We start from the raw sequence: 109,376 nt of genomic DNA on the forward strand, positions 1-109,376 counted from the left end.
TGGTGTTCGACCGCCATGCGAAGCGGGTGACGGCGGTGCGCTATGTCGATACCCGCAGCGGCGAGGTGTTCGAACAGGAAGCGGGGCTGGTCATTCTGGGCGGATATGTCTTCACCAACACCCTGCTGATGCTGACCTCGGGCATCGGCACGCCCTATGACCCGGCCACCGGGCACGGTGCGGTGGGGCGCAACTATTGCTACCAGACCGGCGCCGGGGTGCAGGTGTTCTTCAAGGATGGCGCGTTCAATCCCTTCATGGGTGCAGGCGCGCTGGGCACCAACATCGACGAATTCAACGGCGACAACTTCGACCACGCGGGCCTCGGCTTCTTTGGTGGCTCGACCATCGGCGTGACCAGCGGCGGCGGGCGACCGATCCAGCACCGCCCGGTGCCGCCGGGCACGCCGCGCTGGGGATCGGCGTGGAAGCAGGCGACGGCGCAGTGGTACAACCGCAGCTTTGGCATCGGCGCATCGGGCGCGAACTATGCCCACCGCGAAAACTATCTGGACCTTGATCCCACCTATCGCGACGCGCTGGGCCACCCGCTGCTGCGCATGACCTACAACTTCCGCGAGAACGACCAGCGACTGGCCGCGCATTCGGCCGAGCAATTGACCCGCATTGCCAAGGCGATGGACGCCACCATCGTCTCCGAACCGGCGCTGCGGCGTGGCAATTTCCACGTCGTACCCTATCAATCCACCCACAATACCGGAGGCACGATCATGGGCAGCGATCCGCGCGGCAGCGTGGTCAACCGCCACCTGCAAAGCTGGGACGCGCACAACCTGTTCATCCTTGGTGCCTCGGTGTTCCCGCAGAACACCAGCTACAACCCCACCGGCACCGTTGGCGCGCTGGCCTATTGGGCGACCGACGCGATCATCCACCAGTACCTTAAGGGGCCCGGCGCGCTGGTGGCGGCATGAAGCGGGCGCTGCTGCCGACGCTGCTGGCTCTGCTCGCGAATGGCGCAGGAGCGATCCGAGCCGCTCCACCGCAACCAGCGGCACCCGCAGAATTCGCCGATTGCGCCGCCTGTCACAATGACAAGCCCGATGCGCTTGGCCCGGACCTGACCGGCGTGGTCGGGCGGGTGGCAGGAACCGTGCCCGGCTACCGCTATTCCGGCCCGCTCAAGCGCAGCGGATTGACCTGGAACGCGCAGAACTTGCGCGACTGGCTGATCGATCCGCAAGCCGTCGTGCCCGGCAACCGCATGCCCTATTCGGGCGCAAGTCCTGAGGCCGCCGACCGGATCGTCGCCTATCTGGCCGCGCAGTCGCCAGCCAAGCCGCGCTAGCTGTGGAACGAGGTGTCGAAGCCCGGCGCCACGTCGATCTTCGCCGGTAGCAATCCGGCGCGCACATAGCGGTCGGCGGTCTGCTGCTCGGCCGCGATCAGTTCCGGGGTGATCGGCACCGGCGGGCGCAGCGAACGGCGCGCCGTCTCTTGCCAGATCGCAGCGGACAGGCCGGTTTCCTTTTCCATCAGCGCGGCGTGCGCGTCCGGGTGCGCGGCGGCCCAGCGCCAGCCATCATAGAGCTTGTCGCTGAAATCCTTGAGCAGCGCGCGCTTGCCCGCAATCGCGTTCTGGCTGGCGAATTCAAGCGTGTAGGCGGGCACCAGCCCTTCGCCGCCGGGCAGGATGCGCGCCCCCTGCTTGGTGGCAACCGTCGCGTTGGGATCCCAGATCGCCCATGCATCGACCGAACCGCCCTTCAACGCGGCTTCGCCATCGTGCGGCGACAGGAAGGCGAAATCGACCGCATCCAACGGCTTGCCCGCCGCCTCGAGCGCAGCGAGCACCAGATTGTGCGCGATCGATCCGCGCGGCGTGGCGATGCGCAAGCCCGCCAACTGGTCAAGGCTGCGCACCGGTGAATCCCCGCGCACCACCACCACCGGCCCCGGCCCGGTATGCTTTTGCGCGCCGATGACCTTGATCTGCGCGCCCGAACCAAGCGCAAAGATGAACGCCGCATCCCCGCCATAACCGGTGTCGATCGCCCCGATGCTCAATGCCTCAAGCAGCGGCGCCGCGTTGGGAAAGGCCGACCATTCGACTTTGTAGGGCAAGTGATCGAGCACGCCGGTCGCCGCCAGCACCACCCGCTGCCCGCCGCGCTGGTCACCCACCCGCAGCACGTCGCCATCCGCTGCCCTGCGCGAACAGGCGGCAACCAGCGCCAGCCCGGATCCGGCCACAAACCGGCCCAGAAACTGACGACGGGGCATCGGCAACATAAAGGATCCTTCATACGGACGTTCGAACGGCGTTTGCCCGCAAGACTTGCCACGCTGGAGGGGCGGAACCATCAAGTTTGGCCGCGCGAATCATTGCAATCGCTCATAGCCCCGGCCTGCAACGGGGTGCGCGCTTGCTTCCCTTCCCGCGCTTCGGCAAATAGTCCACCCATCAAGTAGAGTTATCTGCAGGAGAGTGGCCGTGGAGCTGTCGCGACGGGGAATGCTGGCTGGCGGCGGCGCCTTGGCGCTGACGGCTTGCACACGCGGCGGCTCCGCAGGGCCAATCGTGATCGGCTACCAGAAGAACGGCCTGCTGCTGCTGGCCAAGGCGCGCGGGACGGTGGATGCCACCCTGACCGCCGCAGGTCGGCAACCGGCGCAGTGGATCGAGTTTCCGTCCGGTCCGCCAATGCTCGAAGCGATGGCGGCAGGCAGCGTGGATGTCGGCGCGGTCGGTGAAAGCCCGATGATCTTTGCCCAGGCGGCGGGGTCACCGGTGGTTTACATCGCGGCAGAACCGGTCAGCGGCAAGAGCTCGGCCATTCTGGTGCCCAAAGAATCGCCGGTGCGCACCCTGGCCGACCTCAAGGGGCGCAAGGTGGCCTTTACCAAGGCATCTTCCGCCCATCTGGTGCTGGCCAAGGCGCTACGCCAGGCAGGCCTGACGTTTGCCGACATCACCGCGGTGAACCTGCCACCCGCCGACGCTGCGGGTGCCTTTTCGGCCGGAGCCATCGATGCTTGGTCGATCTGGGATCCGTTCTATGCGCTGACGGTGGAAAAATCGGGCGCGCGGGCACTGATCACCGGCGATCGATTACCCCCCAGCGATGCCTTCTTCATCGGCACGCAAAAGGCCGTGACCACCAAGGTTGCCGATGTGCGCGCGGTTCTGGCGGGCTTGCGCGCGACGGCGGACTGGGCGCGCGACCACGTCGACGAATCCGTGGCCATCTGCGCGCGGCTTTCGGGCCTTCCCGACCACATCGTGCGCATCGGCTTGCGGCGTGGCGATTTCGGCGCGGGGCCGGTCGGGCCGGATGTGCTGCGCCGCCAGCAGGCCAACGCCGATCTCTATGCCGAACTTGGCCTGATCCCGGCGCGGGTCGATGTCAGCAAGGTGGTCTGGAACAGCGCCAATCTATCATGAACGCTGAAGCGGCACGGGCCCGAACTCGTTTGTCGCGCCGCGCAGCCGCCCATAGCCTTGCGGGCAATAGCAAGGAGTGGCTTTCATGGGACTTTTCGAACCGGGTCGGCTTGGCCGACTGACAGTGCCCAATCGTATCGTGATGGCGCCGCTGGGCCGCGCGCGCAACGATGCGGAAACCCGCGAACCCGGTGACCTGTCCATCGAATACTATGCCCAGCGCGCCAGTGCCGGGCTGATCATTGCCGAAGCCACGCACATCTCTGCGGGCACGGTCAGCCGGGCGGGAACTGGCGCGATCCACACCGCCGGGCAGGTTGCGGCATGGCGCCGGGTGACCGATGCCGTCCATGCCAAGGGCGGGCGGATCTTCCAGCAACTGTTTCACCTTGGTCGCAAGGCCGATCCCGATCGCCTGCCCGGTGGCCAGTTGCCGGTAGCACCGTCGGCCATCGCCGCCACCGGCACGCTGCCCACACCCACCGGGCCCACACCCACCGGGCCCAAGCCATTTCCGGTACCGCGCGCGCTGCGGCTGGGCGAGATCGCGGGGTTGCGCGATGAGTTCGAACTGGCGTTCACCAATGCGCTGGCCGCCGGGTTCGATGGCGTGGAACTGCACGCCGCCAACGGCTTCCTGATCGAACAATTCGTGCGCGACGATGCCAACCAGCGCGGCGATGGCTATGGCGGAACGCTGGCCAACCGCGTGCGCCTGCTGCTGCAACTGGTCGATTCGGCCATCGCCATCTTCGGGTCGGACAGCGTTGGCATCCGGCTGTCGCCGCACTTCACCGTCGATGGGCCGGGCAGCAGCGACGTGCCTGTCATCTACCCTTACCTTGCCGCGTTGCTGGGCCAGCGCAACATTGCCTATCTGCATGTGATCGAACCCGACGCTACCCCGGCCGACCGCAAGATTGCCGCACGGCTGAAAGAGGCCTTCAGCGGCCCGTTCATTCTCGCTGGCGAATTCGACCGCGACAGCGCGGCGCGCGCCATCGACGAAGGGCGCGCGGATTTCGTCGCCTTTGGCCGCCTGTACATCGCCAACCCCGATCTGGTGGAGCGGTTCGCTCTGCCCGAACCCGTGCTCAATCCGCAGGACGAGGCCACCTGGTACAGCGGCGGCGCGCACGGATACACCGACTACCCGACGCTGGCACAGGCACAGGCGCGGGCACAGGCACAGGCACGGGTTGGCGCACAGGCATTGGCCGAGCCTGCCTGACCCGCCCTCAAGACTTTTCAGGAGCATCCCATGCCAGTTCAGTTCATCGGTGCCATCGGCACCAACGGCGGCTCGGAAAGCCGCCCGTCGCGTGGCCCCGTGGTCGACAAGGTCTATCTGGGCGCCATCGCTCGCGCGCATGAAGCGGCAGGGTTCGACCGCGTGCTGATCGGTTATTTCAGCACCGCCCCGGACGGCTTCCAGATCGCCGCCTATGCCGCCCAGCAGACCGAAAACCTCAAGTTCCTGCTCGCCCATCGCCCCGGTTTCGTCGCGCCGACGCTGGCCGCGCGCCAATTGGCGACGCTCGACCAGTTCATCGATGGCAGGCTGGCAGTACACATCATCAGCGGCGGATCGGATGCCGAACAGCAGCGCGACGGCGATTTCCTGACCAAGGCCGAACGCTACGCCCGCACCGACGATTACCTCGACGTGGTGAAGCGGACCTGGACCGCGCCCGCGCCGTTCGACCACGATGGCCCCTATTATCAGGTCCGCCAGAGCTTTGCCGCGGTCAAGCCGGTGCAGCAACCGCACTTGCCGGTCTTTTTCGGCGGATCGTCGGACGAGGCGATCGCGGTCGCGGGCAAGCATGCCGATGTCTTTGCCTTGTGGGGCGAGACGCTGGAGCAGACCGCCGAAACCATCGCCCGTGTCCGCGCCGCCGCCGCGCAGCACGGCCGGGCGGACAAGATCGGCTTCAGCCTGTCGCTGCGCCCCGTTCTGGCCCGTACCGAGGACGAGGCATGGGCGCGTGCCGACCGGATTCTCGCGGCAGCCAGGGCGCAGCGGGCCAAGGCGGAGGGCGCCTTTCCGGTGCAACTGTTCCGCAATGCCGATGGCGCGATACCCAACGTCGGGTCGCAACGCCTGCTTGCCGCCGCTGCCGGGGGCCGGGTGCGCGACAAGCGCTTGTGGACCGAGATCGCCGCGCTGACCGGGGGCAGTGGCAATTCGACCGCGCTGGTCGGCACGGCAGAGCAAGTCGCCGAAAGCCTGCTCGACTATTACGACATCGGCATCGACAATTTCCTGATCCGGGGCTTCGATCCGTTCGAGGATGCCATCGAATATGGCCGCGACCTGATACCGCTGGTCCGCGCCGCCGTGGCGACGCGCGACGCCGATGCGGGGCGGCCGGAAAGCAGGGCCCGATCGGGTCAGGCCGGTTAAGTTGCGCTGATGCCTGCTCCGCGCGTTGTCCTGTCCATGACCGCCTGCAAGCGAGCGCTGAGCGCTCTTGGCATCCTGCTGGCACTGTGGATCGCGCCGCTTCATGTGATGGCGGACGGGCTTTCGTCACAGAACGCTCGCCGGACCAGCGCGAGCACCATGGCGCCGCCGCGCGTCGGCATCGATCTGATCACCGCGCGCGATGCGGACGGCAGCGCCCTTGGCACGCTGGTGATGCCTTCGTTGCTGGCACCGGTCGCAAAGTCCGGTTCGGGTGCGGGCCGTGACCATGTGGACCGACCGCTGCTGGTCGTGTTCAACGGCGGTCCGGGTGCGGGATCGGCATGGCTGCAACTGGGCTTGCTGGGCCCGCAGCACGTTGTCCTGCCAGCGCCCAACGAACAAGTCGCGGGCCAGCAACCTGCAGGCAGGCTGGAGCCGAACCGCGATGGCCTGTGGTCGCTGGCCGACATCCTGTTCGTCGATCCGCTGGGCACCGGTTTCAGCCGGACAGGCTCGGACGTAGCTGCATCGCGCGTGCGCGAATGGCAGGCGGACGGCGATTATCTGGCCCGCGCCATTGCCGCCTGGATGGCCAAGCACGATCGCCTTGCCGCGCCAGTCATCCTGATGGGCGAAAGCTATGGCACCGAGCGCGCCATCGCGGTGGGCGAAGCGCTGGAACGCGCGCATCCGCAAGTACGCGTGGCCGGGATGGTGCTGATTTCACAAACCGTGCTGTCCGAATTCGGCGTCAGGCAGCACGATGCCAAATTGGCCACCGCCATCGCCTTGCCGACAATGGCGGCGACCGCCTGCTACTTCGGCCGTGCCGGCGTCGATCAGGCTGATCCGGTCGCGTGCGCGCAGCAGGCATGGCGCTTTGCCATGGACAACTATGCGGCAGCCGCAAGAACCGGGGCGATGCGTCCGGCTCTGGCCAGAATGACGGGCGTTCCCGAACAGGAATTTGCCGGACCCGACCTGTCGCTCAGCCGCGACCGCTATCGCCAGATCGCGCTGGCCGACCGGGCGATGGTGCTTGGCCGCTATGACAGCCGCTTGCCCGCGCCGGTCGATCCGGTCGAGGGCTGGCAGGATCCTTCGCTCGCACCGTTGCTGCCGGTGATGACCGCGCTGGCCCGGCAATCGGTGCGCGAGACGCAGAATCTTGCCCGCTCGCCGATCGATCACGGTGCCTATGTCCTGTTCGATGGCGCGATCCTGCACGGCTGGCGTTATGGCCCGCAGGCGCCCCCGCCGGGCAGTCCGGCGATGGCTGCGAGGCTCGCGGCCTTGCTGGCGCACAACGGCGCGACCTTGCTGGTTGCAGGAGGGCTGTTCGATGCCGTCGGCTCTTACGGTGCCGATCGCTATCTGGTGGAATGGATGCACCTGCCGCAAGGCCGAACCCAGATCGCCAGCTATCCCGGGGGACACATGTTCTACCTCGACGATCAAAACCGCGCGGCGTTCCTCGCCCGCCTGCGCGGCTACATCGGTCACATTTCGTCGCCACAGGGTAAGACGACACCGATCTGAACGTCGCAGCAGGCGCGCGCTGCTTGCGATTGTCTGCGGGCGCGCGAATACCGACGGACAGTCGGAACCCGGAACAACAGGGAGAACTTGCACAATGCTCTATCGCAAACTTGGCCGTACCGGGCTTGACGTCAGCGTGATCTGCCTTGGCACCATGACCTGGGGCTCGCAGAACACCGAGGCCGAGGCCCACGCCCAGCTCGATTACGCGCTGGCGCAAGGGGTCAACTTCATCGACACCGCCGAGGGCTATCCGGTCACCCCGGTTTCGGCCGAAACCACCGGCAAGACCGAGGAATACATCGGCAGCTGGATCGCCGGACGGGGCAAGCGCGACGACTTCATTCTGGCCACCAAAGTCGCCGGACCTTCGCGCGATCCTGTCCGGCAGTTTCGCGGCGGGAACAACCATCTGGACCGGCGCAACATCGAGCTGGCCGTCGATGCCAGCCTGAAGCGGCTGCAAACCGACTACATCGACCTCTATCAAGTGCACTGGCCCGACCGCAAAGTTCCCTCGTTCGGCGCGCGCGGATTGACCGAGCTTGCCGATCCCGAAGGCACGGTGCCCATCGCCGAAACGCTCGATGCGCTGACCGATCCGGTCAAGGCCGGAAAAGTGCGCCACGTCGGCGTTTCGAACGAAACGGCATGGGGTGTGGCCGAATATCTGCGGCTGTCGCGCGACCAGGCGCAGGCACGGATCGCCTCGATCCAGAACGCCTACAGCCTGCTCAACCGCCAGTTCGAGGCCGGTCTTTCCGAGTTTTCGCTGCGTGAGGATGTCAGCCTGCTGGCCTATTCACCGCTCGCCAGCGGCAACCTGACGGGGAAGTATCTGGGCGGGGTGATCCCGGCCGGATCGCGGCGCGCCGTGGCCAGCCAGTTCGTGCGCTATGACTCGCCGCAACAGCCCGAAGCGAGCGCGCGCTACGTCGCCATCGCCCACGCGTTCGGGCTCGATCCGGCCACGCTGGCGCTGGCTTTCGTCAATTCGCGCCCGTTCGTGACGTCCAACATCATCGGCGCGACTTCGCCCGAGCAGTTGCGAACCGCCATCGCCAGCATCGACGTGACCTTGCCCGATGAAGCATTGGCCGCAATCGAGGCCGTGAACCGGATCCTGCCCGACCCCTGCCCGTAAACGAACGCCCCCATCGGGCGACCACATCGATGAGAAATCGGCAGGCCCATATGCGCAAGTCAAATATGGGCCTGCCGCTGCGAGCGGATGAGGCCATGCATCCGCAAAGACCGACTGGCGGGCCTCGGCTGAATCCGGCATCCACCATCGAAATATTTTCTATATTTCATTGCTTTAAAAGGTCCATTCAAGTCACGGACGGACCCTGCGTTGCCAACGGACCAACCGCCTGATCGAAGGCGCGTCGCGCAACCGCCCGTTTCGCCGGGTCGGTACCCCGCGTTGCAGATGGTCCGGGCGATACCCATACTGACGGTCAACGACAGGCGGCTGCGACAGCCGTCGCTCAAGTCGCATCGACCATCGGTTTCCCGATCTTGCAAAGGTTCATGCCGTGACCCGTTCCCGTCAACTTCATCTTGGCGCGTTCATGCGCCCGGTCTCGATCCATACCGGCGCGTGGCGCTATCCCGGCGCATGGCCCGACGCCAACTTCAACCTCGCGCACATCAAGCGCCTCGCCCAGACGCTTGAGGCGGCCAAGTTCGATGCGTTTTTCATGGCGGATCATCTTGCCGTGCTGAACATGCCGATCGATGCGCTCAAGCGCAGCCATACGGTGACCTCGTTCGAGCCGTTCACGTTGCTGTCGGCGCTCGCCATGGTGACCGAGCGGATCGGCCTCGTCGCGACCGCTTCCACGACGTATGAGGAACCGTATCATATCGCGCGGCGGTTCGCCTCGCTCGACCACCTCAGCGCAGGCCGCGCCGGGTGGAACATCGTGACCACCGGCAACCCCGAAACCTCGCACAATTTCGGCAGCGACCAGCATCTGGCGCACGAGACGCGCTATGCCCGCGCGCGCGAGTTCTACGACGTGGTGACCGGCCTGTGGGATAGCTGGGATGACGATGCCTTTGTCCGCGATGTGGATGCAGGGATCTATTTCGATCCCGCCAAGCTTCACGTCCTCAACCACAAGGGCCCATCGCTGTCGGTCCGCGGGCCGCTCAACATCGCCCGGCCGGTTCAGGGCTGGCCGGTGATCGTGCAGGCCGGTGCATCCGAGCCCGGTCGGCAACTCGCCGCCGAAACCGCCGAAGTGATCTTCGGGTCGGAACAGACGCTGGCGGGCGGCAAGGCATTCTACGCCGACGTGAAGGGCCGAATGCGCGCGATCGGTCGCGATCCCGATCATCTCAAGATCCTGCCTGCCGCATTCGTGGTGGTGGGCGACACGGTGGAAGAGGCGCAGGCCAAGCGCGCCCATCTCGACAGTCTGGTGCATTACGACAGCGGGATTCGCTCGCTTTCGATCATGCTGGATTACGACGTTTCCGGCTTCGATCCGGATGGACCGCTGCCGGAGATCCCTGAAAGCAATGCCAGCAAGAGCAGCCGCGACCGGACGATCGAACTTGCCCGGCGCGACAACCTGTCGATCCGCCAGCTCGCGGCCAAGGCGGGCAGTTTTGCCGGGCTCGCCTTTGTCGGAACGCCAAAGACGATTGCCGACGAGATGGAGACCTGGCTCGAAGAACGGGCCAGCGACGGGTTCAACATGATGTTCCCGTGGCTGCCCGGCGGGCTTGACGACTTTGCGACACAAGTGATCCCGGAACTGCAGCGCCGGGGCATCTTCCGCAAGGAGTACGAAGGCACGACCTTGCGCGACCACCTCGGCCTGCCGCGCCCGGCCAACCGGTTCTTCACGGATCGGCAGGTTGACGAGGCAGCCGAGTAAGCACCGATCGCGTCGCCATGGTGCGCAAGGGTTTGTGTGGGGGGCGGGGGGTGGCTGCTACCCCCCGAACGCCCCATGCTTGCGCAAGTGGTTGTAGGCATCGACCACTTCCTGCAGCCGGGCTTCATGGCTGCGGTCGCCGCCATTGCGGTCCGGGTGATAGCGGCGAACCAGTTCGGAATAGCGCTGACGCAGCACCTTGCGATCGGCGTCGAAGCCCAGCCCCAGCACGTCGTAGGCGCGGCGGTCGGCGGGGTTGAGCCCGCGCCGGGCGGCATCGGCGTTGCGGTGATGGTCCTCGCGCCGGGCCCGCGCGCGCCGGGCGATGGCCTCCAGCGGATCGTTGAAGTCGGCCCAGCGCGGCGCCTGGTCGATCCCGGCGTCGGGACGAAAGGCGCGGGTCTGCGTCTCCCAGCCCGACAGCGGCGATTGCGCGGCCATGATCTGCTCTTGCGTCATGCCCTTGAAGAAATCGTACCCGGCGTTGAACTGGCGAATATGATCCAGACAGAACCAGCGGTACTCGCCCGGTCCGTCGAAGCCCGGCGGGCGCACGCCGGGCGCGCGGAATTCGCCCGGCTGGTCACACCCGGGGGCGCTGCACAGGCGGCCGCTGCCGCCGATGCGGCCATGAAAGCGATCAGAACTCAACAGACGATACTCATCGGGTGTGACTCATTGGGCTGTCACATGGCCCCTGATGCGCTAGGATGAAAGGCATGACCGGACCCATTGCCCAAGAGATAGCGGAAAAACTCTCCGCAGCGTTCCAACCCACCCGGCTGGAGGTGATCAACGACAGCGCCAGCCACCATGGCCACGCCGGGCACGACGGCTCGGGCGAATCGCACTTCACCGTCGAGATCGAGGCATCCGCCTTTGCCGGGGTATCGCGGCTGAACCGCCAGCGGCAGGTGATCGCCGCGCTCGGCGACATTCCCGGCCAGCGGGTCCACGCGCTCGCGATCAAGGCGCGGGCGCCCGGCGAGTGAACGCCCTGCCCGCTGCTGCTGCAAACGCCAAGCGCAGGATACGCCGGGCGGCGCGCATCCTGCTGACCGATGCGCAAGGGCGGCTGCTGCTGTTCCGCTATGCCCCGCCCGCGCGCCGCGCCTTCTGGTGCGCGCCGGGTGGTGAATGCGATCCGGGTGAGGACTTTGCCGCCGCCGCCCGCCGCGAACTGCGCGAGGAGACCGGGCTCGACACCGATTGCGGGCCCGAAATCGCGCGCCGGGCCGATGACTTCATCACGCTGGAAAACGAGCCGGTTACCTCGGACGAGCGGTTCTATCGCGTCACGGTCGACCAGCTTGAGGTGACGGCGGACGGCTGGACCGATCTGGAGCGGGCAATGCAGATGCAGCACCGCTGGTTCACCCGCGCCGAACTGGCCGACTGGCCCGAACCGATCTTTCCCGACACGCTGCTGGCGCTGCTCGACAGCACCGCTCCGGCTTGAGGGAACGCGTAAAGCCATAAAGGCAAAACCATAAGGGAGAGTGGAAATGGCATTTGCAGGTCAGGCCGCGTGGATCACCGGCGCTTCATCGGGGATCGGCGCCGCTTTTGCGCGGGCACTGGCGGCGCAAGGCGCGCGGGTGATCCTGTCAGGCCGCGATGAGGCAGCGCTGGCCGCCGTCGCCGCCGATTGTCCGCAAGCGCTGGTCCTGCCGTTCGAGGTCACGGACCGCGATGCCATGGCCTCGGCCGTCGCCAGCGCGCTCGAATGGAGCGGCGGCATCGATCTGCTGATCAACAACGCCGGGATCTCGCAGCGCTCGCTGGCCATCGATACCGCCATCGGCGTCTATGACCGCGTGATCGCAGTGGATCTGCTCGCCCCGATCGCGCTGACCCAAGCGTTGCTGCCGCACATCGTGGCGCGCGGAGAGGGCCGGATCGTGATGATCTCCAGCGTCGCGGGCAAAGTCGGATCGCCGATGCGCACTGCCTATAGCGCGGCCAAGTTCGGGCTGATCGGCTATGCCGATGCCTTGCGCTGCGAAACCGCGCATCAAGGCGTGAAGGTCCACGTCGTGTGCCCCGGTTCGATCCGCACCAACGTGTCGCGCAACGCGCTGACCGCCGACGGCAGCCGCCGGGGGACAAGCGACAAGGCGATCGAGAACGGCATCGACCCGGCCGACGCGGTGCAGCGCATCCTTGCCGCCATAGCCGCCGACGAGCGCGAGATCGTGGTGGCCGAAGGCGCCGAGCAGTACCTTGCCGAAACCACCCGCACGCCGGACGAGATCTTCGACCGGCTGGCCGACGCGGTGGCCAAGGGCTACGCCAGCAAGATGGCGGACGCACAGTGAGCGCGCCGTTGCAGCGGGTGCGGCTCGCCAACGGGATCGAGCTCGATGTCGTCGACGCAGGCCCGCGCGACGCGCCGGTGCTGATCTTCCTGCACGGCTTTCCCGAATCGCACCGGACATGGCGGCACCAGATCGCGCATCTGTCGGCGCGTTATCGCTGCATCGCGCCCGACCAGCGCGGCTATTGCGGATCGGCCAAGCCCGAGGGCGTCGAGAACTACACCCCCGACAAGATGATTGGCGACGTGTTCCTGCTGGCCGATGCGCTAGGGGTGGAGCGCTTCACCGTGTTCGGACACGACTGGGGTGGCGCGGTTGCGTGGGGCGTGGCGCTGACCGGTCAGGCCGACCGGGTGATCCGCGCGGTCGTGGCCAATGCCCCGCATCCAGCGATCTTTCCGCGGCTTGTCTGGACCAACCCGGCGCAGCGCGCGGCAAGCCAGTATTTCCGCGATTTCCGCGATCCCGCCAACGATGCGCTGGTGCGCGAACACGGCCTTGGCGCGCTGCTCGCCCGCGCGATGCGCACCTCGCGGCCTGCCAGCCTTGAGCCCGAGGAGCGCGCCGCGATGGAGCGCGACTGGGCCGATGGCGAAGCGGGCATCGCCATGCTCAACTGGTACCGCGCCAGCCCCGTGGCAGTGCCGCCACCCGATGCGCCGTACGAACTGCCGGCCGACTTTCGCCCGCGCCGCGTGCCGCTGCTGACGATCCCGACGCTGGTGATCTGGGCACTGGACGACGAGGCGCTGCCCCCGGAAAACCTTGAAGGACTGGACGAACATATCGCCGACCTGACGGTGGAGCGCATTTCGGGCTGCGGCCACTTCGTCACATGGGAGGCGCCGGTGCCCTTCAACGCCGCGGTCGATGCCTTTCTGGAAAGGACCGAGCAACGATGAGTGACGACAGCGGACCTGCACCCTTGCCCAGCGCCAGCCCGCGTGCGGGTTCGCTGCTGCGCAACCACCATGGCGGGCACGCGCAGGTCAGCTATATCGAGCTGTTCTTCGATCTGGTCTATGTTTTCGCCATTACGCAAGTGTCGCATACCTTGCATCAGGGGCTCGATGCGCTGGGACTTGCCCGCACCGCGCTGCTGTTTTTCGCGGTTTGGTGGGCGTGGATCTACACCGTCTGGGCGGCGAACTGGGCCGACCCCGCGCGAACGCCGGTACGGATCATGCTCCTGGCCGGAATGCTGGCCAGCCTGTTGATAGCGGTGGCCCTTCCCGAAGCGTTCGGCCACGGCGCGCAGGATCGCGGCGCGCTGTTCGTCGGTGCTTACGTGACCTTGCAGATCGGCCGGACGCTGTTCATGGCCTGGGCGATGGGGCGGGAAAACCCGGCAGGCATGCGCAACATGCTGCGGATCACCGCGTGGTTCGCGCTGTCGGCGCCGTTCTGGCTGATGGGCGCGCTGGCCGATCCGGCAGGCGCCCGGCTGGGCTGGTGGCTGGCGGCAGTCGCCATCGAGTACGCCGGGCCGCTGGCATGGTTCCGCACGCCCGGCCTTGGCCGCTCGGTGGCGCAGGACTGGGACATTTCGGGCGCGCACATGGCCGAGCGCGGCGCGCTGTTCGTGCTGATCGCGCTGGGCGAAGGCATCGTGGCGACCGGAGCCAGCTTTGCCGCACTGCCCGCATCCCCCGCCACGACCACCGCCTTCGTCATCAATTTCGCCGGTTCGGCGCTGATGTGGTGGATCTATTTCGCCATCGGCGCAGAGCGCGGGGCCGAGCACATCGCCGGGCATGCCGAGGCCGGAAAGGTGGCCCGCAGCGCCTATACCTACCTGCACATGCCGATAGCCGGGGGCATCGTGGTGACGGCGGTGGCCGACGCGCTGCTGCTCGCCGAACCGAACGTGCCCGCCACTACCGCGCTGATCGCCACGCAATGCGGCGGTACGGTGCTGTTTCTGGTCGGCACCGGGCTGTTCAAGCGGTTCGCCAGCCCGCATCGCAACTTCCCGCTGTCGCACCTGATCGGTGTCGGCGGTCTGGCGCTGCTGGCGCTTGCGGCAAGGCCGCTGCATCTGTCGGCAGGCGCGCTGGCGGCATCGGTCGTGGTGGCGCTGTTGATCGTGGCGCTGTGGGAGTGGCGCAGCTTCCACGGTGGCTGGCGCCGCGCCGTGGCGGCCGATCCGGTGACAACCGCGCTATAGCGCCGCGTAACCGCGCGTTTCGCCCGCAAGCTGGCCAAGCCAGCTTTCCAGTTCGGCGCGGCGCGCGGGCATCATCGCCTTGCCAGCCGGGGAAACGATCCGCGCGGGAACATCGCGCAAGTTGTCCTGCAACATCTTCAGCATCGCCGGACCATCGGGCTGGCCGCCTGCCGGATCGACCAGCGCCATGACCCGTGCGACGCCCACCGCCCCCAGCCAATCGAGTGCATCGGCATCGTGCAGATAGGTCGCCTCGACCGCGTGCGGATCGCGATAGTACATGTGCTCGCGAATGGCGCCCTGCACGGCCGCCAGCTTGGCCATCGGAAAACCGGCTTGCTGCAGGATCGGGCCGACGACCTCTGCCGCCACGTCCGAATGGTCGCGGTCGGGCTTTTCCCACGGGCTGAACGCGGCCAGATCGTGCAGATAGGCAGCCGCAAACAGCACATCGTCATCGAACCGGGCGCCGTCGGTATAAGCCAGTTCCCGCGCCAGCAGATAATCGCGCTCGTTGTGCGATCGGCCCCATGCCGGGTTGCGGAAATGCTGGGCGGCAAAGGCGCGCACCTGCTCGCGCCAATCGGCCGGGGCTGCGGGCGCTGCGGGCGCCGTCGGCCCTTGCAAAGGCGCAGCCGGTTGCGCGGCGAACGCACTCGCCGGAATTGCCACCAGGGCGAGCGCCACAAGCGTTCGGGTCAGTCCGATCATCACATTACCTCTCCAACCGAAACCTGCTGGGTGCCAAACCATTCGACCCACGCGCCATGGGCATGCGCCGTGCCCAGCAGCACCGGCGCGCCAGCCGCTTGCCCCGCACCGTCGGGCCAGTGGCGCACGGTCAGTTCGTGGCGGAAGGTGGCGCGGTTGGTTTCGAGCCGCACCCACGCCAGCCGCCGCCGCGAATCCGCGCGCGCTCCGGCAGCCTCGATCGCGGCGGTGATTCGCGCACGCGTCGGCTCGGGCAGGTATTGCCAGACGATCGAGTGGTAGAACACGCGCGTGGTGTCATCCTCCTGCTCCCCTGCCAGCCGCGCCTCCACCCAATCGGCGGCGTCCGCATGATCGACCAACGGCGCCTGCTGTTGGGCGAGCGCCACCGCTGCATCCAGCCGCGCGATCCGCTCGGTCACTTCGGCCCAGACATAGGCGCGCAAACGCAGTGCGGTGGCCGGATCGGTCAGGTCGAGCGGCGCCCGATCGCAGCCGCGAATCGCGGTGATCTGAACCGGCGCGGACGGCGGAGGCGCTGCCCCGCGCCATTCGGGCACGATCCGCAGCGGCGAATCGGCAGGCCCCGCAAGCGTGCCGCCAAGGTCGAAGGCGAACCGCTCCATCATCGTGTTGATGCCCGCGCTGGCCCCCAGTTCGTTGAGTTCAAAGCGCGGCCCAAGTTGGGGCGAAAGCCACAGCAGCGCCGCCATGATGCTGGCCGAACGCCCCGCCTCGTTGGTCTGCGGCGGGCCGTCGAGCCACGGCAGCAGCGCCGCGTCATGTTCGCGCGTGGCCGCCAGCACCAGCGCGTCGATGCTGGCCTGATCGGTCAGTTCGCCGCGATAGACCGGCCAGAACCGCGCATCCGCGCCGCTCAGGGCCAGCGCGTGATGCCCGCCTGCCAGCCGCAACGGCAGGGCATCCTCAAGCGGCTTGCCCGGCCAAGCCGCGATCCGGCGACCCACCTCGGTCGATCCATCGAGCAGCGCCAGTTGCGCGCGCACCATCCGTCCGGTGCAAGGCGCACCGTTGTTCGTCGCATGATCGGCCTGCCAGCGGATCGCTTCGGCGACTTTCTCGATCTCCATGATCGGTTGCACGAGGTTGCCCTTTCCGGCCCTTTGCCATAGGGGGCGAGGCCATGTCTGCCGCCAGCCCGCTAGTCTTTGCCCTGCCCAAGGGACGCATCCTCGAAGAAGCGCTGCCCCTGCTTGAACAAGCCGGAGTGGTGCCCGAGAGCGCGTTCTTCGACAAGGCCTCTCGCGCCCTCAGCTTCGCGACCAACCGCGCGGACGTGACGATCATCCGCGTCCGCGCCTTCGACGTCGCCACTTTCGTCGCCCACGGCGCGGCGCAAGTGGGCATCGTCGGGTCCGACGTGATCGACGAATTCGACTATGCCGATCTTTACGCCCCGGTCGATCTGGACATCGGCCATTGCCGTCTGTCGGTGGCCGAACCGGCCAGTCTGGTCGAAAGCGGGGCCAGCGCGCGCGAAAGCCACGCCCGCGTCGCCACCAAGTACCCCAACCTGACACGCCGCCATTTCGAAAAGCTGGGCGTGGCCGCCGAAGTGGTCAAGCTGAACGGCGCGATGGAACTGGCGCCTTCGCTCGGCCTGTCGAGCCGGATCGTCGATCTGGTATCGTCGGGCCGCACGCTGAAGGAAAACGGGCTTGTCGAAACCAGCCGGATCATGCCGGTTTCGGCGCGGCTGATCGTCAACCGCGCCGCGCTCAAGACCGACAGCGCGCGGGTCGGCGCGCTGGTCGATGCGTTCCGCGATCTTGTTGCCAAGCGAAAGGCCGCCTGATGCTGCGCCTGAACAGCTCCGATCCCGACTTCGAGCGGACATTTGCCCGCATCGTGCGCGACCGCCGCGAAAGCGACGACAACGTGGCGCGCGACGTGCAGACGATCCTCGAGGATGTGCGTCTGCGCGGGGATGAGGCGCTGGCCGAATATTCGCAGAAGTTCGACCAGTTCAGCCCCGCCGACGATGGCTGGCAGATCGGTCCCGATGTCTGCCGCGAGGCGTACGAGGATCTGGCCCCCGACTTGCGCGCGGCGCTGGAACTGGCCGCGCAGCGCATCCGCGCCTATCACGAAGCGCAATTGCCCGAAGACCGCGATTATACCGACGAAGCGGGCATCCGGCTGGGTGCGAAGTGGCGCGCGGTCGATGGCGCAGGGCTGTATGTTCCCGGCGGTCGCGCGGCTTATCCTTCATCGCTGCTGATGAACGCCATTCCGGCCAAGGTCGCGGGCGTGGAGCGGTTGGTCATCGCCACGCCGACCCCCAAGGGCGAGATCAACCCGCTGGTGCTGGCCGCCGCGCATCTGGCCGGGGTGGACGAAATCTGGCGCGTCGGCGGGGCACAGGCCATCGCCGCGCTCGCCTATGGCACCAGGCGCATCCAGCCGGTCGATGTGATCACCGGCCCCGGCAATGCATGGGTGGCCGAAGCCAAGCGGCAGCTTTACGGCGTGGTCGGCATCGACATGGTCGCCGGACCTTCCGAAATCCTCGTGATCGCCGATGGCAGGAACGATCCGCAGTGGATCGCGGTCGATCTGCTGAGCCAGGCCGAGCATGACCCGGTGGCGCAGGCGATCCTGATCACCGACGACGCCGCCTTTGCCGATCAGGTGATCGACATGGTCGGCGTCGAACTGTCGATGCTGCCCAAGGCAAAAATCGCCAAGGCCAGTTGGGACAATCACGGACTGGTCATCGTCGTCGATTCGCTCGATGAAGCACCGGCGCTGGCCAATCGGCTGGCCGCCGAACATGTCGAGATCGCCACCGATGATCCCGATGCCCTGTTTGCCCGCATTCGCCACGCCGGTTCGGTGTTCCTTGGGCGCAGCACGCCCGAGGCCATCGGGGATTATGTCGCCGGCCCCAATCACGTCCTGCCCACGGGGCGCCGCGCGCGCTTTTCGTCGGGCCTTTCGGTTCTGGATTTCATGAAACGCACCAGCTTTATCGCCGTGCCGCCCCACGCGGTCGGCACCATCGGCCACGCCGGGATTGCCCTTGCCAATGCCGAGGGCCTTACCGCCCACGCCCGCTCGATCGAACTGAGGTTGGGGATATGAGCAACGCCAAGACCAAGGCGCGTTCCGCCGCGCGGCTGGCAGCGGTGCAGGCGCTCTATCAGTTCGACATGGAAAAGACCGAGCTGCGCTTTCTGCTCGACGAATTCCACATGCACCGGCTGGGTGCCGAGATCGAGGACGTCGAGTACCTTGCCGCCGACGTCGCGTTCTTCGACGACGTGGTCAAGGGCGTGGCCGTGCGGCGTGACGAGATCGACGCGCTGATCACCGCCAAGCTGGCGCAAGGCTGGTCGGTCACCCGGCTCGACAAGACCATGCTGCAGATCCTGCGCGCCGGGACGTATGAACTGCTGGCCCGCCCCGACGTGACCGTCGGCACCGTGATCAACGAATACCTCGACGTGGCCCACGCCTTCTTCGACGCGCGCGAGGCCAAGTTCGTCAACGGCGTACTCGACGGCGTGGCCAAGGACGTTCGCTGAGGGGGGCGCTGAGGGGGGCATCGCCGCCGCCCTGTCCCCCCACCTCGCTTCATCACCCCGGGCTTGCCCCGGGGTCCCGCTGCTTCTTCTCATGCCCGGTCAAGCAAGCGCATCATAAGCGTCAACCAAGACCAGTCGCCAACCCTTCCCTACCCAAGCCGTAAAAAAGGAAAGCGGGACCCCGGGTCAAGCCCGGGGTGACGGTGAATGGGGAACGAATGATGTCGGCCCGCCGTGAGCTTCCCACGACCTTCCAACCCTAGCGGCGGTGACTCGCGGGGGCTGGTAGCTTCCATCACTTCAGGTCTAGTGCGAACGGCCGCTTTCGCGCATTCCACCACACAAGCTGCCGTTCCGGACACGACAACATTGCGGTCGTTGGCGGCTCAATGCATTATCATCAGATGTTTGGGTTTCGCGACTTCACAACTGACCCGCGTAGCGGCCGCCCACAGCCGCATACTTCGTGGCTCGGCGAGCGGCTGATCACGTGCACCGCTTGGGCGTCGGCGGCGTTCTCACTGGTTGGCGCTATCGCGTATTACCAGAAGTGGCATGAGATGGACGGCGCGGCCGAGATGACGCTCGCTGCGGTGCTGTTTGCTCTCATCGCTTCTTGGCGTCAGAGCATGCTCGCCCGGAAGCGCGCAAACTATCACGACGCGGTTGCCGCCTACGAAGCCATGCTCTCCCAGTCAGTGGGCTAACGTCCGCTTCCCACGACTTTCCGGCCTTAGCAGAGCCGAAGGCCGGGAACTGATAGCTGCCTTTGGTTCAGGTTGCGCAGGAATGCGCTGCTTGAGAAATCGGCGCCTGACGTTATAACCATCGTATGAACGCCAGCCTCAAGATCACCAGGATCGGCAATTCTGCCGGTGTCGTCCTGCCCAAGGAACTGCTTGCCAAGCTGCGCGCCGGGGTGGGCGACACGCTGTTTGTGTCCGAAACGCCCGACGGCATCCGGATCACGGCGACAGATCCAGCCTTCGAGACCCGTATGGCCCTGGCCGAACAGATCATGCGCGAGGATAGGGATATCTTGCGCGTGCTGGCCAAATAGAGTGACGCAGACCGACGAACCGGTCTGGATCGAGGCCGAACTTGCCCTTGCCATCCACGACCGCCAACTGGCTGAACATGGCGGGCCGATTGGTGTGCGCGATGCGCCTGCACTCGAATCAGCGCTGGGCCGCCCGCGCAACCAATGGACCTATGGCGAGACAGATCGATGCGCTCTGGCAGCAGCCTATGCCTTTGGCGTTGCGCGCAATCATCCTTTCACGGATGGCAACAAGCGCACCGCCTGGGTGCTGGCGCGCCTGTTTCTGGCACTGAACAATGTGCGGATCAGCTTCGCCCCCGAGGAGGCCGTGCACATGGTTCTGGCGCTTGCAGGCGGCACCCTGACCGAAGTCGAAGTCGCAGACTGGTTCAGGGCAAGGCTTGCCTGAGCAGTCTTTTGATTACGGCGACACGACCCCGGCAGCAGTGCGCTTGATGGGCCAGAGAGAGGGTGAAGCGTCCGGTCAGCCTTACAGTCGTTCGGCGTGCCAGCGCACGTGGTCGTCCATGAAGGTGGAGATGAAGTTGTAACTGTGGTCGTAGCCCGGCTGCAGGCGCAGCGTCAGGTCGATGCCCGCTGCGGCGCATGCGGTGGCGAACAGTTCGGGCTTGAGCTGTTCGGCAAGGAACGCGTCCGCCTCGCCCTGATCGATCAGGATCGCGCCTGTGGGGCGCTTGCCGTCCTCGACCAGCGCGGTGGCATCGTGCGCGCGCCAGGTGGCGCGGTCCTCGCCCAGATAGCCGCCCAGCGCCTTGTGCCCCCACGGCACTTGTCCCGGCGCCACGATCGGCGCGAAGGCGGACAGCGACTTGAACGTTTCAGGATAGGTCAGGCCCAGCGTCAGCGCGCCGTGGCCGCCCATCGAATGGCCGGTGATGCCCATCCGCGCCAGATCGACCGGGAAGTGTTCGCCCACCAGCGCGGGCAGTTCTTGCGCGATGTAGTCCCACATGCGGTAGTGGGCCGCGAACGGTTCCTGCGTGGCGTTCACATAGAAGCCCGCGCCCAGCCCGAAGTCATAGGCAGCGGCGGGATCGTCGGCGACGCCTTCGCCGCGCGGAGACGTATCCGGCGCGACGAAGACGATGCCCAGTTCGGCACAGATGCGGCGATACTCGCCCTTGTCCGTCACGTTGGCATGGGTGCAGGTCAACCCTGAGAGGTAGACCAGCACCGGCAGTTTCGCGCCTTCCGCTGCCTGAGGCGGGACGAAGACCGAAAAGGTCATCGCCGTGCCGGTGGCCGAGGAATCATGCCGATAGACGCCCAGCGTGCCGCCATGGGCTTTGCTGGTGGACAAAGTTTCGAATGTCATGTGCCGCAAATTGCCTTCAAGAGTGGATCAGGCGCCGACAACGTTGAGCGCGCAGAGCTTGTTGCCCGACGGGTCACGCAGATAGGCGAGGTAATAGGGGCTGCCTTCGCGCAGACCGGGCGGGTTTTCGCAAGCGGTGCCGCCAGCGTCCTGTCCGGCCTGCCACCAGGCGTCGGCCTGTTCGGGGGTCATCGCAAAGCCGATGGTACCGCCGTTGGCGCCGCACGCAGGTTCACCGTTGATCGGCTTGGTGACGATGAAGATGCCCCCGTTGTGCTGATAGACCAGTCGGCCCGTCGGGTCGGTGATTCCGGCAGGGCCGCCGAATGCCGCAAACGTGGCATCATAGAACTTGCGCGCCGCCTCGATATCGTCGGTGCCGATCATGACATGGCTGAACATTGTTTTCTCTCCCTTGGTAAGGTGCTGCGCGGTGTGCCCGTCCGGTGCACTGCCGGTCAAGCCCCCAGACGGGTTGTCACATCATCGGATCGGAAATGGGCGCGCCTTTGTTGGGCCACCGGCTTGCATGGCTTCGCGCGCCACTCCATCACCCGCAACGCACCGCCTGCCGCATTCGGGAACGACCATGCTGACCGTCCATTCGCCTGATCACGCGCTGCACCATGGCGCGGCCGAATTCTATCGTGGCCGACTGGTGCCCTGCTTCGAAATGCCATCGCGGGTGGAGCATGTGCTGGCCAGCATCGCAGCGACAGAGCTTGGCGCAGTCATCCCCCCCGAATCGTTCGGACGCGAACCGCTGGTGCGGGTCCACGCGCCCGATTACGTCGCCTTTCTGGAAAGCGCGTGGGCGGAATGGTCGGCGCTTGGCGAAACTGGCGACGCGTTGCCGTACGTCTGGCCCGCGCGCGATCTGCGCGGTGACGTTCCGCCAGCCCACATCGACGGCAAGCTGGGGTTCTACAGCATCGATGCCGCCGTGCCGATCACCGCCGGCACCTGGACCGCCGTCAGCGCCAGCGCGGACGTGGCGCTGACCGGGGCAAAGCTGATCGTCGATGGCGCGCGCAGCGCCTTTGCCCTGTGCCGCCCGCCCGGCCACCATGCCGGTGCGCGCGCGATGGGCGGGTTCTGCTACCTCAACAACGCCGCCATCGCCGCGCAATACTGGCGCGATCACGGCATGGCGCGCGTCGCCATTCTTGATGTCGATTACCACCACGGGAACGGCACGCAGGCGATATTCTATGACCGGGCCGACGTGCTGTTCGCCTCGCTCCACGGCGATCCGCAGGTCGAATACCCGTTCTTCCTTGGCTATGCCGACGAGACCGGGACCGGCGCGGGCGAAGGCTTCAACCTCAACCTGCCGCTGGCGTGGGGCACCGAACCGGCGGAATACCTTTCCGCGCTCGACACCGCGCTGGAACGGATCGCCGGGTTCGGTGCCGATGGCGTGGTGGTGTCGCTGGGCGTCGATACCTTCGAGCACGACCCGATCAGCCATTTCAAGCTGGCCAGCGCCGATTACCCGACCATCGGCGCACGCATCGCCGCGCTCGGCCTGCCGACGCTGTTCGTGATGGAAGGCGGCTATGCCGTGGCCGACATCGGCACCAACGTGGTCAACGTGCTGCGCGGGTTCGAGGGCGGCTGACATGGCCGAAGCTTCCTTGCCACCGACCGATTCGCCCAAAGGCGCCTTCCACCGCCAGCTCGGCGTGGCCGCGCTGGTCGCTTATGGTCTTGCCTATATCGCGCCGGTTGCGCCGCTGTCGACGCTGGGACTGGTGTGGCAGGCCAGCAACGGGTTGATGGCGCTGTCCTATCTGCTGGGCGGGGTGTGCATGGGCTTCACCGCGCTCAGTTATGCGCTGATGGTGCGCGAAGTGACGAGCGCGGGCTCGGTCTATGGTTTTGCGCGCAGCGTGCTGGGGCCGTTCTGGGGGTTTGTGGCGGGCTGGCAGATCCTGCTCGACTACCTGCTGATCCCGGCGTTCGTCTATGTGGTGATGGCCGTGGCGCTCAGCCAGATCATGCCGGGCGTGGACCGGGCGGTGTGGATCGTGGCGCTGGCGGTGTTCACGTCCAGCGTCAACTGGTTCGGCATGCGCTCGACCACCTCGGTCAGCTTCGTCAGCGTGGCGGCGCAAGTGGTCGTGATGATCGCGCTTGTCGCGGTGGCGGCCATCGCGCAGGCGCGGCTGCACGGGGTTGCCAGCGCGCTTGGCACCGCGCCGTTGTGGCGCAATCCCCTGCCGCTGCACGGGGTGCTGGCGGGCACTTCGATCTGCGTCATGTCGTTCCTTGGCTTCGACGCCGTTTCCACGCTCGCCGAAGATACCGCCGACCGCAGCGGGCGAACGCTGGGCCGCGCCATTCTGGCGGTGCTTGGCCTTGCCACGCTGTTCTTCGTGGTGCTGACATGGGTGCTGGGCAACGCCATGGTCGGGCGCCAGTTCCACAGCCTTGACGCCGCCTCGTTCGAACTGGCCGGGCAACTGGCGGGCCCGTGGGCGATGCTGGGCCTTGCTTGGTTCTATGCCATCGTCGTGGGCTTCACCAATGCGCTGCCGATGCAAGTGGGCGTGGCGCGCGTGCTTTACGCGATGGGGCGTGACCGGCAGTTGCCGCAAGCGCTGGCACGGCTGCACCCGCGCCACAACACGCCGCATGTGGCGATGCTCGCCTCGACCGCGGTTTCACTCGCGGTTGCGCTGGTGATGCGCCAGCAGGTCGAGCAACTGGCCGCCTTCGTCAATTTCGGCGCGCTGGCGGGATTCACGCTGCTCCACGTCTGCGTGCTTGTCCACTTTGCCCGCCACCCCGATCGCCGCCGCGTGCTGCTGCACGTGATCTCGCCGGTGCTGGGGATTGTCGTGGTCGGGGCGGTGCTCGCGGGCATGAACGGCCATGCGCTGGAACTGGGCATGGTGTGGTTCGTGGCCGGACTGGCGCTGTGGCTGCTGCGGGTGCGCCATACCGGGGCCGCCATCACGACGGCCCCAAAAGGCTGAACGCTTACCAGCTACCGGTGTTCGGCATGCTCGCCCACGGTTCGGCCGGGTCGAGGCGCCCCTTCTGGAGCAATTCGATCGAGATGCCGTCGGGCGTCTTGACGAACGCCATGTGTCCATCGCGCGGCGGGCGGTTGATGGTGATCCCGGCGTCGTGCAACGCTTGGCAGGTGGCGTAGATGTCCTCCACCTGAAACGCCAGATGGCCGAAGTTGCGCCCGCCGGTATAGGTCTCGGCGCTGCCATCCTCGGCCGGCCAGTTGTAGGTCAGTTCGACTTCGGCATCCTGCCCAGGCGCGGCCAGATAGATCAGCGTGAAGCGGCCCTGTTCGGACGAGAAGCGGCGCGTTTCATGAACGCCGATCAGGTTGAAGAAGGCGATCGTGGCATCGGGGTCGGTCACGCGGACCATGGTGTGGAGAAACTGGGTCACGGCAATGCACTCCCTCGGTAGCGGCTTGGTCTGCAGATAAGGCCGCTCTGTCCATATCCCAAGAGTCCACTTGCCCGAAAACGCGAAAGGCCCGCGCCACCTTGCGGCAGCGCGGACCCCCGCGTCAGCCCCACCACCCCGTCGGGCGGCACGGCAACCTGATGATCAGATCAGAACGAAGCGGTCAGCGACACCACGCCGACCGGCTTGCCGGTGCGGTAATAGGCGTTGGTGGTTTCTGCGCTGCCCGCGCCGAGGTTGCTGTTGAAGAACTTGGTGCGCGTGGCGTTGGTGCCGACGAGCGAGGCGTCGAGCGCCAGGTTCTTCCACTTCACGGTCGCACCGACGGTGTAGTCGATGTACTGCTTGGGATAGTCGAAACCGCCGCCGGTGTGGCCGATGTGGCCGTGCAGCAGGATCGGCGTGCTCGGGATCGAACCCGACAGTTCGCCATAGATGTACAGGTTCTCACGCGAAGATGAGGTCCAGTTGATGTTGAACACCTTCTGCGCCGGAGCGTAGTTGGCGCCAACCTTGGCGGTTGCCGGGCCGACCGTGGTCGCGACCGAGCCATAGATTTCGTAGTAGTTGCCCAGCGTCGCGCCCGGATAGATGTAGCCATAGAGGCCGCCATCAAGGGTGATGCCGCTCAGCGTCTTGGTGTAACCACCATAGACGTCGATTTCGGTGCCGCCGATGTTGACGGGGCTGGAACCGGCGCTGGCGCTCGACGCCCAGGTCGAAACATAGAAGCCCGAGCTGTGCGCGATGGTGAGCGCGCCCTGCACCACAGGCTTGTTGTCCGACTGGGCAACGCCACGGAAGCGGTACTGGCTGGCAATCGCGACCGAACCGGTCACGGTGAAATCGCTCGGCGGAGCGGCTTCGTCGGCAAGGGCGGGGGCCGCCGCAGCGAAAACCGAAACGGCGAGCACGGTCGAGGCCGCAAGGGCCTTGATGGACGTACGCATGACCAAAATCCTTTTGCTTGTTTTTGACGCGTCGTCCCACCTGCGCAGCACCTGCCGGACATCATTTTTCACGGCCCGGCTTGGCCCTGCCTCTCTTGGGTGCATTTTTGTGTTGCGTTGCACAAGACGGTTTCAGCAACACTCCGTAACGTTTGCCGACCATTGTGGCTTTTTCGCATCATCCGCAAAGGTGCATCTTGCACTGCGGCATAAAAGCACGATATCCAGTTCACGTTTACCAAGCCTATGTTCAACAAGCTGCGCAACCTACTGGGCCCCAAGGCCCCACCGGCACCGCCCACTGCCATTCCCGACGGGCAGCGGGTCTATGCCATCGGCGACATCCACGGCCGCAACGATCTGCTAAACAAGCTGATCGCGCTGATCGAGGCTGATGATGCCAGCCGGGGTCCAAGCGACAGCCTGATCATCTTTCTGGGCGATCTGGTCGATCGCGGGCAGGACAGCTCCGGCGTGATCGAGACCGCCCGCGCGCTGGCGGCACGCCGCCAGGCCCGCTTCCTGTGCGGCAATCACGAGGAAATGTTCCTCGGCAGCTTCGAGCGCGAAGATACCCTGCGCCATTTCCTGCGCCACGGCGGACGCGAAACGCTGTTGAGCTATGATATCGAGCCGCAGGTCTACAACACCGTGACGCTGACCGAACTGCACGAGATGTTGCCCGCGCTCGTCCCGCAGGCGCACCGCGATTTCATGGCCGCAATGGAAGATCGCATCGTCGTGGGCGATTATGTGTTCGTCCATGCCGGGATCCGTCCCGGTGTGGCGCTCGAAGACCAGAGCCCGAGCGACCTGCGCTGGATTCGCGGCGAATTCATCGACGATCGCACGCCGCGCGATTTTGTGGTCGTGCATGGCCATACCATCACCGACGAACCGCAGGTGCTGCCGCTGCGAATCGGCATCGATACCGGTGCCTTTGCTTCTGGCCGCCTGACCGCACTAGGTCTGCAGGGCACGGACCGCTGGCTGATCGAAGCGCGCGAGGACGCGCAACCAGAAGCGGGCCTTGCCGATGGCGGGGTCGGCCAGGCGGGCTGAAACGCCCGGCCTGCAAGGCAAATTGCTGCATCGCAAGAGGCAGCGTCATACCCCTGCAACACTACCATCTGAGCCACCAGTGCAAGGCTGCCGCGGGCGCGCGAGCCTTGCGCGGCCGTGCCCGGCTGCCCCGTTTACGAGCACCGATGAAGCCGCATTGATCGCAATTTTGCGCGTTCGTTGCATCGTCGCAACACTTGAAATTCGCACCAATTACAACCGGTTGAATTTGTAATTTTGTTTCAGCCGAAGCGCTCTGACCGATCTGGTCAGCCTTGTCGGATCGCCCGCCCCACTCCCCTGCCCGCTGTTCGTAATCAGGGTGTCACACGTCTCGGGTCTGGACGGCGCCAGCGCGGTAACCGAAAGGCCCGCGCCGCGATCGTGCTGCATCGCACAAGTCGCAAACTCTTGCCGCCGACCAACGGGTCGGGGTTTCAATGGGGTCCGAACCATGCAACGAATTCTTCTGCTTTCCGCCAGCGCGCTGGCCAGCGGCCTGCTGTTTGGCGCCGCGCCAGCACTGGCGCAGTCCACCGGCTCGGTCGATTTCGACCAGCCCATCGTCGTCACCGCCAAGCTGGGCAAGAGCGTGGCCGGGGTGGAAACGCCCGACACGCCCAAGGCCAAGCAGGTGCTCGATCAGGCGATCATCAGCCGCCAGACCCCCGGCCAGACTGTCAACGACATCATCAATCTGGTGCCGGGCGTCAGCTTCCAGAACAACGACCCGTTCGGTTCGGCCGGCGGCAAGCTGTTCATCCGCGGCTTCGACAATACCCGCATTTCGGAGACCTTTGACGGTCTGCCGCTGAACGACACGGGCAACTATGCGCTCTATTCGAACCAGCAGCTCGACCCCGAACTGATCGATCAGGTCAACGTCAACCTGGGCACGACCGACGTCGATTCGCCCACCGCATCGGCCTCGGGCTCGACGGTGAACTATCGCACCAAGCTGCCCTCGCACACGCTGGGCGCGCGCGCGGTCGGCTCCATCGGCGATTTCAACTTCCGCCGCCTGTTCGCCGAGATCGACACCGGTGACCTGAACGATTCGGGTCTGCGCGCATTCGTTGCGGCCAGCACCGCCACCAACGACGCCATCTTCGGCGGCATCGGCAAGATCGACAAGAAGCAGATCAACGCCCGCATCTATCAGCCGCTGGGCAACAATGGCGACTTCATCTCGGTGGCCGGTCACATCAACTGGAACCGCAACAACTTCTTCGGTTCGGTGCCGATGTGGACCGACAACACCGGCACCCGCGTGGTTGGGGGCGCTGCGGGCAACCGCTTCCCGGTGAGCGGTGACGAGCGCTTCTATACCGTGCCCGATTGCACCATCGCCAGCGGCGTGGCCGGAACCGCCGATGCGGCGACGAGCTGCGGTTCGGACTTCGAATTCCGCTACAACCCGTCGAACACCGGCAACATCCGCATCAACTCGCGCTTCACCCTGGCCGACGGGCTGGTGCTGACGGTCGATCCCAGCTTCCAGTACACCAACGCCAACGGCGGCGGCACCGTCACCGCCAAGGAAGGCACGACCACCGTCAACGGCGTCGCCAACCTCACCGGCTTCATCAGCAACAACTACTACTTCGGCCGCGACCTGAACGGCGATGGCGATGTGCTCGATACGGTGCGCCTGCTGGCTCCCAGCAACACGCAGACCAACCGTCTGGGCGTCATCTCGTCGCTGCGCTATGACATCAACCCGGAAAACACCGTCCGCATCGCCTATTCGTATGATCGTGGCCGCCACCGCCAGACCGGCGAGCTGGGCACGCTCAAGAGCAACGGCTTTGGCGCGCAGTACTTCCCGATCGACGCGCCGCTGGCCGATGCTGCGGGCAACATCGTGGAAAAGCGCAACCGCCTGTCCTACGCGATCCTGCACCAGATCTCGGGCGAATATCGCGGCAAGTTCCTCGACAACAAGCTGACCGTGACCGCAGGCGTGCGCGCACCGTTCTTCAAGCGCAACCTCACCAACTACTGCTTCACGACCAACGCTGGCGGTGCCTATTCGTGCCTGACCACCAGCGCGGGCAGCGCCGCCTTTGCCGCCGCCAACGCCACGGCAGCAGCGCCGCAGCAGCGCCTGTTCTCCTACAGCCGCGTGCTGCCCAACGTCGGGTTCACCTACAACGTCACGCCCGACGCCAGCCTGTTCGCCAACTATTCGCGCGGGCTGCAGGTTCCGGGCACCGACAACCTCTACAACTCGTTCTACTTCGGCGCTGACACCGCAGGTGCCAAGCCCAACCCGGAAACCACCGACAACTTCGACGCCGGTGTCCGCTTCCGTTCGGGCAACATCATGGCGCAGGGCTCGTTCTGGTACACGATCTATCAGAACCGGCTTGCTTCGGCGTACGACCGCGATCTGCAGGTTTCGGTCTATCGCAACCTTGGCCGCGTCAACAAGTACGGCTTTGACGGCAGCATCGCCTGGCGCCCCAACGCCAACGTGTCACTTTATGCCTTCGGTTCGTACCTGCATTCGAAGATCAAGGACAACGTCGATGCGGGCGTGAACTGCACCGCCGCCAACGTCCAGTACGGCACGCTGGGCTGCACCGCGGTGGGCAACGTGGCTTATTACCAGACCGCCGGAAAGCGCGAATCGGGCGCGCCGGTCTATACCTACGGTGCGCGCGCCGAAGGTACGCTGGGCGCCTTCTCGTTGGGCGTTCAGGCCAAGCGGACCGGCCCGCGCTATGTCAACGACCAGAACCTGCCGTTCTACGTCACCGTCAACGGCGCCCCGCTGCAGATCTTTGCCGCCAAGGCGAAGGCCTATACGCTGGTCGATCTCGACGCCAAGGTCGACCTGGGCAAGTATGGTCTGGGCAAGCAGACCTTCCTGCAGCTCAACGTGACCAACGTGTTCGACAAGACCTTTGTCGGCGGTTTCGACGGGACGTTCATCAGCCAGACGAGCAGCGCCTCGTCGCCGATCACGTTCGCGCAGATCGGCGTGCCGCGCACGGTGATCGCCACGGTCGGGATCGGCTTCTGATCGAGCATGATTGACGGGCGGTCCGGCGACGGGCCGCTCATCAAGCGCAATCGTGAAAGGGCGGGACGGCTAGGGGCCGCTCCCGCCCTTTTCATGGGCGGCGCTCTGCGATCAGCCTGGCAGGCTGGTTGGCGATTACTGGTAGACGCAGGAATCGTATTCGCCGCGCACCACTCCGGCGCGCGCGGCGATGGCGTTGCCATGGCGCCGCACCCGGCCCGACGCGCCGACAACTTCGCGCACTTTGGGTTGGGGAAAGGCCGCCGCGATGCGCGCCGCCTCGATCTGCGACAGATGCAGCGCGCCCTTGCCGTAATAGCGTTGCGCGCCTGCCTCCACGCCATACGTGCCGATCCCGGTTTCGGCCACGTTGAGGTAGACTTCCATGATCCGGCGCTTGCCCCAGATCGCCTCGATCAGCACGGTGTACCACGCCTCAAGCGCCTTGCGGACATACCCGCCGCCTTGCCACAGGAAGGTGTTCTTGGCGGTCTGCTGGCTGATCGTCGAGCCGCCGCGAATGCGTCCGCCGTGCTGGTTGCGGCGATAGGCCTGCAGGATGGCATCGGTATCGAAGCCGTTGTGTTCGCAGAACTTGCTGTCCTCGCCCGCGATGGCGGCATCGACCATCGCGCGGTCGATGCGCGACAGCGGGGTCCAGGTCTTGGTGAAGCCGCTGCTGTCGCCCAGCATGGTGAATGTCACCGGCACCGGCACGAACTTGTAGATCACCACTTGCGCCGCTGACAGGAACAGGAACGCCGCGACCAGCCGCGCCACGATCCACAGCCCCCGCGCAACCGGACCGGACCGCCGCGCAGGAGCGGGACGGCTGTTCTTCAGGGTCGCAAGATCATCTGCCATGCCCGCCTTTATGCGCAAGCTGCAGCGCGCTGGCAATCGGGTGCCCGCAATGGCCCAGACGGCGCAGGCAAATTCTCCGCCAGCCTGAATGGCCGGGATTGGTGGTTAGCCGCCACACACCTTAGCGCTACTTTCGAAGCGTCCGTCTTCCGACATCGACCATCAGCAAGCTTGAAATCGATGCTCCGCAGCAGATCAGCAGCGCTATAAAATACGCAACCGCATAGAGCGCGTCACGTTCCCAAACGCCCCACCAGATAGTTGCCGTAAGAAGAGCGAGGGGGGACACGGCGATTACCGCTGCCGCAATCCATCGCTGTCGCGGAAAAATCATCTGCGCCAACAAGCCAGCGATGAAGGTGGCTGCAAACAACGTCCAAGGGTTTAATGACGCTACCATAGTGGCAACGCTACTCTTTTCCCCTAGCGGATCAATGTCCGCCTTTAGGGCGTAAGCCGTCTTGTGGGTAATATCCGCAACGGCGTCTTGCCCGCACCAGCAGCTTATGGCGCCGGCTACGGACATCTCCCTGATCGAGACCCCCGTCGCCCCGTGCTTGACACGGGGCTTGGCTTTCCTTGCGGCCTCGCGTTTGACAGTGCGAGGCTGGTCTACGCCGAGCGCCACGAAGAGATCGCAGCCGACAATCCCGATTGGTTGGACCTTTGGGACCAGTGGTATCCGGCGGCGAACGCGCTGTGCGGCGATGTGGAAAGGTAGCCAAGCCCCGTGTCAAGCACGGGGCGACGAAGGTGTTGCGTTTTGGTGGCGTTGACGTCCGCAACCGGGCGATTCCGGTTGCGCGCACTTGTTTCCGCGGGCGGCGGAAGTTGTCCACGCTGCCTAGGCAGGCTCGGCCTCGACCTGGACTTCCGAGACTGGCCCGCCCGCGTTTTCGGGCAAGGACACAAAGCCCGAGAACGAGGCCACCGCCGGACCGTGCGCGGCAAAGCCAGCGCACGCGATCTGGCCGAGCACGTTGGCCGCGCGATCGCGCACCGTGATCAGGCAGCGACCTTGCAGCAGGCGGGGCGAGCGCTCGACCCGGCCGAACACCCACAATCGCCCGCCGCGCAGGCGGGCGTGCCCGGCGATGACCCCGAAATCGGTCCCTTGCGGACGGATCAGGATCACGCCGGGATCGCGCGCGGCAGCGGGCTCTGCCAGGACCAGCGCGGCAAGCAAGGCAGGCAGGGCAAGCCGACGCCGGTTCACGGGCGCTTGTCCGGTGCGGCAGCCGGTGCCTTGCCCGCAAGGCCCAGTTGTCCGCCGCCCAGCGCCACGAACATGCCGACCGTATCGGTCAGCCGCGCGCTGCGGGCCTGCACGTACTGGATGCGCGCCTGCTGCGCGGCGGCGGCGGCGTTGAGCACCGCCAGCGTGCCGACGCTGCCCAGTTCAAGCTGGCGCTTGACGAAGCCAAGGCTGGCTTGCGCCGCGGTATCACCCCGGCTGGCCGCATCGAGCGCATCGGCATCGGTCGAGAGCGCCGTCAGCGCGTTCGACACGTCGGCAAAGGCCTGCAACGCCACACCGCGATAGCGCGCTGTCGCGGCTTCCAGCGCATCCTCAGAGGCACGCTGCTGCTTGCGCAGGGTTCCGCCGTGGAACAGCGGCGCGGTCAGGCCACCCAGCAGGCTCCAGAACGGGTTGCCATCGCGGAACATATCGCTGAAGTCGCGCGCTGCGCCGCCAGTGCTTGCACTCAGCGTGATCGAAGGCAGCCGCGCCGCGATCGCCGCCTTCAGGTCGGCGCCCGCGCCTTCCATTCCGGCAGCGGCGGCGGCCACATCGGGGCGTTGCGCGACCAGATCGGACGGCAGCACCAGCGGCAGGTCGGTCGGCAGCGCAATCTCGTCAAGCGCGGGAAGTTTGGGCAAAGCCGCGCCCGGCGCAAGGCCGAGCAGCACCGCCAGCGCCGCCAGATTGGTCCGCCGCGCCCGTTCGAGCGGAGGCAGCGCGCCTTCGGCAGCGGCCAGTGCCGCTTCCTGCGCCGCAACGTCCGCCTTGCCCACCGCGCCCAAAGCCTCGCGCCGGCGCAACATGGTCAGGACCGCACGGTTGCTGTCGATGGCGGTCTGCGCGTCCTCGGCCTGCGCTTGCAGGGCCGCGTTCTGGATCACCGCCAGCACGACATTGGCGCTCACCAGATTGCGCACGCCATCGGCTTGCGCCGCCGCCACCCGCGCCTGTGCGGCGGCCGAGGCGAAGTGCGCGCGGTTGGCGCCGAACAGGTCGAGCGCATAGCTGACGCTCACTTGTGCGGTATGCACCGAAAACACCGTCGGATTGGGGTCGAGCAGCGGCGACGACAGCGTTTGCGAGATGCGCTGCCGCTCCACCTGATACCCGGCGTCAAGCTGCGGGAACAACGCGCCGCGCGCCGCGCCCGCCAGATCGTGCGCCTGGCGCAAGGCGGCTTGCGCCGCACCCAGATCGGCATTGGCAACCAGCGCCTGGTCCACCAGATCGTTGATCGCGGGGCTGGCGAAGGCGGTCCACCAGCGATCGGCCGCAGCCGTGCCGACATGAACCGTCTGCGCCGGACCGGATTGCGGCGCGATCGGAGCGGTCACCGCCGTTTGCGGTGCTGCCCCGGCGGGCGTGGGCGGCAGCGGCAGTTCAACCTTGACCGGCTTGGTGCGCGCCAGTCCCGGTTGGGGCAGCACGACACAAGCCAGCATGGCAGCGATGATCGAGCGCTTCATGCCACTTCTCCCGCTTCGCTGGCGGGCAGCACGTGGGCGCCTGCTTCGGCTTGTTCCCGACGCTTGCGGAACATCACCCGGCCCGAAAAGCGATTGATCAGCAACGGCAGCACCAGCAGGATCAGCACCGGCGCCAGCGTCATGCCGCCGACCACCACCAGCGCCAGCGGCTTTTGCACCTGACTGCCGATGCCGGTGGACAAGGCAGCGGGCAGCAGGCCGATAGCGGCGACCAGACAGGTCATCACCACCGGACGCAACGAGTTGGTCACCGCAAGCCGAAGCGCGGCGGCCTGTTCCAGTCCTTCGTCCATCGCCTGATTGAAGTTGGTGACCACCAGAATGCCGTCCATCACAGCGATGCCGAACAAGGCGACGAACCCGATCGCCGCCGAAATGCTGAACGCCGTTCCGGTGAACAGCAGCCCGGCGACCCCGCCGACCACCGCCATCGGGATCACGCTGAACGCCAGCAAGGTATCGCGCAGGCTGCGGAAGTTGGCATAGAGCAACAGCAGGATCACGATCAGGCTGATCGGCACGACGATCTCCAACCGCTGCACGGCATTGGTCAGATTGGCCAGTTCGCCCGCCCATTCCAGCGTATAGCCTTGCGGCAGCACCACATTTCTGGCGATGCGCGCCTGTGCTTCGGCCACGGCGCTGCCCAGATCGCGATCACGGACCGAGAACTTGATCGGGGTGTAGCGCGACTGGTGCTCGCGATAGATGAACGAGGCACCGGTCGTCAGGCGAATGTCGGCCAGTTCGGACAACGGCACTTCGATGGCGCTGCCATCGGGCGCGGTCGCTCCCACGGTGATGCGCTTGACCGCTTCCAGACTGTCGCGCTGGTCCTGTTGCAGCCGCACGATGATCGGGAAGTGCCGGTCGGTATGCGGCTCGTACAGGAATCCGGGCGAAGTACCGCCGATCGCGGCGGCGACCGTCTGGTTGATATCGTCGGGCGTCAGGCCATAGCGCGCCGCCTTGACGCGATCGATGTCGATCCGCACGGTCGGCTGGCCCAGCGACTGGAACACGCCAAGGTCTGCGATCCCGCGCACTTTGGCCATCTGATCGCGGATCTGCGACGCCAGCTTTTCCAACGTGACCAGATCGGGGCCGAACAGCTTGACCGAATTGGCCCCCTTCACGCCCGAGGCGGCTTCCTCGACGTTGTCCTCGATGATCTGCGAGAACGAGAAATCGACGCCGGGGTATTTGTCCTGCAGCTTCTTCGACAGTTCGCCGACCAGCTTTTCCTTGTCCATGCCGCTGGGCCATTCGTCGAACGGCTTGAGCGGCACGAAATACTCGATGTTGAAGAAGCCGGTGGCGTCGGTGCCATCGTCGGGGCGGCCATGCGCCGACAGCACGGCGGTGACTTCGGGATACTTCAGGATATCGCGGCGGATCTGGCGCGCCATCGGCTCGCCCGCCTCAAGGCTGATCGAGGCCGGCAGCGAGGCGCGGATATACATGTTGCCTTCTTCAAGGTGCGGCAGGAACTCGATCCCCAGCGAGCGCACCCCGATGAACGCGCCCACCACCAGCAGCAGCCCGCCGCCCAGCGCAACGATCTGGTTGCGGAAGGCAAAGCTGGCGGCCGGCTCGTAGGCACGGCGCAGACGGCTGACCACCCAGGTTTCCACCTCGCTCAGCTTGTCGGGCAGCAGCAGCGCCGAGAGCACCGGCGCAACCGTGAACGTGGCGATCAGCCCGCCGACGATGGCATAGGCATACGTCTTGGCCATCGGGCCGAAGATGTGGCCTTCCACCCCGGTCAGCGTGAACAGCGGCAGGAAGCTGGTGATGATGATCGCGGCGGCAAAGAAGATGCCGCGGCTGACCTCGTTCGAAGCTTCAAGCACCGCACCCAACCGGCTGGCGAAGGTGAAGTGGTGCTTGCCCTCGCTGCTTTCGACATGGTGCGATCGTTCGGCCATGTGGCGGAAGATGTTCTCTACCATGATCACCGTGGCATCGACGACCAGCCCGAAATCGAGCGCGCCGACCGACAGCAGGTTGGCGCTTTCGCCCTGCAAGGTCAGGATCAGCACGGCAAAGGCCAGCGCGAACGGGATCGTCGCCGCCACGATCAGCGCGCTGCGCAAGTTGCCCAGAAACGCCCATTGCAGGAAGAAGATCAGCAGCACGCCCGCGACGAGGTTCTCCATCACCGTGCGCGTGGTCACGCCGATCAGGTCCGAGCGGTCATAGATGCGTTCGAGCGAGACGCCCGGCGGCAGCACGCCGCTGGCATTGATCGTGTCGATCTCGGCCTTGACCGCCTGGATCGTCGGCATCGATTGCGCGCCCCGGCGCATCAGCACGATGCCTTCCACCACGTCGTCATCGGTATTGAGCCCGGCGATGCCGTTGCGCGGCAGGTTGCCGATCTTGACCGCGGCGACATCGCGCACCAGCACCGGCGCCGTGCCGTCACGCCCGACCAGCGTGGTGTTGATCTGGTCGACCGACTGGATCAGACCGATACCGCGCACGATCGCGCTTTGCGCACCGAAGTTGATGGTCTGGCCGCCGACGTTGGCATTGGCCTTGCTCAACGCGGTGATGACCTGCCCGACCGTGAGGTTGTGCGCCTGCAGCCGGTTGCGGTCGATCTCGACTTCGTAGCTGCGTTCCTTGCCGCCCCAGCCGGTCACATCGACCACGCCGGGAATGGCGCGGAAGCGGCGCTGCAACACCCAGTCCTGCAAGGTCTTGAGGTCGGCCACCGAGTACCCGGCGGGCGCCTTGATGCGATAGCGATAGATTTCACCGACCGGGCTGGTCGGCGAGATCGTCGGCACCGCGCCGCCGGGCAAAGTCGGCAGCTGCGCCAGCCGGTTGATCACCTGCTGCTGGGCCTGCTCGTAATTGAAATCATAGGTGAACTGGATCTTCACGTCCGACAGGCCGAACAGCGAGATCGCGCGGATCGCCGTCATGTGCGGCAGGCCCGACATCTGCACCTCGATCGGGATGGTGATCGCGCGCTCCATTTCCTCGGCCGAAAGGCCCGAGGACTGGGTCACGATCTCGACCATCGGCGGCACCGGATCGGGATAGGCTTCGATGTTGAGGTTGTAGAACGCGATCCCGCCCGCCACCAGCATGGCGACGAACAGACCGACAATGGTCATGCGCTGGGCCAGCGCAAAGCGGACGATCCGGTCCATCAGTCAAGGCCCGCTTCGTTGACGAACAGCGCGCCCGAACTGACCACCCGGTCGCCCGGTCGCAAGCCCGAGATGATCGCGACGCGGCCATCGTGGGTTTCGCCGGGCACGACATCGCGCGCGCGGACCCGGCCATTGCCAAGGTAGACCCACACGCGGGCGCTGTCGCCTTCGTGGATCACCGCCTGCACCGGCACCGAAACGACCCCGCCGGGGCCGGGCAGCGGCGCACCGACGGGCGCACGCACTTCGCGCAAGGGGGTCTTGATGGTGAAGTCGGCGAACATCTGCGGCTTGAGCGCGCCATCGGGGTTGGCGATCGTGGCGCGTACCGCCAGACGGTGCGTCACCGGGTCGATCTGCGCGCCGATGTTGTCGATCACCGCGTCGAATTCGCGCCCCGGAATGGCGCTGGTGGTCACGGCCACGTGATCGCCCAGATGCACGCGCTCGGCATCGGTTTCGGCGACTTGCGCCACCAGCCAGACCTTTGACAGGTCGGCGATGACGAAGGCGGGCGTGGTGCCGCCGGTCTGCACGAACTGTCCGCTCGATACCGACCGCGTCACGACCACGCCGCCGATCGGCGCGCGCAAGTTGGTTTCGGCGTGGGCTCCGGCGATGTCAGAGGCGCCTTCCAGCCGCGCGATCTCGGCGGGGGTCTTGCCGAACACGACCAGCTTGTCACGCGCAGAGCCGACTGCGGAATCGGCGATGCGCACGGCGGACTGGGCGTTGACGAGGTCGCTGCGTGCCTGTTGCAGATCCTTCAGCGCGCCACCGGCCTCGCGATAGATCTGTTCGGCGCGCGCCGCGTTCTCTTGCGCCACCCGCAATTGCGAGGCCGCAGACGAGCGCTGCGCCTGCGCCGAAAACAGCGCGTTGCGGGCATCGACGATGTCGCTGGTGCGGATGCGCAGCAGCACATCGCCCTGCGCCACGCGCGCACCGGCATCGACTGCCACCTGCAGGATCTGCCCGGCATAGGGCAGGAACACCGGGGTGCTGCGCGTTTCATCGACGGTGATCTGGCCGCTGGCGCCGGTCCGTTCGACGCCATCGTCAACCCGCGCCGGTTCGATGGTCAGGCTGGCAAGCTGCGCGCGGGTGAGCTGAACTTCGCCTGCAGGCAAGGGTGCCGGCGCCGGTTCGTCATGATGGAACAGGGCACGGCCAAGTGTGATGAGCACGATAACCAAGACCACCGCGCCAACCGCAAGGCCCAGCAGCCGCAGCTGCTGGTGGCGGTCAAGCGCAGGAACGCTGCGTTCAAAATCCATTATTTCCAACTCACTTGCGGCGGCACACCGTGCCGGGGGTCCCTGCCGTCCACCCGGCCTTGCGCGATCGGCAGGCGGGTGTCCGGCCCGCTGGCCCCTGCCCTAGCGCGTCTGGCCGCAGCTTGGCCCGGACATTAAAACACGGTCATGTTTCACTTAGGAAAACCCACAGGAAAACGGCCGGAGGTTTCCCCCCGGCCGTTTTGTCGTTGCGATGCAGGCAAATTCAGGTGGCGGGCAGCAAGCGCTTTTCGACCGCGATCTTCTTGATCGCCTGCTGCAGCTTTTCAAAGGCGCGCACCTCGATCTGGCGGACGCGTTCGCGGCTGACGTTGTAAACCTGGCTCAATTCCTCAAGCGTCTTGGGTTCGTCCGACAGGCGGCGATCGACCAGAATGTGGCGCTCGCGCTCGTTCAGACTATCCATCGCTTCGACCAGCATGGCGTGGCGGAACTGCGCTTCTTCGGCGTCGGCGACGGTTTCGTCCTGCAACGGGCGGTCGTCGGTCAGCCAGTCCTGCCAGGTGCCTTCACCATCTTCGCGCATCGGCACGTTCAGGCTGGCATCGCCACCCATCATCATGCGGCGGTTCATGTTGACGACCTCGACCTCGGGCACGCCAAGGTCGGTGGCGATCTTGCGCACGTCATCGGGGTGCAGGTCGCTGTCCTCGAACGCTTCGAGGTTCTTCTTCATCCGGCGCAGATTGAAGAACAGCTTCTTCTGTGCCGCCGTGGTGCCCATCTTGACCAGCGACCAGCTGCGCAGGATGTATTCCTGGATCGACGCCTTGATCCACCACATCGCATACGTGGCCAGACGGAAGCCGCGATCGGGCTCGAACTTCTTGACCCCCTGCATCAGGCCGATGTTGCCTTCGCTGATCAGCTCGGACACCGGCAGGCCATAGCCGCGATAGCCCATCGCGATCTTGGCGACGAGTCGCAGATGGCTGGTGACCAGTTGGGCCGCAGCGGCGGTATCGGCATGCTCCTGATACCGCTTGGCCAGCATGTATTCCTGCTCGGGAGCAAGTACCGGAAACTTGCGGATTTCCGTAAGGTAGCGGTTAAGACCGGCTTCCCCGGAAAGCGCGGGCACGCTCAGCGCTTTTTTCTGTACAGTCACCTGGACACTTCCTTTCGTCGCGTCGGTACCCAATGCTCCATCCCCTAATGGGCAACAGGCGGCGGGACCACAAAACATATCTACTCAGTTTCAAACAACAACTGAACCGCCTTTGGGAGCCTGTCGCATCTGCCCGCTGGCGGCAACTCCCACCTAGGGGCAGAACGCTCCATTCTGAACGCGCAGTTCGACCAGTAGTTCCGCCATATCGACCGGCGTCGGGCTGATGAAGTGAACCGGTTCGTTGCGGGTGGGATGAAGGAAACCCAGTTCCGCCGCGTGGAGCGCCTGACGGCGAAAGCCGAGCGCTGCAAGGATCGGCCGAAGCCGTTGGGTGGAACGTCCGTACACAGGGTCTCCCACTAGCGAATGGCCGATTGACGCAAGGTGAACGCGCACCTGGTGGGTTCTCCCTGTCTCGAGCCGACATTCGACCAATGCGGCGCCATCGAGCGGTTCCAGCGTGCGATAGTGCGTGACGGCATGCTTGCCGCGCCCGTCGGCGACCAGCGCCATCTTCTTGCGATCATGGCTCGACCGGGCAATTGCGCCGCGAATCGTGCCCGCCGGTGGCATCGGTGCGCCGGTTGTGACCGCCAGATAGGCGCGGCGGATCGAATGGTCGGCGAACTGGCGCGCCAGTCCTTCGTGCGCGGCATCGGTCTTGGCGACCACCAGCAGCCCGCTGGTATCCTTGTCGATGCGGTGGACGATGCCCGGCCGCGCCACCCCACCGATGCCCGAAAGCTGGCCCCGGCAATGATGCAGCAGCGCGTTGACCAGCGTGCCGTCCAGATTGCCCGCCGCCGGATGGACCACCAACCCGGCGGGCTTGTCGACCACGATCAGGTCGGCATCCTCGTAAACGACTGCCAGTGGAATGTCCTGCGCCGTGGCTTCGGCCGGAATGGCGGGCGGTACGCGGATGGCAAAGGCCGTGCCCGGCGCGGGCTTCAACGAGGCTTGCGCCACCACTTTACCGCCCAGCGAGATGCGTCCGTCGTCGAGCAGCGCCTTGATCCGTTCGCGCGACAGCCCGCTGCCATCGGCCAGCGCCCGGTCAAGCCGCTGTCCGCCGGTCGCGATCGTGCCCTCGATGATCGTTTCTGCCTGCCCCATGTTCGCAAATATATGGGGATGGTTTGCAGCGCCGCAATAGTGCCTGTCGATCAAGGCAAAGCTGGGCTAGGCCTTGTCACGATGTCACTCACCCTCGCTCCCGGCGTTCGCCAGACGATGCTCGACGCCGCCAATATCGCCCATCCGCACGAGGCTTGCGGCCTGCTGCTTGGCCATGACCGGCACGTCGCGATGGCAGCACTCTGCGCCAACGTTGCGCCCGATCCGGCCAGCCATTTCGAGATCGACCCCGCCGCGCTGATCGCCGCGCACCGCGCCGAACGCACAGGCGGGCCAAGGCTGCTCGGCTATTTCCATTCGCACCCCAACGGCCTTGCCCGTCCTTCGGCCACCGATGCGGCCAGCGCGGCGCGCGACGGGCGCATCTGGGCCATCGTGGCAGGAGGAGACGTTACCTTCTGGCGTGATTCCCTATCCGGGTTCGAACCGCTTCCCACCGCGCCCCTGCAGCGTTAAGGCTGGAGCGATATCGTTTCGCGTCGCATCCGCGCCAACGCGCGCTTGTTCGCCAAGGAATGCCAGAACAGGACCAATACCGGCCATGACCACCGCTTCGATCGACCTTGCCAGCCTGCTCTGTTCGCGCCTGTGCCACGACCTGCTCAGCCCGGTCGGCGCCCTGTCCAACGGCCTTGAACTGCTGGCCGAGGAAAAAGACCCCGAGATGCGGGCGCGGTGTTTCGAACTGCTGGAACAGAGCGCCAAGGCCTCGGCCGACAAGTTGCGGTTTTTCCGGCTGGCCTTCGGCGCGGCGGGCGGTTTTGGCGACACGGTGCCGGTGGCCGAACCGCGCGCGCTGGTCGATGCGCTGGCCGGCAACAACACCCGGCTGCAGGTCAACTGGGTGCTGGGCAGCGACATGCTGCCCAAGCCTGCGGTCAAGGCGCTGCTCAACCTGGCGCTGATCGGGATCGAGGCGCTGGTTCGCGGCGGCACGCTGGATATCGCCGCCGAAACGCATGAGGGCCAGAACGGCGACCAGCATGGCCAGACGACCGAGATCGTCATCCGCGCCGCCGGGCCACGGATCGCGTTCGACCCGGCAATCGGCCATGCGCTCGAAGGCACGCTGCAGCTTGAGGCTTTGTCGAGCAAGACCGCGCCTGCAACGATGATCCATCAGCTTGCCACCTCGCTCGGCGGGGGCCTGCAGGTTCACCTTACCGACGAGGCGCTGCTGCTGGGCGCCATCCTGCCCACCGCCTGATCCACCAGACCCCGCGCAACCGGCAATGAACCGCTGGCTCGTCCATCACGAGGCACCCTCGCCCAACTGGAACGAGCGGCGCCTGCCCGTATCGATGGTGGTGCTGCACTACACCGGCATGCGCAGCGCGGACGAAGCGCTGGAACGGATGCGCGATCCCGCCGCCGAAGTCTCGGCGCACTACATGATCGACGAGGCGGGCGTCGTCACCCGGCTGGTCGCCGAAGACAAGCGCGCCTGGCACGCAGGCCGGTCCTACTGGCGCGGGATCACCGACATCAATTCCGCCAGCGTCGGCATCGAACTGGTCAATCCCGGCCATGAATGGGGCTATCGCCCGTTCCCCGATGCCCAGATGGAAGCGCTGATCCCGCTGCTGGCCGACATCGTCAAGCGCCACGGCATCCAGCCCGCCAATGTCGTCGGCCATTCCGACATCGCGCCTGCGCGCAAGGAAGATCCGGGCGAATTGTTCGACTGGGACTTGCTCGCCCGCTATCGCCTCGCGCTGGCCAAGCCCCGGCTGACGATGCGGCTGCTGTTCGACAACGATGGCGCGTTCTTCCTCGCGCTCGAACGCTTCGGCTATGACATCAGCGACGGGCGCGCCGCGATCCGCGCGTTCCAGCGGCGCTGGCGCCCGCACAAGATCACCGGCGAGATCGACGGCCAGATCGGCGCGCTGCTGTTCGAACTGCTGTTGCAGCGCGACATGGGGCTGGACTGCGCCGACGAGTGATCCGTTTTGGCGGGGCTGGAGGTTCACCGCAGCCCGTGCTAGGCCGCTTTCGCCAGGGGGCCGGGCAGCCGCGTTGTCAGCTTGCTGATGCCGAGGAAAGTCCGGGCTCCACGAAACAAGGGTGGCGGGTAACGCCCGCCGGGCAGGAAGTTTCGGCTTCAGGTCAAGGGAAAGTGCCACAGAGAGCAGACCGCCGATCTGGTCGAAAGACCGTGAAAGGTAAGGGTGAAAGGGTGCGGTAAAAGCGCACCGCGCAACCGGCAACGGAAGCGGCAAGGCAAACCCCACCCGGAGCAAGATCGAATAGGGACTGCGCGCCGCCGGTCACAAGCTGGTGGCAGGCCTGTTTCGGGCCAGCAGTCCGGGTTGATTGCTTGAGCGCGCCCGGCAACGGGCCGCCTAGAGGAATGGCTGCCAGTGCCGATACGGTCCACTTGTGGGATACCGTCGGCGCTACAGAACCCGGCTTACAGGCCCCCTGGCATTTGAAAACGGTTTGCGTGGCACCCCGCTGCGGGTAGGGAAGCGGCATGTCGGGCGCACACCATCATCACGATCAATCCAGCGGGCACTCCCATGGACATTCCCATGCGCACGGGCATGACCATCATGGCCACGGACATTCGCACGCCCCCGCCAGCTTTGGCCGGGCCTTTGCCATCGGTATCGCGCTCAACACCGGGTTCGTCGCGATTGAGGGCATTTACGGGATCATCGCCGGATCGATGGCGCTGGTCGCCGATGCCGGGCACAATCTGTCGGACGTGCTGGGGCTGGTGATCGCCTGGACCGCCAGCATCCTGACCGCGCGGCCACCCTCGGCGCGGTTCACCTATGGCTTCAAGTCGAGTTCGATCCTCGCCGCGCTGGCCAATGCCTCGCTGCTGCTGATCGCGCTGGGCGCCATTCTGGTCGAGACGATCCGCCGTCTGGTCCATCCCGAACCGGTCGCCGGCGGTCCGGTGATGATCGTCGCCGCCATCGGTATCGCGGTGAACACCGTTACCGCGCTGATGTTCATGCGCGGGCGTCACCACGACATCAACGTGCGCGGCGCCTATCTGCACATGGCCGCCGACGCCGCCGTTTCGGCCGGAGTGGTGGCCGCCGGGTTCCTGATCACGCTGACCGGCGCGCAGTGGATCGACCCGGTCACCAGTCTGGTCATCGTGGCGGTGATCGCACGCGGCACCTGGGGCCTGCTCAAGGACTCGCTCAAGATGGGTCTGCATGGGGTGCCCAACGGCATCGACGAGAACGCCGTGCGCGCCTTTCTGGCTGCCCAGCCCGGTGTCTGCGCGGTCCATGACCTGCACATCTGGCCGATGAGCACGACCGAAACCGCGCTTACCGCGCACCTCGTCATCCCCGACGGGCACCCGGGCGATGCGTTCCTCCACCACATCGCCCACGAACTGGGTGACGACTTTGCCATCGGCCACGCCACCCTTCAGGTGGAAACCAGCGCCGAGGGCCACCCTTGCGCGCCCGACTGCGATCCGGTGGCCTGAAGGGCAATTCCCCGCGATTTCAGGGCGTTTTACCGCTCGATCGGGCCTCTGCCCGTTGGTGCAGGTGGTGAGCGGGGCAGGCACACCCCACGTTCCTGAGCGGAAGGGGGCGACGTGGGTCAACCACGGAGCTTCATTGCCGTTTGCCCCCTCATCGGCACGCTTCCGTGATCGCCATCGTCGCCCCCTCCAACGCAAAACTGGAGGATTCGATGCCCAAGACACTCGCATTCGCGGCACTTCTGGCAAGTGCTGCCCTGCCCATTGCTGCCGCTCCGGCCCTTGCTGCCCCTGCTTCGGTCGTGGTCGGTGGCGCTGAAATGCTGCCCACCCGCACCATCGTCGAAAACGCGGTCAATTCGGCCGATCACACCACGCTGGTCGCCGCCGTGAAGGCTGCCGGCCTTGTCGACACGCTCAACAGCGCCGGGCCGTTCACCGTGTTCGCGCCGACCAACGCCGCCTTTGCCAAGCTTCCGGCGGGCACCGTCGAAACCTTGCTCAAGCCCGAAAACAAGCCGGTGCTGGCCAAGATCCTGACCTACCACGTGGTCGCGGGCCGCGTGACGGCGGCCGAACTGGTCGCCACGATCAAGGCCAATGGCGGTCAGGCCAAGCTGACCACCGTGGCAGGCGGCGTTCTGACCGCCTCGCTGGTGGATGGCGTGGTAGTGCTGACCGACGAAAAGGGCGGCACCGCCCATGTGACCCAAGCCGACGTGTTCCAGAAGAACGGCGTGATCCACGTGACCGACGCGGTATCGCTGCCGAACTGATCGTCTGAGCGGCCCGGCCCCCATTGGGCCAAAACAGAAGGGGGCGGCACCTTGCGGTGTCGCCCCCGTTTCTGTGTCAGGCCCATTTCTGTGTCAGGCCCGCTTCTGTGTCAGGCCCGTTTCTGTGTCAGGTTTTGCCGTCCCGATAGGGTCAGGCCGCCTGTTCCTTGCCCTTGAGCACGCGGATCGGTTCCTTGCGGCCATCGACCACATCCTTGTCGACCACCACTTCGGCGATATCCGATTCGGTGGGCAGGTCGAACATGGTGTCGAGCAGCAGGCTTTCGACGATCGAGCGCAGACCGCGCGCGCCGGTCTTGCGTTCGATGGCGCGCTTGGCGATGGCTTCGAGCGCATCGTCGGTGAAGGTCAGCGTCACGTCTTCCAGCTCGAACAGCTTGGCGTACTGCTTGATCAGCGCGTTCTTGGGTTCGCGCAGGATCTTGACCAGCGCCTCGATGTCGAGGTCGTTGAGCGTGGCGATCACCGGCAGACGACCGACGAATTCGGGGATCAGCCCGAACTTGAGCAGGTCTTCCGGTTCGGCCTTCTGCAGCAGTTCGCCGACCTTGCGCTTGTCGGGATCGGCAACGTGCGCGCCGAAACCGATCGAACGCTTCTGCAGGCGGTCCGAGATGATGCGTTCGAGGCCCGCAAAGGCGCCGCCGCAGATGAACAGGATGTTGGTGGTGTCCACTTGCAGGAATTCCTGCTGCGGATGCTTGCGCCCGCCCTGCGGCGGAACGCTGGCGGTGGTGCCCTCCATCAGCTTCAGCAGGGCCTGCTGCACGCCTTCGCCCGATACGTCGCGCGTGATCGACGGGTTTTCGGCCTTGCGGCTGATCTTGTCGATTTCGTCGATGTAGACGATGCCGTGCTGCGCCTTCTCGACGTTGTAGTCGCTCGATTGCAGCAGCTTGAGGATGATGTTTTCCACGTCCTCGCCCACGTAACCGGCTTCGGTCAGCGTGGTGGCGTCGGCCATGGTGAACGGCACGTCGAAAGTCTTGGCGAGCGTCTGCGCGAGCAGGGTCTTGCCCGAACCGGTCGGGCCGACCAGCAGGATGTTCGACTTCGACAGCTCGACATCGCCACCCTTGCCGCTGTGCTTCAGCCGCTTGTAGTGGTTGTGCACCGCCACCGAGAGCACGCGCTTGGCGCGGTCCTGGCCGATCACGTAGTCGTTCAGCGTCTCGAAAATGTCGCGCGGGGACGGTACGCCGCCATCCTTCTTGCCAGCGATGCCGGCCTTGGTTTCCTCACGGATGATGTCGTTGCACAGCTCGACGCATTCATCGCAGATGAACACGGTCGGTCCCGCGATAAGCTTGCGCACCTCATGCTGCGACTTCCCGCAGAAGCTGCAGTACAGGGTGCTTTTGGTATCCGATCCGGAAAGTTTCGTCATTCGTCCATCCCAGGCACCTCTCTGCGAGAGGCGCGCCCGGTTATCCTACTACCCCGAGGGCATTAATCAACCGGACACAATGTAAGTCGAATATTCCTAGGGTATGGCGCCTTTCGCAAGGCTTAAGAGCGCCATACCCCCGCAATATCATGGAGTAGGTGCGCCGCCCGAGCCTTCCAGCTCGCCGGTCTGATCGGTGGCGGGGCGCGACTCGAAGACCTTGTCGACCAGACCAAAGGTCTTGGCTTCTTCGGCTTCGAGGAACGTGTCGCGGTCCATCGCCTTCTCGATCTCGTCGAGCGAGCGGCCGGTGAACTTGACGTAAAGGTCGTTCATGCGCTTGCGAATGCGCAGGATTTCGCGGGCCTGGATCTCGATGTCCGAGGCCATGCCGCGCGCACCGCCCGAAGGCTGGTGGACCATGATCCGGGCGTTGGGCAGCGCCACGCGCAAGCCGGGCTCGCCCGCAGCAAGCAGGAAGCTGCCCATCGAGGCCGCCTGACCGATGCACACGGTCGACACCCGCGGCCGGATATACTGCATCGTGTCATAGATCGCGAGGCCTGCGGTCACCGCGCCGCCGGGCGAGTTGATGTACATCGCGATATCCTTCGACGGGTTTTCCGATTCGAGGAACAACAGCTGCGCCACGATGACCGAAGCCATGTGATCTTCGACTTCGCCGGTGACGAAGATGATCCGTTCGCGCAGCAAGCGCGAATAGATGTCGAAACTGCGTTCGCCCCGGCTCGATTGCTCGACGACGACGGGGATCAGCGCGCCGGTCACGGGATCGTGGGTGAACTTGCCTTGCATGGTGGACGCGCCGAACAGGTCGAGCATGAGAATCCTCTTGAGGTTAGCGGTGACCTATGTCGCGTGCCCTGCGCCGATGTTCAAGGGCGTTAACCCAAGATCGGGTGGAATGCTTGGGGACGATGCCGCCAAAAGCCCAGATATCGGCCCGAAACCGATCAGAACGCGCTGCCTGAGCCCGTGTGGGCAACCGCTGGACAAGGCCCTTGCCCGCGTGGCTGCTTCGCTGCAGCGTTGTGCGGACGGATTGTTCGCCGGGGGAGAGATTCGATGCCACACCGCTTGCGCGCCCTTTCGCTGTTGTTGACGGCATCGATCGCCACCATCGGCCTTGGCCCCGCCCATGCGGGCGATACCGTCGCCACGTACCTGGAGCGGATTCGCACCATCGACCAGTCGGGACCGACCCTGCACGCGGTGCTGGCGGTCAATCCCGATGCGGCCAAGGAAGAGCTTGCCGCCCGCGCCATCACGGGACCGCTGGCGGGCAAGGTCATACTGGTGAAAGATAACATCGAAGTTGCCGGGCCACTGCCGACGACGGCGGGAAGCTGGGCGCTGCACGGCAACGTCACCGGCCGCGATGCGCCGCTGATCGCCCGGCTGCGCAAGGCGGGCGTGGTCATTCTGGGCAAGACCAACCTGTCGGAATGGGCCAACATGCGTTCGGGGTCGTCATCAAGCGGGTGGAGCGGCGTCGGCGGACAGACCCGCAATCCCCACGCGCTTGACCGCAGCCCCTGTGGTTCATCCTCGGGCAGCGGGGCTGGCGTGGCGGCCGGACTTGCCTGGGCCGCAATCGGCACCGAAACCGATGGATCGGTCACCTGCCCGGCGTCTGCCAACGGCATCGTCGGGTTCAAGCCCACGCTTGGCCTTGTCAGCCGCACCCATGTCGTGCCGCTCAGCCACAGCCAGGACACGCCGGGGCCGATGGCGACAAGCGTGGCCGACGCGGCGCTGCTGCTCAACGGCATGGCGGGCAGCGATCCGCTCGACCCCGCCACGCTTGAGGCGGATAAGCTCAAGACCGACTTCACCGCAGGCCTTGCCACCGCCAGCCTGAAGGGCGTGCGGATCGGCGTGCTGCGCAAACAGGCCGGTACCGAGCCCAAGGTACAGGCGCTGTTCGACAAGGCGCTGGCCGATCTGAAAGCAGGCGGTGCCGAACTCGTCGAGATCGATTATGCCTTCCCCGCAGACCTCGGCCGCGACGAATTGACCGTGCTGCTGTTCGATTTGCGCGAGGATATGGGCGCTTACCTGCGCGGACTGCCCGGCAACCCGCCCTTGCGCAGTCTGGCGGACCTGATCGCCTTCAACAAGGCGCATGCCGATCTGGAACTGCATTGGTTCGGGCAGGACTTGTTCGAAAGCGCCGAAAAGACCACCGACCGCGCCGCTTACGAAAAGGCGCGCGCCAATTCGCTGCGGCTGGCCGGGGTCGAGGGCATCGACAAGCTGCTGGCGACCAACAAGGTTTCCTTCCTTGTCGCGCCGACGTCGGGTCCGGCCTGGCCGATCGATCTTGTCACCGGCGATCACGACGGCAGCGGCGTCGGTGCCGGGACTTTGGCCGCCGTGGCGGGCTACCCCCACCTGAGCGTGCCGATGGGCGCCGTCGAGGGTCTGCCGATCGGCCTGTCGATCATCGGCGCCAAGTGGGACGATGCGCACGTGCTGCAGGCCGGCGCCGCCTATGAACGGGCGCGGACGGTTGCCGTGCCGGTGCCCTCGTTGAAGCGCTGGGGCGACTAGGCGGCATAAACTCTCAAGTCGGGTTCAGCCGCCTGCCTGCCGCACGCGCTCCTGCAAGGCCTGAAGCGCTGCCAGTTGCGCCTCCATCGCGTACATCCGCGCCTCGGCCTTGCGCAGCTTTTCGCGGTCCTCCTCGGCCCGGCGGCGCAGCGACGACCAGCGCGCCAGTCTGCGTCCGCTGTCGAGCAAGGCGAAGGCGATGACATCGACAAAGCCCTTGCGCCGCGGCGCCAATGCCATGTTGCGCGGCAGCGGGGTCAGCGGACCTGTCGGCAGTGGCGCGAATGGCAGCACCGGATTGCCGGGCGCGACAGGCTGCAACGGCGCCGAAGCCGTGCGCGGCGTGGCAGCTTGCGCGTCGGCAGCGGGGTCAGCGGACCTGTCGGCGGCAGAGCGGGTGTGGTCTGAATCCGCCGCATCGGCAAGGCCGGTCAGCCCAAGGGCCCGGTCGGCAAGCGTCGTCATCTCGACTGTCACAGCAGGCGCCACCTCGGCCACAACGGAAGGACAAAGCGGCGCACCATCGTCGCGCGAAGCACCATCGCCATCAACGCCTTCGCACTCGCGGGTGGTCAGCGCGATCCGCGCCCGTGCGGCCGCGCGCCGCGCCGCCTTGCGCGCCGCTTTGCGTCCGGGGGTGCCGATGGGTTTGGCGATGGGCCTGGCTATGGATTCTGCGCCGGTCCCCAAGGCCTCCCCCGCAGCATCGCGCGCAGACGGCTCCGCTGCGGTCGGCGCGGGCGCTGGGGCAGATTTGGCCACCTGGGATTTTGGCATCTGGGCATTGGTCATAGCGGCGACAGCCGGGGCGACCGTGACCGCCGTGATCACCGCGCCACGATGCGCCGGGATGAACAGGTCTGTCGGAAAAGCCGGAGGCTGCGCCGTGCTGGCCCGCAGCATGAAGCCGATTTCTTCCCGCGATGTGCGTGCTTTGTCCTTGTAACCGCCACCCGCGTTCCGGGTGTCGGGAAGCCGTGGCGATGACGCCTTGCGATTTCGAACGGTATGCATCGGCAAGCCCTCCTGGGTCCGTGCTTGACCGATCCTCTCATGTCGCGATTAACCAAGCCAATCCGCCTGATTGCTCAGTATCATTAGCTAGATGCCACTGGATGCACAAACGGGCGCGCCGTGTGGCGCGCCCGTCGTGATGGCTGAACCGGACTGTGCCGCGTGACGCGGCATAGCCTTGATCGGCTGGATTTTATTCTGCCGGAGCGTCCTCGGCAGCAGCCTTCTTGCGCGCCGGAGCCTTCTTCTTCGGAGCGGCGCCCTCGTCGGTCGCTTCCGCTTCGGCAGCAGGCGCGCCTTCGGCGGCGTCGGCAGCGGCGGCCTTCTTGCGCGCCGGAGCCTTCTTCTTCGGCGCCTCGGCCTCAACCGCAGGCGCTTCGCCGGCGTCGGTCGCTGCTTCGTCGGCGATCACCGCCGGGTTGCCGTTTTCATCGGCTTCGATCGCGGCCTGCAGTTCCTCACGCGTCACTTCGCGGGTCGTGACTTCGGCCTTGTCGAACAGGAAGTCGACGACCTTGTCCTCGTACAGCGGCGCGCGCAGCTGGGCGGCGGCAAGCGGTTCGTTGCGGATGTATTCGACGAAGCGCTGGCGGTCTTCCTCACGGTACTGCTGCGCCGCCTGGCGGATCAGCATTTCCATTTCCTGCGCGCTGACGGCAACGCCGTTGGCCTGACCGATTTCCGACAGCAGCAGGCCCAGACGCACGCGACGAACGGCGATCTTGCGATAGTCGTCCTTCTCGGCCTCGATCTCGGCAAGCGCTTCCTCGGGGTTGTCCTCGCGCTGCGCTTCGGTGGTCAGTTGCTGCCAGATCTGCTCGAATTCGGCTTCGACCATCGAGGGCGGAACGTCGAAATCGTGATCGGCGGCCAGCACGTCAAGCAACTGGCGCTTCATCTGGGTGCGGGTCTGCCCGGCAGTTTCCTGCTCAAGCTGGCCGCGCAGCAGCGTGCGGAGCTGTTCGATGCTTTCCAGACCCAGCGCCTTGGCGAAGTCGTCGTTGGCTTCGAATTCCCCGGCAACCTTCACCGCCTTGACGGTGATGTCGAACGTGGTTTCCTTGCCGGCAAGGTTTTCGGCGGGATAGTCGGCCGGGAACGTGACCGTGATGGTCTTTTCCTCGCCCGCGGTGCTGCCGACGAGCTGTTCCTCGAAGCCGGGGATGAAGCGACCGGCGCCCAGTTCCAGCGGGGCGTCTTCGGCGCTGCCGCCTTCGAACGGTTCGCCGTCGAGCTTGCCGACGAAATCGATGATCAACTGGTCGCCGTCCTTGGCAACCGCGCCTTCACCGGCGTCGGCGAACGTCTTCTGGCCTTCGCCGATGCGGGCGACGGCTTCTTCGACCTGTTCGTCGGTCACCGGCACGACCAGCTTTTCAAGCTTCAGCCCGTCGAGCGAGGGAGCGGCGATGACCGGCAGCACTTCGAGCGCCACGGTCAGTTCGGCGTCCTGGCCTTCGGCATAGCCTTCACCCAGCGAAACCGACGGCTGCGTTGCGGGACGCAGGGCCTGTTGGGCCACCAGCGTGTCGAGCGCTTCGCGAATCGATGCCTCAAGCGCTTCCTGATGGATCGCGGGGCCGTGCAGCTTGCGCACGAGGTTGGCAGGCACCTTGCCGGGGCGGAAACCGGGCATGCGCACTTGCGGCGCAACCTTCTTGATCTCACCCTCAATGCGCGCAGCGATGGCGGTGGCGGCAATGGTCACCGTGTAGGCGCGCTTCAGGCCCTCGTTGCTGGTTTCGACGATCTGCATCTTACAAAATCCAACTTTCTTCTTGCGGCGTCGCGATCTGGTCGGGAGCGGAGCCGGGCCTTGACAGCTCTGGTGCGGGCGAAGGGACTCGAACCCCCACATCTTGCGATACTGGAACCTAAATCCAGCGCGTCTACCAGTTCCGCCACGCCCGCATCCGGCGAAAAGCGAAGGCGGCCCCTATCGCAGCCACGACAAAAGGGCAAGCCCCGCTCCCGCACCGGTCTGCGGATGGGCGACGGAGCCTGACCTCAACGCAGATGGAGCAATGTCGCCACCGTGGCCAGCCACCCGGCATTGTGCCGGGACGATGCACCGGCCGCGCCTTGCGCGCCTGCGTCCATGCCCTGCATTCCGCCACATTCGAGGCAATAGGCCTGCATGCCGCCCTGACCCATCAGGCGGTCGAGACCGGCGCTGACTTGCGCCACCAGCGAGCCCTGCATCTGCGCCACGCGCCCGGCCAGATCGGCAGAGGCCGAGGCCGAGGCAGCGTCGCCGTCGGCATCGTCGCCGCCCAGCAGCGCGGTCAGGAAGCCTGAAAACGAATCCTCGTCCTGCCCAAGGAACACGGGATGCCAGGTGGTGGCTCCGGCGCGCTTGGCGGCATAGGCCAGTGCTTCGTCCAGCCCGCCGAATTCATCGACCAGCCCGATCTGCCGTGCCGTGCCGCCGTCCCAGATGCGCCCTTGCGCGATCTTGTCGACCGCCTGCGGGGTCATGTGCCGCGATTGCGCGACCAGTCCGACAAACCGGCCATAGCCCTGTTCGATCTCGGACTGGATCATCGCCTCCATCTGCGGGGTCAGGCCGCCGATCACGTCGGGCTGGCCCGACAGCGGGGTGATGCGCAAGGGATCGGTGCCGATCCCGGCCTTGGCCAGCGTGCTTTCAAAGGTCGGGATGATCGCGAAGATGCCGATCGACCCGGTGATCGTCGCCGGTTCGGCAAAGATGCGCTCGGCCGGAGTCGAAACCCAGTAGCCGCCACTGGCCGCCAGCGTGCCCATCGACACGATCACCGGCAGCTTCTTTGCCTTGATCCGTTCGATGGCGGCGCGAATACGCTCGGCCGCCAGCACCGAACCGCCCGGCGAATCGACCCGCACCACCAGCGCGGCATAGTCCTTCTTGGCCGCCGCCTTGTCGATCAGATCGGCAATGCGCGTGCCGCCGGCCGAGCCCGGCCCCGCTTCGCCATCGACGATATCGCCCGCAACCGTCACCACCGCGATCGCCTTGCCGCTGGTCGAAGGGCGCTTGTCGGCCAGATAGGCCGACAGCCTGGTCGCCTTGAACGCGCCGTCGGGACCATCGGCATCGGCGCCGACCAGTTCGGCCACGCGCTTGCCGAACGCGACCTTGTCACCGATCCTGTCGAGCAGGCCCGCCTGCACCGCAGCCTTGGCAGCATCGCCGCCTGACGCCTGCAACCAGCCGACCGGATCGCCGATCACTTTGGCAAGGTCAGCCTTGGGCCGCGCCTTGTGCACGTTGTCCTGCCAGTTCTGCCACACCGCCGCGAGCACCGCAGTCGTCGCCTGCTTCGCTTCGGGCGAGGAATTTTCGCGGATGTAGGGTTCGACCGCGCTCTTGTAGGTGCCGACCTTGAACACGTGCGCCTTGACTTGCAGGCGATCGAGCAAGGCCTTGTAATAAATCTGGGTTCCGCCCGGACCGCTGAGCATGGCGCCGCCGACCGGATCGATCCACGCCTCGCTGGCATGCGCCGCCAGCAGCAGCGCGCCATCCTGATAGAGCACGCTGCGCACCAGCACCGGCTTGCCCGCAGCCTTGGCCTTGTCGATCGCCGCGCCGACCCGCTCCAGCGTGACCTGCCGCCCGCCGGGGAACTTCTCCAGGTCGATGGTGATCGCCTTGATCCGCGAATCGGTGGCCGCCGTCTCGATCGCGCGGACCACTTCGCGCGCCAGATATTCCTTCTGCGGGGCCGCGCCCGACATCAGCAGCGAAGTGGGATCGAACTGCGTGCGTTCTTCAACCAGCGGTCCGTCCAAGGTGATCGCCAGCGCACCGTCCTTGACCCCGCCGGGTGCTGGCCGCATCGACAAAGCGGCAAACAGCGCGAAAAAGAACAGGAGAAGGAACGCAAGGACGAGGCCGTCCTTGATCGCGACGAGGATCTTCCAGACCGAGCGGGCAAATTTCATGGGGGATATCTACGAAGCTTGCATGGATTGTACCAGCCTAAACACTTGGCAGCGCCCGCCAAGGCACCTAGGGAATCGACTTCGATGCAACCATCGAATCCCCATCCAGATCAGGCTCCGCTTTCCGGTCGTTATCCGGCCGGCGGCAATGCCTTCCTGCACCGCGACCTGACCGGGATCGGCAAGCTCGCCCGGCACGAAATCCTCTATCTGCTCGACGAGGCCGAGCAGTGGGTCGAACTCAACCGCCAGTCGCAAAAGCGCGCCGAAGTGCTGTCGGGCCTGACCATCATCAACGCCTTCTTCGAGAATTCGACGCGCACGCTGCTCAGCTTCGAGATCGCGGGCAAGCGTCTGGGTGCCGACGTGGTCAACATGCAGGCCGCCACCAGCAGCGTGAAGAAGGGCGAAACGCTGATCGACACGGCGATGACGCTCAATGCGATGCGCGCCGATGCCATCGTCATCCGCCACGCCAGTTCGGGCGCGGTCGGGTTGATCGCCGACAAGGTCGATTGCCCCGTGCTCAATGCAGGAGACGGACAGCACGAACACCCGACGCAAGCCCTGCTCGATGCGCTGACCATCCGCCACGCGCTGAACCTTGCGCCGGGAAGCGACCTCAACGGGCTGAAGATCACCATTTGCGGCGATATCCTGCACAGCCGGGTGGCCCGCTCGAACATCCTCAGCCTGACCGCGCTGGGTGCGCAAGTGCGGGTCTGCGCGCCGCCCGCGCTGATGCCGGCCGAGATCGAGACGATGGGCGTGACCCCGTTCCACGACTTCGACGCCGCGCTCCATGGGGCCGAAATCGTGATGATGCTGCGGCTTCAGCAGGAACGCATGCAGGGCCAGTTCATCGCCTCCCCGCGCGAATACCGCCATCTTTACGGGCTGACGCTCGACCGGCTGGCAAAAGCTGGCGCGGGCGCGCTGGTCATGCACCCCGGCCCGATGAACCGGGGCATCGAGATCGACAGCCAGGTGGCCGATCACATCAGCCGCAGCCTGATCACGCGGCAGGTGGAAAGCGGGGTCGCCATCCGCATGGCCTGCCTTGACGTGCTGACCCGCCGCGCGCGCGGTGTTCCCGGCTGGGAACCGCTGGCAGGAGACGCCATGTCAACGGGAGAGAGGGCATGACCCCGCGTCCGCTGACCATCATCAACGGCCGACTGGTGCTGCCCGAGGGCGCTCCGCAACCGGGCGCATTGCGCTGCGAGAATGGCCGGATCGTCGCGCTCGGCGCCATCGCGCCTCAGCCCGATGACGAAGTGTTCGATGCGCGCGGGGCGCTGATCGCCCCAGGCCTTGTCGATCTGGGCGTCTTTGCGGTGGACAAGCCCGCGTTCCATTTCGGCGGGATCACCCGCGCCGCGCTGATGCCCGATCAGGGCCCGCCGCTCGATCACCCGGCGCGGGTGCGCTTTGCCGCGCAATCGGGCAAGCCGGACATGTGGATCCACCCGCTTGCCGCCGCCACCCGCGCGCTTGAGGGTGCCGAAATGGCCGAAATCGCGCTGATGCGCGATGCCGGAGCCCGCGCGGTCGCCACCGGCCGCCGCTGGATCGGCGATTCGGGGGTGATGCTGCGGCTGCTGTCCTATTGCGCGATGCTTGACATGGTGGTCGTGACCCATGCCGAGGACGCCGGGATCACCGGGTCGGCTGTGGCAACGGCGGGCGAAATGGCGACGCGGCTGGGCCTGCCCAGCGCACCTGCGCAAGCCGAAGCGCTGGCAGTGGCGCGCGACATCGCGCTGGCCGAACTGACCGGAGCGCGCATCCATTTCCGGCAGGTGACGACGGCGCGTTCGCTCGATCTGGTGCGCGCGGCCAAGGCGCAGGGCTTGCGCGTGACCGCCGGGGTGACGCCTGCCCACTTCATGCTGTCTGACCTTGAAATCATCGATTTCCGCACGTTCTGCCGGATGTCGCCGCCACTGCGCTGCGATGCGGACCGGCGCGCGGTGATCGCCGCGATCGCCGATGGCACGATCGACGTGATCGCATCGGGCCACGATCCGCGCGGGCCCGAGGACAAGCGCCTGCCCTTCGTCGATGCGGAGCCCGGCATGGCGGGAGCCGAAACGCTGCTCTCGCTGACGCTGACGCTGGTGCGTGACGGTCACATCGATCTGGCGCGCGCCTTTGCCCTGCTTGCCGCCAACCCGGCGCGGCTGCTGAAAGTGCGGGCTGGCGTGCTTGAAACCGACGCCGAGGCCGACATCGCGATCATCGACGCCGAACGCCCGTGGGTGGTCGATTCGGACCGGATGGCGGCCAGCGCGGGCAATACCCCGTTCGACCGCAGGCCCGTGGAGGGCCGCGTCAACGCGCTGTTCAAGGGCGGCAAGCGGATCGACTGATCCGCCGCCGCCCGTGTTTGCAGGTTTGGTCTTACGGGTTGCGCGCGAAGCGGGCAGGCGCCGGTGCGGTGATCGCAGGTGCCGCCGGTTCGTGCGCGGCGGCCATCACCAGACAGGCGCCACCGCGTGACCGGACCGATCCGCACACGCTGCGCGCCGAAGCAAACCCGGCAAAGCCCGCCGCCTGAACCCGCCAGAATTCGCGGCCATGCACGGTCGCGCGGGCGATCACGCTGCGATAAGCGGCAAGATTGGGGTCACGCGCGACGAAGTGCCGCCAGGCGCGACGCGCTCCGCCGGGGGTGGCGAAAGCGCCAAGCTGGACCACATGCGTGCTGCGTTCGGCCGGAGCCGCAACCGCGACAGTGGCCACTGCGGATGCGCCGGATGCGCCGGATGCGCCGGACTTGACGCCAGCCGTGGTGCCAACGGCGCGAGCCACGGGCGCTTGCGCCGCGATGACGGGGGCAGCACCGGCGCGTGCGGCGATCATCTGCACGCCGCTGGCCGGTGCCGCTGGCGGCAGGGTGCCAGCGAGCGGTGCAGTGCGGGCGGGCGGCGCAGTGCGAGCGGGCGGCAGGTCGATCGCGGCAAGCTGCGCGCGCGGCGCAACCGACGATGCATCGGCAACCGCAGGCGCCGCGATGGCTGCACCGCCGACGGGCGGCAGTTCGCCCACGGCGGCCTTGGCCAGCGCGGCTGCCTTGCGCGGGTCGCTACCCTGATCGGCGGGTGCCGGCTCGGCGGTGGAGGGCGCCGGAGCAGCGGTTGCAGCGGTTGCGGTGGCCGATTGCGGTTGGCTGCCAGCAGGCCGGAAATTGGCAAGCGCCAGCGCCGCGGGCTGGCCCGGATCGTTGCGCACCGGCGTGCCCAGCAGGGTCGCCACGCGCAATTGCGCCTTTTCGGGTCCGGCCAGCGCCGCCCATGACCTCAACCGCGCGTCGAGCTGGTCGGCAGGCACGTCCTGCGCCGCCATGATCCCGGCCTCGCGCCAGCTACCATCCAGCGCATAGGCCAGCGCAAGGTTCTGGCGCACCTTGGGGGTGTTTTCGCCACCACGCAGCAGGTCGGTCAGCAGCTTGGCACCCCGCCCGGTCTGCCCGGCCAGCGCCAGCGCCAGTCCCAGATCGCGCGCCGGAATCGCATCGGAATACGTGTTCAGGGTATCGACCGCCTCGTTCCCGCGCCCCAGCGCGACTTGCGCCAAGGCCAGACTGAGCGCCGCCTTGCCGCCGTCCTCGCCCAGTTCCATCGCGTCGTCATAGGCCGCGCGGGCCGAATCGAAGCGCCCTGCGCGCAAGTAGGCATTGCCCAGCAACAGGCGATAGGCAGGGTTGCGTCCATCGGCAGCGACCGCCTGTTCGGCCAGCGCCACGGCCTTGTCCACCTGCCCGCCCTGCAGCGCCTGTTCGGCGTTCCGGGCAAACTTGCCGGGACGCGGCGCAGCGCTGCTGCAACCGACCAGCAGACCGGCCGCAAGCGCCGTCGTCAGACACAGGCTGGCAAAACGGATCGGGCGTAGCGAGGTAATGAGCTTGGTCATCGGAACGTGCCTTAAGGATCGGGATTCGGGTGGGATCAGGGTTCGATACTTGCGACCGGCGCGATCGATTCGAGGCCGGGAACGGTGGCCAGCAAATGGTCGATCGCTTCGGTGATGAGCACTTGCGCGCTGCGGTCGGCCAGCATGCAGGCCAGCCGCAACCGGCGGTGCCGCTCGGGCGCGATGCGCAAAGTGAACGCCGCCGCCCGCTCGCGCAGCGGAACATCGGCCGGGGGCCTGGCAAGGCCCGCCACCGGCAATGCGGGTGCCACGGGTGCTTCGGTAGCGGCAGCCACATCGAGCAGGCGCTGGATGTCCTCGACCGTCAGCGGGCGCGGGGAAATACGTTGTGCCGGGCGCGCGCCACCCTTGCGGGCAAGCAGGGCCGGGGTCAGCGCAGCGTACGAGTGCGGCAGGGTGATCACGGCAGCCACTCCTTCACGAACCGGCGACACGGCGGCCGAAGCCACCGGGGTGAACCGCGCCGCCCGCAAGTCCGGGGACCGCGAACACGGTGCGGCGGAAATTCTTTTCGAGCCGCTCGGACACATACGTCCACAGCGCGGCCACTTCGGCGGCGGACTTGCTTGACGGATCGACCTCCATCACCGTGCGTCCGTCGATCATCGAGGCGGCAAAGTCGGTCCGGTGATGCATCGTGACCGGCGCGACAGTGCCGTGCTGGCTGAGCGCGACGGCGGCTTCGGCGGTGATTCGCGCCTTGGGCGTGGCGCCGTTGACGACGAAGACCAGCGGCTTGCCCATCCGGTCGCACAGATCGACGGTGGCGCCGACCGCGCGCAGATCGTGCGGCGAGGGGCGGGTGGGCACCAGCACCAGTTCCGAAACCGCGATCACCGCCTGAATGGCCAGCGTGATGGCGGGCGGCGTATCGATCACGGCAAGGCGAAAGCCCTGCGCGCGCAAAACCTGCAAATCTGCCGCCAGACGGGCCACGGTGGTCTGGGCAAAGGCCGGGCTGTCGGCCTCGCGCTCGTTCCACCAGTCGGCCAGCGAACCTTGCGGGTCGATGTCGATGATCACCACGGGTCCGGCGCCGGCGCGGTGCGCCTGCACGGCAAGGTGGCCCGACAGGGTTGTCTTGCCCGAGCCTCCCTTTTGCGATGCCAATGCCAATACGCGCAAAGCTGATCCCCGAAACATGAACGGTCATCGCAAAGAATTGCAGAACACCGTCAAATTTTGGTTAAGCATCGGACCGGCGGTTGCCTTTCGCATTGGCGCTGCATGGCAAAGTGCCCGGCCAGTCGTGTGGAATGGACAATGCACAGAACCACATGATCGCCGTAACTACGGTGATTGGCCCGACGATATTGGACATGACCTTGGCTACGGCTTCGTTTACCATGAGGTGATATCCTTAGGTCGGCACCGCAGGATTCAGGGGCGGAGCACAGATGCGCGAAGTTCAGGGCTTTACGATGGGACAAGTGTTGGCAGCGTACGGACTGAAACTTGCCGCCATCGGGGCGGTGCTTTTGCCGATAACCGCCCATGCCGACGTCAAGGCCGGGGTCGATGCATGGAGCAACGGCGACTTCACCACTGCCGTGCGCGAATGGCAGGGCCCGGCGGCAAAGGGCGATCCCGATGCGCAGTTCAATCTGGCGCAGGCCTACAAACTGGGGCGCGGCGTCCCGCTCGACCTGACGCGGGCCGAAGCGCTGTACTTGTCAGCCGCCAAGGCCGGGCACGCCCGCGCGGCCGACAACTATGGCATCCTGCTGTTCCAGACGAGCCGCCAGACCGCCGCGATACCCTGGCTGAATGCCAGCGCCGAGCGTGGTGAGCCGCGCGCGATGTATGTGCTTGGGATTGCCGCGTACAACGGCGATTTCGTCGCGCGTGACTGGGTGCGGGCCTATGCCCTGATGACCCGCGCCGCCGCCAGCGGGCTGCAGCAGGCGGTGACCAGTCTGGGCGCGATGAACGAGGCGATCCCGATCGAACAGCGCCAGCAGGGCGCGGCTTTGGCGCAGGAACTGGAGCGACAGGCCGAAGCGGTGCGCAGCCGCCAGTTCGCCGCAACCGACCTTGGCGTCGCGCCGAGCGCTGCCGCTGCGTCGCGCCCGGCCGCACCCGCCGTATCCGCTGCTGCATCGGGCGCACCGCGCGCCTTGCCCACGGTCGCGCTGCCGCCTGCACAAACCGCCCCCGGACCGATTGCCAGTGCTGCGGCCAGCGCGGAGGACGACGCACCGCCCCGGGCTGCACCTGCGCCCCCGCCTGCCCCCCCGCCTACCCCTGCGTCGAGGTCCGCACCGGCGACTGCCCCCCGGCTTGCTCCCTCGGCATCGACCGGCACCTGGCGCATCCAGTTCGGCGCGTTTGGGGTGAAAGCCAATGCCGATGCGCTGTGGGCGCGCTTGCGCGTGCGGCCCGAAGTCGCCGGGCACCCGCGCAGCGATGCGGGCAGCGGCGTGACGCGGTTGATGGCGGGCGGGTATTCGGAAGCCAGTGCCGAGCGCGCCTGTGCCACGCTCAAAACGGCGGGCTTTGCCTGCATGGTGATCCGCCCCTGACGCCGAGGAACTGTCCACGCTGCCGAGGCCGCCTAGGGAGCGGCGGTTTCCGCTTGCGGGTGGCGCGGGGTCAGGATCAACACGCCCTCCTCCACCCGCCAGCCCTTGAGCCGCGACAGGAAGTTCATGCCCAGCACGTTCAGCCCGCCGGTCGTCGGGGTGACGATGGCGTCCATGTCGCGCGCGACGATCGAGCCGAAGCGCACTTCATCCAGCCGCGCCATCCGCGCCTGAACCGCCCCGTTGGCGGTGCGAACCGTCACCGGCAGGCTTAGCGGATCGGGCTTGAGCCGGGCCGCATCGGCGCTTTCCTGCGACAAGGCGGTCAAGGTGGCGCCGGTATCGACCATGAACCGCACGCGCGCGCCGTTCACCCGCGCCGCGATCCAGTAATGGCCGTCGCGCGCCAGCGGCACCCGCGTTTCCCCTCCCGCAACGGTCTGGGCAGGAGTGCTCAGCGCCCCGCCGAAATCCCTGCCAAGATCGGTGCCGAGATTATCGCCAAGCCCGTCCAGCCCCGGCTGTTCGCGGACAAACCGCAGCACGGCCAGCCCGAACACCACCAGCAGGATCAGGTTTCCGGCCAGCCGCAGCGGCGCGCCCAGCAACGGCAAGGGGCGGCGGATCGCGCTGCCGACCACGCTCAACGCGATGGCGACCAGCGCCGCCACCACCAGCGGGGGCAGGCTGAGCAGCCAGGGGACGGCGGTTTCAAGATGGCGGTACAGCGAATCCATGCTTGCTGCGCCTAGCACGTCCGGCCTTGCCCTGCGCTGACGCATCATCCGATGGCCAATCTTAAGGGTTATGCGGTATGGAGCGCGGACCAGAAAGGAACCGCATGCCCGCCCGCTCTCCGCTCGACCGATTCCGCAAGCGCTGGCTGGTGCCGGGCCTTGGGCTGATCGCGGCGGGACTGGCGATCATGCTGGCGTTCAGCGTCGGCACCGATCTGGCGCGCACCGTCTGGAGCGGCCAGAGCGCGGCGACCGATGCGGCCGTAGCGGACTCCGCCCCACCACCCCCACCTCCTGCAGCAGCGTCTCCCCCACAGGCGCCCGCCCCGGCCACGCCGCCCGCGCAGGCCCCGTTCGTGGTCAAGTCGATCCTGTCGATCCCCGGCCCGATCAAGTTCGGCCAGTTCTATTGGGACGAATCCAAAGGTGAGCCCGGCCCGGTGGTGATCACCGTCGATCTTGAGGCGCGGGTGCTGTCGGTGTTCCGCAACGGGCACGAGATCGGCGCGACCGCGATCCTGAAAGGCTATGGCGACAAGCCGACCCCGCTCGGCATTTTCCCGATCACGCAGAAGGACAAGGACCACGTGTCCTCGCTCTACGATGCGCCGATGCCCTACATGTTGCGGCTGACCAACGATGGCGTGTCGATCCACGGCAGCAAGGTGGAAATCGGCTATGCCACCAACGGCTGCGTCGGCGTGCCCAATGAATTCGCCAGGCGGCTGTTCGCCGTGGCCAGTCTGGGCGACCGGGTGATCATCACCGACGGCAAGCGCATGGGCGTGGGCGACCCGATCATCGCGACCGGATCAGCCACACCAAAGTCCTGAATTTTGCGACCTCAGGCCCGCTCCCCTCAGGCCAGTCCCTTGCCGGTGTCCAACCGGCTGGCATCGCCGACGCTGCTGCCGCCATCGACATCGAGGATCGCCCCGGTCACATAGCTGCCCGCCGACGTGGAGAGGTAGACCGCCGCCTCGGCAATCTCGAAACAGGTGCCCCAGCGCTTCATCGCGATGCGGGCATAGTGCGCCGCGCGGGTGGTTTCGTCGGGCGCCAGCCGGGCCATCCCCTCGGTATCGGCGATCGGGCCGGGCGAGATGCCGTTGACGCGCACGTCAGGCCCCCATTCGAGCGCCAAAGTGCGGATCAACTGGTTGATCCCGGCCTTTGCCGCGCAGGCATGGGCCTGCATCGCCATGGCGTGTTCGGCTTGGCCCGCGGTGATCGCGATCAGCGAGGCGCCCGGCAGGTTGAGCAGATCGTGGCAACCGCGAAACACGTTGAAGGTGCCGATCAGGTCGATATCGACCACCGCGCGGAACGCATTGGCCGACATGCCCAGCACCGGCGACAGGAAGTTGCCCGCCGCGCCCGAGATGACGATATCGAACGCGCCCAGTTCGCCGCGCACCTCCTCCATCGCCGTGCGGATCGCGCCATAGTCGCGCACGTCGGCGGTGCGGTACACCGCCTTGCCCGAACCGTCCCCCTGCCCGCTGGCGGCGGCGACTTCGGCACAGGCGGCGGCGGCCTTTTCCGGGTTGCGCCCCAGAATGCCGACATTGGCGCCCAGTTCGGCAAAGCGTTTGGCAATGCCCAGATTGATGCCGCTGGTCCCCCCGGCAATGAACGCGACTTTGCCGGCAAGCACATCGGAGCGGAACGGAGAATCGGTCATGCAGGCATCCTCGCGGCAAGTCGTTATCGTTAATCGCCCGATTAAACCGACAGCAACGCGGATGCAAGCGCCCGTCAGAGCAAGTCGAAACCGTCGCCCAGCAGGCTGCGCAACTTGTCGAGCGCCTGCGCTTTCAACTGGTGGACCCGTGGCACGCTGACTTCGAGCACATTGGCGATTTCGGCCAGATTGAGCTCCTCGACGAAGTACAACTGGATCACCATCTGCAGGCGCTCGGGCAAGTCGGCGATGGCGCGGGCCACCACCGCGCGGGTTTCGTTGTCGGCAAGGATGGCGAAGCTGTCGGGCCGGTCGTCGGCATAGGCCATGTCGGTTTCGGAGTAGGCGTCATCGATCGCCTCGAACCGCAAGGGCTCGCTCGATGCGCGGATTTCGGCCAGTTCGTGCGGGCTGATCCCCATCGCTTCGGCCAGTTCCACTTCGGACGGATTACGCCCGAGCGCCGATCCCAGCGCCATGATCTGGTCGCGCAGCACCTTGCGCTTGTCCGACGCCCCGCGCGACATCGGCGTGATGCGGCGAACCAGATCGACCATCGCGCCGCGCACGCGCAGCTTGGCATAGGCGGCAAAGCCATCCTCGGTCGGGCCGGAGTGCTTGCGCGCGCATTCGGTCAGCGCCACCAGCCCGGCTTGCACCAGATCTTCCAGTTCGATGCCCACCCGGCCCGAACCATGGACGTGCCAGGCCAGACGGCGAACCATCGGCAAGAAGCGGCGGATGCGGTCGGCCGTGTCGTCGCGATAGGCGCGCGCGGCGGCGAAAGAGCGGTGTTCGTGGTTCATGCGGCAAGGCCTTCGGCATACGGCTCAAGGTGATCGTCGGAAGTGGGGCCGCCATGGGTTGCGCGGCTCTGGTCGGTCAGTTGCGCGACCGGCGGGGGTGGCTCGCCGCCGATCACGTCGAGCACCTCGATCGGCTGGGTCGGCGGCAGTTCGGCGATCGACAATACGATGCAGCCCGGCGCCCGCACCCGCATCAGCGCCGCCAGTGCCCGCCGTGCCCGAGGCTGGACGATCAGCGCGATCGGCGGCGCGCCGGGGCCACGCTCGGCCACGATCATCGCGATGCGCTCGCCGATGCTGCGGGCAAGGTCGGGCTCGATCACCGGCTGCCCGGTGGTCGGATCCTGCAGCCCCTGCACGATCATCTGTTCCAGCCCGGCGTCGAGCGTCAGCACCGGCAGACGCTCGTTGGGCGGGCAGGCGCGCGCCACGATCATCCCGCCAAGGTCGGCGCGCAGCAGGTCGATCATCCGTTCGTGCTCGGTCGTCTGCAGCACGGCGCGGCCGATCGCGGCGAGGATCGGCAGCGGATGGGCGATCGAGATGCCGTCCTCGAGCAGCGCCAGGAACAGCCGGGTCAGCGCGCCCAGCGACAGCGGATTGGGGTGGATCGTCTCGACCAGCCCGCCTGCGCGTTCGCGCACGCCATCGATGATCGCGCGCACTTCGTCGGGGCCGAGCAGCGCCTGCGGCCGTTCGCCCAGCAACTGGTTCAGGTGGGTGGCGATGACGGTTCCGGCATCGACCGTCAGGAACCCTTCGGCGATGGCGTGGTCGCGCGCGGCAGGCTCGATCCACAGCGCCGGGCAGCCGAAGCTGGGATCGCGCGTCGGTTCGCCGCGCAAACCGTGATCGGCGCGCGCCTCGCCTGCGTCGATGGCAAGGATGCGGTCGGGGCGGATGGTCGCGGCACCGATAGCCACCCCGCCCAGCACGATGCGATAGTCGCCCGGCGCCAGTTCGAGCGAATCGCGCACGCGGAACTGCGGCACGATGAAACCGAAGGCCTGGCTCAATTGCTTGCGCACGCCGGTGACGCGCGCGACCAGCGGCGATCCGCGCTTCTCGTCGACCAGATGGACCAGCCCATAACCCAGTTCGATGGTGACGAGCGTGTGGTCGGACACGTCCTCAAGCGTGATCCGCTGCGGATCGACCGGTGGCGCATCTTCGACGACGACGGCGGTTTTCAGGCGCTCCGCGCGCTTGCGCAGCGTCCACCACAGCCATGCGGCAAGCGCCGCTGCCGGCAGGAACACGATCTGCGGCATCGCCGGGATGGCACCGATCGCGCCAAGGATCACCGCCACCGGCAACCACGTGGCGGGGTTGGCGAACTGGCCGCCGATCTGCCCGGCAAGATCGCGGCTGTCCGATACGCGGGTGACGATCACCGCCGCCGCGATGGACAACAGCAGCGATGGCACTTGCGCCACCAGCGCGTCGCCCACCGCCAGCGTGATGTAGCGCTGGGCGGCTTCCTGCGCGGTCAGGCCATGGCTGATCATGCCAAGGCAGAACCCCGCCAGAATGTTGACGCCCAGAATCAGCAGCGCGGCGATGGCATCGCCCTTCACGAACTTGCTGGCACCGTCCATCGAGCCGTAAAAGTCGGCCTCGGTCGCCACTTCCACCCGCCGCGCCTTGGCCTCCTCGGCCTTGAGCAGCCCTGCGGCAAGATCGGCGTCGATGGCCATCTGCTTGCCCGGCAGCGCATCGAGGGTGAAGCGCGCCGACACTTCCGAAACGCGCCCTGCGCCCTTGGTCACCACCACCAGGTTGATGATCATCAGGATCATGAACACGAACAGGCCGACCGCGAAATTGCCGCCGATCAGGAATTCGCCGAAGCTTTCGATCACATGACCGGCCGCGGCGCCGCCGGTATGGCCATTGACCAGCACCACGCGCGTCGATGCCACGTTGAGCGACAGGCGCAGCAAAGTGGCGAACAGCAGGACCGAGGGGAACGACGAGAAGTCGAGCGGCTTGGCCGCATTCATCGCCGCCATCAGGATCGCGACCGACAGCGCGATGTTCAGCACGAAGAACACGTCGAGCAGGACCGCCGGGATCGGCACGATCATCAGCACGATCAGCATCAGGATGCCGGTCGGCAGGGCAAGCGCGGAGGGGCTGACGTAGCGCCTGAACATGGCGATCACAGACCCATCGCCCGCAGTCGGCCATAGGCGGCGCGGACATGCGCTGGGGTGGATCGCGAATCGGACAGGGCGAAGGAGCTTGCCAGCGTATCGGCCATCGAGGCGGTGGGTACGGGCGCGGCACCGGCCATCGCCGTGCCCGCGGTTGCGGCTGAGGCGTTCGCCGTGGCCGCCGCGGCGTGGAATTCGCGCGCCAAGGGGCCGCCAACGCTCGATGGCGGGCGTCTGGCCGCTGCCAGCAGGGCGGGGTCGAAGTCGGCAAACGCGGTGTCGAAGCCGTCCGGCAAGCCCGTGCCGGTTCCCCCGGCCGCAGCCAGCCGCCCGCGCAACAGCTCCATGACCTGGCCAAGCGAACGCGCGCCCCCGCCATCGAAGAAAATGCCACGGTTGGCCGCAGCCGCCTTGGGCAGCAGTGCCGCCGCGCTTTGCCCCGGATCGGCTGCCAGCGCGGTCAGGAACCGGCTGGCGCCATCGCCCCCCAGAAAGTGCGCGAGGTACAGTTCCGCATCGTCGGGTTCGCGCCCGAGCGCGCCCGACAAAGTGGCCCGGTTGTCGTTGGCCAGCTCCCCGGCCATCAGTGCCGACAACTGCGGATCGTCGCGCAACGCCAGCAATTGCTCGCGCATCGCCGGATCGCGCACGCGTCCGCTGCTGATCGCCTGGCTGGCCCAGTCGAGGCCATAGCTCGCCGCATGCCGGTCGAGCGTGCGCAACCAGGTGGAGCCGGTGAACTGGTACAGCCCCCGCGCGCTTGACGTGGCCGCACGCGCCGAGGGGTTCAAACCGGATTCGAGCCGGGCCTGCGCCAGCAGATAGGCAAAGTCGTTGCCCGTCGCGCGCGCGGCCGTGGCGATCGCGGCGCTGACAGGCGTTGCAGGCGCAGATGCTGCGGCCACCGATGATGCAGACGCAGATGGCGCAGACACCGATAGTGCAGACACCGATACTGCAGACAGGGGCGCGGCATTGACCGGCGCTGTGACAATGGAATTCTGGACCGAACTCACACGGAACCCTTTCCCCGATGCCCGGTTGCGGGCACGTCGGAAAGGGTTTCAGCAAACCTCGTGCCAATCCCTGCGCCAGACCGCATGCCAAACGGCTGCGGTGGCCGAACAGGTCAGCGGCGGCGACCGATCCGGGCAGTGGTGGCATGGGTGCGGTACAGCGCGGGCTGGCCGGTCATGGCATCGAGCCGGGCCGACACATTGGCCGCGATCAGGTTGCGCACGCGGCGATTTGCCTCGTTCAACCGACGCGCCGCATCAAGCAGGCCACGGCATTCTTCATCGACCAGCGCGCTGGCGGTGGTATCGAGCCGACCGCACAGCGCGTTCTTGTCGGCCGCGCAGCCCAGGATGCGGTTGACATCCAGTCCGGCAAGCGCGTGCCGTTCATCCTCCAGCACGGCAAGCATGTGCCGCAGCGTATCGCGCAAGTCGGTAACTTCCGCGATCGGCACCAGGGCCACGGCCGCAGCCATCAGTCCGGCTTCCGCAGCAGCATACCGGCAGCGATCATCGCATCGGCGATCTTGACCGGCAGTACCGGATACTTGCCTTCGTCGATGGCCCTGCGGATGGTGGCGACGCGCTCGGCATCGACCGGCGGATCGCCAGCCTTGACCGCATCGCTGGTGACGACTTGCGCGGCAACGCCGGCGTCCTTGACCGACGTCGTGTCCTTGGCTGGCGCCGTCGGCGTGGTGGCGGCGGCATTTGACGCGGCGCCGACGGTACCGACCTGAATCGCGCCAACCGGGCGCGGTGCTCCGATTTCAAACGATGACATGGCCCACTCCTGTGTATTGCTCGTCGTCAAGAACGGAAGATCGTTGCAGGCTTTAAGTGGCCCAGCGCTTTTTTTGCCGGAGCGTGCCGCAGACGGATGGCAAGCTTTTCAATCTGCAGGAAATTCCACCAATCCCGGACGGACGATCCGGGCGCGGACAGGATCGCCTTTGGCCGTGGTGCGCACGCGGATCCAGCTCCCGACCGCGCCGCCTTCCAGCGCCTCGCCCGACTGCGAGACCGAAAAGCCGTCACCGGTGGCAGCGACCGTCACCGCCTCGCCCTTCATCACCGCAGCGGCCGCCGGATCGCCATGCGCCGCGCCCGCCACGGCCACGTAGAGCCGCCAGCCACCGGCATCGGGGCACTGGACGACCACCGTATCGTGCGCGTTCGCTCGCCAGGACAGCGCCAGCGGTGCCGCGCAAGGCGCCAGCCGCAAGCGCCGGTCCACCGGCAGAGCGGCACCGCCGGGCACGCCGATCGCCTGCCCGGTGAACGCGGCAACGGTGTTGTCGATCGCGACGGGGTCGGCAAAGCGGGGGGCCAGCGCACCGGCGGTTGCCGGGTGGGCCAGTGCCACGGCGGCAAGCGCTGCCAGCACGGTTAGGGACAAGGCGGGATGAGTCATCGCGGGAAACTCCGGGTAGGCCAACGGCCGATCAGACCCGTCATTGTGCAAGCAACATGCCAGCGGCGGATGGCGCACGCCCGAAGCCCGCTGTCGAACTAACTGCTGGCGAACTAACTGCTGGCGAACTGCCCGCTGGCGACCTGCCCTGCATCGACGTCTCGGGTAGCGGGCCGTCGGTGTCATAGCCGACCGTCACGCTGGCGCCGTCTGCTGCGCCTTGCTCGATCACCAGCCGGGCAGCGGCACCGCGCGGACCTGCCGCCCGTTCCAGCCGGTCGGCGCGGGCAAAGGCTTCGGTCCGCTGGCGGGCCAGATGGCGCACCACGATCGTGATCCGCAGCCGGGGATCGCGCGCCTGCTCGGCCAGCCAGACGGCAAGCGGCGGGGCGCCGGGTGTGTCGCGCCACAGCGCCACCGGCTCGGCCTGCGGAGAGGCGGAAGTGGCCGGGCGGACCTGCGCTGGCAAGCTTCTTGCCGGTGCGGGCGGGTTGTCGGGCTGCAACGGCGCGTCGGGCGCATTGGCCAGCGCAAAGGCCGTGACCATGAACAGGATCAGCGAAAGATCGGCCAGGATCGTCTGCCAGCCCGCTGGTCCGGCGCTGGGAGCGCTGGCGATGGCGTGCGCGCTCATGCCGCCTCACGCGGGTTGGGATCGCGCGGGTGAGGATCGCGGGGGTGAGGATCGCGCGGATGGGGATCGCGCGGATGGGGATCGGAATGCGGGCGCTGCAACGACAGTTGCGGTGCGACCATCGAGGCCTGCGCCGCCAGCCAGTCGACGATCGACTGCCGCGCGGCTTCATCGCGGTCATGACGCCGCTCCACCGCGCGGGCCAGCGGCGCCAGCAGCAGGTTGGCCAGCAGCAAGCCGTACAACGTGGTGACCACCGCCAGCGAGATCGCCCCCATGAACTGGCTGCGCGCCAGCCCCTGCGCCTGCAACTGGCTGAGCGAGATCAGCGTACCCGCCAGCCCGAAGACCGGGGCCAGATCGGCGCCGGTCATCAACGTGCGCGCCGCGCGGACGGCGCGGACATGGCGGCGCTTGCGGTGTGCGGCGTGGCGCACCATCAGCACACTGGCCGAACGCGCGGCAATCAGCGCGTCGATCATCTCGTCGAACTCGGGATCGCCGGTGGGGCGTTTGCGCGCGCGGAACAGCCCGTCCTGACGCAGTTGCGCGATGAGCGCGGCCACCTCGCTGCGCACCATCACCGCCGGGAACGGTCGCCGGATCAAGGCGTGCACCGCGCGCAGCGTCTCGCCGCTGTCGGCCAGACCGCAGCGCAGCACCGTGGCCAGCAGCGTTCCGCCGCCAACGATCGCCGCTGCTGCAGGGTTGATCAGATGGGCAAAGTCCATGGTCGGGTAAACACGCCTCCTCCGCTCGCAAAGAACGGCCGGACGCTGCGGCGTTTCAGTCGGCGGAGGCATTTTGCCGCCTGCTCGCCACAACACGGCAAGCCGTTGCCGCTGCAAGCTTGCCATGCCCGGCGCATCACCCCGCCCCGCCGCTGGCGCAAAGCCCCGGTCCGAACGCGGGTTTCAACGGCTGAGATGGCGGGCAGGCGGGTTTGGCACGCGCTTTGCTGTGAAGGCTCTGCACGATCCCTTGCACGGAGCAACCCGCATCATGGGCGAGAGTCTTTTCGGAATCCACGGCGCCGCGCTGGAGCTGCGCTCACAGCGGCTGGGGCTGCTGACCTCGAACATCGCCAATGCCGGCACCCCGGGCTACAAAGCGCGCGACATCGACTTTGCCAAGGCATTGCAGGCGGTGTCGAACGGTGCCAGCGCAGGCGGCGCGGCCAGCGCGGCGACCCAGTACCGCGTGCCGGTGATGCCCAGCCTCGATGGCAACACGGTGGAAATGGCCACCGAGCAGACCGCCTTTGCCGAAACCGCCGTGGGCTATTCGGCGACGCTGTCATTCATCAAGGGCCGGGTCGATACCGTCACCCGCGCGCTGAAGGGCGATTGAGCGTGGCCGGCCCCAACGCCATCGGCCCCGCCAACCGCAACCCGATGACGCTGTTCGATGTCGCCGGGCGCGCCATGTCGGCGCAACTGGTGCGGATGAACACCTCGGCGTCGAACCTCGCCAATGCCGGCACGATGGCCCGGACCGAGGCCGAAGCCTATCGCCCGTTGCGCGCGGTGTTCGCCGAGGAGCTGGACAAGTCCACCGGGCTTTCGACCGTGAGGGTCGGCGGGGTCTATCGCTCGAACGCGAACCCGATCCGCACGCACGACCCGGACCACCCGCTCGCCGACGCCAATGGCGACGTGTGGGGCAGTCCGGTCGATGAAAACGCCGAGATGGTCGAGATGACCGAAGCATCGCGCCAGTACCAGAACGTGGTCGAGGCGATGCAGACCGCCAAGCAACTGATGATCGACACGATGAGGATGAAGTGATGACCACAGCCGTATCCGGCACCAGCAGTGCCGCCGCCGCCGCCGCCGCTTCCAGCACGACCGGTTCGACCCACAAGACCTGGGACACGATGGGCGCGGGCGATTTCCTGAAGCTGCTGACCACCCAGCTCAACAATCAGGATCCCACCGCGCCGGTCGACAACGCGCAGATGGTGGCGCAGCTCGCGCAGTTTTCGGCGCTGTCGAACACGGCGGCGACCAACACCACGCTCAAGACGATTTCGGACCAGATCGCCAAGCTGGGCGGAACCGCTCCGAGCGCCTGAAAGCCGCCTGACCCACACACCAGACTGACCCACACCTCAGACTGACATTGCCCGCAAGGCGCCCACCGGAGACCCCGCCCCATGTCCTTCTACACCGCGCTCACCGGCCTCAAGAACGCCCAGACCAGCCTGAGCGTCACCAGCCACAACATCGCCAACTCGGAAACCAACGGCTTCAAGAAAAGCCGCGTGCAGTTTTCCGACATCGTGGCGGGCAGCGCCTTCACCAACCCGCGCCTGCTTCAGGGCATCGGCTCGACGGTCAAGGCGATCACCCAGAACTTTGCGCAAGGTCCGATCGAGCAGACCGGCTCGGCGCTCGATTTGTCGGTCAACGGCGATGGCTTCTTCACCACCAAGACGGTGACCGGCGCGCAGACCTATTTCACCCGCAACGGCGCGTTCGAGATCGACGGCGGCGGCTATATCATCGATGGATCGAGCAACCGGTTGCAGGTTTTCGCGACCGACAGCGCCGGAAACCTTACCACCACGCCGCCGACCATGACCGATGCGCTGGTACCGCAAACCAGCCTGCCCAATGGCGCAGGTTCCGCCTTTGCCGGGGTGACCGTGGCCGATAACGGCAATGTCACCGCCAGCTATGCCGATGGCACCAATCAGGTCGTGGGCAAGATCACGCTGGCGACGTTCATCTCGTCGCAGGGGCTCAAGCAGGAAGGCTCGTCCAACTGGACGGCTACCGGGATTTCGGGCGTTGCGGTCTATGGCGAGCCGACCGTCGGGCAATACGGCAAGCTGCTGTCGGGCAGCCTTGAACGCTCGAACGTCGATATCTCCGAGGAAATGGTCAGCCTGATCACCGCGCAGCGCGACTTTCAGGCCAATGCCAAGACGATCGACACCACGACCCAGATCGCGACGACGATCATCAACTTGCGCACCTGATCGTGGCACCTCGTCCCGTGATCCGCACCCAACCGACAACCAGCACAAGGCCTTGAGCGATGGATCGCCTGATCTACACCGCCTATTCGGGCATGACCGGGTCGATGGTCCGCCAGCGCGTGATCGCCAGCAACATGGCCAACGCGCAGACCGTCGGGTTTCGCGCCGAATTGCTCAACTCCGAACCGGTTACGCTGAAAGGACCGGGGCTGGAGGCGCGCGCGATGAGCCAGGGCGCGGTCCATGGCGCCAGCATGCGGCAGGGCGCGATGACCGAAACGGGCAATCCGCTCGATGTGGCGGTGTCGGGCGCGGTCATGCTGAGCGTGCAGGCCGACGATGGCAGCGAGGCCTATACCCGGCGCGGCGACCTGTCGCTCGACCCCACCGGGCTGCTCGTCAATGGCGACGGGCGTCCGGTGATCGGCGATGGCGGGCCGGTGACGGTGCCGCTTGGCTCGAAAGTCTCGATCGGACCCGATGGCAGCGTGCTGGTCGCCGACCCGGCGACGCCGGGCGATCCACCGCAGCCCGTGGCCCGATTGAAGCTCGCATCGACCGAAGGATCGCGGATCGAGAAAGGGCTGGACGGCTTGTTCCGCGTGGTCGGCGGCGGCGTGCTGCCCGCTGACGAGGAAGCCAAAGTGCAAGTCGGCACGCTCGAACAGTCGAACGTCAATCCCACCGCGGTGCTGGTCGAGATGGTCGAATCCCAGCGCCTGTTCGACATGCGCACCAAGCTGGTCGCCACCGCGCGCGAAGTTGATGAACGCTCGTCGGCCCTGATGCGCCTGACCTGATGCGCCTGACCTGATGCCGCCGCCGTAAAGAACCAGATTCTCGCAGACACCTACGGAGTTTCCCGCAATGCCGTCATCCGCCCTTCACGTCGCCCGCACCGGACTGGAAGCCCAGGATACCCGGATGCGCGTGATCGCCAACAACCTTGCCAACGTGGCGACCACCGGCTTCAAGCGCGACCGCGCCAACTTTGCCACGCTGGCCTATCAGGACACGCGGGTGGCCGGGCAGCAGTCCTCGGGCGAAACCGCCTATGCCACCGGGCTCAACCTTGGCACCGGCGTCGGCATTCAGGCGACCACGCGTGAGGAAAGCCAGGGCGCGCTGCAGCAGACCGGCAACGCGCTCGACGTGGCGCTCGATGGCGATGGCTATTTCCAGGTGGCGCAACCCGGCGGACAACTGGCCTATACCCGCGCGGGCAATTTCTCGAAATCGGCCGAGGGTCAGCTCGTCACCGCGCAAGGCTATGTCGTGCAGCCGCCGATCGCCATTCCCGAAGGCGCGCAGTCGATCACGATCGCGCCAGACGGCACCGTTTCGGCCACCCTGCCCGGCGCCACCGAACCCAGCCAGTTGGGCCAGTTGACGGTCGCCAGCTTCACCAACCCGGCCGGGTTGCAGGCGGTCGGCGACAACTTCCTCAGGGAAACCGCCGCCAGCGGACAGGCCCAGATCGGCATTCCCGGCGACAACGGGCGCGGCCATCTGCGGCAGGGCTACCTCGAAGCCTCGAACGTCAACGTCGTGCAGGAACTGGTCGACATGATCGAATGCCAGCGTTCGTACGAGATCAATTCGAAGATGATCTCGGCGGTCGACGAGATGCTCAAGAACGCGAACCAGACGCTGTGATCCGCACCCGGCCCGCCCTGGTTTCACCGTTGCTGCTGCTGCTGGCCCTGTTGCTGGCGCTGCTGCTGGCGTTGCTGGCCGCCCAACCTTGCGCGGCGGCAAGCAAGCCCAGGGAAGGCTTTGCTCCCAGCCTGCCCGCAGCGCCGCAAGCCAAGGCGGCCGATGGCGCGATCTTCAACGCGGCACTCGGCTATGCCGGGCTGGTCGAAGGGCGCCGCGCCCGCGCGGTGGGCGACCCGCTGACGATCGTGCTGGTCGAAAACTTCACGTCGGCCAAGACCGCTGCGGGCAAGACACAGAAGTCGGGTGCGTTCAACATCGTACCACCCACAGCCGGACCTTTGTCGTTTCTTGACCCCAACGCCCTTAAAGCTTCGGGCGGATCGTCGTTCAACGGTCAGGGCAATGCCTCTCAGACCAGCACGCTCGGCGGTACGCTCAGTGTGACGATCGCCGAAGTGCGGTCGAACGGCACGGCCCTTGTGAAAGGGGAAAAGCGTTTGCTGCTCAGTCAGGGTCAGGAATGGGTCCAGTTCTCGGGCATCGTGCGCCTGGGCGACCTTGATGGCGACAACAGCGTCACCTCTGCCCGCGTGGCCGATGCGCACATCGAATACACCGGCAGCGGTTCGATCGGCCGCGCCAGCCGCGAAGGCTGGCTGTCGAAGTTCTTCTCCGCGATCACCCCGTTCTAGGGCCACTTAGTCATGCCGATGCTCGCCTCTCCCTTCGACCACGACCTGGCGCTACCGCTGCCGCTGCCGGTACGGATACGTCAAACCGGCAAGCCCGCTGTGCGGCGGCTGGTGGCGCTGGTCATGGTCGCCTTCGCGCTGGTGACGGCGGGCGAGGCGCGCGCCGACCGGGTGCGCGATCTGGGCGCGTTCCAGGGCGTGCGCACCAACCAGCTCACCGGCTATGGCGTGGTCGTGGGCCTGCCCGGCACCGGCGATGACAACCTCGACTACGTGACACAGGCGATGCGCGGCGTATCGGGACGGCTGGGCGTGCAACTGCCGGCGGGCGTTTCGCCCGGTCTCAAGAATGCCGCCGCCGTGCTGGTCACCGCCGATCTGCCCGCCTTTGCCAAGCCGGGGCAGCGCATCGATGTGACCGTCAGCACCATCGGCAAGGCCAAGTCTTTGCGCGGCGGCGCGCTGATCCTGTCGCCGCTTTATGGCGCGGACGGGCAGATCTATGCGATGGCGCAGGGCAATCTGGCCGTGGGCGGCCTTGGCATCACCGCCAAGGATGGCTCGCAATTGACGGTCAACGTGCCCACCGTGGGCCGCATCGCCGACGGGGCGAGCGTCGAACGCGCGGTGCAGACCGGCTTCGAGAATGCCGAAGTCTTGCGCTGGAACCTGTTTCAGGCCGACTTCCTGACCGCCGCACGGGTGCGCGATGCAATCAATTCGCGCTATCCGCAGACCGCCTCGGTCGAGGATGGCGTGACCGTGGCGCTGCGCCTGCCCACCGGCACCGACCGCCGCGCCAGCGTGATGGCCGCGATCGAGATGATCGACGTGACCCCCGCCGAAACCCCGGCCAAGGTCATCGTCAACAGCCGCACCGGCACGGTGGTGATCAACAGCGCGGTGCGGCTTGCCCCCGCCGCGATCAGCCATGGCAAGCTGGTGGTCAAGATCGACGAAAAGCCGCAAGTCTCGCAGCCCGGCCCGTTCAGCAACGGCCAGACGGCGGTAACCCCCAACAGCCAGATCAGCGCGCAAGAGAGCGAGGCCCACGTCGCCTTGTTCAAGCCGGGCGCCTCGCTGTCCTCGCTGGTCAATGCGCTCAACAAGCTGGGGGTCAGCCCTTCGGACCTTGTTGCCATTCTGGAAGCGCTGAAGGAAGCGGGCTCGCTCAAGGCCGAGATGGAGGTGATATGACCGACATTTCCGCATCCGCCGGCGCTGGCCCGGCCACCGCAACGAACCCCGCGCTGTCTCCCGAACGCGCGAAACTGCGTCAGGCGGCGCAGGCGTTCGAGGCGATCTTCATCCGCGAGATCCTGTCCACCGCGCGCGCCACGACCTTTGGCGCAGACCCCATCGGCGGTGCCGACCAGAGCGCCGTCGATCAGGGTCGCGACACCTTTACCCAGATGCGCGACGAACGCTTTGCCGACATCGCCTCGAAGTCCGGCGCCTTCGGGCTGGCCGCGCGGATCGAGGCGCAACTGGCGCGGGCCTTGCCGATAGCCGCGACCGCAGCTTCGTCCGCCGCCGCAGGCTCGCCCGCCGCCGCTGTCGCCGCCGGTGCTGCCAAAGCCGCCGCCAGCGCCGCCATCGCGACCCTTCGCAAGGAGCCCTGAACGCCATGTCCAGCAACCTTCTGTCGATCGGCGCGAGTGGGGCCAGGGCGGCGCAAGTCGCGCTCGACGTCACCAGCCAGAACATAGCCAACGCATCCACCGCAGGCTATGTCCGGCGCAGCACCGAGCTGGCCGAAGTGGCCGCGACCGGTTACTTCGGCACGATCAAGGACGTGTCGCTGTCGGGCGTCCGGGTGGCCAAGGTGGTGCGCAATGCCGATGCCTTTCGCCAGGCCGAAGTGCGTCGCACCGGATCGGACACCGCGCGCGCCAGTTCCGAAGTCGATGGGCTGACCAACATTTCCAACGCGCTGGAACAGGCCAACACCTACACCGCGATCACCACTTTCCAAGCGGCGCTGCAAAAGCTGAAGGAAAACCCCACCGACAGTTCGCTGCGCGCCAGCGTGATCGAGAGCGCGCGCACGATGGTCGACACGTTCCAGATCGCGGGGCAGGAACTCGATGCGGTCGGCAACGGGTTGCAATCCAGTGTCAAGGACGGGATCAGTCAGGTCAACACGCTGGCGGGCGAACTGGCCCGCACCAATTTGCGCCTGACCCGTGCCGCCGATGCCAGCAGCGACCAGACCGCATTGCTCGACCAGCGCGACCAGCTGCTTTCGCAATTGAGCCAATATGCCAACCTTGGCACCACCTTTGCCAGCGATGGCAGCGTTGCGGTGACGATCGGCGGCACCTCCGGGCCGTCGCTGGTAACCGGCGGCGCCTCGGTGCCGGTTACCGCCACCTTCGATGCCACCGCCGGAACGGTGACCTTTGACGCGGGCGGCACGCCGCTGTCGCTGTCGGGCGGCTCGCTTGCCGGGCAACAGGCCGCGCTGACCAAGCTGGCGCAGATCCATGGCGACCTCAACACGCTGGCCGGTGACATCGTCACCACGGTCAACCATGCGCAAAGCACAGGCGTCGATCTGGCGGGAGCCCCCGGCGCAAACCTGCTGACCGGCTCCGACACCACCACGATCGCGCTGGCCACCAGCAATGGCAGCAAGATCGCCACAGCCCCCGCCACCGCCGGCCCCGGCAGCCGCGACACCGCCAACCTCGATGCGATGCGCGCGGCACTGGCGACGACCAACCCGGCGGGGCGGATGGATGGCATCCTGTTCGACATTTCGAGCACGGTAGCCAGCCGGACCGTCACGCGCGACGCGCTCAAGACCATTTCGGATTCGGCCAGCACCTCGCTCAGCGCCGAAGCCGGGGTCGATCTCAACACCGAAGCGGTGAATCTGGTGCGTTTCCAGCAGGCTTTTCAGGCCTCTGGCAAAGTCATGCAGGTCGCCACCACCTTGTTCGATACGCTGCTCAACATCAGGTAAGGCTTGCCATGACGATCGCCTCGACCAGCACCAGCGCGTTCTATGACCGCTCGACGCTCGACCTCACCTCGCTGCGCAAGCAGGCCGAGCAGATTCAGGCGCAGATCTCGTCGGGCAACCGGCTGGTCGCATCAACCGACGATCCGCTGGCGGCTTCGCGGTTGCGCTCGCTCCAGTACAGCGACGCGATGGGCAAGATCGACCAGTCCGCCGCCTCGCGCGCGACGTCCGACCTCAACCTGACCGATTCCGCGCTGACCCAGTTCGGCAACTACATCGTTCGGGCCAAGGAGCTGGCGACGCAGGCCGCCAGCGCCACCGTATCCGACAGCCAGCGCGGCTCGATCGCCAGCGAACTGGCGCAGATGCAGAAGGATCTGGTCTCGCTGGCCAATACCCGCGATGTGGATGGCAATGCGCTGTTCGGTGGCGATGCTCCGGGCGATGCCTATACGGTCAACGGATCGGGCGTGGCGAGCTATGCCGGGAACGGCATCGCCGGGCAGTTGTCGCTGGGCGACGGACAAACCGTCAGCCGCAGCCTGACCGGCCCGGAATTTCTCAACTTCAAGGACAAGGCGGGCAACAGCACCAACCTGCTGGCGGTGGTCAAGGGGCTCGCCGACAGCCTTGCCGCTGGCGGCCCCGGCGGCCAGACCGCCGCCGCCACGTCGCTCGACTTGCTGTCGACCGCGCTCGACACGGTCACTACCGCGCAAACCGTGGTCGGATCGCGACTGACCTGGATCGATCTCAACACCGAACGCCAGACCGCATTGGCCACCACCCGCGCCAGCGAACAGGCCGACATCGGCGGCACCGATACCGCGGCGGCGATGGTGCGGTTGCAGGAGTTGTCGACCGTGCTGCAGGCCAGCCAGGCCAGCTTCACCCGCCTTGCCAATCTCTCGCTGTTCGACGTGCTTCGCTAAGCGCGCGATCGGCTACAGGGGACCGGATTACAGATGTACGCAGGTATCGGCATTGTTGTTCTGCTTGTCATGGTGTTCGGCGGGTTCATCATCACCGGCGGCGCCATCGGCCCGGTGGCCGAGGCCATTCCGCATGAAATGCTGATCATCGGCGGCGCCGCGCTGGGCGCCACGATCTCGGGCAATTCGCTGCACGAACTCAAGGGTATAGGCGCCGGGCTCGGCAAAGTGTTCAAGGGGCCCAAGCACAACAAGCAGGATCACGTCGATGCCATCGTGCTGTGCACGCGGCTGATGAAGATCTTGCGCAGCGATGGCCCGGTGGCGCTGGAAAGCCACGTCACCGACCCCAAGAACTCGCCGATCTTTGGCGAATTTCCCCGGATCGTGGCCAATCACGAACTGACCGCGCTGATCTGCGACACGCTGACGCTGATCGTGGTGTCGTCGGGCACGCTTGAAGTGCACGCGGTCGAGGACGTGATGGACCACGCGATGAAAACCCACTTCCACGAACAGGCCGAGGCGCAACATGCGCTGCAAGGGCTGGCCGATGCGCTGCCCGCGCTGGGCATCGTCGCGGCGGTGCTGGGTGTGGTCAAGACCATGGGCTCGATCGACAAGCCGCCCACGATCCTGGGCGCGATGATCGGTTCGGCGCTGGTCGGCACGTTCATGGGCGTGCTGCTGGCCTATGGCATCGTCGCGCCGATGGCCGGTCGGCTCAAGCAAGTGCTCGATCAGGACGAGATGATCTTTCAGGCGGTCAAGCAGGTGATCATCGCCAGCCTGCACGGCTGGCCGCAGCCGCTGGTCGTCGAAAGCGCGCGGTCCGGATTGGGCCACTCGTTCCGCCCCGGCCTGTCCGAACTGCTCGACGCGCTGCGCGGTCGCTGACATGCGCTGCGCGGTGTCTGCATCGGCGGCAGCGGACAAGGAATAGCCCATGGCCAAGCCGCTCAAGGGCAAGGCACCCCCCGCCCCGATCATCGTCAAGAAGATCACCGTCGTTGCCGGTGGGCATCACGGCGGGGCGTGGAAGGTGGCCTATGCCGACTTCGTGACCGCGATGATGGCGTTCTTCCTGCTGATGTGGCTGCTGGGCGCCACCACCGAAAAGCAGCGCAAGGGGCTGGCCGATTACTTTGCCCCCACGCTTGTCACCACGCGCAAGGGCAGCACCGGCTCGTATGGCCTGCTTGGCGGATCGTCGCTGACCGATGCCGACCATTACCAGCACCGCGCCGGGCAGACCGGCAGCAAGACGATCACCATTCCGCGCGACGCCGCCGGCGGGCCCAAGGACGGCGGATCGAAAGCCAAGCGCACCGCGATCCTGCACGAACGGCTGGAGCAGAAACTGCAAGCCAGCGAGAAACTGCGCAAGCTGGCGCAGCAGGTGGGCATGTCCCTCACCCCCGACGGCATCCGGCTCGATCTGGTCGACAACCCCAAGTTCTCGATGTTCCGGCTGGGCACCACGATCCTTACCCCCGATGCGGTCGAGCTGGTCGGCGCGATCGGGCAGGCGATCGCACCCGACACCAGCGCGCTGACCGTGCGCGGCCACACCGATTCGCTGCAATGGAAGCCGGGCGATCCGGCCAACAACTGGTCGCTGTCGGCCGGTCGCGCCGAAGCCACCCGGCAGGCGCTGATGCGCGCGGGCGTCAGCGAAAAGCGCTTCCGCCGGATCGAGGGCGTGGCCGACCAGGAACCGCTGGTGCAAGACAACCCCGCCGACCCGCGCAACCGCCGGATGTCGATCCTGCTGATGGATTGAGCGGGCAGACACGAGGCGGCGTGGACAAATTCCACGAGGCCCAGGCTGCCCAGTCCGCACCACTCCTGAAACGCCGAACCCCCACCCCCAACCCCTCCCCGCCGGGGAGGGGAGCAAACCCATCGCTCAGATTTCTCCCCTCCCCGGCGGGGAGGGGTCGGGGGTGGGGGCTCCGCCTCACCGGCAAGCACAAAAAAACCCGCGCGCGGAATTCGCGCACGGGTCTGGGCCGGGTGGCGAATCCGGTTAACGCCGCTGGCAGGTGGGGAAGGCGCGGACGGGTGCGGTCGGCGCTGGTTTGGGTTCTCGACGCAGGTTTGTGCGAATGGCGAAAGTGGCGCGTAGAGGGACCAAATTCGCTCGACCCTGACGGGCACGCAGGCACCGGGGCGGGCTCGCGCTCTTGCCGGACTACCTTGCGGGCTTGGGGCCCGATCCCACGGCGGAGGTAACAGGCCCCGCCGTTCGTGCCGCGAATGCGGACGCCTCCGTCCTTGGAAATCGCCGACCGCGCGCCGGGTCGCAAAGGCGAAGCGCTCACGCCCCAGCTCCCGTCACGGCGCGGCATATAACCCATATGGTTCGTTTTGTCAAGGGTAAAGCGGGGACGTGCCCGCGCGTCCTGCCCCCATAAACGCTTCGGCCCGGCAACCGCGATGGGTTGCCGGGCCTTGCGACCTGCTGGATGCAGGGGCGCTGGGGTCAGTCTTAGCGCAGCAGCGAGAGCACGTTCTGCTGGCTCTGGTTGGCCTGGGCGATCATCGCGGTAGAAGCCTGGGCGAGGATCTGGGCCTTGGCCATCTGCGTCGTTTCGGCAGAATAGTCGGTGTCCTGAATGCGGCTGCGGGCATCCGACAGGTTGGTGATGTTGTCGTTCAGGTTGTTGACGGCCGATTCCAGACGGTTCTGGCCGGCACCCAGCGTGGCGCGGGTCGAGTTCACGTTGGCCAGCGCCGAATCGACGTTGGTGATCGTGGACGAGGCGGTCGAAGCACTCGACACGTCGAGGGCCTGACCGGTCTGGGTCGAGTCATAGCTCGTGCCCGAGGTGGCATCGAACAGCTTCGACCCGTCGAAGGCCTTGCTGACGATGGTCACCGTGTCGCCGGTGTTGGCGCCGGTCTGGATCGCGAACGACTTGTCGTCCGAACCGTCGGCGGCAGGCGTCGTGCTGACCACCGCGAACACCGCGTTGCCGTTGAACTTGGTGTTGTTCAGCACGTCGGAGATCTGGGCGTTGAGGTTGCCCACTTCCGACTGCATCGCGTCGCGGTCCGACTGCTGGTAGGTGGCCGACTTCGATTGCACCGCCAGCTCGCGCACGCGCTGCAGCATGTTGGTCACTTCGTTCAGCGCGCCTTCCGCCGTCTGCGCCAGGCTGATGCCGTCGTTGGCGTTGCGGACGCCCTGGCTCATGCCCTTGATCTGCGCGGTCATGGTCGTGGAAATGGCCAGACCGGCCGCGTCGTCCTTGGCCCCGTTGATGCGCTTGCCGGTGGACAGGCGTTCCATCGCGGTGCTGCCCATCTTGGCCGCGGAGTTCGAGGCGTTGGCCGCCCTGATCGCGTTGATGTTGGTGTTGATGACTGCCATGTTCATTCTCCAGTGAAGGGATCGCTCCCGAACCGACCGCTGGGCCCTGCGCGAAGCAGCCCGGCCGTCACGGAAAAGACCGGCAAAATCCTGCCGGAATTAAGGCTGAAGCTGGCCAAATTCTGCCGTTTTTTGCCAGAAAATCAGGCCTTTTCGGCAAGCGGACAACCACGATCGCACAACGCCATTCGGCCCGGCAACCGCAAAGGGTTGCCGGGCTATGGGCCACCTGGTGGAGACAGGCGGCGATCCGGGACGCTTATTTCAGCAGCGAGAGCACGTTCTGCTGGCTCTGGTTGGCCTGGGCGATCATCGCGGTGGAAGCCTGGGCGAGGATCTGGGCCTTGGCCATCTGCGTCGTTTCGGCAGAATAGTCGGTGTCCTGAATGCGGCTGCGCGCGTCCGACAGGTTGGTGATGTTGTCGTTCAGGTTGTTGACCACCGATTCCAGACGGTTCTGGCCGGCGCCCAGCGTGGCGCGCGTCGAGTTCACGTTGGCTAGCGCCGAATCGACGTTGTCGATCGTGGTCGAGGCCGCCGTGGCACTCGACACATCGAGCGCCTGCCCGGTCTGGGTCGCGTCATAACTCGTGCCCGAGGTGGCATCGAACAGCTTCGAGCCGTCGAAGGCCTTGCTGGCGATGGTCACCGTGTCGCCGGTGTTGGCGCCGGTCTGGATCGAGAAGGTCTTGTCGTCCGAACCGTCAGCGGCAGGGGTCGTGCTGACCACCGCGAACACCGCGTTGCCGTTGAACTTGGTGTTGTTCAGCACGTCGGAGATCTGGGCGTTGAGGTTGCCCACTTCCGATTGCATCGCGTCGCGGTCCGACTGCTGGTAGGTAGCCGACTTCGACTGCACCGCCAGTTCACGCACCCGCTGCAGCATGTTGGTCACTTCGTTCAGCGCGCCTTCCGCCGTCTGGGCCAGGCTGATGCCGTCGTTGGCGTTGCGCACGCCCTGACCCATGCCCTTGATCTGGGCGGTCATGGTCGTGGAAATCGCCAGACCGGCCGCATCGTCCTTGGCCCCGTTGATGCGCTTGCCGGTGGACAGGCGCTCCATCGCGACGCCGGCCATCTTGGCCGCCGAGTTCGAGGCATTCGACGCGCGGATCGCGTTGATGTTGGTGTTGATAACAGCCATGGTCGTTGCTCCGGTTTTGGGGAAATCCAGTCTAGGTGCCGGGGCCGAACGGATCGACGCGGCTTCCGTGGCAAAGACCGGCAGAAGTTTGCCGGGATTAAGCCGGTCAACGGCGGGTTCCTGCCGCCTCTACTGGCTGGCCCTTAGGGAAAACGCGTCCCTTAAATTACCGGAGCGTTGGACGTTTTCGCGCGAAAAGAACCCCGGCCATCATGGTTAAAGGGGAATCACTTTCATGTACGCTCATCAATGCGGTTTGCGGATTTCGGCGGCGGCGGCGCGCGCCCACGCACCGCTGGTGCAGCGCGCAAAGGGGATCATCGAGAGTTTCGGTGGCGATGCCGTCATCCACATGCGCGACACCGAGGACACCGTGGCGCCCGGCCCCTTTGCCAGGGCGATCACGCTGCAACGGGTCGACGAACAGGATGCGCACGGCCCCAGTCAATACGGCCCCAGTCAACACGGACTCAGTCGGATGGCCAGCCGGATCGAGCGCGGCCCAAGCGAGCGGCTCACGCTGCTTTATCGCGACGGCGCGAGCGAGGCGACGCTGGCCGCGTTGCTGGCGTGCGCCGCGCCACCGGGCAGTCCCGTCGCCGCCGATCCCGAAAGCCTGTCGGTGCTGGCGCTGGCGGAGCGGATCGCGGCCAGCGACATTCCGGTCCTGATCAACGGCCCGACCGGCACCGGCAAGGAAGTGCTCAGCCGCTTCATCCACGAACGCAGCGCGCGGGCGGGCAAGCCGTTCATCGGCATCAATTGCGCGGCGATGCCCGAAACGATGCTCGAAGCCTTGCTGTTCGGCCACCAGAAGGGCGCCTTCACCGGGGCCAATGCGGCATCCGAAGGGTTCTTCCGCGCGGCCGACGGCGGCACGCTGCTGCTGGACGAGATCGCCGAAATGCCGCTGCCGCTTCAGGCCAAACTGCTGCGCGCGTTGCAGGAAGGCGAAGTCGTGCCGCTGGGCGCGACCCGCCCGATCAAGGTCGATGTCCGCGTCATCGCCTGCGCCAACCGCGATCTGCCGATCGAAGTGGACGAAGGACGCTTTCGCGCCGACTTGTATTATCGCCTCAACGTGTTTCCGCTGACGCTCTATCCGCTGTGCGAGCGGGTCGAGGACATTGCCCCGCTCGCCTTTGCCATGATGCTGCGCCATGTTCCTGCCGGACAGCCGGTGCCGTGGATCGGCGATGCGGCGCTGGCGCTGCTGCAGGCGCACCCCTGGCCGGGCAATGTCCGCGAGCTGGAAAACGTGGTCCGCCGCGCGCTGCTGCTGGCAGGCAATGCCGCCGAGATCGGCCCCCACCACATCACCTTCGACCGGCCGGTGCGCGCCGCGGTCGATCCGCTGGCCAGCGAGCCTGCTCCGGTCGTGGGCCAGGGCCGCTTGTCCAACATCGTGCAACTGCACGAGGCGCGCGCGATTCTGGCCACGCTTGAGGCGTGCGGCGGCAGCCGCGTTGCCGCCGCCCGCCAGTTGGGCATTTCCGAGAGAACCTTGCGGTATCGGCTCGCCTCGTTCCGCGAAGCCGGCATCGCCGTGGCAGGAGGCAGGCGATGAGCGGCATCGGACCGATCAGCGGCACGGGCGGCGTCCACCAGATCCTGGCCTTGCGCCAGCAGATCATCGACCGTTCGCAGTTGCTTCAGCAAGTGCGCGGCGCCGAAGGAGCGGGCGATCAGGGCACCGCCGAAACCCCGGCCGGAAACTTTACCGATGCCCTCAAATCAGCGCTGGAAAACGTGAATCAGACCCAGATCAAGGCCGACAAGCTGACCGATGGATACGAAAAGGGCGAAGTGACCGACATCGCCAAGGTCATGCTGGCGCGTCAGGAATCGGGCGTCGCCTTTGAAGCCACCCTGCAAGTGCGCAACAAGCTGCTGTCTGCGTACCAGGACATCATGCGCATGGGGGTCTGACCTAGATGGCGGACCTTGTGCCTGTTCCGGTCGGCGGCTCGGGTGGATCGCTGCTGGCCCCGTTCACCGACCCGCTGGGCGGCAGCATGCCCGCCCGGTTCGGCGCGTTTCTGAGCCAGGGTCCGGTGCGCCGCGCGCTGCCGTGGTTCGGTGGCATCGCCGCGATCGGGCTTACCGGGCTGCTGTGGCTGTCGATGGCGCCCGCCCCGCAGCGCATGCTCTATTCCGAACTGTCCGACAACGAACGCGCGCAAGTGACGGCCGCGCTCGACAAGGCGGCGATCACCTATCGCATCGACAACGCGACCGGCGCGATCACCGTCGGCGAGGACGATCTGTACAAGGCGCGGATGGTCGCCGCAGCCGATGGCGCGCTGGCCACGCCCGAAACCGGCGAACAGATGATCGACAAGCTGCCGATGGGCGCCAGTCGCACGCTCGAAGGCCAGCGCCTGCAAGCCGCGCGCGAACGCGAGCTTGAGCTGACGATCATGCAGATCGACGGGGTGGAAGCCGTCCGCGTCCATCTGGCCGAGCCCGAAAAGTCGGCGTTCGTGCGCGACACGGTGCCCCCGACGGCCTCGGTCATGGTGCGGCTGTCCAAAGGGCGCCAGCTTTCCGACAGTCAGGTTTCGGCGATTGTCGGACTGGTTGCCGGCTCGGTTCCGGGGCTGGCCGTCGATGCGGTGCGGGTGATCGACCAGCATGGCCGCCTGCTCGCCTCGGACAAGCCGGGCGACAACGACCGTCTGGAAATGCAGGGGCGGCTTGAGGAAAAGCTGCGCCAGCAAGTGGCGGGCCTGCTTACCCCGATGCTCGGCGAAGGCAATTTCTCGACCGAAATCCAGGTCGAACTCGACATGGATCAACTGACCAGCGCGCGCGAATCCTATGACAAGCAGGGCGTGGTGCGCAGCGAAACGCAAAGCGCGTCGCAAAGTCCGGGCGGCAGCGGCGCGGCGGGCGTGCCCGGCGTATTGTCGAACACCCCGCCTGCCCCCACCCAGCCGCAACCCGGTGCGCCCGGCGCTCCGGCGGCGCCCGCCAGCGGCGCTGCCACACCCGCGCCGCCGCAGGCCGTGGCCAGCGACAGCACCTCGACCAAGAACTACGAACTGGGCCGCGAAGTGGCCGTGACCAATGCCGCGCCCGGCAAGATCCGCCGCCTGTCGGTGGCGGTCGCGCTCAGCAGCGAAGCGATGGCCAAGGCCAAGCCCGCCGAGATCGAACAGATCAAGCAATTGGTCAGCGCCGCCGTCGGCGCCAATCCGGCGCGCGGCGATCAGGTGGCGATCGCCATGCGCAGCTTCCGTCAGGCCGAGATCATCGAGCCCAAGTTCTGGGAAACGCCATGGTTCGCCACGCTGGTGCGCAACGGCGTGGCCCTGCTGGCCGTACTGATGACGCTGTTGCTGGGGGTGCGTCCGCTGATCAAGGCGCTGAAGCGCGACGGGCCCGACCGTGGCCGGGCGGGCAAGCGGCGCAAGGCGCGCGACGACGACGATGACGACGAGGACGACGAGGACGAGTCGGGAAACGGCGATGAGGGCGGCAATGCGCGGACGCCCTCGGTTCAGGCCAGCCCCGCGCTTGTCGCCGCGCAAGATCCGACCACCGGGGTGATCGACGCCGAGATGCTGGCGCAGCAGGTCGGCCTTGCCCAGCAACTGGTGCAGGAGCGGCCCGACAGCGCGGTCGCCGCCTTGCGCCAGATGCTCAATCAGCCCGAACCCGAAGGCGCAGCGCCGTGACCGATGCCGCGCCGATGTTCAGCGACCCCGAGCGCGCCGCCGTGATGGTCATGCTGCTTGAGGACGATCAGGCCGCCAGCCTGCTGGCGCAGCTCGATCCGCAGGAATTGCGCTTGCTGGGCGAAAAGATGGTGGCGCTGGGCGAGATCGGCCCGGTCGCCATCGCCGATGCGATCACCGGCTTTGTCGAGCGCACCGAGCGGCTGGGACTGATCACGCACGACCGGGTCGGGCAAGTGCGCGATCTGATGACCCGCGCCGTCGGCGAGGTGAAGGCCGACAGCCTGATGCAACGCATCGCGCCCGAAGTGCAGACGTCGTCGCTGGAACTTGCCCGCTGGCTTACCCCGCAAGTGCTGGTGCCGCTGGTGCGCGGCGAACATCCGCAGGCCATCGCGGTGCTGCTGGTCCAGCTTGATGCCGATGTCGCCGCCGCCGTGCTGCACGCCATGCCCGACGAAGTGCAGCCGCAAGTGGTCCAGCGCATCGCCACGCTCGGCCCGGTGGCGGCCGAAGCCATCGCCATGCTTGAGGACATGCTGGCCCGCCGGATCACCGAATGCCACGGCCAGGCCGCACTGACGATGGGTGGCCCGCGTGAGGCGGCAGAGATCATCAACGCCTCGGCCCGCACCGTCGAAAAGCGGGTCATGCCCGAAATCGCCAAGCAGGACAAAGCGCTGGCCAAAGCCATCGAGAACGAGATGTTCAAGTTCGAGCATCTGTTCGTGCTCGACGACAAGTCGATGGGTTCGCTGCTGCGCGAGGTCGACAGCGATACCCTGATCGCGGCGCTGAAGGGCTCGCCGCCCGAAAACCGCGAATGCTTCTTCCGCGCGATGTCGAGCCGTGCCGCCGATGGCGTGCGCGACGAAATTGCCGCACGCGGGCGGATGAAGATGGCCGAGGTGATCGAGGCCCAAAAGGCCATCGTCACCGCCGCGCGCCGACTGGCCGCAGAGGGCGTGATCGTGTTCGGTGCGGGCGACGACGACTATGTCTGACCTGCCGCAAGCGGAGTCACCCGTCTGGTCGCGCCGACCGCTGGCCGAACTGGGCGCCGAACTGGGCGCCGGATTCGGAGGTGGTTTGGGCTCCGGATTGGGCAGCGGTGGCGGCGCCTTTGCGCAGGATCACCGGTTCGCGCGTGCCGGGCAGGCCGGGATACGGCTTGGCATGGGCAAACCCGATTCCAGTGCGGGCGCCGCCGCCGAACCCGTCGATCCGCTGGCCGAAGCGTGGCAGGAAGGGTACGCGCAGGGCGCGGCGGATGCTCATGCTGCGGCCGACGCTGCCGGTGCTGCCGCCGACGCCGCGCGCCATCGTATCGAAAGCGCGCTGGGCAGGCTTGATGCCGATGCCGTCACCGCGCTGGAACAGCGGTTGCGCGCCACCGTGCTGGCGCTGTGCGAGGCGGTGCTGGCCGATGCCGCGCTCGATCCGCAGACGCTGGCCCGCAGGGTCGAAACGGCAGCGGCGATGTTCGCGCGCGCCGCCGATGAACGCGTCATCCGCCTGCATCCCGAAGACCTTGCGCTGGTCCACGCCCGCCTGCCCGAGGATTGGCATTGCGAACCCGATTCCTCGCTGGAGCGCGGTGCCTTGCGGGTGGAAAGCGCCAACGGCGGCGTCGAGGACGGCCCGGCGCAGTGGCGGCGCGCGCTGGAAGAAGCGTTGGGCTCATGTTGAGATCCCCTGCGGTTTCCCCGGCGCTCGCCATGCTCGACCGTCTGGGCCATGCGCATCCCGATTTCTCGCCGCGCCGCTATGGCATGGTCTCGGCCTGCGATGGCGGCTTGCTGGAAGTCAGCGGCTTGTCGGTGCCGATCGGCGCACAATGCCGCATCGCCCACGGTGCGGGCACGCTGGCCGCCGAAGCCATCGGCTTTCGCAATGGCCACACCCTGATGATGTTGCTGGGCGATCCCGTGCTGTTGCGCCCCGGCGCGCGCGTCCGCCCCGAAGGCAAGCCCGGACGCGTGCCGGTGGGCGCGGCGTTTCTGGGCCGTGCCGTCGATGGCGAGGGCCATCCCATCGACGGCGGCCCGCCGATTGCGGCCGAAGCGGACTGGCCCGCAGGCGGCGTGCGGGCAGGCGCGCTGGACCGGTCGCCGGTGCGCGGCGCGTTCGATGTCGGGGTGCGCGCGCTCAACGCGCTGGCCACGTTCGGCGTAGGCCAGCGGATCGGCATCATGGCCGGGTCGGGCGTCGGCAAGTCGGTGCTGCTCGACATGATCGCGCACGGGGCCGAAGCCGAAGTCGTGATCGTCGGCCTGATCGGCGAGCGCGCGCGCGAGGTGTCCGATTTCGTCGAGCGCCACATGCAGGGGGCCAAGCGCGCCCGCAGCGCGATCGTCGCCGTGCCCGCCGATCACGCCCCCAACTTGCGCATTCGCGGCGCGATGCTGGCCACCAGTCTGGCCGAAAGCTTTCGCGCACAGGGGCGCAAAGTACTGCTGATCATGGACAGCCTGACCCGCGTGGCGCACGCCGGGCGCGAGATCGCGCTGCTGCTGGGCGAACCGGGCGCGGCGCGCGGCTATCCGCCATCGGCGCTGGCCACGATCACCAAGCTGGTCGAGCGCGCCGGCAATTCGGCGCAGAGCGGCGGTTCGATGACCGGGCTCTACACCGTGCTGGCCGATGGCGACAATCAGGACGATCCGGTGGTCGATACCGCGCGCTCGATTCTGGACGGCCATATCGTGCTGAGCCGCGATCTGGCGCAGCGCGGGCAATATCCCGCCATCGACATCGCCGCCTCGCTCAGCCGCGTGATGAACGATATCACCGCGCCCGCGCATCAGGCCCTGGCCCGCGAATTCCGCGCGCTGGTCGCGACGTATGAGGCCAACCGCGATCTGGTGCTGATGGGCGCCTATCGTGCCGGAGCGGACCCGCAGCTCGACCGCGCGATCGCGATGCACGAAGCGTTGAGCGCCTTCATGGCGCAGCCGCAGCACGAGATCGTGCCGCTTGGCCAAAGCATTGCCGCGCTTGAGGCGCTGCTCGCCGCATGAGCGCGGCCCCATGAGCGCCGATAGGGCCCGCATCGCCCGCTTGCACCGGCTGGAGCGCATCCGCGCGGTGGCGCGGCGCAATGCGCTGGCCGCCGCCGGACAGGCCGAAGCGCGGCTGGCGCAGTTGCAGGCGCTGGCCGAGCGCACCAGCGCGATGATCAGCGACTATGCGCAACGCCGCGATGCGCAGGATGGCGCCGCGCTGCAGCAGGCGCACCGCTTCATGCAGGGCTTGCATGGCATCGTCGGCAACACCGAACAGGACATCATCCGCGCGCGCGCGATTGCCGACCAACGCGCGCAGGAAGCCGCCAGCGCCGAGCGCAGCCGGGCGGCGGTAGAGGACCGCGCCGATGTCGAAATGCGCAGTCTGGCCCGCAAACTGGCGTCGGCCAACACGCCCACTGGCGGCCGTCGCAAACGCGATTGAGCCGCTGGCGGCCAGCCCTGTCCGATTGGCACGGCTCTTGAATAGACCTGCATGTTCGCAACCCCGGAGCCCGCCCGCCGTGATGATCGACCTTTCTCTGCCATCGCTCGGTTCGGGCCCCAATACCGCCATCCGGCCTGCCAGCGGCCCGCCCGGCAAATCCGGCCCCGGCGCCGCAAGCAGCGGCTTTGACGCGGTTCTTGCCAGCAATCGGGCTTACCCGGCGAATGCGGACGACGCCGCCCGATCCGCCGCCAGCAGAGCGGGTCAGCCATCGACCGACGATCCCGCACCCGGTCCGTCCGGCAGCGGGGCAGCGTCGCGGTTGCCGCACGACGGCAGCACCTTGCCGCCAATCGCCGCATCCGCATCCGCATCCGCATCTGCATCTGCCGCCCCGGCCCCGGCCGGAACCCCCGCATTGCCGGGCGGCGCAACGCTGGCGCTTTCGGCCGGGTCGGTGATCGCCAACGACAACCTTGTCGCCAACGGTTTGCGCTCCGGGGCGCTGGTGGCAAAGGCGGCAAAGGGCGCTCAGCCAGCGGCCAAGGCGCTTGGCGCTGCGCCGGAAACCGATGACCTTGCACAAGGCGGGCCGATCGGTTCGTCAGCGGACCAGCCCGCGGATGGAACGGCGCTGTCATCGGCAACGCTGCCCCAGCCGGACATGCAGTTGCCCACGCTTGCGGCGCTTGGGCTGGCGGTGAACGGCGCCATTCCCGCGATGGGAGCGGGCACCAATCCTGCGCCGGGCACCGCAGCGCTGCCTGCCGCCCAGTCGCCTCCGCCCCCTGCCCCGATAAAGCCACCTGTCGGCCTGACCCCCGGAGGCCTGTCCCAGCAGAGCGGTGCGTCCGCTGCCTTGGTCCCGGCTGCTCGGACGGATGCGAGCGCCCCGGCAAACGGTCAGCCCGCCAGAGCATTCGCGCCGACCTCGCCATCCCTTGCAAGCCCGGCGCAATCCGTTACCGAGCCCCTGATCGAGCGGATCTTGCCGGACGCGGCGGCCACCTCGCAAGCCGGAAAGGCGCAAGCGAGCGCAGCCGCGCTCGACGCGTCTGGCCAGAATGCAGCGCAAAGTGCGCCGCGATCGACCGCGTCGCTGCTTTCCGGCAACGTCGATACGACCGGGCGTGCCGAGGCGGTTTCCGTGCAGACGAGCGAAGCCGGGCGCGCCAAGCCTGACCGGCGCGCGGCCCATGCCGGTGACCGGCCCGTCAGCGATCCGGCCGCAGCCATGGCGGGGCTGTCCGGGAGTCAGGCCTCGTATGGCTCCGACGCTTTGCCAGCCGCCGCCGCCAATGCGCCTCTCGAAAGCGGCGCGGCCAGCAGCCGAAGCGAGCGGATCGGACTGGGGGCGCTGGTCGATGCCATCGCCCGCGCCCGCGACGATGCCGCGATGGGCCACACCGGCGCGCCGGTCGCCGTCGCCCTGACCCATGCCGAATTCGGCAAGGTATCGCTGCGTTTCACCAACAATGACGATGGACTTGCCGTGAGCATGGCCAGCGCCGACCCCGGCTTTTCCCCCGCTGCATTGGCGGCCGGCGAAGTCGCAGCCCGAGCGCAGGCTGGAACCGGAGCCGGTGAAGGCGGCCAGCCGCAATCCCAATCCCAGCCTCAGGCGCAAACGCAGGCGCAAACGCAGGCCCAGTCCCAATCGAGCGGTAGCGGCCAATCCGGTGCGCCGTTCGGCGGTCAGGGGCTTTCGTCCGGCGCGGATGCGGGAGGGAATGGCGGCAGCAACGGCAACGGCACCGGAACTGACCAGGGCCAGGGACAGGGCTTCGGACGGCAAGGCCCGCAAGGTGCCGACAAGACAAGCGATGAGCGCAGCGGTCGCGCCGGGCAGGACGGCATTTTCGCCTGAGCTGACAGCCGGTTTGCCGGCTGATCCGATTCTGGAAGGACCACGATGAGCGACAAGAAGGACAAGGACGCCAAAGCCAAGAAGAAAGGCGGCGGCATGATGATCAAGATCGGCGGCGCCGTGGCGCTGCTGGCGGTGGGCGGCGGCGGCGTGTTCGGTCTGGTCGCCTCGGGAATTCTGGGCGGATCGAAGGAAAAGGTGAAGGAGGACAACAAGCCCAAGCTGATCCGCAAGGGCGAGGAAGATCCGTTCGCGCCCAAGCCTGTCGAGGGCAAGGAAGGCGAGGGCGAAGGCGCAGACGGCGTCAAGACCGATGGCGAGGGCGGCAGCGAATACCGCACCGTGTACTACAGCTTTGCCGAGGACTTCACCTCGAACCTGAAGGACAGTCAGGCGCTGGTGCAAGTCAGTCTGGCCGCATCGACCCGGCGCGACTACCGCGTGATCCTGTGGATCAAGAAGCATGAACTGGCGATCCGGTCCGAAGTGCTGGCCGTGCTGGCCGACACGCCCGAAGCCGAAGTGCAGAACCCGCAGGGCAAGGGGCATCTGCAAGCCCGCCTGACCGCCGCGATCAACAAGGTGCTGACCGCCGCCGAAGGTTCCGGCGGGGTCGATGCGGTCTATTTCAAGACCTTCATCGTCCAATGAAGCCGGAACGTGCGTTCATCGCCGAGCGCGCTGTCGCCCGGCACAGCCCGGCACTTTCGCGCAGGGAGCCTTCGCCTGCCGATCTGATGCCGGTGATGGAGATCGGGTTGGAGCGGCTGGTGCGCGCGATGCGCGGCGCACTGGCCCCACTGGTCGGCGGCATCCCCCCTCAGGTTGCCTGCCCCCGGCCCGAGGAAACCACGCTGGAAGAATTCGTCGACAGCGCCCCGTCGCTGGCGGCCTGGAGCGTCTATGCCGCCGGAACAGGCTCCGATCGGCTGCTGTCGGTGGTCGATGGCGAAACGCTGTTGCGGCTGGTCGATCGTGCGTTCGGCGGTCCGGGCGATGCCCCGCTGCCGCTGCCGCGCGAACTGCCGCTTTCGACCGAGCTGATGGTGCAGCGGCTGGAAGCCATTCTGGCGCTGCGGCTGGGCGAGGCGCTGGAAGCAAAGCCCGCGATCCGCCCCTTGCGCCGCGACAACCGGCTCGATCAGGTGCAGCCCTATGCGCCGGGCACGCGGCTGGTGGTGTTGACCGTCGAGGTCAGCGAGGCGGGGCGGGTGCCCTGGTCGATGCGGCTGGCCATCCCCGCAGCAGCGCTCGGCCGGATCGTCGCGCTGCCTGTGCGTCCGGCGCCCGGTACGCGACGGCGCGGCCCGGCCGACCCGATGTCAGCCCCGTTCTCCGACATGCCGCTGCCGGTGGCGGCGTTGCTGGTCGACATGGAAATGCCGCTTTCGACGATATCGGATTTCGCGGTGGGGCAAGTCCTGACCCTGCCGATCGCGCGCAGCGTGCCGGTGTCGGTGGCCGGGCGCACGCTTGCCCATGGCGCGATCGGCGCGGTCGATGATCGTGTCGCCATCCAGATTTCCCAGCTTTCCTGAACGTGAGGTACCGATGAACTTCCAGACCCGCGGGTTCGACCTCCTCAAGGATGTCGATGTCCGCCTGACCGTCGAACTCGGGCGAACCGAGATGAAGCTCAAGGATGTCCTCTCATTGTCAGAGGAGAGCGTGATCATGCTCGACCGCCTGACCGACGAACTGCTCGACGTGATGGTCAACGGCAAGCTGATCGCGCGTGGCGAGGTGGTGCAGCAGGGCGATCGTTTCGGCTTGCGCATCGTCGAACTGGCGGGCGGGGCATCGTCTGCAACATCCTCGGCCACAGATGACGCGCGCCGCCGCGCCGGTGCTGCCGATGCCACCCGTGACGGGAGCGAACCGGCATGATCTGGTACTTGCTCAAACTGCTGGTGCTCCTGCCGCTGATCGGCGCGCTGGCGTGGGCCAGCCTGAAATTCGCGCGCCGCATGGAGGGGCGCTTTGGCCGCAGCGATGGTCGGCGCACGGTGCGCGTGGTCGAAACCCAGATGCTTTCCCCCACCCTGCGTCTGGCGGTACTGGAGTTTCAGGGCCGCGAGATTCTCGTTTCGGCCAGCAAGACCGGGCTGGTGCCGCTGGCCGAAGGGCCCGCCCGCCAACCGCCCGAAGCCCCGTGCCCACCCGCCTCCGCCAAGTTCGATGCGACTGGACCGCATGATGCCGGGTGAAGTGTCGCGCCCATTGCGCGCGCTGGGCATGCTTGCGCTGGGCATGCTGGCGCTGGCACTGGCCTTTGCGCTGGCCGGTAGCGCCCATGCGCAGGCGGTGGCGCCCGGATCAGCGGCCGCGGGAATGGCCGCAAACCCCACCGGCAGCGCCATTCCCGGCGCGCTCGACCGCGCCTTCGGTCAGATCGCCGGGGCGCAAAGCGGGGGCAGCCTGTCGCTGTCGCTGCAATTGCTGCTCATCATGGGGCTGCTCACGATCCTGCCCAGCCTTGTGCTGATGATGACCAGCTTCACCCGCATACTGGTGGTGCTGGCGATCCTGCGACAGGCGCTGGGGCTGCAGCAGAGCCCGCCCAATCAGGTGCTGATCGGACTGGCGTTGTTCCTGTCGCTGTTCGTCATGGCGCCCACGCTCGACAAAGTGAACGCCGCCGCGATCAAGCCTTATGCCGCAGGCACGATCAACGCCGAACAGGCCATCGCCACGGGCGGCGCGCAGTTCCACGACTTCATGATCCGCCAGACCCGTGGCCACGATCTGCAGATGTTTGCCGACATGGCCCATGCCCCCAAGTTCGCCAGTCCGGCCGACGTGCCGTTCTCGATCCTGCTGCCCGCGTTTGTCACCAGCGAGTTGAAAACCGCGTTCCAGATCGGCTTCATGCTGTTCCTGCCGTTCCTTGTCATCGACCTTGTCGTCTCGTCGGTGCTGATGAGCCTTGGCATGATGATGATGAGCCCGACCGTGGTGTCGCTGCCGTTCAAGCTGCTGCTGTTCGTGCTGGTCGATGGCTGGTCGCTGCTGATGGGCAGTCTTGCGGCGAGTTTTGCCTGATGGACGATACCGCCGCCCTGCTTGCGCTGGCCGACCGCATGCTGTGGGTCACCGCGCTGGTCGCCGCCCCGGTGCTGCTGGCCAGCCTTGCCGTCGGCCTTGTCGTGGGGATCATTCAGGCCGCGACATCCATCAACGAACAGACGCTGACGTTCGTGCCCAAGCTGGCGATCACCGCGCTGGTGCTGGTGCTGCTGGGCGGAGCGATGCTGGGGCTGATCGGCGATTTCCTGAAGGACGTGCTGACCCAGATCGCGGAAACCGGACGATGAAGGCAACAGAACGATGAAGGCTATTGGGCGTTGATCGGGCTGCACTTCGGCTTCGGCGCGCTGGAAGCCGAATTCTGGCGCTGGACTTTCGTGATGACACGGATCGTCGCGGCGCTGTTCGCCGCGCCGCTGTTCGGCACCGCCAGCGTTCCGTCGCAGATACGGGTCAGCGCGGCGGGTGCGATCGCGCTGCTGGTGTGCAACTGGACGCCGGTGGCCGCCCCGCCCGCGCTGTTCGCCCTGCCCGGCCTGATCTCGCTGGCGGGCGAGGTGCTGATCGGCCTTGCGCTGGGCTTTGTCCTGCAATGGTCGTTTGCGGCGCCGATCATCGCGGCCGAAGTGATCGGCGGGGGCATGGGGCTGGCCATCGCCACCACCGCCGATCCGTTGAGCGGTGCGCACTCGCCCGCGCTGGGCCAGTACTTTTCGGTGATGCTGACGGTGATCTTCGTCGCGCTGGGCGGCCACCTCAACTGGATCGCGCTGCTGGTCGAAAGCTATCGCGCGTTTCCGCCGGGGTCGGCCTGGCTGACGCCCGGACATCTCGAGGCGATCACCGGCTTTGGCGCGCAGATGTTTGCCACCGGCCTTGCCATCGCGCTGCCGGTCACGCTGCTGCTGTTGCTGGTGCAGGTGATGACCGGCGTGATCAGCCGCTCTGCCCCCAGCCTCAACCTGTTCGCGCTGGGGCTTCCGGCCGGTGTGCTGGCAGGGATCGTCGCGCTGCTGGTTTCCGCCCCGCTGCTGACCGGGCGCCTGCAGGATCTGGTGGCCGCCGCGCTCGACCAGACCGTGGCGCTGCTGCAACCCTGACCGGAGCCGACCGCGATGGCCGACGATTCCGGCGAAAAGACATTCGCCCCAACCGAAAAGCGCCGGCGCGAGGCGGCCGAGCGCGGCGATGTTCTGCGCAGCAAGGAAATGACCACCGCGGTCGGCATGCTGGCGGGTGTGGCGTGGCTGTGGCTGGCAGGGCCCTGGCTGCTTGACCGGCTGGCCGGTGTCGCGCGCGCCTCGTTCATCTGGGACCACGCCGGGATCGAGCATTTCGAGGCCGGCAAAGTGCTGTCGGGCACGGTCATCGCGGTGCTGCCGCCCGTGCTGGTGCTGGGGGTCGCGATCATGGCGATCTCGCTTTTTTCGCAACTGGGGCTGGGCGACGGGCGCTGGGTCGGCGGCAATCTTGCGCCAAAGCCATCGCGGCTCAACCCGTTGAGCGGCCTCAAACGCATGCTCGGCCCGCAAGGCCTGATCGAACTGGGCAAGGGCCTGGCCAAGCTGGCGCTGCTCGGCACAATCGCATGGGTCTGGTTCCGGGGCAGGCTGGCGACCTTGATCGGGCTGGGCGCGGGACAGGTCAACGGCCAGCTGGCTTATGCCTGGGACACGCTGCTTTCGATGCTGTTTGCGCTTACCGCAGGGCTGGTGGTGATCGCCATGATCGACTTCCCGATCCAGTGGGTGCGTCGCTTCATGCGCTTGAAGATGAGCCTGCAGGAACTGCGCGACGAGCACAAGGAGTCCGAGGGCAGCCCCGAGCAGAAGGCCGCGATCCGCCAACGCCAGCGCGCGATCGCCATGAGCGGCCTGCACAAGGCGATGCACGAGGCGCAGTTCGTCATCACCAACCCCACCCGCTTTGCCGTGGCGCTGGCCTATGACCCCACCCGCGCAGCGGCGCCGATCGTGCTGGCCAAAGGGCGCGGCGAAAAGGCGATGGCGATGCGCGAACTGGCCGCGCAACTGCAAGTGCCGATGCTCGAATACCCCGCGCTTGCCCGCTCGGTGTTCTACACCACCCGCGAAAATCAGGTGATCCGCGAAGAACTCTACGTTGCCGTGGCGGCGGTGCTGGCCTTCGTGCTGGGGCTGAAGCGTGGCGAACAACCACCCGCCCCGCGCGTCGATGTGCCGATCGACTTGCGCTTCGATGCCGATGGCAGGCCCGAAGTGGTCGCGCCGAAACCACCGCAAAATCCGCAAGGTATTGCCTAGGATTCGGGGCTTAACTTTCCGGCGCGGCGGTCGTTCTGCCAGATATGGCGACAACTTCATCAACCACCAGCTCGACCGCCGTTTCGGCAACCTCGTCAGGCTCTGCCACCGCGCAGTTGCTGAGCACGCTTGGCGCGGGCAGCGGGATCAACTCCGCCAGTCTGGCTGAACAGCTCTCGACCGCGCAGTTCGCGTCCCGGCTGGACCAGTTGAGCGCCAAGAACGACAAGCTGACGACGAGGATATCCGCCGCGAGCACGCTCAAGAACATGATCGGTTCGCTGGCGACCTCGATGGGCGACCGGGTGCGCACCGGTGATCTGGCGGTGACGCCGGTGATCGCCAACAGCACCGTGGCCACCGTCACCAAGGGCAGCGTCACCGGCAGCGGCACGCTGTCGCTGGAAGTCACCCAACTGGCCAAGGGCCAGACCCTGACCACGCCCACGGTCAGCCCGGCCACCGCCACGGTCGGATCGGGCACGCTGACCTTGCGCTTCGGCTCCATCGCCGCAGGTGCCTTCACCGCCGACGCCAGCCGGTCGCAGATCGATGTCACCGTGGCATCGGGCGCGACGCTGGCCGACGTCGCCTCGGCGATCAACGCCAAGGGGGCGGGCATTTCGGCTTATGTCGCAACGTCCTCGTCCGGCGCGCAGCTCGTGCTCAAAGGCGCGGACGGGGCCGCCAATGGCTTTGTCCTTGAAGCGAACGAAAACGCCGGTGATCCGGGGCTTGCCAGCCTGGCCTGGAACCCGGCCACGGGTTCGGCCGCGCGGTTGAAAACAAGCGCCAGCGACGCCGCCTACACTCTCGACGGCGTGGCGCGGACATCGACCTCGAACACCATCGCCGATGCGGCGCCGGGGGTTTCGCTGAAGCTGACCGGCACCAACACCGGCAGCCCGACGACGATCAGCTTCAGCGATCCTGCCAGTTCCATCACCACCGCGATGAACGATCTGGTGAGCGCGCTGAACGAGATCGTCTCCGAGTTGAACACCGATACCAACGCCAACACCGGCACCTTGACCGGCGATCCGGGCGCGCGCGCCTTTCGCCGCACGCTGACCGGCCTGTCATCGACCGTCGTCATGCCCAATGCCGCCACCGGCGCGCCGAAAACGCTGGCTGATATCGGTCTTTCGACCAACCGCGACGGCACCTTCACGCTTGATACCAACAAGCTGTCGAAGGTGTTGGCCAGCAACCCGTCCGAAGTCTCGGCAATGTTCACCAACGGGCTGTACGGGGTTTACGCCACGCTCGACAAAGTGTCGCGCGGCGCCACCTCGGCCACCGATCCCAATTCGCTGGGCGGGTCGATCGCGACGATGACCAAGCAGCAGACCGCGATTTCCACGCTGAAAAGCGATCTTGCGACCAAGCAGGAAACCCTGCGCACGCAGTTGGTCAGTCGCTACGCCAAGCTGGACACCAAACTGTCGGATTCGAAATCGACGCTGTCGTTCCTGACCGCGCAGATCACCGCATGGAACAGCAAGGGCAACTGATGCTGTTGCGCCGCGACCCATCCGAAGCCTATCGCCGCGTCGATTTCGACGCCCGCGTCAATGGTGCGGATTCGCGCCAGTTGGTCGATCTTTGCCTCGAACAACTGGCCGGCTCGATCGGCCGCGCGATCTATGCCGACGCGCAAGGCGACTCCGCCGCCAAAAGCGCCGCGCTGACCCGCGCCGTGTCGGCGTTGACCGCCTTGCAACTGGGCGTCGATGCCACCCATCCGGCGGGCGAAGCGCTGTTGACGCTGTACCGCTCGGCCAAGACCAGCGTGCTGGATTGCGTGGTGCGCTTCGATGCTGCGCGGCTGTCCACGATCCGCCAGGACTTCATCGAAATCCGCCAGGCGATGGTGAGCGGTTCGGTAGGCTGAACCGCACCCGTTTGCCGCCCCGCGCTGCTGCACCACCTGCGCCGCGCTCCGTCATCGCGGAGCGCGGCTTTGCCATGCCCGCCGCACCCGTCCTGACCAACGACCCGGCCCAACCACCCGTCCTGACTAACCACCCGCCTGCGCACAAAAAATGCCCGGAACCGCAGGGGGGAATGCGGTTCCGGGCAGGCATGAGGCGCGCACAGGGGTATTGGTGCGTCGCTCCTCGGGGGGGAGGGAGGGTAACTGGCTTCGGCGGGGTAAATGGCCTCGGGAAATGGCAAGCGCTTGGGGAATGGAAAGCGAATGTGGGTCAGCCCATGCCGCACCCGCCCAGAATGGCTGCGCCCAGTTCGCCGACGGGCACTTCGCGGCTGGCCGCATCAAGCGCGATGACCGCTTCGGGCGCTTCGTTGACCAGCGCGGTCTTGCGATCCTGCACGAATGTGATGGCGCCCGAATCCTTGAGGAGTTTCAGCCCCTTGGCACCGTCGCTGCCCATCCCGGTCAAGACCGCGCCGACCGCCGGTATGGCCGCGCGGGCGATCGAGCCGAACAGCAGGTTGGCCGAAGGACGCGCCCCATCGACCGGATCGCGCGCCATGATGCGGATGCGCGGCGGATTGCCCGCCTCGACCACTGCATGACACAGCGGATCGGCGGCGATGTGGATGGTCCCCTGCGTCAGGTTCGCGCCATCCTTGGCCACGCGGACACTGCATTTCAGATCGGTATCGAGCCGCTTGATGAACATTTCCACCAGCATCGGCTCGGCCTGGAGGCACACGATCGTCGGCGGGCAGTTGCTGGGAAAGCTGCCCAGAATGGTGTTGACCGCATCGATCCCGCCCATCGAGGCGCTGAGCGCTGCAACATGGCCGTTCCACTGGAACGACACGTCGCTGGCTTTCTGCTCGACCCGCGGCTTGCGATCGCGGACGTTGGAATTGGCGGCGGCCAGCACGATCTTGCCCAGCTTGCCGACCGACTTGTTGAACTGTTCGGGCGTGGCCTTCAATGGCTTGGGGAAACACTCGACCGCCCCCAGCTCGAATGCCCGGAGCGAGGTTTCGGTGCCCGCCTGCGTCAGCGACGAGAGCATGACCACCGGCATCGGGTTGGTCTCCATGATCTCTTCGAGAAACTCGATCCCGCTCATGCCGGGCATTTCGACATCGAGCGTGATCACGTTGGGTTTGAGTTCGGCGATCTGTTCCCGTGCATCGGCTGCGTTGACGGCCGTACCGACGACGCGGACGTTCTTCGCCTGGTCGAGGATGTCGGAGAACAGGGCGCGCATGGCGGCTGAATCATCGACAACTAGGACGCGTGCTTCGTGCATGAAATGGGTGACCCTTGAACATCGAGGCCGCGTTGGCGTGGCCCCCTGTCGCTCCCGGTTAACCCTATAGTCACCAGCAAATCCTGTTGTCCGATATAGGTATCTCACCCTAAGTCGGCGGCAAGGGCGCATTTGCCGCTTTTCAATAGAACCGACCCTCGATGCCGCGTTGCCATCTGGCAGCACCGGGATTCGGCGCAACCAAGGCGCTGAAATCATGTCGTTGAAGTCCGGAAGGGAAAAGCCACGATGCCGACCATCACCCTGCCATCCCGATGCGATCGGGCTGCGGCCGAAGCGCTGCTGCCCGAAATGGTCGCAACGCTTGGCGCGGGCGTGCTGACGATCGATGCGCGCGCCTGCACCCAGATCGGCCAGGTCATGCTGCAATTGCTGGTCAGCGCCAAGCGCACCGGCGAAGGGGCCGTGATCGAACCATCGCCGACCCTGCTCGATACCGCGATGCAACTGGGTCTGGCCGACGAACTGTTCGATGAGGTCGCGGCATGAACGCCGAGGAAATCCAGGCCATATTCTTCGCCGAGTGCGAAGAATCGCTCGCCGCCGCCGAACAAGGGCTGGCCGCGTGCAAGGAAGGCACGCAGGACGCCGATACCGTCAATGCGGTGTTCCGCGGCGTCCACTCGATCAAGGGCGGCGCAGGCGCCTTCGGCTTCATCGCGCTGCAGGCCTATACCCACACCTTCGAAACGCTGCTGTCGGACGTGCGCGACGGGACGGTGCCGATCACCGATCCGCTGATCGACCTGATGCTGCGGGCGCTCGACACGCTGAGCGACCACGTCAACGCCGCACGCGGCTTTGGCGAGACCCCCGATGACGCCGTGCTGCAGGCTGAAATGACCGCCTCGATGGCGGCCAATGCCCACGGCGGCGGCGGGTCCGAATCGGGCGCGGCTGCGGCTCCTGCACTTGCGGCCGAAATCGAAGTCCAGCACGGTTCGGATGATGACGACGAATTCGGCGTCGATTTCGACACGATGCTCGATGACATCACCGGCTCGATCGCCGCCCCCGGCGGTTCGAACGATTCGTCGGACGAATCGGGCGGGGCCACAGGCAAGCCCTGGCAGCTCAAGGTGCGGCCGCATGCAGGCGCCATGCAGAACGGCAGCGAGCCGCTGCTGATGCTGCGCGAAGTGCTGGAACTGGGCGGAACGTGTCTGCAATGCGACGTCAGCCAGGTGCCGCCGCTCGACACGCTTGAGCCGTGCACCGGGTATCTGGGCTGGACTTTCGCTTTGCCGGGCGACGTCACCGAGGACGCCGCGCGCGACATCTTCGATTTCGTCGGCGACGACTGCACGCTGGCCATCGGCGAAGATGCGGCGATGCCGGCGATGCGCATGCCCGCACCGCGCGCACCGGCTGCCAAGGCTGCGCCCAGCCCGTCACCTGCCACAAACGCGACGCCCGCGCCCGCAGCCCCGGCACCGGTGGCCGCGGTGCAGGCTGCGGTCAAAGCCGAACCGGCCACCCCTGCACCCGCGCAGCCCGAGGCCGAGCAGGCCAGGGGCGGACCGCCCGCGCCACCGGCGCAAAGCCAGTCGATCCGCATCGAACTGGGCAAGCTGGACAAGCTGATCGACGCGGTGGGCGAACTGGTGATCGCGCAGGCCATGATGGCGCAGCGCCTGACCGGCGATGGGCTGGCCGTCACCGAGGAGCTGACGCTGCTGGAAAGCCTGACGCGCGACATTCAGGAATCGGCGATGTCGATCCGCGCCCAGCCGATCGGCTCGGTATTCAGCCGCGTGCCACGGATCATGCGCGAATTGAGCGCCAGCACCGGCAAGCATGTCCGGCTGGAGGTATCGGGCGAGAGCACCGAACTCGACAAGACCGTGATCGAGCGACTCGGCGAACCGCTGACCCACCTGATCCGCAATGCCGTGGACCATGGCATCGAACCGCCGCAGGAACGCATCGATGCGGGCAAGAGCGCCGAGGGCACGCTGACGCTGTCGGCAGAACACAAGTCCGGCCGCATCCTGATTCGCATCGGCGACGATGGCAAGGGCATCGACCGCGAACGCGTGCTGGCCAAGGCCATCGAAAAGGGGCTGGTCGCCCCCGACGCGGTCATGTCGAAGGAAGAAATCGACCAGTTGATCTTCGCACCGGGCTTTTCGACGGCGGCCAGCATCACCAACGTCTCGGGCCGGGGCGTGGGGATGGATGTCGTCCGCCAGAACGTGAAGGATCTGGGCGGACGAATCACGATCGAATCCGAACAGGGCAAGGGCACGACCTTCACCCTGACCCTGCCGCTGACGCTCGCCATTTCCGACGGCATGGTGGTCAACGTCGGCGACCAGACGCTGGTCGTGCCGCTGGCCAACGTGGTGGAAAGCCTGCGCCCGACCGCAACCGAAGTGCAAGGCCTTGGCGCCCATCGCGCGATGATCAACGTGCGCGGCCGCTTCATCCCGGTCTTGCCGTTGTATCAGGCGGTGGGCGCGATCGGGGCGGTCGAACGCGCCGATCTGGGCGTGCTGATCGTGGTCGAGACCGAAGGCGCCGGGCGCGCCGCGCTGCTGGTCGATGCCATCTGCGACCAGCGCCAGGTCGTGATCAAGAGCCTCGATACCCATTACCGCGCGGTCGAGGGTGTGGCCGGGGCGACGATCCTTGGCGACGGACGCGTCGCGCTGATCGTCGATGTCGACGGTCTGGTCGCCCGCAGCCTGTCCGATCACATGTTGGCCGAAGCCGCGTGAGCGTGGCCGGCGCCTTTGACGAGGCGATGCCGGGCATAAGCCCGGGCGTCTACAGCGCGGAGGATTTCCGCGCGATGAGCGAGATCGCCTATAGCGAGGCGGGGATCGTGCTGCCTCCGGGCAAGGCGATGCTGGTCTATTCGCGCATCTCGCCGCTGGTGCGCAATTCGGGTTGCGCCACGTTCAGCTCGTACATCATGCGCATTCGCGAAGATGCCGCCGAACGCCAGAAGGCGATCTGCGCGCTGACCACCAACCACACCTTCTTCTACCGCGAAGCCCACCATTTCGAGCATTTTCAGGATGAAGTCCGGCCCGGATTGCTGCGGCGGCTGGAAGGCGGCGACAAAGTGCGGATGTGGTCGGCAGGCTGTTCCAGCGGCGAGGAAACCTGGTCGCTGGTCATGACCCTGCTGGGCACCGACCGGCAGGCAGGACTGGCGATCGCCCGGCGCGACGTGCGCATTCTGGCGAGCGACATCGCCACCCATGCGCTGAACAAGGCGATGGCCGCGCGCTATCGCAGCGACGATCTGAAGGCCGTGCCCGAACCGCTGCGCCGCCCATGGACCCACAGCGAGGGCGACGATCTGGTGCTGGTGCCCGAAGCGCAGGCACTCGTGCGGTTCCGCACGCTCAACCTGCAGGGCGAATGGCCGATGCGCGGTCGGTTCGACGTGATCTTCTGCCGCAACGTCATGATCTATTTCGATACCCCCACCAAGGAGCGCCTGGTGGATCGCTTTGCCCGGATGCTGGCGCCGGGCGGCACACTGTATGTCGGCCACAGCGAGCGGGTCACGGGCCCCGCGTTGGATGAACTGACCCCGACAGGCCCGACCGTCTATCGCAGGAGGACCGCGTGACCGATGCCGAAGTCGCCATTCGAGTGGTTATCATCGACGATTCGCCAACCATGCGCGCCATCCTGAAATCGCGTCTGGAACGGACCGGTGACATCGTTGTGGTCGGGGCTGCGGCTGATGCTGCCCAAGGCCGCCAGATGATCCGCGAACTCGATCCCGACGTGGTCACGCTCGATGTCGAGATGCCGGGCATGAACGGGCTCGATTTCCTTGAAAAGATCATGCAACTGCGGCCCACTCCGGTGATCATCGTGTCGGGCTCGACCCAGCGCGGCACCGAGACGACCGCCCGCGCGCTCGCGCTGGGCGCGGTCGATTGCTATGCCAAGGCCGAGGATTCGGGCCGGTTGCCGACGGATGACGGCGGGCGTCTGGCCGAACTGGTGCGCAATGCCGCGCGGGTGAGCTTCGGCGTGCGCGGGCCGACTTCGCAACGCGTGGCCAGTGAGGCGCGCTCAAGCCTGATCGAACGCCCCCGGCTGATCGCCATCGGATCGTCCACCGGCGGGGTTGAAGCGCTGCAGGTGCTGCTCGGCGGTTTTCCCGAGGACTGTCCGCCGACGTTGATCGTCCAGCACATTTCGGCGCGTTTCGCCCCGGCGGTGGCGCGCACGCTCGACCAGTCGTGCCCGCCCAAGATCCTTGTGGCAGAACCCGATCTGCCGCTGCGCCCCGGCCACGTCTATCTTGCGCCGGGCGACGATCGCCACCTGACGATCGGGGGCACCAGCGCGTTCCACGCCAAGCTGCGACCGGGCGCCGCCGTGTCCGGCCACCTGCCCAGCGTCGATGTGCTGTTCAAGTCGGTGGCCGAAACGGTCGGCAAATCGGCGGTCGGCATCCTGCTGACCGGCATGGGGTCCGACGGCGCGCAAGGCCTGCTCGCGATGGCCCGCGCCGGGGCGCACACCATCGCGCAGGACGAGGCGAGCTGCACCGTTTTCGGCATGCCGCGCGCGGCGATTTCGCTGGGGGCAGCCAACATCGTGGCGCCGATCGGGCACATCGCCCGCAACGTCTTCAGCAAGGCCGCGTGATCCCATGTTTGAACGGCGCATCCTTCCCGATGGCACCATGCCACCCGAACGCATCACCGTGATGCAGGGGCAAGCGCTGGTCAGCAGCGAACAGAACGTCGAGTTCTCGACCGTGCTGGGCAGTTGCGTGGCGCTGTGCCTGTTCGATCCCGACATGCGGATCGGCGGCATGAACCACTTTCTGCTGGCCGAGCCCCCCGCCAGCGCCTCGCTGTCGGCGGTGGACGAGCATTACGGCACTTATCTGATGGAATTGCTCGTCAACCAGATGCTGGGCCGCGGCGCGCGCAAGGCACGGCTGAAGGCGCACTTGTACGGCGGCGCCAACGTCAACCGCAACATGATGCGCATCGGCACCGCCAATGCCGAATTCGCCCGCGGCTTCCTTGAACGCGAAGGCATCGATCTGCTCCGCCACGATCTTGGCGGGACCAGTGCCCGCCGGGTCGATTACCGCCCCGCTTCGGGGCAGGTCCGCTGCCGTTCGGTCGAAGACCGTCTGGCACCGCCCGTCCAGCCCACGATCCGCCCGGCCAAGGCCACCGGCGACGTCGAACTTTTCTGATTGCAACCAGCGAGCCAACCCATGACCACTGCGACCAGGATCCTTACCGTTGATGACAGCCCTTCGATGCGGGCGCTGTTGAACCACGCTCTTACCAGTCAGGGCTTCGACGTCTCTCAGGCCGAGGACGGCATCGCCGCGCTCGACTGGCTGGCGCTGAACGAGGTCGATGTCGTGATCACCGACATCAACATGCCCCGGCTCGACGGCTTCGGCCTGATCGAGCAACTGCGCGAAGGCAGTCGTCACCGCGATCGCCCGATCCTGGTGCTGACCACCGAGAGCAGCGAGGAAAAGAAAGCGCGCGCCCGCGCCGCCGGGGCCACCGGCTGGATCGTCAAGCCGTTCGACCCCGCCAAGCTGGTCGCGGCGGTCCGCCGCGTTTCGCACTGACCCGTCACTTCCCGATCACCATGAGGCACAAGCCATGATCCGCGAACTCATCACCTTTGAAGTGGAAGGCCAGGTCTTCGGCCTCGACATCATGTCGATCCGCGAAATCAGGGCCTGGACACCGACGACCCGCCTGCCGCGCGTGCCCCACTATGTGGCAGGCGTGGTGAACTTGCGCGGCACGGTGCTGCCGGTGATCGACCTTGCCGCGCGGCTGGGCTGGCGCGCCACCGAGCCGACCCCGCGCCATGCCATCATCGTCACCCAGTTGGGCGCGCAAGTCGGCGGCTGGATCGTCGATTCGGTCAGCGACATCGTGACCGTGCCCGACCAGACCATGCAACCGCCGCCCCCGACCGCCGGCCACGATACCGTGGTCCCCTTCCTCGAAGGGCTGGCCGCGATCGAGGACCGCATGGTCATGGTGCTCAACCTTGCCGCGCTGACCGAAGGCGCCAAGCTCGCTGAAGCCGCCTGAAGCCGGGACTGGCAAGGAGAGCGCCAATGGCCAACGTGGCCACCCACCGTCAGATTGCCGTCGTGCTGGAAGAACTGGCGCAAGAAGTCGAAGCGCTTGGCGGAACGCTTTGCTGCGATATGGACATTGCCATGCGCCACATGGACATCCTGCAATCGATCGATCTGATCGCGCAAAAGCAGCGCTCGCTTGGCAAACTGCTTGAGGCCGATTGTCCCGAGGCCGAAGTCGAAAGGATCGCCATCGATACCCTGCGCGAGCGGATGCGTCTGCTGCGCTGACCGAAAGTACCGCAATGGCACATACTGCCGTTGCGTAGGTACCCCCGCCGATTGCCTTGTCACCGCGCCTGCCGCATCACGAAAACGGTTGCAGGGGCAAATTGCGCGCAAGCGATGGCGGTCATCGGGATCTACAGTGTCAAAGGCGGGGTGGGCAAGACGACCTTGTCCGTCGATCTGGCTTGGCGCTCGGCTGTCCGTTCCGGCCATCGCACCTTGCTGTGGGATCTTGATCCGCAAGGCGGCTGCGCGTTTCTGCTGGGGATGGAGCCGCGCCCCGGACGCCGGGCCGCCTCGATCTTTCAGCGCGATGGCCGGCCGCGCGACTTCATCGAGCCGACGCCCTACCCCAACCTTTCGATCCTGCAGGCCGACGACAGCCTGCGCGCGCTCGGGCTGGCACTCGCCCGGCTTGGCCAGCGCCGCCGCATGGCCACGTTGAGCGGGTTTCTGGCAGGCGAATACGACCGCATCATCGTCGACTGCCCGCCGGTGCTGAACGACATCAGCGATCAGGTGATTTCCGCCGCCGACCTGCTGATCGTGCCGCTGCCGCCATCGCCGCTGGCGGCGCGCGCGCTGGCGATGATCCGCGCCGAAATTCTGGCCAACCATGACCGGCATCCGCCGATCCTTCCCGTGCTTTCGATGTTCGACACCCGCCGCAAGCTGCACCGCGAGGTGCACAACGGGTTTGCCGCCGGATGGCCGTTCATCCCGATGGCATCCGCAGTCGAACAGATGGCGGTGCAGCGCAAGCCGATCGGCGTGTTTGCCGGATGGACCGACGCCAGCCAGCGGATGCAGCGGGTGTGGGACGCGATCGAGGCCAAACTGCGGCTGCGCGCGACGCTGGCTTCCTGATCGATCGCGAACCGCCGCACCGTTGGTCCGGGGCGGGGCATAACGCCTCGCCCCGGACCAACGGTGCGAAATCCCCGCCCAACCGCCTGCCCATGCTGGACATTGCCCCCACCCATCGTCCATGGGGTTCGGATCATGTGGCAGCTTTACCAGTTCCCCCTATGCCCGTTCAGCCGCAAGGTCCGCCTGCTGCTCAGCGAAAAGGGCGTCGCCTACGAACTCGTGCGGGAAAATCCGTGGGAACAGCGTGAGGAGTTCGAACGCCTCAACCCCGCGCTGCGCACCCCGGTGCTGACCAACACCGAACGCAACATCGTGCTGATCGACAGCCGGGCGATCTGCGAATACTTCGAAGAAACCGTCGACAAGGCGCCGATGATCAACGGCACCGCCGTCAATCGCGCGGAAATCCGCCGGCTGGTGGCGCTGTTCGACGAGACGTTCCACGATGCCGTCACCGGGCCGCTGCTCGATGAAAAGATGCGCAAGCGGCTGGTCTATCGCCAGCCGCCCGATGCCAAGGTCATCCGCAACACGATGCGGCTGGCCAACGAGCATCTCGACTACATCGACTTCCTGCTCGACCATCGCCCCTGGCTGGCGGGATCGCAGATGAGCCTCGCAGATCTGGCGGCCGCAGCCCAGATCTCGGTGGCCGACTACCTTGGCGGGATCGACTGGTCGCACCACGAACAGTCGCGCGGCTGGTATTCGGTGTTCAAAAGCCGCCCGAGCTTCCGCCCGCTGCTGTCGGAACGGATGGACGTGATCCAGCCGCCCGGCCACTATGCCGACGTGAACGCCTGACCCGCCCGGTCAGGCCTTCACGCTCAGGCATTCCCGGTCAGGCCTTCCCGTTCAAGCTGGCCGGGTCTTGGCGCCGAACCGTCCGTACTTGCGAAACCGCACCAGCCAGCGATCGAGGAACAGGTCGAGCGGGCGCGGCTTGATGCCAAGTTCCGCCAGACCCGGCAGGGCGCCGCTGGCGACGTTGCCTTGCTTGAGCAATTGCCACTGGTCGGTGCTGAGCGGGGCGCCGGGCAACCAGCCGGTCAGCGCCGCGATCGCGCCGCTGATACCGTCGGGCAGTTCGACGAACAGCCGCCCGCGCCCTTCGGCCTGCGCGATGCGCCGGTTGAGGTCGGCCACGCTGATCTGCTCGGGCCCGGCCAGTTCGAAGGTCTTGCCCGCATGGACCGCCGGTGCCGCCAGAATCGCCGCTACCGCCTCTGCCGCATCATCGACGAACACCGGCTGCAGCTTGGCCGTGGGCGCGAACACCGGGATCACCGGGAACGCCGCGATCAGTCCTGCGAACATGTTGATGAAGGCATCGTCCTGCGCGAACAGGATCGAGGGGCGCACGATCACCGCTTCGGGAAACGCCGCCAGCACGGCTGCTTCGCCAGCCGCCTTGGTGCGGGCATAGGCGACCTTCGATTCGATATCGGCGCCGATCGCCGAAACATGGACGAACGCGCTGGCTCCGGCGACTTTGGCGGCGGCTGCCACAAGCCCCGCGCCCTTGCCCTGCACCGCATCCAGATTGCCGGCAAAGGCGCCGACCAGGTTGACCACCGCATCGGCCCCGGTGAAGGCCACGGCCAGCGTGTGCGGCTTGGTCACGTCCACCGCCACGGTTTGCGTCTGGCCCAGATTGCCCAGCGGCTTGACCGTGAAAGCGCGTTCGGGGTGGCGGCTGCCGATCCGCAGGCGGGCGCCGCGCGCCAGCAGTTCCTGCGCCAGATGGGTGCCGAAGAAGCCGGTGCCGCCGACCAGTACGATCAGCTTGCCTTCCAGATCGCGTTCCCTGTTCTTGACCATGCCTGTTTGTCCGCTTGCCGTTGGAGCTGCGATTCGCCCGCGCAGTGAACCTGCGCGGCGTAGTCTCGTCGTCCTGCCTTTGGCACAGGCCATGGCCATATTTCAATGGCGAAGCCGGTTTTGCATTCTTGTGTCAAACCCTTGTTGACAGGCCGGTGGCTGTCCCTTAGAGGCGCCCTCCTACCCGGCGGGTCGCCCACAAAGCGAAGCCCGCCAAACAGCAAGATGTGCCCAGGTGGCGGAATTGGTAGACGCACTAGCTTCAGGTGCTAGCGCTCGCAAGGGCGTGGAGGTTCGAGTCCTCTCCTGGGCACCATTTGTTCTTCTCAGAAGAACCCAGCAAGTGTATTAAACCCGCAGAAATCCAAGGGAATTGGCCCTTGGATCGTGCCGGATCGTCCCGCCTTTTCTCGGGGGTTCCGCACATTTTTGCGGGCCTTTTACGGGCCTTTGCGAAAACCACATTGGGAAAAGGCCCGCCCATGCCTCTGACCGAAACCCGGCTTCGCGCACTCAAGCCAAAGGACAAACCGTACAAGGTCGCCGACGACCGCGGATTGTACATCGAGGTGTCTCCATCGGGCGGAAAACTTTGGCGATTCCGCTATCGAATCGGCACCGTTGAAAAGAAGCTCTCGATCGGCTCCTATCCCGAAATCAATATCAAGGACGCACGCCAAGCGGCCTATGAGAGCCCGATTCAAAAGTCTGTCATGCGGCTGAAAGTCGCGCAATTCTGCGGGTTAGCATCCGGATAGAAGCGATATTCGCCCACGCGGTCGAGCTCTCGATGGAGCGTTCCCAGTCTTTGGCGAGG

Annotated in this window: 114 protein-coding genes, 2 tRNA genes, 1 other RNA gene and 1 pseudogene (1 of these 118 only partly in view); 77 read left to right on the plus strand and 41 right to left on the minus strand. The window is 66.6% G+C overall.

Going from position 1 to position 109,376, the window contains the following annotated elements:
• Together LDN95_RS09820 and LDN95_RS09825 are read left to right on the plus strand one after the other, a co-directional pair.
• Positions 1-935, plus strand: partial view of a GMC family oxidoreductase gene (locus LDN95_RS09820; protein WP_226017496.1) — the 3' portion only. The gene continues 841 nt to the left of window position 1, outside the view; 935 of the gene's 1,776 nt are visible here — the last part of the coding sequence; its start codon lies off the left edge, out of view; the stop codon is at positions 933-935.
• Entirely contained in the window at positions 932-1,309 is a 378-nt protein-coding gene (locus LDN95_RS09825) for a cytochrome c family protein (protein WP_226017497.1), read from the plus strand. The genes LDN95_RS09820 and LDN95_RS09825 overlap by 4 nt, the downstream gene beginning before the upstream one ends.
• Here LDN95_RS09825 and LDN95_RS09830 read toward each other — a convergent pair.
• Complete coding sequence (locus LDN95_RS09830; RefSeq protein WP_226017498.1) at positions 1,306-2,244, minus strand: aliphatic sulfonate ABC transporter substrate-binding protein; 939 nt, start codon at positions 2,242-2,244, stop codon at positions 1,306-1,308. The two genes, LDN95_RS09825 and LDN95_RS09830, sit on opposite strands and share 4 nt — an antisense overlap.
• A gap of 211 nt (positions 2,245-2,455) precedes the next feature.
• Here LDN95_RS09830 and LDN95_RS09835 point away from each other — a divergent pair, with 211 nt between their 5' ends.
• The 6 genes from LDN95_RS09835 (at position 2,456) to LDN95_RS09860 (ending at position 10,246) form a co-directional block, all read left to right on the plus strand.
• Positions 2,456-3,406 carry an aliphatic sulfonate ABC transporter substrate-binding protein gene (locus LDN95_RS09835; protein WP_226017499.1) on the plus strand — a complete coding sequence of 317 codons (951 nt, stop codon included), beginning with the start codon at positions 2,456-2,458 and terminating at the stop codon, positions 3,404-3,406.
• Positions 3,407-3,491: 85 nt separating this feature from the next.
• Positions 3,492-4,637 (plus strand): alkene reductase, encoded by a 1,146-nt coding sequence (locus LDN95_RS09840; protein WP_226017500.1) that lies wholly within the window; start codon positions 3,492-3,494, stop codon positions 4,635-4,637.
• A gap of 30 nt (positions 4,638-4,667) precedes the next feature.
• Positions 4,668-5,813, plus strand: coding sequence for an LLM class flavin-dependent oxidoreductase (locus LDN95_RS09845; protein ID WP_226017501.1), 1,146 nt, complete (start codon positions 4,668-4,670; stop codon positions 5,811-5,813).
• Between the two features lie 36 nt (positions 5,814-5,849).
• Entirely contained in the window at positions 5,850-7,355 is a 1,506-nt protein-coding gene (locus tag LDN95_RS09850; RefSeq protein ID WP_226017502.1) for a hypothetical protein, read from the plus strand.
• A gap of 94 nt (positions 7,356-7,449) precedes the next feature.
• A complete protein-coding gene (locus tag LDN95_RS09855; RefSeq protein ID WP_226017503.1) occupies positions 7,450-8,499 on the plus strand; it encodes an NADP(H)-dependent aldo-keto reductase in 1,050 nt (349 codons plus the stop codon).
• Positions 8,500-8,893: 394 nt separating this feature from the next.
• Positions 8,894-10,246 carry an LLM class flavin-dependent oxidoreductase gene (locus LDN95_RS09860; RefSeq protein WP_226017504.1) on the plus strand — a complete coding sequence of 451 codons (1,353 nt, stop codon included), beginning with the start codon at positions 8,894-8,896 and terminating at the stop codon, positions 10,244-10,246.
• Positions 10,247-10,303: 57 nt separating this feature from the next.
• Here LDN95_RS09860 and LDN95_RS09865 read toward each other — a convergent pair whose 3' ends face one another.
• Positions 10,304-10,897: a J domain-containing protein gene (locus LDN95_RS09865; protein ID WP_226017505.1), complete on the minus strand. Its 594-nt coding sequence runs from the start codon at positions 10,895-10,897 to the stop codon at positions 10,304-10,306.
• A gap of 68 nt (positions 10,898-10,965) precedes the next feature.
• On the opposite strand from LDN95_RS09865, the gene LDN95_RS09870 reads away from it, so the two are divergent.
• Genes LDN95_RS09870 through LDN95_RS09890 form a run of 5 tightly spaced genes read left to right on the plus strand, consistent with a single transcriptional unit; the run spans position 10,966 to position 14,731 of the window.
• Complete coding sequence (locus tag LDN95_RS09870; RefSeq protein ID WP_226017506.1) at positions 10,966-11,238, plus strand: BolA family transcriptional regulator; 273 nt, start codon at positions 10,966-10,968, stop codon at positions 11,236-11,238.
• Complete coding sequence (locus LDN95_RS09875; RefSeq protein WP_226017507.1) at positions 11,235-11,705, plus strand: NUDIX domain-containing protein; 471 nt, start codon at positions 11,235-11,237, stop codon at positions 11,703-11,705. Before LDN95_RS09870 ends, LDN95_RS09875 begins: the two co-directional genes overlap by 4 nt.
• A 46-nt stretch (positions 11,706-11,751) precedes the next feature.
• Positions 11,752-12,564, plus strand: coding sequence for an SDR family NAD(P)-dependent oxidoreductase (locus LDN95_RS09880; protein ID WP_226017508.1), 813 nt, complete (start codon positions 11,752-11,754; stop codon positions 12,562-12,564).
• Positions 12,561-13,466: an alpha/beta hydrolase gene (locus LDN95_RS09885; RefSeq protein WP_226017509.1), complete on the plus strand. Its 906-nt coding sequence runs from the start codon at positions 12,561-12,563 to the stop codon at positions 13,464-13,466. Before LDN95_RS09880 ends, LDN95_RS09885 begins: the two co-directional genes overlap by 4 nt.
• Positions 13,463-14,731 carry a low temperature requirement protein A gene (locus LDN95_RS09890; protein ID WP_226017510.1) on the plus strand — a complete coding sequence of 423 codons (1,269 nt, stop codon included), beginning with the start codon at positions 13,463-13,465 and terminating at the stop codon, positions 14,729-14,731. The genes LDN95_RS09885 and LDN95_RS09890 overlap by 4 nt, the downstream gene beginning before the upstream one ends.
• On the opposite strand, the gene LDN95_RS09895 is transcribed toward LDN95_RS09890, so the two are convergent.
• Positions 14,726-15,442 carry an HD domain-containing protein gene (locus LDN95_RS09895; RefSeq protein WP_226017511.1) on the minus strand — a complete coding sequence of 239 codons (717 nt, stop codon included), beginning with the start codon at positions 15,440-15,442 and terminating at the stop codon, positions 14,726-14,728. The two genes, LDN95_RS09890 and LDN95_RS09895, sit on opposite strands and share 6 nt — an antisense overlap.
• A complete protein-coding gene (locus tag LDN95_RS09900) occupies positions 15,442-16,533 on the minus strand; it encodes a DUF2332 domain-containing protein (RefSeq protein WP_226017512.1) in 1,092 nt (363 codons plus the stop codon). The genes LDN95_RS09895 and LDN95_RS09900 overlap by 1 nt, the downstream gene beginning before the upstream one ends.
• A 53-nt stretch (positions 16,534-16,586) precedes the next feature.
• On the opposite strand from LDN95_RS09900, the gene hisG reads away from it, so the two are divergent.
• From hisG to LDN95_RS09930, 6 genes are all read left to right on the plus strand, one after another.
• Positions 16,587-17,258, plus strand: coding sequence for an ATP phosphoribosyltransferase (gene hisG / locus LDN95_RS09905; RefSeq protein ID WP_226017513.1), 672 nt, complete (start codon positions 16,587-16,589; stop codon positions 17,256-17,258).
• Entirely contained in the window at positions 17,258-18,547 is a 1,290-nt protein-coding gene (gene hisD / locus LDN95_RS09910; protein WP_226017514.1) for a histidinol dehydrogenase, read from the plus strand. The genes hisG and hisD overlap by 1 nt, the downstream gene beginning before the upstream one ends.
• Complete coding sequence (gene nusB / locus LDN95_RS09915; RefSeq protein ID WP_226017515.1) at positions 18,544-18,990, plus strand: transcription antitermination factor NusB; 447 nt, start codon at positions 18,544-18,546, stop codon at positions 18,988-18,990. Before hisD ends, nusB begins: the two co-directional genes overlap by 4 nt.
• A gap of 389 nt (positions 18,991-19,379) precedes the next feature.
• Entirely contained in the window at positions 19,380-19,697 is a 318-nt protein-coding gene (locus tag LDN95_RS09920) for a hypothetical protein (protein ID WP_226017516.1), read from the plus strand.
• Between the two features lie 125 nt (positions 19,698-19,822).
• A complete protein-coding gene (locus tag LDN95_RS09925) occupies positions 19,823-20,050 on the plus strand; it encodes an AbrB/MazE/SpoVT family DNA-binding domain-containing protein (protein WP_226017517.1) in 228 nt (75 codons plus the stop codon).
• A 1-nt stretch (position 20,051) separates the two neighbouring features.
• A complete protein-coding gene (locus tag LDN95_RS09930) occupies positions 20,052-20,441 on the plus strand; it encodes a type II toxin-antitoxin system death-on-curing family toxin (protein WP_226017518.1) in 390 nt (129 codons plus the stop codon).
• Between the two features lie 81 nt (positions 20,442-20,522).
• Here the strand turns inward: LDN95_RS09930 and fghA are convergent, their stop codons facing one another.
• Positions 20,523-21,368, minus strand: coding sequence for an S-formylglutathione hydrolase (gene fghA / locus LDN95_RS09935; RefSeq protein WP_226017519.1), 846 nt, complete (start codon positions 21,366-21,368; stop codon positions 20,523-20,525).
• A 27-nt stretch (positions 21,369-21,395) separates the two neighbouring features.
• A complete protein-coding gene (locus tag LDN95_RS09940) occupies positions 21,396-21,770 on the minus strand; it encodes a VOC family protein (RefSeq protein WP_226017520.1) in 375 nt (124 codons plus the stop codon).
• 127 nt (positions 21,771-21,897) lie between these two features.
• On the opposite strand from LDN95_RS09940, the gene LDN95_RS09945 reads away from it, so the two are divergent.
• Positions 21,898-22,989 carry a histone deacetylase family protein gene (locus tag LDN95_RS09945; protein WP_305082582.1) on the plus strand — a complete coding sequence of 364 codons (1,092 nt, stop codon included), beginning with the start codon at positions 21,898-21,900 and terminating at the stop codon, positions 22,987-22,989.
• Position 22,990: 1 nt separating this feature from the next.
• Positions 22,991-24,349, plus strand: a complete 1,359-nt coding sequence (locus LDN95_RS09950) for an APC family permease (protein ID WP_226017521.1) — start codon at positions 22,991-22,993, stop codon at positions 24,347-24,349.
• Positions 24,350-24,353: 4 nt separating this feature from the next.
• Here LDN95_RS09950 and LDN95_RS09955 read toward each other — a convergent pair whose 3' ends face one another.
• Together LDN95_RS09955 and LDN95_RS09960 are read right to left on the minus strand one after the other, a co-directional pair.
• Entirely contained in the window at positions 24,354-24,782 is a 429-nt protein-coding gene (locus tag LDN95_RS09955; protein WP_226017522.1) for a VOC family protein, read from the minus strand.
• A 170-nt stretch (positions 24,783-24,952) separates the two neighbouring features.
• Complete coding sequence (locus LDN95_RS09960) at positions 24,953-25,753, minus strand: TorF family putative porin (RefSeq protein WP_226017523.1); 801 nt, start codon at positions 25,751-25,753, stop codon at positions 24,953-24,955.
• A 246-nt stretch (positions 25,754-25,999) separates the two neighbouring features.
• On the opposite strand from LDN95_RS09960, the gene LDN95_RS09965 reads away from it, so the two are divergent.
• Both LDN95_RS09965 and LDN95_RS09970 read left to right on the plus strand, forming a co-directional pair.
• Entirely contained in the window at positions 26,000-26,815 is an 816-nt protein-coding gene (locus LDN95_RS09965; RefSeq protein WP_226017524.1) for a metallophosphoesterase family protein, read from the plus strand.
• Positions 26,816-27,269: 454 nt separating this feature from the next.
• Complete coding sequence (locus LDN95_RS09970; RefSeq protein ID WP_226017525.1) at positions 27,270-29,843, plus strand: TonB-dependent receptor; 2,574 nt, start codon at positions 27,270-27,272, stop codon at positions 29,841-29,843.
• A gap of 135 nt (positions 29,844-29,978) precedes the next feature.
• Here the strand turns inward: LDN95_RS09970 and mtgA are convergent, their stop codons facing one another.
• The 8 genes from mtgA to LDN95_RS10010 all read right to left on the minus strand — a co-directional run bounded on the left by mtgA (position 29,979) and on the right by LDN95_RS10010 (position 40,129).
• Entirely contained in the window at positions 29,979-30,707 is a 729-nt protein-coding gene (gene mtgA, locus LDN95_RS09975) for a monofunctional biosynthetic peptidoglycan transglycosylase (protein ID WP_226017526.1), read from the minus strand.
• A gap of 127 nt (positions 30,708-30,834) precedes the next feature.
• Complete coding sequence (locus LDN95_RS09980) at positions 30,835-31,080, minus strand: hypothetical protein (protein ID WP_226017527.1); 246 nt, start codon at positions 31,078-31,080, stop codon at positions 30,835-30,837.
• Positions 31,081-31,551: 471 nt separating this feature from the next.
• On the minus strand, positions 31,552-31,923 hold the full coding sequence (locus LDN95_RS09985; protein ID WP_226017528.1) for a hypothetical protein: 372 nt from the start codon (positions 31,921-31,923) through the stop codon (positions 31,552-31,554).
• On the minus strand, positions 31,920-33,416 hold the full coding sequence (locus LDN95_RS09990; RefSeq protein WP_226017529.1) for an efflux transporter outer membrane subunit: 1,497 nt from the start codon (positions 33,414-33,416) through the stop codon (positions 31,920-31,922). The genes LDN95_RS09985 and LDN95_RS09990 overlap by 4 nt, the downstream gene beginning before the upstream one ends.
• Positions 33,413-36,601: an efflux RND transporter permease subunit gene (locus tag LDN95_RS09995; protein WP_226017530.1), complete on the minus strand. Its 3,189-nt coding sequence runs from the start codon at positions 36,599-36,601 to the stop codon at positions 33,413-33,415. Before LDN95_RS09995 ends, LDN95_RS09990 begins: the two co-directional genes overlap by 4 nt.
• Positions 36,601-37,881 (minus strand): efflux RND transporter periplasmic adaptor subunit, encoded by a 1,281-nt coding sequence (locus tag LDN95_RS10000; protein ID WP_226017531.1) that lies wholly within the window; start codon positions 37,879-37,881, stop codon positions 36,601-36,603. The genes LDN95_RS09995 and LDN95_RS10000 overlap by 1 nt, the downstream gene beginning before the upstream one ends.
• Positions 37,882-38,107: 226 nt before the next feature.
• Entirely contained in the window at positions 38,108-39,010 is a 903-nt protein-coding gene (rpoH, locus tag LDN95_RS10005) for an RNA polymerase sigma factor RpoH (protein WP_226017532.1), read from the minus strand.
• 153 nt (positions 39,011-39,163) lie between these two features.
• Positions 39,164-40,129 (minus strand): RluA family pseudouridine synthase, encoded by a 966-nt coding sequence (locus LDN95_RS10010; RefSeq protein WP_226017533.1) that lies wholly within the window; start codon positions 40,127-40,129, stop codon positions 39,164-39,166.
• An 81-nt stretch (positions 40,130-40,210) separates the two neighbouring features.
• On the opposite strand from LDN95_RS10010, the gene LDN95_RS10015 reads away from it, so the two are divergent.
• The 6 genes from LDN95_RS10015 (at position 40,211) to LDN95_RS10040 (ending at position 44,383) form a co-directional block, all read left to right on the plus strand.
• Positions 40,211-40,606: a Mov34/MPN/PAD-1 family protein gene (locus LDN95_RS10015; RefSeq protein ID WP_226017534.1), complete on the plus strand. Its 396-nt coding sequence runs from the start codon at positions 40,211-40,213 to the stop codon at positions 40,604-40,606.
• 85 nt (positions 40,607-40,691) lie between these two features.
• A complete protein-coding gene (locus LDN95_RS10020; RefSeq protein WP_226017535.1) occupies positions 40,692-41,357 on the plus strand; it encodes a histidine phosphotransferase family protein in 666 nt (221 codons plus the stop codon).
• Positions 41,358-41,382: 25 nt separating this feature from the next.
• On the plus strand, positions 41,383-42,096 hold the full coding sequence (locus LDN95_RS10025) for an N-acetylmuramoyl-L-alanine amidase (protein WP_226017536.1): 714 nt from the start codon (positions 41,383-41,385) through the stop codon (positions 42,094-42,096).
• Between the two features lie 52 nt (positions 42,097-42,148).
• Positions 42,149-42,582: RNase P RNA component class A (gene rnpB, locus LDN95_RS10030), an RNA gene on the plus strand.
• Between the two features lie 44 nt (positions 42,583-42,626).
• Complete coding sequence (locus tag LDN95_RS10035; RefSeq protein WP_226017537.1) at positions 42,627-43,607, plus strand: cation diffusion facilitator family transporter; 981 nt, start codon at positions 42,627-42,629, stop codon at positions 43,605-43,607.
• A gap of 212 nt (positions 43,608-43,819) precedes the next feature.
• Positions 43,820-44,383, plus strand: a complete 564-nt coding sequence (locus LDN95_RS10040) for a fasciclin domain-containing protein (RefSeq protein WP_226017538.1) — start codon at positions 43,820-43,822, stop codon at positions 44,381-44,383.
• Positions 44,384-44,534: 151 nt separating this feature from the next.
• Here LDN95_RS10040 and clpX read toward each other — a convergent pair whose 3' ends face one another.
• Complete coding sequence (clpX, locus tag LDN95_RS10045) at positions 44,535-45,791, minus strand: ATP-dependent Clp protease ATP-binding subunit ClpX (protein WP_226017539.1); 1,257 nt, start codon at positions 45,789-45,791, stop codon at positions 44,535-44,537.
• 147 nt (positions 45,792-45,938) lie between these two features.
• The gene (gene clpP / locus LDN95_RS10050; protein ID WP_305082583.1) at positions 45,939-46,634 is read right to left on the minus strand and encodes an ATP-dependent Clp endopeptidase proteolytic subunit ClpP; all 696 of its coding nucleotides are present in this window, start codon (positions 46,632-46,634) and stop codon (positions 45,939-45,941) included.
• A gap of 243 nt (positions 46,635-46,877) precedes the next feature.
• Between clpP and LDN95_RS10055 the strand changes: the two genes are divergently transcribed.
• The gene (locus tag LDN95_RS10055) at positions 46,878-48,365 is read left to right on the plus strand and encodes an amidase (RefSeq protein ID WP_226017540.1); all 1,488 of its coding nucleotides are present in this window, start codon (positions 46,878-46,880) and stop codon (positions 48,363-48,365) included.
• A gap of 24 nt (positions 48,366-48,389) precedes the next feature.
• Here LDN95_RS10055 and LDN95_RS10060 read toward each other — a convergent pair whose 3' ends face one another.
• The 4 genes from LDN95_RS10060 to sppA all read right to left on the minus strand — a co-directional run bounded on the left by LDN95_RS10060 (position 48,390) and on the right by sppA (position 53,306).
• Positions 48,390-49,379, minus strand: a complete 990-nt coding sequence (locus LDN95_RS10060) for a hypothetical protein (RefSeq protein ID WP_226017541.1) — start codon at positions 49,377-49,379, stop codon at positions 48,390-48,392.
• A 193-nt stretch (positions 49,380-49,572) separates the two neighbouring features.
• Positions 49,573-51,135 (minus strand): trigger factor, encoded by a 1,563-nt coding sequence (gene tig, locus LDN95_RS10065; RefSeq protein ID WP_226017542.1) that lies wholly within the window; start codon positions 51,133-51,135, stop codon positions 49,573-49,575.
• Positions 51,136-51,205: 70 nt separating this feature from the next.
• A tRNA-Leu gene (locus LDN95_RS10070) sits at positions 51,206-51,290 on the minus strand.
• 96 nt (positions 51,291-51,386) lie between these two features.
• A complete protein-coding gene (gene sppA, locus LDN95_RS10075; protein ID WP_226017543.1) occupies positions 51,387-53,306 on the minus strand; it encodes a signal peptide peptidase SppA in 1,920 nt (639 codons plus the stop codon).
• An 84-nt stretch (positions 53,307-53,390) separates the two neighbouring features.
• On the opposite strand from sppA, the gene LDN95_RS10080 reads away from it, so the two are divergent.
• Positions 53,391-54,452 carry an aspartate carbamoyltransferase catalytic subunit gene (locus LDN95_RS10080; protein WP_226017544.1) on the plus strand — a complete coding sequence of 354 codons (1,062 nt, stop codon included), beginning with the start codon at positions 53,391-53,393 and terminating at the stop codon, positions 54,450-54,452.
• Positions 54,449-55,678: a dihydroorotase family protein gene (locus tag LDN95_RS10085; RefSeq protein ID WP_226017545.1), complete on the plus strand. Its 1,230-nt coding sequence runs from the start codon at positions 54,449-54,451 to the stop codon at positions 55,676-55,678. Before LDN95_RS10080 ends, LDN95_RS10085 begins: the two co-directional genes overlap by 4 nt.
• Positions 55,679-55,709: 31 nt before the next feature.
• Here the strand turns inward: LDN95_RS10085 and LDN95_RS10090 are convergent, their stop codons facing one another.
• From LDN95_RS10090 to LDN95_RS10105, 4 genes are all read right to left on the minus strand, one after another.
• Positions 55,710-57,221, minus strand: a complete 1,512-nt coding sequence (locus LDN95_RS10090) for a lipopolysaccharide assembly protein LapB (protein ID WP_226017546.1) — start codon at positions 57,219-57,221, stop codon at positions 55,710-55,712.
• Between the two features lie 35 nt (positions 57,222-57,256).
• The gene (locus LDN95_RS10095) at positions 57,257-57,646 is read right to left on the minus strand and encodes a hypothetical protein (RefSeq protein ID WP_226017547.1); all 390 of its coding nucleotides are present in this window, start codon (positions 57,644-57,646) and stop codon (positions 57,257-57,259) included.
• A 13-nt stretch (positions 57,647-57,659) separates the two neighbouring features.
• A complete protein-coding gene (locus LDN95_RS10100) occupies positions 57,660-58,367 on the minus strand; it encodes a ParA family protein (protein ID WP_226017607.1) in 708 nt (235 codons plus the stop codon).
• Positions 58,368-58,428: 61 nt separating this feature from the next.
• On the minus strand, positions 58,429-58,590 hold the full coding sequence (locus LDN95_RS10105) for a hypothetical protein (protein ID WP_226017548.1): 162 nt from the start codon (positions 58,588-58,590) through the stop codon (positions 58,429-58,431).
• Between the two features lie 49 nt (positions 58,591-58,639).
• Between LDN95_RS10105 and LDN95_RS10110 the strand changes: the two genes are divergently transcribed.
• Positions 58,640-59,764 (plus strand): SPOR domain-containing protein, encoded by a 1,125-nt coding sequence (locus tag LDN95_RS10110; protein ID WP_226017549.1) that lies wholly within the window; start codon positions 58,640-58,642, stop codon positions 59,762-59,764.
• A gap of 32 nt (positions 59,765-59,796) precedes the next feature.
• Here LDN95_RS10110 and LDN95_RS10115 read toward each other — a convergent pair whose 3' ends face one another.
• Positions 59,797-60,501: a TIGR02281 family clan AA aspartic protease gene (locus LDN95_RS10115; RefSeq protein ID WP_226017550.1), complete on the minus strand. Its 705-nt coding sequence runs from the start codon at positions 60,499-60,501 to the stop codon at positions 59,797-59,799.
• A 104-nt stretch (positions 60,502-60,605) separates the two neighbouring features.
• Here LDN95_RS10115 and LDN95_RS10120 point away from each other — a divergent pair, with 104 nt between their 5' ends.
• The gene (locus LDN95_RS10120; protein WP_226017551.1) at positions 60,606-61,334 is read left to right on the plus strand and encodes a L,D-transpeptidase family protein; all 729 of its coding nucleotides are present in this window, start codon (positions 60,606-60,608) and stop codon (positions 61,332-61,334) included.
• Between the two features lie 26 nt (positions 61,335-61,360).
• Here the strand turns inward: LDN95_RS10120 and LDN95_RS10125 are convergent, their stop codons facing one another.
• The 9 genes from LDN95_RS10125 to LDN95_RS10165 form a co-directional block, all read right to left on the minus strand.
• Positions 61,361-62,185, minus strand: a complete 825-nt coding sequence (locus LDN95_RS10125; RefSeq protein WP_226017552.1) for an SDR family oxidoreductase — start codon at positions 62,183-62,185, stop codon at positions 61,361-61,363.
• Between the two features lie 74 nt (positions 62,186-62,259).
• Positions 62,260-62,991 carry a sigma-70 family RNA polymerase sigma factor gene (locus LDN95_RS10130; RefSeq protein WP_226017553.1) on the minus strand — a complete coding sequence of 244 codons (732 nt, stop codon included), beginning with the start codon at positions 62,989-62,991 and terminating at the stop codon, positions 62,260-62,262.
• Entirely contained in the window at positions 62,988-65,147 is a 2,160-nt protein-coding gene (locus LDN95_RS10135; protein ID WP_226017554.1) for a flagellar biosynthesis protein FlhA, read from the minus strand. The genes LDN95_RS10130 and LDN95_RS10135 overlap by 4 nt, the downstream gene beginning before the upstream one ends.
• A gap of 5 nt (positions 65,148-65,152) precedes the next feature.
• Entirely contained in the window at positions 65,153-66,052 is a 900-nt protein-coding gene (locus LDN95_RS10140; protein WP_226017555.1) for a lytic transglycosylase domain-containing protein, read from the minus strand.
• Between the two features lie 224 nt (positions 66,053-66,276).
• Complete coding sequence (locus tag LDN95_RS10145) at positions 66,277-66,639, minus strand: flagellar protein FlgN (protein ID WP_226017556.1); 363 nt, start codon at positions 66,637-66,639, stop codon at positions 66,277-66,279.
• Positions 66,639-66,947 carry a flagellar biosynthesis anti-sigma factor FlgM gene (gene flgM, locus LDN95_RS10150; RefSeq protein WP_226017557.1) on the minus strand — a complete coding sequence of 103 codons (309 nt, stop codon included), beginning with the start codon at positions 66,945-66,947 and terminating at the stop codon, positions 66,639-66,641. Before flgM ends, LDN95_RS10145 begins: the two co-directional genes overlap by 1 nt.
• Positions 66,948-67,055: 108 nt before the next feature.
• A complete protein-coding gene (locus LDN95_RS10155) occupies positions 67,056-67,577 on the minus strand; it encodes a flagella basal body P-ring formation protein FlgA (protein WP_226017558.1) in 522 nt (173 codons plus the stop codon).
• Between the two features lie 40 nt (positions 67,578-67,617).
• A complete protein-coding gene (locus LDN95_RS10160) occupies positions 67,618-68,211 on the minus strand; it encodes a hypothetical protein (protein ID WP_226017559.1) in 594 nt (197 codons plus the stop codon).
• Complete coding sequence (locus tag LDN95_RS10165; RefSeq protein WP_226017560.1) at positions 68,208-68,942, minus strand: MotA/TolQ/ExbB proton channel family protein; 735 nt, start codon at positions 68,940-68,942, stop codon at positions 68,208-68,210. Before LDN95_RS10165 ends, LDN95_RS10160 begins: the two co-directional genes overlap by 4 nt.
• A gap of 271 nt (positions 68,943-69,213) precedes the next feature.
• Between LDN95_RS10165 and flgB the strand changes: the two genes are divergently transcribed.
• The 13 genes from flgB (at position 69,214) to LDN95_RS10230 (ending at position 79,228) form a co-directional block, all read left to right on the plus strand.
• A complete protein-coding gene (flgB, locus tag LDN95_RS10170; RefSeq protein WP_226017561.1) occupies positions 69,214-69,561 on the plus strand; it encodes a flagellar basal body rod protein FlgB in 348 nt (115 codons plus the stop codon).
• Positions 69,562-69,605: 44 nt separating this feature from the next.
• Positions 69,606-69,998 carry a flagellar basal body rod protein FlgC gene (gene flgC, locus LDN95_RS10175; RefSeq protein ID WP_226017608.1) on the plus strand — a complete coding sequence of 131 codons (393 nt, stop codon included), beginning with the start codon at positions 69,606-69,608 and terminating at the stop codon, positions 69,996-69,998.
• Positions 69,998-70,285 (plus strand): flagellar hook assembly protein FlgD, encoded by a 288-nt coding sequence (locus LDN95_RS10180; protein ID WP_226017562.1) that lies wholly within the window; start codon positions 69,998-70,000, stop codon positions 70,283-70,285. Before flgC ends, LDN95_RS10180 begins: the two co-directional genes overlap by 1 nt.
• Positions 70,286-70,366: 81 nt before the next feature.
• Positions 70,367-71,194 carry a flagellar hook-basal body protein gene (locus tag LDN95_RS10185; RefSeq protein ID WP_226017563.1) on the plus strand — a complete coding sequence of 276 codons (828 nt, stop codon included), beginning with the start codon at positions 70,367-70,369 and terminating at the stop codon, positions 71,192-71,194.
• Positions 71,195-71,253: 59 nt separating this feature from the next.
• Positions 71,254-71,994: a flagellar basal body rod protein FlgF gene (locus LDN95_RS10190; RefSeq protein ID WP_226017564.1), complete on the plus strand. Its 741-nt coding sequence runs from the start codon at positions 71,254-71,256 to the stop codon at positions 71,992-71,994.
• 67 nt (positions 71,995-72,061) lie between these two features.
• On the plus strand, positions 72,062-72,850 hold the full coding sequence (flgG, locus tag LDN95_RS10195) for a flagellar basal-body rod protein FlgG (RefSeq protein WP_226017565.1): 789 nt from the start codon (positions 72,062-72,064) through the stop codon (positions 72,848-72,850).
• Between the two features lie 29 nt (positions 72,851-72,879).
• Positions 72,880-73,545 carry a flagellar basal body L-ring protein FlgH gene (locus LDN95_RS10200; RefSeq protein WP_226017566.1) on the plus strand — a complete coding sequence of 222 codons (666 nt, stop codon included), beginning with the start codon at positions 72,880-72,882 and terminating at the stop codon, positions 73,543-73,545.
• 123 nt (positions 73,546-73,668) lie between these two features.
• Positions 73,669-74,742, plus strand: a complete 1,074-nt coding sequence (locus LDN95_RS10205; RefSeq protein WP_226017609.1) for a flagellar basal body P-ring protein FlgI — start codon at positions 73,669-73,671, stop codon at positions 74,740-74,742.
• Complete coding sequence (locus tag LDN95_RS10210; protein WP_226017567.1) at positions 74,739-75,167, plus strand: rod-binding protein; 429 nt, start codon at positions 74,739-74,741, stop codon at positions 75,165-75,167. The genes LDN95_RS10205 and LDN95_RS10210 overlap by 4 nt, the downstream gene beginning before the upstream one ends.
• 5 nt (positions 75,168-75,172) lie before the next feature.
• On the plus strand, positions 75,173-76,513 hold the full coding sequence (gene flgK, locus LDN95_RS10215) for a flagellar hook-associated protein FlgK (RefSeq protein ID WP_226017568.1): 1,341 nt from the start codon (positions 75,173-75,175) through the stop codon (positions 76,511-76,513).
• A gap of 8 nt (positions 76,514-76,521) precedes the next feature.
• On the plus strand, positions 76,522-77,445 hold the full coding sequence (locus LDN95_RS10220) for a flagellar biosynthesis protein FlgL (RefSeq protein ID WP_226017569.1): 924 nt from the start codon (positions 76,522-76,524) through the stop codon (positions 77,443-77,445).
• 33 nt (positions 77,446-77,478) lie between these two features.
• The gene (gene motA / locus LDN95_RS10225) at positions 77,479-78,342 is read left to right on the plus strand and encodes a flagellar motor stator protein MotA (RefSeq protein ID WP_226017570.1); all 864 of its coding nucleotides are present in this window, start codon (positions 77,479-77,481) and stop codon (positions 78,340-78,342) included.
• A 49-nt stretch (positions 78,343-78,391) separates the two neighbouring features.
• A complete protein-coding gene (locus LDN95_RS10230; RefSeq protein ID WP_226017571.1) occupies positions 78,392-79,228 on the plus strand; it encodes a flagellar motor protein MotB in 837 nt (278 codons plus the stop codon).
• Positions 79,229-79,936: 708 nt separating this feature from the next.
• On the opposite strand, the gene LDN95_RS10235 is transcribed toward LDN95_RS10230, so the two are convergent.
• Entirely contained in the window at positions 79,937-80,821 is an 885-nt protein-coding gene (locus LDN95_RS10235) for a flagellin (RefSeq protein WP_226017572.1), read from the minus strand.
• Between the two features lie 259 nt (positions 80,822-81,080).
• On the minus strand, positions 81,081-81,965 hold the full coding sequence (locus tag LDN95_RS10240) for a flagellin (protein WP_226017573.1): 885 nt from the start codon (positions 81,963-81,965) through the stop codon (positions 81,081-81,083).
• A 235-nt stretch (positions 81,966-82,200) separates the two neighbouring features.
• On the opposite strand from LDN95_RS10240, the gene LDN95_RS10245 reads away from it, so the two are divergent.
• From LDN95_RS10245 to fliS, 18 genes are all read left to right on the plus strand, one after another.
• On the plus strand, positions 82,201-83,532 hold the full coding sequence (locus tag LDN95_RS10245; RefSeq protein ID WP_226017574.1) for a sigma-54-dependent Fis family transcriptional regulator: 1,332 nt from the start codon (positions 82,201-82,203) through the stop codon (positions 83,530-83,532).
• Positions 83,529-83,894 carry a flagellar hook-basal body complex protein FliE gene (fliE, locus tag LDN95_RS10250; protein ID WP_226017575.1) on the plus strand — a complete coding sequence of 122 codons (366 nt, stop codon included), beginning with the start codon at positions 83,529-83,531 and terminating at the stop codon, positions 83,892-83,894. Before LDN95_RS10245 ends, fliE begins: the two co-directional genes overlap by 4 nt.
• A gap of 5 nt (positions 83,895-83,899) precedes the next feature.
• Entirely contained in the window at positions 83,900-85,645 is a 1,746-nt protein-coding gene (gene fliF, locus LDN95_RS10255; protein WP_226017576.1) for a flagellar basal-body MS-ring/collar protein FliF, read from the plus strand.
• A gap of 14 nt (positions 85,646-85,659) precedes the next feature.
• Positions 85,660-86,649, plus strand: a complete 990-nt coding sequence (gene fliG, locus LDN95_RS10260) for a flagellar motor switch protein FliG (protein WP_255630854.1) — start codon at positions 85,660-85,662, stop codon at positions 86,647-86,649.
• The gene (locus LDN95_RS10265; RefSeq protein ID WP_226017578.1) at positions 86,642-87,334 is read left to right on the plus strand and encodes a FliH/SctL family protein; all 693 of its coding nucleotides are present in this window, start codon (positions 86,642-86,644) and stop codon (positions 87,332-87,334) included. Before fliG ends, LDN95_RS10265 begins: the two co-directional genes overlap by 8 nt.
• 29 nt (positions 87,335-87,363) lie before the next feature.
• Positions 87,364-88,665: a FliI/YscN family ATPase gene (locus tag LDN95_RS10270; RefSeq protein ID WP_226017579.1), complete on the plus strand. Its 1,302-nt coding sequence runs from the start codon at positions 87,364-87,366 to the stop codon at positions 88,663-88,665.
• Between the two features lie 10 nt (positions 88,666-88,675).
• Positions 88,676-89,095: a hypothetical protein gene (locus tag LDN95_RS10275; RefSeq protein ID WP_226017580.1), complete on the plus strand. Its 420-nt coding sequence runs from the start codon at positions 88,676-88,678 to the stop codon at positions 89,093-89,095.
• Positions 89,096-89,177: 82 nt separating this feature from the next.
• Entirely contained in the window at positions 89,178-90,965 is a 1,788-nt protein-coding gene (locus LDN95_RS10280) for a hypothetical protein (RefSeq protein ID WP_226017581.1), read from the plus strand.
• Positions 90,966-91,010: 45 nt separating this feature from the next.
• Positions 91,011-91,616 carry a flagellar basal body-associated FliL family protein gene (locus LDN95_RS10285; RefSeq protein ID WP_226017582.1) on the plus strand — a complete coding sequence of 202 codons (606 nt, stop codon included), beginning with the start codon at positions 91,011-91,013 and terminating at the stop codon, positions 91,614-91,616.
• The gene (locus tag LDN95_RS10290; RefSeq protein WP_226017583.1) at positions 91,613-92,503 is read left to right on the plus strand and encodes a FliM/FliN family flagellar motor switch protein; all 891 of its coding nucleotides are present in this window, start codon (positions 91,613-91,615) and stop codon (positions 92,501-92,503) included. Before LDN95_RS10285 ends, LDN95_RS10290 begins: the two co-directional genes overlap by 4 nt.
• 13 nt (positions 92,504-92,516) lie before the next feature.
• Positions 92,517-92,852, plus strand: a complete 336-nt coding sequence (fliN, locus tag LDN95_RS10295; protein ID WP_226017584.1) for a flagellar motor switch protein FliN — start codon at positions 92,517-92,519, stop codon at positions 92,850-92,852.
• The gene (locus LDN95_RS10300; RefSeq protein WP_226017585.1) at positions 92,849-93,172 is read left to right on the plus strand and encodes a flagellar biosynthetic protein FliO; all 324 of its coding nucleotides are present in this window, start codon (positions 92,849-92,851) and stop codon (positions 93,170-93,172) included. Before fliN ends, LDN95_RS10300 begins: the two co-directional genes overlap by 4 nt.
• Positions 93,173-93,296: 124 nt before the next feature.
• Positions 93,297-94,007, plus strand: a complete 711-nt coding sequence (gene fliP, locus LDN95_RS10305; protein WP_226017610.1) for a flagellar type III secretion system pore protein FliP — start codon at positions 93,297-93,299, stop codon at positions 94,005-94,007.
• The gene (locus LDN95_RS10310) at positions 94,007-94,279 is read left to right on the plus strand and encodes a flagellar biosynthetic protein FliQ (protein ID WP_226017586.1); all 273 of its coding nucleotides are present in this window, start codon (positions 94,007-94,009) and stop codon (positions 94,277-94,279) included. The genes fliP and LDN95_RS10310 overlap by 1 nt, the downstream gene beginning before the upstream one ends.
• Positions 94,280-94,309: 30 nt before the next feature.
• Complete coding sequence (gene fliR / locus LDN95_RS10315; protein ID WP_226017587.1) at positions 94,310-95,092, plus strand: flagellar biosynthetic protein FliR; 783 nt, start codon at positions 94,310-94,312, stop codon at positions 95,090-95,092.
• 15 nt (positions 95,093-95,107) lie between these two features.
• On the plus strand, positions 95,108-96,274 hold the full coding sequence (locus tag LDN95_RS10320; RefSeq protein WP_226017588.1) for a flagellar biosynthesis protein FlhB: 1,167 nt from the start codon (positions 95,108-95,110) through the stop codon (positions 96,272-96,274).
• Positions 96,275-96,318: 44 nt separating this feature from the next.
• Positions 96,319-97,788 (plus strand): flagellar filament capping protein FliD, encoded by a 1,470-nt coding sequence (gene fliD, locus LDN95_RS10325; RefSeq protein WP_226017589.1) that lies wholly within the window; start codon positions 96,319-96,321, stop codon positions 97,786-97,788.
• The gene (gene fliS, locus LDN95_RS10330; RefSeq protein ID WP_226017590.1) at positions 97,767-98,168 is read left to right on the plus strand and encodes a flagellar export chaperone FliS; all 402 of its coding nucleotides are present in this window, start codon (positions 97,767-97,769) and stop codon (positions 98,166-98,168) included. Before fliD ends, fliS begins: the two co-directional genes overlap by 22 nt.
• Positions 98,169-98,481: 313 nt before the next feature.
• Here fliS and LDN95_RS10335 read toward each other — a convergent pair whose 3' ends face one another.
• Positions 98,482-99,510, minus strand: a complete 1,029-nt coding sequence (locus tag LDN95_RS10335; RefSeq protein ID WP_226017591.1) for a chemotaxis protein CheB — start codon at positions 99,508-99,510, stop codon at positions 98,482-98,484.
• A gap of 249 nt (positions 99,511-99,759) precedes the next feature.
• On the opposite strand from LDN95_RS10335, the gene LDN95_RS10340 reads away from it, so the two are divergent.
• The 10 genes from LDN95_RS10340 to LDN95_RS10385 all read left to right on the plus strand — a co-directional run bounded on the left by LDN95_RS10340 (position 99,760) and on the right by LDN95_RS10385 (position 107,542).
• Positions 99,760-100,020 (plus strand): chemotaxis protein CheX, encoded by a 261-nt coding sequence (locus LDN95_RS10340; protein WP_226017592.1) that lies wholly within the window; start codon positions 99,760-99,762, stop codon positions 100,018-100,020.
• Complete coding sequence (locus LDN95_RS10345; protein ID WP_226017593.1) at positions 100,017-102,251, plus strand: chemotaxis protein CheA; 2,235 nt, start codon at positions 100,017-100,019, stop codon at positions 102,249-102,251. The genes LDN95_RS10340 and LDN95_RS10345 overlap by 4 nt, the downstream gene beginning before the upstream one ends.
• Positions 102,248-103,117 (plus strand): protein-glutamate O-methyltransferase CheR, encoded by an 870-nt coding sequence (locus LDN95_RS10350; RefSeq protein WP_226017594.1) that lies wholly within the window; start codon positions 102,248-102,250, stop codon positions 103,115-103,117. The genes LDN95_RS10345 and LDN95_RS10350 overlap by 4 nt, the downstream gene beginning before the upstream one ends.
• Positions 103,114-104,154, plus strand: a complete 1,041-nt coding sequence (gene cheB, locus LDN95_RS10355; RefSeq protein WP_226017595.1) for a chemotaxis-specific protein-glutamate methyltransferase CheB — start codon at positions 103,114-103,116, stop codon at positions 104,152-104,154. Before LDN95_RS10350 ends, cheB begins: the two co-directional genes overlap by 4 nt.
• Before the next feature lie 4 nt (positions 104,155-104,158).
• Complete coding sequence (locus LDN95_RS10360; RefSeq protein WP_226017596.1) at positions 104,159-104,719, plus strand: chemotaxis protein CheD; 561 nt, start codon at positions 104,159-104,161, stop codon at positions 104,717-104,719.
• Between the two features lie 21 nt (positions 104,720-104,740).
• Complete coding sequence (locus tag LDN95_RS10365; protein ID WP_226017597.1) at positions 104,741-105,112, plus strand: response regulator; 372 nt, start codon at positions 104,741-104,743, stop codon at positions 105,110-105,112.
• 34 nt (positions 105,113-105,146) lie between these two features.
• Positions 105,147-105,590: a chemotaxis protein CheW gene (locus tag LDN95_RS10370; RefSeq protein ID WP_226017598.1), complete on the plus strand. Its 444-nt coding sequence runs from the start codon at positions 105,147-105,149 to the stop codon at positions 105,588-105,590.
• A 26-nt stretch (positions 105,591-105,616) separates the two neighbouring features.
• Positions 105,617-105,871 carry a hypothetical protein gene (locus tag LDN95_RS10375; protein ID WP_226017599.1) on the plus strand — a complete coding sequence of 85 codons (255 nt, stop codon included), beginning with the start codon at positions 105,617-105,619 and terminating at the stop codon, positions 105,869-105,871.
• 114 nt (positions 105,872-105,985) lie between these two features.
• Positions 105,986-106,735, plus strand: a complete 750-nt coding sequence (locus tag LDN95_RS10380; protein WP_226017600.1) for a ParA family protein — start codon at positions 105,986-105,988, stop codon at positions 106,733-106,735.
• Positions 106,736-106,870: 135 nt separating this feature from the next.
• Positions 106,871-107,542, plus strand: coding sequence for a glutathione S-transferase family protein (locus LDN95_RS10385; protein ID WP_226017601.1), 672 nt, complete (start codon positions 106,871-106,873; stop codon positions 107,540-107,542).
• A 51-nt stretch (positions 107,543-107,593) separates the two neighbouring features.
• On the opposite strand, the gene LDN95_RS10390 is transcribed toward LDN95_RS10385, so the two are convergent.
• Complete coding sequence (locus LDN95_RS10390) at positions 107,594-108,559, minus strand: NAD(P)H-binding protein (protein ID WP_226017602.1); 966 nt, start codon at positions 108,557-108,559, stop codon at positions 107,594-107,596.
• Between the two features lie 229 nt (positions 108,560-108,788).
• Between LDN95_RS10390 and LDN95_RS10395 the strand changes: the two genes are divergently transcribed.
• A tRNA-Leu gene (locus LDN95_RS10395) sits at positions 108,789-108,875 on the plus strand.
• A gap of 166 nt (positions 108,876-109,041) precedes the next feature.
• Positions 109,042-109,317 (plus strand): Arm DNA-binding domain-containing protein, encoded by a 276-nt coding sequence (locus LDN95_RS10400; RefSeq protein WP_226017603.1) that lies wholly within the window; start codon positions 109,042-109,044, stop codon positions 109,315-109,317.
• Here LDN95_RS10400 and LDN95_RS10405 read toward each other — a convergent pair.
• Positions 109,271-109,376, minus strand: a pseudogene (locus LDN95_RS10405) (IS5/IS1182 family transposase); the annotation flags it as partial. The gene LDN95_RS10400 and the pseudogene LDN95_RS10405 sit on opposite strands and share 47 nt — an antisense overlap.

The organism is Novosphingobium sp. FKTRR1, assembly GCF_020404405.1.
GTDB lineage: Bacteria > Pseudomonadota > Alphaproteobacteria > Sphingomonadales > Sphingomonadaceae > Novosphingobium.

What these genes read in the sequence shown, in the direction of transcription:
- LDN95_RS09940 (WP_226017520.1), bottom strand. Translation starts at nt 21,770, where the DNA reads ATGTTCAGCCATGTCATGATCGGCACCGACGATATCGAGGCGGCGCGC.
- LDN95_RS09945 (WP_305082582.1), top strand. Translation starts at nt 21,898, where the DNA reads ATGGCTTCGCGCGCCACTCCATCACCCGCAACGCACCGCCTGCCGCAT.
- LDN95_RS09890 (WP_226017510.1), top strand. Translation starts at nt 13,463, where the DNA reads ATGAGTGACGACAGCGGACCTGCACCCTTGCCCAGCGCCAGCCCGCGT.
- LDN95_RS10390 (WP_226017602.1), bottom strand. Translation starts at nt 108,559, where the DNA reads ATGGTCAAGAACAGGGAACGCGATCTGGAAGGCAAGCTGATCGTACTG.
- LDN95_RS09960 (WP_226017523.1), bottom strand. Translation starts at nt 25,753, where the DNA reads ATGCGTACGTCCATCAAGGCCCTTGCGGCCTCGACCGTGCTCGCCGTT.
- motA (WP_226017570.1), top strand. Translation starts at nt 77,479, where the DNA reads ATGTACGCAGGTATCGGCATTGTTGTTCTGCTTGTCATGGTGTTCGGC.
- LDN95_RS10345 (WP_226017593.1), top strand. Translation starts at nt 100,017, where the DNA reads ATGAACGCCGAGGAAATCCAGGCCATATTCTTCGCCGAGTGCGAAGAA.
- LDN95_RS10275 (WP_226017580.1), top strand. Translation starts at nt 88,676, where the DNA reads ATGAGCGCCGATAGGGCCCGCATCGCCCGCTTGCACCGGCTGGAGCGC.
- flgM (WP_226017557.1), bottom strand. Translation starts at nt 66,947, where the DNA reads ATGTCATCGTTTGAAATCGGAGCACCGCGCCCGGTTGGCGCGATTCAG.
- flgB (WP_226017561.1), top strand. Translation starts at nt 69,214, where the DNA reads ATGGGCGAGAGTCTTTTCGGAATCCACGGCGCCGCGCTGGAGCTGCGC.
- LDN95_RS10300 (WP_226017585.1), top strand. Translation starts at nt 92,849, where the DNA reads ATGATCTGGTACTTGCTCAAACTGCTGGTGCTCCTGCCGCTGATCGGC.
- LDN95_RS09920 (WP_226017516.1), top strand. Translation starts at nt 19,380, where the DNA reads ATGCATTATCATCAGATGTTTGGGTTTCGCGACTTCACAACTGACCCG.
- flgC (WP_226017608.1), top strand. Translation starts at nt 69,606, where the DNA reads ATGACGCTGTTCGATGTCGCCGGGCGCGCCATGTCGGCGCAACTGGTG.
- LDN95_RS10185 (WP_226017563.1), top strand. Translation starts at nt 70,367, where the DNA reads ATGTCCTTCTACACCGCGCTCACCGGCCTCAAGAACGCCCAGACCAGC.
- clpP (WP_305082583.1), bottom strand. Translation starts at nt 46,634, where the DNA reads ATGCTCGACCTGTTCGGCGCGTCCACCATGCAAGGCAAGTTCACCCAC.
- LDN95_RS10235 (WP_226017572.1), bottom strand. Translation starts at nt 80,821, where the DNA reads ATGGCAGTCATCAACACCAACATCAACGCGATCAGGGCGGCCAACGCC.
- LDN95_RS09965 (WP_226017524.1), top strand. Translation starts at nt 26,000, where the DNA reads ATGTTCAACAAGCTGCGCAACCTACTGGGCCCCAAGGCCCCACCGGCA.
- LDN95_RS10335 (WP_226017591.1), bottom strand. Translation starts at nt 99,510, where the DNA reads ATGCACGAAGCACGCGTCCTAGTTGTCGATGATTCAGCCGCCATGCGC.
- LDN95_RS10280 (WP_226017581.1), top strand. Translation starts at nt 89,178, where the DNA reads ATGATCGACCTTTCTCTGCCATCGCTCGGTTCGGGCCCCAATACCGCC.
- LDN95_RS10145 (WP_226017556.1), bottom strand. Translation starts at nt 66,639, where the DNA reads ATGGCTGCGGCCGTGGCCCTGGTGCCGATCGCGGAAGTTACCGACTTG.
- LDN95_RS09895 (WP_226017511.1), bottom strand. Translation starts at nt 15,442, where the DNA reads ATGATCGGACTGACCCGAACGCTTGTGGCGCTCGCCCTGGTGGCAATT.
- fliE (WP_226017575.1), top strand. Translation starts at nt 83,529, where the DNA reads ATGAGCGGCATCGGACCGATCAGCGGCACGGGCGGCGTCCACCAGATC.
- LDN95_RS10110 (WP_226017549.1), top strand. Translation starts at nt 58,640, where the DNA reads ATGCGCGAAGTTCAGGGCTTTACGATGGGACAAGTGTTGGCAGCGTAC.
- LDN95_RS10365 (WP_226017597.1), top strand. Translation starts at nt 104,741, where the DNA reads ATGACCACTGCGACCAGGATCCTTACCGTTGATGACAGCCCTTCGATG.
- LDN95_RS10400 (WP_226017603.1), top strand. Translation starts at nt 109,042, where the DNA reads ATGCCTCTGACCGAAACCCGGCTTCGCGCACTCAAGCCAAAGGACAAA.
- LDN95_RS09845 (WP_226017501.1), top strand. Translation starts at nt 4,668, where the DNA reads ATGCCAGTTCAGTTCATCGGTGCCATCGGCACCAACGGCGGCTCGGAA.
- mtgA (WP_226017526.1), bottom strand. Translation starts at nt 30,707, where the DNA reads ATGGCAGATGATCTTGCGACCCTGAAGAACAGCCGTCCCGCTCCTGCG.
- LDN95_RS10000 (WP_226017531.1), bottom strand. Translation starts at nt 37,881, where the DNA reads ATGGATTTTGAACGCAGCGTTCCTGCGCTTGACCGCCACCAGCAGCTG.
- flgK (WP_226017568.1), top strand. Translation starts at nt 75,173, where the DNA reads ATGTCCAGCAACCTTCTGTCGATCGGCGCGAGTGGGGCCAGGGCGGCG.
- LDN95_RS10270 (WP_226017579.1), top strand. Translation starts at nt 87,364, where the DNA reads ATGCTCGACCGTCTGGGCCATGCGCATCCCGATTTCTCGCCGCGCCGC.
- LDN95_RS10115 (WP_226017550.1), bottom strand. Translation starts at nt 60,501, where the DNA reads ATGGATTCGCTGTACCGCCATCTTGAAACCGCCGTCCCCTGGCTGCTC.
- LDN95_RS10135 (WP_226017554.1), bottom strand. Translation starts at nt 65,147, where the DNA reads ATGTTCAGGCGCTACGTCAGCCCCTCCGCGCTTGCCCTGCCGACCGGC.
- hisG (WP_226017513.1), top strand. Translation starts at nt 16,587, where the DNA reads ATGTCTGCCGCCAGCCCGCTAGTCTTTGCCCTGCCCAAGGGACGCATC.
- LDN95_RS10180 (WP_226017562.1), top strand. Translation starts at nt 69,998, where the DNA reads ATGACCACAGCCGTATCCGGCACCAGCAGTGCCGCCGCCGCCGCCGCC.
- LDN95_RS09855 (WP_226017503.1), top strand. Translation starts at nt 7,450, where the DNA reads ATGCTCTATCGCAAACTTGGCCGTACCGGGCTTGACGTCAGCGTGATC.
- LDN95_RS10380 (WP_226017600.1), top strand. Translation starts at nt 105,986, where the DNA reads ATGGCGGTCATCGGGATCTACAGTGTCAAAGGCGGGGTGGGCAAGACG.
- LDN95_RS09990 (WP_226017529.1), bottom strand. Translation starts at nt 33,416, where the DNA reads ATGAAGCGCTCGATCATCGCTGCCATGCTGGCTTGTGTCGTGCTGCCC.
- LDN95_RS10105 (WP_226017548.1), bottom strand. Translation starts at nt 58,590, where the DNA reads ATGGTAAACGAAGCCGTAGCCAAGGTCATGTCCAATATCGTCGGGCCA.
- fliP (WP_226017610.1), top strand. Translation starts at nt 93,297, where the DNA reads ATGGCCGCAAACCCCACCGGCAGCGCCATTCCCGGCGCGCTCGACCGC.
- LDN95_RS10160 (WP_226017559.1), bottom strand. Translation starts at nt 68,211, where the DNA reads ATGAGCGCGCACGCCATCGCCAGCGCTCCCAGCGCCGGACCAGCGGGC.
- LDN95_RS09870 (WP_226017506.1), top strand. Translation starts at nt 10,966, where the DNA reads ATGACCGGACCCATTGCCCAAGAGATAGCGGAAAAACTCTCCGCAGCG.
- LDN95_RS10230 (WP_226017571.1), top strand. Translation starts at nt 78,392, where the DNA reads ATGGCCAAGCCGCTCAAGGGCAAGGCACCCCCCGCCCCGATCATCGTC.
- LDN95_RS10245 (WP_226017574.1), top strand. Translation starts at nt 82,201, where the DNA reads ATGTACGCTCATCAATGCGGTTTGCGGATTTCGGCGGCGGCGGCGCGC.
- flgG (WP_226017565.1), top strand. Translation starts at nt 72,062, where the DNA reads ATGCCGTCATCCGCCCTTCACGTCGCCCGCACCGGACTGGAAGCCCAG.
- LDN95_RS09995 (WP_226017530.1), bottom strand. Translation starts at nt 36,601, where the DNA reads ATGGACCGGATCGTCCGCTTTGCGCTGGCCCAGCGCATGACCATTGTC.
- LDN95_RS09900 (WP_226017512.1), bottom strand. Translation starts at nt 16,533, where the DNA reads ATGGAGATCGAGAAAGTCGCCGAAGCGATCCGCTGGCAGGCCGATCAT.
- LDN95_RS10340 (WP_226017592.1), top strand. Translation starts at nt 99,760, where the DNA reads ATGCCGACCATCACCCTGCCATCCCGATGCGATCGGGCTGCGGCCGAA.
- fliF (WP_226017576.1), top strand. Translation starts at nt 83,900, where the DNA reads ATGGCGGACCTTGTGCCTGTTCCGGTCGGCGGCTCGGGTGGATCGCTG.
- LDN95_RS10060 (WP_226017541.1), bottom strand. Translation starts at nt 49,379, where the DNA reads ATGCATACCGTTCGAAATCGCAAGGCGTCATCGCCACGGCTTCCCGAC.
- LDN95_RS10120 (WP_226017551.1), top strand. Translation starts at nt 60,606, where the DNA reads ATGCCCGCCCGCTCTCCGCTCGACCGATTCCGCAAGCGCTGGCTGGTG.
- LDN95_RS10385 (WP_226017601.1), top strand. Translation starts at nt 106,871, where the DNA reads ATGTGGCAGCTTTACCAGTTCCCCCTATGCCCGTTCAGCCGCAAGGTC.
- LDN95_RS10320 (WP_226017588.1), top strand. Translation starts at nt 95,108, where the DNA reads ATGGCCGACGATTCCGGCGAAAAGACATTCGCCCCAACCGAAAAGCGC.
- LDN95_RS10370 (WP_226017598.1), top strand. Translation starts at nt 105,147, where the DNA reads ATGATCCGCGAACTCATCACCTTTGAAGTGGAAGGCCAGGTCTTCGGC.
- hisD (WP_226017514.1), top strand. Translation starts at nt 17,258, where the DNA reads ATGCTGCGCCTGAACAGCTCCGATCCCGACTTCGAGCGGACATTTGCC.
- LDN95_RS09830 (WP_226017498.1), bottom strand. Translation starts at nt 2,244, where the DNA reads ATGCCCCGTCGTCAGTTTCTGGGCCGGTTTGTGGCCGGATCCGGGCTG.
- LDN95_RS10210 (WP_226017567.1), top strand. Translation starts at nt 74,739, where the DNA reads ATGACCGACATTTCCGCATCCGCCGGCGCTGGCCCGGCCACCGCAACG.
- LDN95_RS10240 (WP_226017573.1), bottom strand. Translation starts at nt 81,965, where the DNA reads ATGGCTGTTATCAACACCAACATCAACGCGATCCGCGCGTCGAATGCC.
- fliD (WP_226017589.1), top strand. Translation starts at nt 96,319, where the DNA reads ATGGCGACAACTTCATCAACCACCAGCTCGACCGCCGTTTCGGCAACC.
- clpX (WP_226017539.1), bottom strand. Translation starts at nt 45,791, where the DNA reads ATGACGAAACTTTCCGGATCGGATACCAAAAGCACCCTGTACTGCAGC.
- LDN95_RS10085 (WP_226017545.1), top strand. Translation starts at nt 54,449, where the DNA reads ATGACCCCGCGTCCGCTGACCATCATCAACGGCCGACTGGTGCTGCCC.
- LDN95_RS10165 (WP_226017560.1), bottom strand. Translation starts at nt 68,942, where the DNA reads ATGGACTTTGCCCATCTGATCAACCCTGCAGCAGCGGCGATCGTTGGC.
- fliN (WP_226017584.1), top strand. Translation starts at nt 92,517, where the DNA reads ATGAACTTCCAGACCCGCGGGTTCGACCTCCTCAAGGATGTCGATGTC.
- LDN95_RS10025 (WP_226017536.1), top strand. Translation starts at nt 41,383, where the DNA reads ATGAACCGCTGGCTCGTCCATCACGAGGCACCCTCGCCCAACTGGAAC.
- LDN95_RS10035 (WP_226017537.1), top strand. Translation starts at nt 42,627, where the DNA reads ATGTCGGGCGCACACCATCATCACGATCAATCCAGCGGGCACTCCCAT.
- LDN95_RS10155 (WP_226017558.1), bottom strand. Translation starts at nt 67,577, where the DNA reads ATGACTCATCCCGCCTTGTCCCTAACCGTGCTGGCAGCGCTTGCCGCC.
- LDN95_RS10290 (WP_226017583.1), top strand. Translation starts at nt 91,613, where the DNA reads ATGAAGCCGGAACGTGCGTTCATCGCCGAGCGCGCTGTCGCCCGGCAC.
- LDN95_RS10220 (WP_226017569.1), top strand. Translation starts at nt 76,522, where the DNA reads ATGACGATCGCCTCGACCAGCACCAGCGCGTTCTATGACCGCTCGACG.
- LDN95_RS10010 (WP_226017533.1), bottom strand. Translation starts at nt 40,129, where the DNA reads ATGGGGCAGGCAGAAACGATCATCGAGGGCACGATCGCGACCGGCGGA.
- LDN95_RS10015 (WP_226017534.1), top strand. Translation starts at nt 40,211, where the DNA reads ATGTCACTCACCCTCGCTCCCGGCGTTCGCCAGACGATGCTCGACGCC.
- LDN95_RS10265 (WP_226017578.1), top strand. Translation starts at nt 86,642, where the DNA reads ATGTCTGACCTGCCGCAAGCGGAGTCACCCGTCTGGTCGCGCCGACCG.
- LDN95_RS10020 (WP_226017535.1), top strand. Translation starts at nt 40,692, where the DNA reads ATGACCACCGCTTCGATCGACCTTGCCAGCCTGCTCTGTTCGCGCCTG.
- LDN95_RS10090 (WP_226017546.1), bottom strand. Translation starts at nt 57,221, where the DNA reads ATGACCAAGCTCATTACCTCGCTACGCCCGATCCGTTTTGCCAGCCTG.
- fliS (WP_226017590.1), top strand. Translation starts at nt 97,767, where the DNA reads ATGGAACAGCAAGGGCAACTGATGCTGTTGCGCCGCGACCCATCCGAA.
- LDN95_RS09970 (WP_226017525.1), top strand. Translation starts at nt 27,270, where the DNA reads ATGCAACGAATTCTTCTGCTTTCCGCCAGCGCGCTGGCCAGCGGCCTG.
- LDN95_RS09950 (WP_226017521.1), top strand. Translation starts at nt 22,991, where the DNA reads ATGGCCGAAGCTTCCTTGCCACCGACCGATTCGCCCAAAGGCGCCTTC.
- LDN95_RS10360 (WP_226017596.1), top strand. Translation starts at nt 104,159, where the DNA reads ATGTTTGAACGGCGCATCCTTCCCGATGGCACCATGCCACCCGAACGC.
- LDN95_RS10055 (WP_226017540.1), top strand. Translation starts at nt 46,878, where the DNA reads ATGCCACACCGCTTGCGCGCCCTTTCGCTGTTGTTGACGGCATCGATC.
- LDN95_RS10125 (WP_226017552.1), bottom strand. Translation starts at nt 62,185, where the DNA reads ATGACCGATTCTCCGTTCCGCTCCGATGTGCTTGCCGGCAAAGTCGCG.
- LDN95_RS09840 (WP_226017500.1), top strand. Translation starts at nt 3,492, where the DNA reads ATGGGACTTTTCGAACCGGGTCGGCTTGGCCGACTGACAGTGCCCAAT.
- nusB (WP_226017515.1), top strand. Translation starts at nt 18,544, where the DNA reads ATGAGCAACGCCAAGACCAAGGCGCGTTCCGCCGCGCGGCTGGCAGCG.
- LDN95_RS09925 (WP_226017517.1), top strand. Translation starts at nt 19,823, where the DNA reads ATGAACGCCAGCCTCAAGATCACCAGGATCGGCAATTCTGCCGGTGTC.
- LDN95_RS09850 (WP_226017502.1), top strand. Translation starts at nt 5,850, where the DNA reads ATGACCGCCTGCAAGCGAGCGCTGAGCGCTCTTGGCATCCTGCTGGCA.
- LDN95_RS10285 (WP_226017582.1), top strand. Translation starts at nt 91,011, where the DNA reads ATGAGCGACAAGAAGGACAAGGACGCCAAAGCCAAGAAGAAAGGCGGC.
- tig (WP_226017542.1), bottom strand. Translation starts at nt 51,135, where the DNA reads ATGCAGATCGTCGAAACCAGCAACGAGGGCCTGAAGCGCGCCTACACG.
- LDN95_RS09880 (WP_226017508.1), top strand. Translation starts at nt 11,752, where the DNA reads ATGGCATTTGCAGGTCAGGCCGCGTGGATCACCGGCGCTTCATCGGGG.
- fghA (WP_226017519.1), bottom strand. Translation starts at nt 21,368, where the DNA reads ATGACATTCGAAACTTTGTCCACCAGCAAAGCCCATGGCGGCACGCTG.
- LDN95_RS10040 (WP_226017538.1), top strand. Translation starts at nt 43,820, where the DNA reads ATGCCCAAGACACTCGCATTCGCGGCACTTCTGGCAAGTGCTGCCCTG.
- LDN95_RS10375 (WP_226017599.1), top strand. Translation starts at nt 105,617, where the DNA reads ATGGCCAACGTGGCCACCCACCGTCAGATTGCCGTCGTGCTGGAAGAA.
- LDN95_RS10130 (WP_226017553.1), bottom strand. Translation starts at nt 62,991, where the DNA reads ATGAACCACGAACACCGCTCTTTCGCCGCCGCGCGCGCCTATCGCGAC.
- LDN95_RS10310 (WP_226017586.1), top strand. Translation starts at nt 94,007, where the DNA reads ATGGACGATACCGCCGCCCTGCTTGCGCTGGCCGACCGCATGCTGTGG.
- fliG (WP_255630854.1), top strand. Translation starts at nt 85,660, where the DNA reads ATGTTCAGCGACCCCGAGCGCGCCGCCGTGATGGTCATGCTGCTTGAG.
- LDN95_RS10080 (WP_226017544.1), top strand. Translation starts at nt 53,391, where the DNA reads ATGCAACCATCGAATCCCCATCCAGATCAGGCTCCGCTTTCCGGTCGT.
- sppA (WP_226017543.1), bottom strand. Translation starts at nt 53,306, where the DNA reads ATGAAATTTGCCCGCTCGGTCTGGAAGATCCTCGTCGCGATCAAGGAC.
- LDN95_RS10190 (WP_226017564.1), top strand. Translation starts at nt 71,254, where the DNA reads ATGGATCGCCTGATCTACACCGCCTATTCGGGCATGACCGGGTCGATG.
- LDN95_RS10205 (WP_226017609.1), top strand. Translation starts at nt 73,669, where the DNA reads ATGGTCGCCTTCGCGCTGGTGACGGCGGGCGAGGCGCGCGCCGACCGG.
- LDN95_RS09825 (WP_226017497.1), top strand. Translation starts at nt 932, where the DNA reads ATGAAGCGGGCGCTGCTGCCGACGCTGCTGGCTCTGCTCGCGAATGGC.